Below are 86,192 nucleotides of genomic sequence, written 5' to 3'. Positions count from 1 at the left end.
CTCCGCGAGGATGCGCAGTGATTCTGATAGGAATATGTCAGCTTCGCTGACCAGAATCACGCGCCACGTCTCACGGACGTTCGACTTGAATTTCTCAATTTGCAGGCACACCTATTCCAAGCTGCACCCGCGTTTCCCGCCTGGACATTTCATCAGTCAAAAAACATTTTCACTTTTATGATTTTTAATTTAATTTTTTATATGCAAATGAACTTCTATTTTTCTATTATGAAATCATTTCATTTTTCTACTTTTCCGTTTTTTCTTCTTTTTCTCCCTCCCTGCCTCTGTTTTCTTGTCTATTTTTTCTGTTTTTCTCACTATGAATTGTATCTTTTTAGATAATTTATCATAACCCTTGTATCTAATCTCTTATTTATGTTATACTAAAACCAATATTTTATCGAAAATATATCGTTTATTTTTTCACACTTATGAAAGGAGTTACACACCCTATGAGCAGACTCGTCATTCCAACCAACAGCGAGGCTCAGAATGTCGTAGAGGGACTTTATAAGGATCTGGAGCGGCGTATCATCGCCAGCCCGCCGGGCCTGTGTCCTGTCGATCTGACCGCTGCATTTTTAAAAATGTGCCATGCACAAACCTGCGGCAAATGTGTTCCCTGCCGAATCGGTCTCGCGCAGCTCTCCAATCTTCTGGAAGACATCCTAAACGGAAAAGGAACCATGAAGCATTTAACCATGCTGGAGGAAACAGCCCGTGTCATCGAAAGCACGGCTGACTGTGCCATCGGCTATACCGCTGCCCAGATGGTTTTAAAAGGACTGGACGGCTTCAAAGAGGATTTTATGGAACATATCTTACACAACCGCTGCCGCAGTAATCTTGATCAGCCGGTTCCCTGTGTGGCTCTGTGCCCGGCCGGAGTTGATATTCCGGGTTACATCGCCCTGACCGGTGAAGGACGCTATGCCGATGCAGTCCGCCTGATCCGCAAGGATAACCCATTCCCAACCGCCTGTGCGCTGGTATGCGAACGTCCATGTGAGTCCCGCTGCCGCCGCAACATGCTGGATAATTCTATCAATATCCGCGGGATCAAACGTGTAGCTGTGGATATGGCAGGATATGTACCGGCACCGGTCTGTCCAACCTCCACCGGCAAGCGCATCGCGATCATCGGCGGCGGCCCCAGCGGCCTGAGCGCTGCTTATTATCTGCAGCTGATGGGGCATCAGACCACTGTATTTGAAAAACGCAAGAAACTCGGCGGCATGCTGCTGTACGGAATTCCAAGCTACCGCCTGCCACGAGAGCGCCTGCAGGATGATATCAATGTCATTCTAGAAACCGGTGTGGAAGTCCGTCTTGAAACTTCGGTCGGAAACGATCCAGGACAGCTGTCTCTGGATGAACTCCGCAAAGAATATGATGCTATCTACATCGCCATCGGCGCTCATAGTGATAAAAAGATTGGTATTGAGGGAGAAGATGCCGGCGGTGTTATCTCCGCTGTCGAATTCCTCCGTGCTATCGGCGACGGCAAATATCCGGATCTTACCAGAAAGAAGGTCTGTGTCATCGGCGGCGGCAACGTAGCCATGGACGTAGCCCGTTCTTCTGTCCGCCTGGGTGCAGACAAGGTGGCAGTTGCCTACAGACGCCGCAAAGCTGATATGACAGCTCTTCCGGAAGAGGTTGAAAGTGCCATGGCTGAAGGCGTAGAGATCATGGAACTTTACGCACCGGAGCGGATTGAAGCAGACGAGGACGGCCAGGTAAAAGCTCTCTGGGTAAGCCAGCAGATGCCGGGAGAAATCCGCGGCGGACGTCCTTCACCGAAAGCTATCGGCACCGACTCTATCCCGGTTGAATGCGATATCGTCATCGCCGCGGTCGGTCAGGGCATCGAAAGCCGCTACTTCGTAGAACAGGGAATCGACGCCAAATGGGGCGTGATCCAGGCGACTGGCTGGACCTCCATCCAGAACATGCCGGGTATTTTCGCCGGCGGCGACTGTGCAACCGGTCCGGCAACCGTGATCCGCGCGATTGCAGCCGGAAAAGTAGCGGCTGCCAATATCGATCAGTATCTCGGCTACAACCATCAGATTACCTGCGATGTGGAGATCCCGGAGCCGGATCTCTCCGACCGTACTCCGTGTGGACGCGTCAACCTGACCGAACGCCCAGCCGGAGAACGCAAATGTGACTTTACACTTACCGAATGCGGCATGAGCCTCAAGGAGGCGGGCCAGGAAGCCAGACGCTGCCTGCGCTGTGATCACTTCGGTTATGGAAACTTCAAAGGAGGGCGGACCACATCATGGTAAATACGAATCTTGTATCCATCAAAATTAATAATATACCACTGCAGGTTCCAGAAGGAACCCGGATTCTGGACGCCTGTCGCGACAACGGTTTTCACGTTCCTTATCTTTGCTATCTGAAAGATATCAATGAGATCGGTGCCTGCCGTGTCTGCGTTGTAGAAGTGAAGGGAATCCACCATCTCGTTACCTCCTGCAACAACCAGGCTCAGGAAGGCATGGAGATTCTCACAAACTCCCCGCGGGTCCGCGAAGCCCGCAAGATCAACGTGGAACTGCTTCTTTCCCAGCATCACACCAATTGTCCCACCTGTGTGCGCAGTTCCAACTGTGAATTAAAACAGGTGGCAAGTGATCTGAACCTGACCGTTGACCGTTATAAAAACGAATATCCGGAAATGATCTGGACTTCTACTTTCCCACTGATCCGTGATGCAGGAAAATGTATCAAATGCATGCGCTGCGTCCAGATCTGCGACAAGCTCCAGACCTTAAATATCTGGGATGTGTCCGGAACCGGTTCCCATACAACCGTCGATGTTTCCCACAATCTGGAAATCAAAGAATCCGACTGTTCTCTCTGCGGACAGTGTGTAACCCACTGCCCCACTGCCGCTCTGCAGGAGAGAGATGATGTGGAATCCATCAACGGTATTCACGGCGAACTGGCAAATGATGACAAGGTAACCGTAGCGGTTGTCGCTCCGGCTGTCCGGGCCGCATGGGGTGAAGAATTTGGTCTTTCTCCGGAATTTGCTACTGACAGACGTTTCGTATCCACCTTAAAATCCGTTGGATTTGACTATGTATTCGATGTTGACTTTGCAGCCGACCTGACCATTATGGAGGAAAGCAACGAGCTTTTAGCCCGCTTACAGCAGCCAGATAAATACAGCTGGCCTATGTTCACCTCCTGCTGCCCCGGCTGGGTCAGTTTTGCAAAGAGTCAGTATCCGGAGCTTCTGCCGCAGCTTTCCACTGCCAAGTCCCCGCAGCAGATGTTCGGTGCTGTCATCAAAACTTATTTTGCACAGAAAAAAGGCATTGCACCGGAAAATATCACCTGTGTTTCCATCATGCCGTGTATGTCCAAGAAGCGCGAACTGACTCTTCCGGGCATGGACAGCGCCGGAACCGGACAGGATATTGATTATGTTCTGACCACCCGTGAGATATGCCGTCTCATCAAGGCCGATCATATCGATGTATCCAGACTTCCGGAGTGCGATTTTGACGATCCTCTCGGTGAAGCAACCGGAGCCGGTGTGATCTTCGGTGCCAGCGGCGGCGTACTGGAGGCAGCGCTTCGTACCGCTTACCACACCGTAACCGGTGAAAATCCGGAGATCGACGAGCAGAGTCCGCTGAAGGTTCTGCGCCAGATCGGTTCCTTTAAGGAACTGGAAATCGATATCAAGGGTGTGAAACTGCACTGTGCAGCACTCAGCAGCCTAGGAGAGGCCAGACGCCTCATTCAGGCGATGAAACGCGGCGAATGCCACTATGATTTCGTTGAAGTCATGGCATGTCCGGGCGGCTGTATCAACGGCGGCGGCCAGCCGATCCGCCCATCCTTCCAGAATAAGCCGAAGGACTGCGCAGACCGCGACCAGTGCCTGCGTGCTTATGATGTAAACAGCGCAATCCGGTTCAGCCATGAAAACCAGGCCGTTCAGACACTGTATGACGAGTATCTTGAAGCTCCGTTATCCGATCGTGCACATCATCTGCTGCATGTGGAGGAATATTAATATATCCAAACGGTCACACAACAAAACCCCAGAGAGTTGCCGCTCTCTGGGGTTTTGTGTCATTCACAGATGACCAATCTGAGGCTAGTTACCAACTACTTACTCCATCTTTTCTTCTAGCCTCTCAGCCTCTCTTCAATTTCCTCCATCTCCGGAATTGCCGAGATTCCGCCGCGGCGTTCGACGCACAGGCTTGCCACTGCGTTGCCGACCCTGCCAAACTGAATCATCTGCGCCCGGGTCAGGTGTTCCGGCGAGGTTTCTTCCTGCAGATAGGAGGCGAGAAAACCGCCCCAGAAGGAATCACCAGCGCCGGTTGTATCGACCGCATGGGAGGAAAAGCCCTCCGCTTTTACGATTCCATTTTCATTGCCGATCAGGGCGCCATCTCTTCCGAGCGTCACTGCCACCAGGTGCACGCCCTGACGGAGCAGATACTGAATCGCTTCCTCCGGGTCCTGATACGGGGTCAGAAGCGAGGTTTCTTCATCCGAAATCTTCATCATATCTACATAGGGAATCAGCGACTGCATCCGAAGCTGTGCGGTCTCCGGATCACTCCAGAGCGCCGCCCGGTAGTTCGGATCGTAGGAAATCACCGCACCGCTGTTTCTAGCAATATTGATCGCCTCATAGGTTGCCGTCCGGGATGGATCATCGGTCAGCGACAGGGAACCGACATGAAATACTCTCGTATTTTCCAGGATCTCCGGATCGATCTCTTTCATGCACAGATTCGTATCTGCCCCCGGCTTTCTCGCAAAGGCAAATTCGCGCTCCCCGTTTTCTTTCAGGCTTACAAATGCAAGCGTGGTAAAATACTTCTCATCCTGAATCAGGTTGTCCGTATTGATACCTGCCCGGATCAGGGTTTCCTTCAGGAAATCACCGTGCATATCCTTACCCACCTTGCCAATAAATGCTGTCTTCCTTCCAAATTTCGCAGCCGCCGCCAGCAGATTGGCCGGCGCACCTCCCGGATTCTGCTCAAACAGACGCATTCCCTGCTGTGAAACGCCTGCTGGAGTAAAATCAATCAGAAGCTCTCCCAGCGCTGTGATGTCTGTTTTTATTCTCATACGAATCATCCTCCGTATTACAAGTTATATCAATGGTGCCGCCATCCAGCCCTCTCACAGGCGGACAGCCACATCCGTTCGTCTCTCACAAGGAATTTTACTTCCGAATCGCGATATTTGCAAATTCTACTTTCGCGTCCTGCGCCAGCAGACCGAGCTCGTACTCCGGTTTCCGGAAAATACGATAGGTAAACGCCACCTGCTCGCCCACAAATACCTCTACCATGTCATGATCCACCGAAATCTTGACGTCGATTGCCACGCCATTTTCAATCGCGAAGGTTTTCTCTGCCACGCGCACGCCATCCGGTCCCGGTTCCGTTGCTTTCGGAACCGCCTGGCAGGACTGCTCCCAGAACGGGTCAACTCCCATCGGCAGGGACAGAAGGGACACTCGCTGCATCGCCACATCAAACTCTAAGAACAGGCAGCCGCTTGCCTCCCAGTCGGATTTCAACAGGATTCCGAAGGAATCATTCGCTTCTTTCGGGATCACCGTGCCGGTAAACAGGAACTTTTCTTCCGGCTGCTCCAGGAAACCATACGAGGTTGTCCCGCATCCATCCAGCTCAACCGTTGTATCTCCATACAGCTTGTATTCTCCCATGACCGGAAGGTATTTCCAGTCAACTTTCTCTTTAAAGCAGTTTACATATTCTTCCGGAAGCTTCACGTCCAGCTGTCCGTCTGCCGTTGCAACGACCTCATGCGGAATACAGAACGTGCCACCCCAGTACCACTCGCCGCGGTCGCTGTTTTCTGCACGGTCATGCGCCCAGGCAAAATAGAAACGGCGCCCGTTGTCATCCTGCATGGATTTAGCTGCATAGAAGCGGCGTCCGCCGATGCCGTCTTTCTTCGGCTTTTTCCACGGTCCAAACGGAGATTTGGAAGTGCGGTAAATCGTGTTGACAAACTCGGAAAAGCGGGAATAGGAAAGATACCAGGTATCGCCTATCTTGTACATCTCGCTGCATTCCGGACAATTCGTATTGCCTGCCGAATACAACGGACCATAATACTCCCAGTTTACCAGATCTTTCGAGCGGTACAGGACGATACAGCCGCGTCTTGTCACCGGCATATCCAGCCGTCTCGCCGAGATCAGAATCCAGTAGCATTTATCTTCCTCATTATAAAATACATACGGATCACGCCAGTCCAGCTTTTCATATAACTCTATCATCGGCGTGATAACCGGGTTTGCCGCGTCCTTCGTCCAGGTGATACCATCCTCGCTCGTCGCATGGCAGATCGTCTGCTGATATTCTGCCGTCAGGCAGTAACCCGTATAGAATGCGTGATATTTTCCTTCGCCGTAGATAACCGATCCCGTCCACACGCCGGACGCATCCGGCTCATCGCCCTCGCCCGGATACAGTGCTGTCGGCAGCTCCTCCCAGTGCACCAGATCCTCCGAAACAGAGTGGCTCCATGTAGTACGCAGTCTCGCCGGATATACCGTGGTTCCTGGCGGGGATGTCAGTGAAAAAATATGATATTTACCTTCATGATAAAACGGAATCGCGTCACCGGTCGAATCCGCAAATGACATTTTTCTGAAAAAGTCCATTCTTCTCTCCTTGCCTTTCTAAATGTGCTCTTGGAATCATTTCTTTTTTCTGAGGAGTGCCAGATTGCCCTTCTGGGAATCCAGTACAACCGCGCAGGCAATGATCAGACCCTTTACAATCAGCTGCCAGTAGGAGCTGACACCGATCAGATTCAGACCATTGGAAATAATACCGATTACCATCGCGCCGAATACTGTACCGCTGATACGTCCGCGTCCGCCTGCCATCGAGGTTCCGCCGAGGACGCAGGCTGCGATCGCATCCATCTCATAGCCACTTCCGACGGACGGCTGTCCGGAATACATTCTCGATGCCAGAACCAGACCCGCAAACGCCGCCAGGGCGCCCGACAATGTAAACACGATGATCTCGACTTTCTTGATCGGAACACCTGAGAGACGCGCCGCCTCACGGTTTCCGCCGATTGCATACACATAGGTACCAAATTTTGTTTTAGAAAGCAGAAAACTAAATACGATAATTAAAATAACCATATAGACAACCGGCAGCGGAATAATGTTAAACAGATAACCCGTTCCGATTGCAATGAAAAACTTATCCGTAATACGGGTGGACTGTCCGCCCGAATATACATACGCGATACCGTTGCAGACATTCATCATTGCCATCGTAATGATAAATGCCGGAACACGGAATTTCGATACAACCATACCATCAATCAGACCAGCCACAACACCGATGATGATTCCAGCCGCAATCGCCACGCCAATCGGAAGTCCCTGATTAACTACAAATCCTACCGTCAGAGTTCCACTCATCGCTACGATCGCGCCAACTGCCAGATCGATGTGTCCGAGAATAATAATCAACGTCATTCCCAGTGCAATGTATGTATTAATGGAAATCTGTCTGAGCACTGAAATGATATTGCTCGGTGTCAAAAATTTATCGGTTGCCAGTGCGACTACCACACATAAGATAACCAGCACTCCAATAATTCCTGTATTTCCGGTAAATACCGAGAGTACCGAATTGCCTGCTGTACTTTTCTTTCCGTTCATCACTCTTCGCCTCCTGCTGCATACTGCATGATTCTCTCCTGATCCAGTTCTTCTCTTCCAAGCATTCCCGTCATTCTTCCCGCCTTGATGACACATACGTTATCGCACATATTAATGATCTCCGGCAGCTCGCTGGATACCATGATAACGGCGATACCCGCCTTCGCCAGCTCATTAATAACGGAATAAATCTCAAACTTCGCATTGACATCGACGCCTCTCGTCGGCTCGTCCAGAATCAGGACATCCGGCTTGATTGCCAGCCATTTTCCAAGGACAATCTTCTGCTGGTTTCCGCCGGAAAGGCTTCCCGCTTCCACCAGTTCCACCCGGTCTGCCACTGCTTTGATATGAAGCTTTTCTTTATAATAATCAATCACTTCCTGACATTTCCGGTCGCTGATGGCAATTCCGTTAATATAAGAGTCAATCGATGCCAGCGTGAGGTTAAAACCGACCGTATTGCCAAGGACAAGTCCCTGTTTTTTCCGATCCTCCGGCACCAGTCCGATGCCCGCCTTGATTGCCTGGATCGGTGTCGTGAAGCGGACTTCCTTTCCATTTAAAAGAATGGTTCCGCTCTGGTATTTTCTGGCTCCAAAGATACATTCCATGATCTCGCTTCGTCCGGCTCCGACCAGACCCGCAAATCCCAGGATCTCTCCCTTTCTTACCCGGAAGCTGATATCTGAGAACACACCCTCACAGGTTAAATTCTTCACTTCCAACGCCGTTTCTGCATGTCCCAGATCGTTGTAATCTCTGGCATAGAAGCTCTCTAACTCCCGTCCTACCATCATGGCTACCAGCTCGTTCGCATTCGTCTCCGATGTTTTTTTCGTTCCCACATAGGCGCCATCGCGGATGATGGTAACCCGATCCGAGATCCGGAACAGTTCTTCCATACGGTGGGAAATATATATAATGCTTACCTGTTTTGCTTTTAATCTCTCAATGATTCCAAATAACTGTTCTACCTCGTCATTGGAAAGGGAGGACGTCGGCTCGTCCATGACGATGATCCGTCCGTCGAAGGATACCGCCTTTACAATCTCAACCATCTGCTGCTGGGCGATCGTCAAAGATTCTACCAGCGTATCCGGGTGGATATTGACCCCGAGGTTTGCCAGCATCTCGCCTGCCCGGCGGTTCGTCTCCCGCATATCCACGGTGCCGAATTTCGTCTTGATCTCCCGTCCCAGGAACAGGTTCTGCGCGACCGTCAGATACGGAACCAGGACGATCTCCTGATGTATGATTCCGATTCCTTTCTCCTGGGCATCCGAAACACCATTTATCTCAACTTCCTGACCATTAATCTTGATTGTTCCGCTGTCCGGTTTATAAATTCCTCCAAGGACCTTGATAAGCGTTGATTTACCCGCTCCATTTTCTCCCAGAAGCGCATGAACCTCGCCCATTTCCAGGGAAAAATTGATCCCTGACAATGCATAGATCCCGGAAAAACTTTTCTTGATATCTATCATTTCCAGAATTGTTTTTCCCATAGAACCCTCCGTTTTTTAGAAATGCGGCAATGAACCCCATCGCCGCATTTTCCATGTTTTATTTTATTTCACGTAACTGTTAAACTTCCTCGCAGTCCATTACTGCCAATCGTTCAGAGTCTTCTCTGCCTCTTCTTTCTCTACCAGATGGGAATCCAGATATACTTTCTTCTCATCGATTGTGGTGTCGCCGCCTACATATTTCTCGGCTGCGTCAAATGCATATTCTGCAATCTGAAGCGGAACCTGGCATGCAACTGCGGTGAACTCGCCGTCTAAGAGTGCCTGTTTTCCATCCGGGGATGCATCGATGCTATATACACCGATCTCGCCGGTCTTGTTTGCTGCCTTGATAGCTGCTGCCGCACCCAGGGCAGACGGGTCATTGATACAGAAGAATGCTTCCAGATCCGGGTTTGCTGTGATGATATCCTCAGCCAGTCCCATCGACTGATCCAGCGCTGCACCGCCATCCTGCTGTGCTACAATCTCAAATTTATCCTTCTGATCGCCAAGACCCTCAAGGAAACCATTGACACGATCCACGCAGCTTTCATTGGACGGGAAATCCAGAACTGCAATCTTTGCGCCATCCGGATAATCTTTCGTCATCTGCTCGCCCACTAACTGACCTGCCATGTATGCGTTGGTTCCAACGAACTGTGTCACGAACTGTTCGATATCATCATCGATGACTGCGGTATCTACGTTGAAAATCGGAATGCCTGCGTCTGCAATCTCAGCCAGTCCGGAGGTAATACCTGCGGAGTCAACCGGGATAACAAACACTGCATCGTAACCGCTGTTTGCACAGTCAGATAACTGGCTGAGCTGCTTGTTTAAATCATAATCTGGATCCAGGCAGGTGTAGGAAATGCCGTTTTCCTTGCACAGCTCGCTGAGCTTTGCATCAATGGAACTCTGGAAAGTATTGTTTAAAGTATTCGTACAGAATGCAAACGATAAATCGCTGGTCTTTGCCTCAGCTTCCTGCGTATCTGCCGCTGCCTCAGAAGCATCAGCTGCCGCTGTTGTATCGGTACTGCCGGAAGAGCCGCATCCTGCCAGCATTGCTGCCATCATGCAAACTGAAAGACCTGCTACTGTAAATCTAAGACTTTTTTTCATAAATCTGATCCTCCTCTTACTTCGTCACTGTTTAGTGCATTTCAAACGGATTGTTATAGTTTTCTTTTTATTTTTACGTAAAAATTTTTCTCTCTGGAAGGAGTCTCCCTGTCTGATATCTAGATATTACTCTATTCCATGCCCTTTCGTCAATACTCTTGTGGCATATTGCACTAATTTCAGCGATATATTCATCCTGTTTTATTGATATTTATGCATTTCTACCGTTCCTTTTAATTTTTTACGTAAATTTCATTCATCTTATCGTTTTACCCCAATTTTTGTGCTATAATCAAAAACAGAAATATAAAACTGCGGCAAATCCAAATCCAGCCGCGCAGGAACCGCCGGACTAAATCCGTACCAGCAAGGGGGGAGTTTTATGACCATCAAAGAAATCGCCGCAAAGGCAGGCGTCTCCATCGCCACCGTTTCCCATGTTATCAACCATACGCGCTATGTCAGCCCGGAACTGGTGGATAAAATCGAAGCTATTATTGAAGAAAGTGGATATTCTGAAAAAATCAAAAAAAAGGTGCGTAAAATCCGCAGCGGACGCAGTTCACAGATTGTCGCTGTCTTTCCAAATATCAAGAGCGCGCTCTACTGCGATCTGTGCAATCAGCTGCAGTCCTACGCGACCAGCCAGAGCTATCAGTTTTACACCGCCGTCACCAACGACAACCTGGAAGAGGAGAAAAGCATCCTGCAAAACTTAATCTCCAGTGCCAAGACCATCGGCATCTTTCTCTCCCCGGCAAGCAGCAATCCGGCTGCCTATTCATTTCTCTATGAATCCGGTATCCCGTTTGTCTGTGTCGAACGATTCATCGATGACGATGTCACTCCACGGATCCTTTTTGATTACACCAAAGCATTTCACTCCGCTACTTCCTATTTTTTTGAGAGCGGACACGAAAATGTGCTGTTTCTGGTAGAAAAAACAGACAGCCTCGCCAAACAGGACAAGATTGCCGGATATGAGCGGGCGCTTCTCTCCGCCAACCATACCCTGAGCAGTTCCTGCATCGCGGAGATCAATCTGTATCAGTCCAGTGATACCATCAGCCTGAATATTCAGAAAAGCATCACCCGGTATCTCCCCACCGCTATCATCGCCGGTGGAAACCGGCTGACTATGTTTCTTCTCAAGGCGCTGCGGGAGCTGGGAAAAGACTGTCCGCGCGATATTTCCATCATCGGATTTGACGATATGCTCTGGTGCGAGCTGACCGCCCCACCGCTATCCTGCATCCACCGGGACATCGACCAGATGGCAGAACTCGCCTCGCAGGCACTCTTTGACGAGATCAACCACCTCTCCGGCGCGCCTTTGACCCGCTATGCAGATGTAGAGCTGATTTTGCGTGATTCCACCCGGATCATCGACAACGGTCCGCTCGGTGAACACGCCGTCTCCCCGGACAGCATCCGCCTCTCCAAGGAGGAAAAACAGCTTTTGCGAACTGGAAATTACCGCGTCGCCATCTCCTTCCACTACACTGGAACCGCCTGGGCTGCCCTGCATCAGAAAGGCATCCGGGATGAACTGGAACAGTACGGAATCGATATTATTTCCACCATGGACGCCCATTTTGATCCTGCCCTCCAGAATATGCAGCTCGAAAGCATCAAAATGCAACACCCGGACGCCGTCATCGCCATCCCCACCGACGATGTCCAGACGGGTCCGGCATTTCAGGAATTGTCCAAAATGACGCGGCTGGTCTTTTTAAGCAATGTCCCGCAGAATTTCAGCCGGAACAATTACGTCTCCTGTATCTCCGTCAATGAGCGGGAAAATGGCACCAATACAGGGCGCATGATCGGCGAATACCTGAAAGAAAAACCGCACGCCAAAGTCGGCTTCATCATCCACGGCGCCATGTTTTACGGCACTACCGAGCGTGATAACTGTGCCGAAAAAATATTAAGGGAATCCTATCCCGACATTGAAATCACTGCCAGAAAGGGATTTATTCAAATTGAAAATGCCTACAAGGTATGCTATGAGATGATAAACGAGCACCCGGATATCCAGGCGCTCTATGTGAGCTGGGACCGCCCCGCCCTGCTCGCCATCAAGGCCCTGAAAGCTTTGAACCGGACAGATATTGCTGTCTTTACCACAGATCTGGATTTTGAGATTGCAGAAGAAATGAATCAAGGATTTGTAAAAGGACTCAGCACCCAGAGACCATATGACCAGGGAAAAGCGGCTGCTCTTGCAGTCGCCAAATCCCTTGTCAGCAATAACGTCCCCAAATATATCGGCGTGCAGCCCTATGTGGTTCATGAAAAACAGCTGAAACGTGCCTGGAAGGATATTTTCTTTGAGGCACTGCCGGAGGAGCTGGGGGAGAAGGTAACAGTTCACAGGTAGGAATTTTCTGAACTGAAAATTCCGTACGATACAGTTCCGACAGCAGATTTTGCCGATTTGGAATGCGTAGCATCGGCAAAATCCCGTTGCTGGGCACACGTGTGTGAACAGTAACGGGAGAAGCAGATGGGTCAGTAGCTATTTTCCAAACCCATACACCTCTTCCGGATATGGGCGCATCCCGCTTTCTTTTAAAATCTTGCCAACCACTTTCCCCCATGATATGATAAAGTTATTCGTAACAATTCCGTATCTTCAGAAAGGAGCATCATCGATGGCACCCCTAAAAATCCCTGTTGGTATTTCTGATTTTAAAAAGCTGCGCGAAGACGGCTATTATTATATTGATAAAAGCGGGCTGATCGCTGATCTTCTGACGAACAACTCGGAAGTCACCCTGATTACCCGCCCGCGTCGTTTTGGAAAAACACTGGCGATGAGTATGCTTGCCAATTTTTTTGATATTCGAAAAAAAAGCCCGAATCTTTTTACCGGACTTCAAATCGAATCTCGTCCAGATCGATGAACGCATGTATGCAAAAGAATTTGAAGGAAATTATGATGAAATTTTCTGTTATGGAATTTCCTTCTTCAAGAAACGGTGTATGGTAAAGGGGATAGGTAAATAATGCTGGCATCTGTTTTTATACACAAATAGGGCGTCTGTCGCATTTACAAATATGCTGGCCGATAACCCTATTTTATAGCCAAAAGGAGCTGCTGCACGGTTTGTGCAACAGCCCCTTCTTACATCTTCACTTATTAAATTCTTACAGTCTCGCAATCACTGCGTCCACATATTCCTCGGTGGTTGCAGTTCCATGCAGATCTCTTGTCAGGTGCTTGCCTTCTGCCAGAACCTCATCCACAGCCTTGCGGATGCGTCCGGCGGTCTCATTTTCACCTAAGTACTCTAGCATCATGCAAGCAGACCACAGGAATGCGGTCGGGTTTGCCAGGTGCTTGCCTGCAATATCCGGTGCGCTGCCGTGTACGGCCTCGAACATCGCATAGTCAGAACCGATATTGCTGGATGGAACGAGTCCCAGTCCACCGATCAGACCACTGCACAGGTCAGAAAGAATATCTCCGTACAGGTTCTGCATTACCATAACGTCAAACTGATTCGGGTTCATGACAAGCTGCATGCAGGTGTTGTCGATAATCTTGTCATCGCCCTCAATCTCCGGATATTCCTTTGCAATCTCTTTGAAAATGGAAAGGAACATGCCATCGGACATTTTCAGGATATTTGCCTTATGAATACAAGTTACTTTCTTGCGTCCGTTCTTTTTCGCATACTCGAATGCATCGCGGATAATGCGCTCGCTTGCCTGTCTTGTAACAATCTTAATTGCATGAACCGTATCCGGATTTACCTGCTCCTCCACACCGACATAAAGTCCCTCTGTATTTTCGCGGAAAATCACAATATCTACATTCTTAAACGGAGTTTTTACGGCTGCGTTGGACTTAACCGGGCGGATATTGGCATACAGGTCATACTGTCCGCGGAGTGTTACATTCAAAGAGCGGAAGCCCTTTCCAACCGGAGTTGTAATCGGGGATTTTAAGAGTACTTTGGTGCGCTCAAAGGAAGCATATGCTTCCTCCGGAATCAGGGCACCATTGCGTTTCCACTCATCCTCACCAACATTGAAAATTTCATATTCCAGCGGAGCATCTGCCGCTTTTAAGATTTTTAATACATTATCAACCAGCTCCGGTCCGATACCATCGCCGCGAAATACTGTAATTTTATGACTCATTTCTTTATCCTCCTTCTTGATTTTCCCAATCGTAACTGTTCAGTACCTTCACAGTCACGCGCAAAAATCCATTAAAAATTTCATCGAAAGCTGCCAGAACAGGCTGACAGCTTTTCGAACAAACAACTTTTCAATTAAATTTCCCTTACAGAACAACTGCTACAATCAGGTTATATACCGCACAGCAGATAACGCTGATAGGTACTGCTACAAAGAGAAGACGGTTGAATAAGTGATTTCGGTCCTCCTCGTTTCCGCAGGAACCAAGAATCAGGCTGCCGCCGGATGAGAACGGGCTGATAGCACTGCTCTGGGCACCAAGAATTGTGCAGGCAAAAAGTGCTGCCGGATTTAATCCGGTGGCTGCTGCAAGTCCCGGAATCAGCGGGAACAGGGCCGGTGCTACAACACCTGTTGTAGAGCTGAAGAAACTCATAAATGCACCTACAAAGCTGAATGCCAGCGGAATCAGGGCTGTCGGAACATTAGAGCCAATCCATGCGGATAATGCATCAATGGTACCGGCCTGAACTGCAACGGCGATAAGCATGCCGGCTCCGGCAATCATGAGGATGGTGTTCCACGGAACACGTGCAATCACTTCCTTCTGCGGTGCCAGGTCAAAGAGCAGTGCAATGATGGTAAAGCAGAATGCCACCAGTCCTACATCAACCTTTCCAGCAATTTTTCCAATCAGTTCATTACCAGGAACTGCCATCTTTAAGAGTGGGAATACCAGGACAATTACCATCATCAGAATCATTAAATGCAGGGTTGTTTTCTGCTTTTTATCAAACGGTTCCGGACGGTTAAAGGTTACGCCCTTTCCGATACCGCGGTTACTCTTGAAGCCAAAGCGGAAAATCGCAATCAGAATCAGGGAAAATACAATTGCAAAGGCGAAAATTTTCATTTCATCTACAAAGGAATTCGTTGCTTCAATGGCCGGTTCAGCTTCATAAGCGGTATCAATCAGACCGCGGAATACGACGCCCAGCGAAGCCGTGGGGAAGTTTCCGCCTGCCAGTGCACCGCAGTTGATCGCCACCGCACCGGTCAGCTTGTCCATCTTTGCTTCCTCACAGATAAGGATGGTAATCGGTGCCAGGAATGCCAGAACGGTAAAGTATGCAGCGCCCATAACAGAAAGCACAACTGCTACAAAAAATAACGCAAAGGGAAGCATACCCGGAAATTTACGACACATATAGAGAAGACTGGCCGACATTTTTTCAAGTGTTCCATTCACAGCTGCAAAGTTATAAAACAGTGATACTGACAGGATGACAAACATGGTGCTGACCGGCCAGAAGCCAATCAGCTCTTTTGTTTTTAATCCCATGCCAAAACAACCAATCAAGTATGCAAAGGCAATACAGAAAAATCCCGTATTGATTTTCGTTTTATATCCCAATATAACGGCAACCGCAATGGATGCCACCAAAACTGCACTTAACATATGATGCGTCCCCCTATTCTTCGATGCCCAACAGTTTTGCCGGAATAGTGTGTGTCATATGGTACACCTGCTCCTCCGAAATTCCATGATCTACCAGATACTGCATATATTCCGCCAGTGCCAGCTCCCAATGCGGGTTTTCTGTCTGGCCACCATCGGTATCAACCATGACATTTTTATAGCCAACTTCTTTGATAAGCTCCAGGTTATCTGCCAGATTGCTCTTGTACTTTCCGCCACCCATGTTCTGTGCATAGCAGCGCTCTAAGATAACGTCATAATCCTTTACCAGACGAAGCTGATCCTCATGGCTCATGCCTACAATCCACCATTCCGGATGCGTTACAACGATGTTTTTTACTCCCATATCCCGGGCAGCTTCCACAACAGTGAAAATCTCCTCCGGTGCAATATGTGCGGTTCCCAGTACAGCGTTGTGGTCACGAATCAGCTCCAACACTGAACGCAGCTCCGGTACAATTTTACCATCTTTCACTACTTCCACACACTGGCTCAGATCCTGATTCATCTTCTGCATATGGTTTTTTGCCGACTGGGTCGGAAGCCATACTACCTTAGCACCCAGACGAAGCGCCACATCGACTGCCTTCGGATTGATGCCGCCGACTACCTTGTTTAAGGTAATGCTGCCAAACATCGTAAAATTGTTCGTTTTCCCGTGTACAATCTCGTTGTGGCGGTTGCACAGATAGGCCCGATCCATCGTGGTTCCCTGATGCGTCTTGATGACGATAGCGCGTGCCCCAACCCGGATAGCTGCCTCCATCAGTTCGAAATCATCATACGCCCGCAGACGCAGATCGGGATTCGTGTGAACGTGCATATCTATAATGCCCTTCATTAAATCCTGCTTCATCTTGCTTATTCCTCCTATTTGTAATCGTCCACAGAGGCTTTTTCAAAGCTGCGTTCCCTCGCCGGATTCCTATTCGATTTTCCAGCCGCTGCTTCAGTCTCTGCCATTGATTTTTGCTTGTTTTTATCTTATACTATTTTTGTTATAGGAGAAAGGCAAGATTTATTATACCAGATATCGAAAATTCCGATATCTCGTGAGGGGGATTCTCATGGATTTAAAAGAACTAGACTATATCGTAACCGTCGCTAACGAGGGGAGCATCTCCCGCGCGGCCGAAAAATTGTTTATGGCGCAGTCAAGCTTAAGTCAGGCAGTCCGCCTATTTGAACAGGATCTGGGAACGCCGATTTTCGTCCGCACAGCCCGCGGAGTCCGTCCAACCTCTGCCGGGGAGGCGTTTATTTTCCATGCCAGACAGATTTTACAGCAGTACCAGGAGGCGCGCAGTGAGGCTTCGGATATTGAAAATTTAAAGGGCGGCACCGTCATCTTCGGCATCAGCACCTACCGGGGGACGTACCTGCTGCCGCCGGTTCTGAAAAAATTCCATGCCCTGTATCCACGGGTTCATGTGGAGATCTGTGAGATGGACAGCATTGATCTGGAAAATAAGATTTTAGAGGGACTTTTAGATCTGGCGCTGATCGCCGCGCCGCCGGTTCGAATCAAACACGGTGTGGATTCCCTGATGCGGGATGAGATCATGATCGCCACTACCGCCGATCACCCGGTCATGAGGTTTGCGAAGCCATGCGAATCGGATCCGGAACAGATGTGGATCGACCTAAAGGACACCGCACCATTTGAATATATTCTGGGCCCGCCCAGCACCGTCCTCGGACGGACTGCCCGCCGATCCTTGCGCGAGGCGGGTGTGGAACCTCTGGGACTCGACACCTACCTCTCCGCCTCTTTTGCTGCGGCGATGGCGCGGGAGGGGGTCGGACTCGCGTTTACCTACCGTTCCTGCCGCATCATGCGGGATGAGTTCCGCTATCTGCGGATCGGGAAAGATGGTATTTTCCTCGATCTGGCGCTCGCCTGGCCCGCCGGAAAATACCGCTCGCGGGCGGCGATGGCGCTCGCGAAGCTGTTTCAGGAGATGGCGCCGGAGCTGCTGCGGAGGTAATTTTCTTAAAAAGCTTTTTTCAATCTATCAAAACAGCCGCCCCGCGATTCATTTCATCGTTCGCGGAGCGGCTGCTCTTTTAACTATATTTACTCAAAGCAAACCCGTTCTGCCCCTTCAATCTGAAGAGCGGTCTGGTAGAATTTCGTCAGTGCGCGGATTGCGTACTCAACGTCCTTCACACCTGCCGTTTCGTAGCAGGAATGCATCGCAAGCTGCGGCAGACCGATATCGACGGCATGGACGCTGACCTGCGTGTTGGAAAGGTTTCCAAGGGTGGAACCGCCTAAAATATCACTGCGGTTTGCAAACACCTGAACCGGAACACCTGCCTCATTGCAGACATTCGTAAATACCGCACGGCTGAATGCGTCCGTGGTGTATTTCTGGTTCGCGCTCTCCTTGATGACGATACCTTTGTTCATCCAGGAGCAGTTGACTGCATCCGTCTTCTCCCCGTGGTTCGGGTGAACGGCGTGTGCGTTGTCGCAGCTTACGAGGAAAGAACCGGCAACTGCCTGATAATAGTCCTCCGGTGTCTTGCCAAGTGCGCCGTTGATGCGGTGCAGGACATCCTGTAAGAAGGTGGACATCGCTCCCTGCTTCGTATTGGAACCAACTTCCTCATTGTCGAAGCAGCAGTATACGCTGACATCGCGCTCATTCTTCGCCTCCAGGAATGCTTTCAGGGAAACGTAAGCGCACTGTAAGTCGTCCAGTTTCGGACTGGAAATGAACTCGTCCGCATACCCCCAGATCGTACCCGGCTGGCGGTTTACAAGGAAGAGATCCTTTCCTAAAATATCCTCCGCTGCCACACCAAGCTCTTTCGCAATCATCGCGTCAAACGCGCCTTTTTTCAGCTCACCAGCGGAGAACAGCGGGCATAAATCAACCTGACGGTTGTATTTGTATCCATTGTTCACCTCACGGTTGAAATGAATCGCTACGTTCGGAATGATGAACAGATCTTTATCGATGTACAGAAGTCTCGCGCTCACGCCCTGACCGTCCTTTACCAGCACACGGCCTGCGACAGTCAGAGGGCGGTCAAACCATGTGCTGTCGATCATGCCGCCGTATGCTTCTACATCGAGACGCAGATACTCGCCCGGACCATTTAACTCCGGTACATTCTTGATCTTGTAAGTCGGTGAATCACTGTGGGAGGCGCACATCTGGAAATGGTAATCGCCCAGTTCCTTTCCGACGCGGAACGCAATGATACTGGAATGGTTGCGGATCGTGTAATACGTTCCACCCTGCTTCACGTCCCAGCAAGTTCTCTCCGGCAGATAGGTAAAACCTGCCTCATCCAGCATTCCCTTGATCGTCTCAATCGAATGAAACATACTCGGGCTGTTCTCAATAAAAGTCAATAATTCCTTCGCAGCATTCATCATGCAGACTTCCCTTCTCTCTTCTTAATCGCCGGTAAAATCAGTCCCAGTGCTACCAGAACGACTGGTGTGATGACATTCAGCATGGTTGTGTACAGATCACCCTGTTTGTACATACCTAATAAGCAGCAGGCTGCGGTCAGGATAAAGCACCATGCGCCAAAGCCCAGTGCCACTCCGTTGTTCTTCACAAAACGATACTCGCGCTCAAACTTATCTGAATGTTTGCGAAGCATGAAGTACGCAAAGAATACCCACAGATAACGCATCGGCATGGTAACCGAATTAAGCTGTGTCAGCTGGCGCAGAACCGTATCCGCATTCGGAACCAGAACCTGAGCCAGAATGATGGAACCGGACAGGATGACTACCATCCAGATACCATTGACGTAAGCGCCAAATTTGTTTTTCTTTAAGAGCTTGGTCGGGATGAACTGACGCGCATCCTCGTTGTCAAGCAGCATACGAAGCGGTGCATCGATGCTGACTACCAGCGTCGAGAACTGGCCGATCGCGTTGCAGGCTGCATAAATGATCATAATCAGGTTTCCAACGCCGTAATACTCACCCAGTTTCTGGAATGCCCAGTACTGTCCATTCGCATTGTAAGAGTCAAAATTAGCCTCAACCAAGGATACATCGAACATCATACCCATCGCGATTGTACCGAAGATCGCGCAGACGATTACCATGATCGCTGCAAAAATCATACTCTTCGGGAATCCCTTGGACGGATCCTCTACCTTGTTTACATATGGGGAGATCTTCTCACAGCCGCCGACTGCAAATACAAGGATGGACAAGCTGCTGAAATACTTCCAATCAAAATGCGGAATCAGGTTTTTCAAGCTGAAATCCACCGACAGGTAACCACCGTTCGGATTGATGACCGGTGCAGCAAACATCAGCAGAATGTACAGGATACTCATGACAAACATACTGGTTCCCGCCAGGGTAGCCAGTTTCTTTAACGGGTTTAAGCCGCGGCTTGCAACCCAGCAGAAGAACAGCAGTACCGCAAAGGTAACTAACTGAACCGCTTTCGTGTTAAAGGACGCATACTTCTCTGCGTTCTGGAAAATCATCCAACTCAGCGCTTTCAGACCGCCGGATCCCTTCGATGCGATGTAGGTGACATGGCAAGCCCAGTAGGTCCAACCTGCGTAGTATGCAGCCTTCGCGCCGGTTGTCTCATGAATCCAGGAGCTGACACCGCCGCCCGAATTCTTAAATGCGGAACCAAGCTCTCCGACCATCAGTGCGTACGGTACAAAGTACAGTGCGAACATCAGAATCCAGGAGAAGATAACCTGTGTTCCATTGAAGTATACGAAACCATTTAAAACGTTTCCAAATCCCCAGAGGGTGGAGAAACACATAAAGGAAAGCATATACCACTTGATTTTGTTTTGTTGTGATTTGTTCATATCTTATTTTCTCTCCTTACTGAAAGTATCTTTTTTATTCTCTCATATGCTGCGTTAATTGTCAAAAGTATTTTTTTATTAACCCAGTATTTTCCAGTCCGAATCGGTAGTATTCTGTAGTTTGTGGCTATTTTTTGTTAAATCCATACAATATGCACCTATTTTTTCCCCAAAAAAAGCGGCGATTCGAAAGAAAACGCCGCTTTTTGCCTCTTGTTTTATAAATATTTTATTATATCATTTTCGATATACACAGCTCCTCCAGCGCCACGTTAACCCCCGCGCAGAGGAAGTGCCAGAGACTTAACTTCTGTCCCTACTTCATGTAACCTTTCAGCGCCCACTCATACGTCTCGATCGCCTGCTGCAGGTTCATGTTAGCTGTCTCTTTGTCGATCTGTTTCTCCAGGAAGGAAACTTCCTCGCTCTTGTACTCCAGCTGGGTCGCCATGCCAAGCTCCAGCTTCTTCTGCATCGCATTCATCGTCTGCGTCTCTGCTGCCAGGGACGCATCGGCAAGCTGCAGGGCTGTCTGCTTCTGCATGATGTCGTTGTAGAGTGTCTGCATACCGGAGCGGATCGTCTGTTCCTGGTTCTTGATGGTGCGGTCCATGTTTTTCTTATCGGCTGAACCTTCTGCCATATTGGCATAACCGCGCTTGTTGGACTGTAAGGACAGGTTCTGCTCGAGTGCCGTCTGCGTGTCCGCCGCCAGGTTCATCGCCGCGATCCGGGTGAGATCCGCCTGCGGCAGATCCTGGATATCCGGTTCCGCGTCATAGGACCATCCGGTCTGGACGCAGAGCTGCTGATGCTGGGCCTGAAGTCCCGCTTTTGTCTGGGTCAGCGTGGACTGGAGCGACTGCAGCGACTTCTGTGCATTTAACACATCAATCTGGGTCGCCTGACCTAGCTGCTGGCGCTTCTGGGTCAGCTGCATGGAAAGTTCCTGCAATTCCACTGATTTCTCCATCAACGGAATTGTCTTTTTGACCTGATTATAAGCAGCAAACGCCGACTGCACCTGCGCGACAACCGCATCCTGGCTGTTGATATAGTCCAGACGGTCCATCTCGCTGTCGCGGTAAGAAGCATCGGCAGACTGCTGGGTTTTTAACGCATTCTGCTCCACCATGACGGACGCTGACATCAGGCTTGCGTAAGCACTCGCCATGCCCGGCACCGCCAGAAAATCCTCAATCTGATCCGCCTGATCCCGCAGGTTATCCGCGCTGTCGTACAGATCATTCGCCTGATTGTACTGCTTATCCTGCACTTCCTTCGCATTCTTCGTATCGCGCCCTGCCTGATAGGTCGTCTGGTTGTTTAGATACGTCGGGTTGTACTCCTGTACCAGATACGGCAGTTCGCTGTATTCCATCACATTGTCCTGAAGCTTCGCCCATGTATCTGCGTCATAAGCGAACTGCGGGCTGGCTGCCAGCGCCGCAAATGGTCCCTGCAATGCCAGAACAGCTGCTGCCGCTGCGGTCAGAAGCGCCGTTTTCCTTCTTCTATGTTTCATTTCCGGTTCCTACTTCCTTTCTGTTACCACCATGTTATCCTACGGCACTTTCTGTTCCAAAAGTGCCTACCCGTGAATAGCAACCTGTTCACACCTTAAGTAAACTGCCATTCCTGACGGATTAATTCGTCACAATCAGACCTTTCACAGCCCACTCGTAGTTTTCCACCGCTTTGGTATATTCCAGTTCCGCGCTCTTATACGACGCCACGCTGCTGAGCCAGGAGCACTCAAGCCCCAAATAATTGGCTCTTGAGAGCATTCCCAGTGCGTTCTGACGCTTTGCCGCCTCGTAGCTCTGCGCTGCCGCCTGATATCCAGCCGTCGCACTGTCATACGCCTGTTTCTTTGATACCACCGCCGCATAGAGGTTCTGAACCGTGATCGTCACCGAATCCTCGGTATAGGCGACGTTTCGCTTCTTGACTGTGCGGTTGGAAGACCTTTCCGCTTTCGCAGCACGCACAGACATCAAATCATAATTTGCGCTGACTGCCGCCTGTGTATCGGCTGCCAGATCCATCGTCGCAAGGCGGGTGGCATCCGGAACCGGCACATCCGCAAATGTCACCGGCGCATCCGCGTCAAATCCAAGCAGCATCAAAATATTCTGCTTGAGCTGCAGTGCCCCATTCTCTGCCTGCTGGGCGCTGGAATTGGCCTGCTGCAGCGCCTTCTGCGCCGTCAGGACCTCCTGCGCGGAAGCACGGCCGAGCGCCTGCATCTTCTGTGCGGCATCCGCATTTACCTGGCACATTTCCACATTCTTTTTCGCTGTTTCCACCTGCGGGAGCAGTTCCTCATACTGGATGAGCAAGTTCTGCACCGCCTTGACTAACTTATTCTTTGTCTGACGCAGGGTCCGGGCATAGGTGCCGGAAAGCTCCTTGTTCGTAAGCTTTGCCCCCTGTTTGCGCAGCTCTCTCGCTGCCGCCTTGTAGCCCTCAAACAGCTCTCTCGTCTCCGCATCCATATCGTCGGACTTCAGGTCCATCGCATCTTCCATGAGGGCGCTCGCCTCTGCCGCCAGGGCAGTTCCCGCCGACTGGCTGGTCGTCTGGCTGTAGAGCTGGGAACGCAGGTTTAAGTACGTGCTGTTGTACCCCTCGATTCGCCATGCGATCTCGCCATATTCCAGCGTCCCATCCTCTAGCTGTTCTTTGGTGTACGGGGAAGTTTCCTCCTCCACCTCGGTATTGCCGCCCGTCAGCACCGGACCGGTCGCATCGTCGCCGATCAGCGCATCTGAGCCGATCCCCGGCATTTTAGCCGCATATGCCGGCATCGTCATAGCCGTGCTGACTAACGCCGCCTGTAAAAGAATGGCAAACAGTTTTTTCCTGTTTTTCTTCATCTTACTCATCTTCATTTCCTTTCGGCGCTCTGCGCGCCCGCTCCCGATTCTATCCCAGCGCCCCGTTTCAGGATGCCGAGTGTCAGGGCAAACCGTTCCCGGATACGGTTTTCCGGAACTCCGTCGTGAAAGCTCTTGATCTCCATCGCGATCGCCATCATCGCCATGCGGAAAAAACTCATATATTCCTCCCAGCCCAGCTTCCGCAAGGATTTTCCCACGCACGACTCATAGGCGGCGCGTTCCAGCTTCCGTCCACGCACGGCGCGTGGACTGTCCGGATCGGAGCTGAATATATCAAAGGTCAGCGCCTCACGGCTGCTGCACTCCATGATGTTGCGGATGAAATCGGCGCGTCTCTCATCGCGGCACAGGGCAAGCGAACCGTTTAAAAACTGCCCTAACATCTCCCAGATGTCCCCCTGCGCCTCTTCAAGGCAGCGCACGCCGCACTCATAAAATTCATTGATAAAACTCTCACACAGATATCCTAAAACATCCCATTTACTGTCAAAATACGTATAAAAACTGCCCCGGGAGATCCCGGCATCTTCTATCATACGGTTGAGCGATGCTTTTTCTATCGTTGTCCGCGTATATTCAGCCATACACGCGTCCCGGATTTTCTTCTGTTTTTCCTCCGGCAGCCGCTTAAATCGTTCCGACGGCATCTTCTTCTCCCCCTTTTTCTATCAGTACAGGCAGCTTCCCCGCCCCGGGTCCGCCGCCTGACAGATTCACTGCTTAACCTGCTTTTCCTTAGTCGCAGTCCAGCTTATCATACTCATCTTCTTTGCCTTTTCCCATGTTATAAACCACTCGGTAGAAGGACGGAAGCAGTACCAGCGTCAGGATCGTCGCCGCAACCAGACCGCCGACGTTTACAAGCGCTAAGCCCTGCATCATCTTGCCCGCCTTACCAAATGCCAGACAGTTCGGGATCATCGCAATGATGGTCGTCAGTGTCGTCATGCAGATTGGGCGTACACGGATCGCACCTGCCTCTACCAGCGCCTCGTCTAACGGCATCTCCACCCGCAGCTGGTTGACCGTATCCACGTACAAAATACCGTTGTTTACAACCGTACCGACCAGCATCAGGAAACCAAGCATGGAGGTCATACTGATCGGGCAGTCCGCCAGGAACAGGAATCCAAAGGAACCGATCAAACTGAACGGTATCGTTGCCATAACCATCAGGGAGAACTTCGGAGACTCAAACTGAATCGCCATGACAATGAAAATCAAAAAGATCGCTGTGACAAGCGCCATTCCCAGCGCGGAAAGCTCCTCACCCATCGACTCATCCAGGCTGTTGGTCGCCATCTCAACACCGTACGGGAACTCCCAGTTCTGCACGAAGCTCTTGACATCTTTTTCAGCCGTCTTCTTATAATCTGCCTGTGCCTGCATCGTGATCGATACCTGGTACTGTTTCTCTTTTCGTGAAATCTCCTGTGGGCTGTCCTGATAGTAAATCTCTGCCAGATCCTCCAGCGGAAGCGTATTGCCCGCCGCCGTCGTGATCATCATGCCCTGCAGTTTCGCGATGGAATCGTAGCGATCCGGCGCAAATTCTACTTTCACATCCTGATCCTCGCCGTTGACGGAGATCGTCGCCGCTTTCACACCGCTTAAATTGCTGTATACAACCGAACCGATGCTTGCCGGGGTCAGTCCCTCTGCCTCCGCCTTGACCGGATCCACTTTTACCTTGATAACCGGCGCCGCATTCTCAACAGAAGAATGTACCTGCATAACATCCTCGCGCTTGCGAAGCTCCGTTACCAGATCATCCGCTGACTTCTTTAATGTATCATAATCGGTACTCTGCAGATCCACCTCAATCGAATCACCGCTGCTCATGCTGCTGCTCATACTGCTGCTGCCCTGTTCCAGCGTAATAGTCGCATTAACGTAGTTCTGTGTCGCATATCTCCACTTCTCGATAACCTCGTCCGTGGAAAGCTTTCTCTTATCTTTTAAGTAGGCATTCAGTGTCACATCACTTCCGGAAGTCATGCTGACGCCACTGTTTCCATATGTCATCAGGTAATGATCCACATCCTCGTCTGCCTCTACCATATTTTCCAAATCAAGCACAGTGTCACGGATTGCCGATACCGAATAACCCGGTTTCGTCTTGATCGTCATCGTAACGATACCCTCATCGATCGAGGACATCAGCTCCAGGTTCAGTCTGGACGCCATGAGGAGGGCCAGCACAACCAGCACCGCCGTCGTTCCAAATACCAGCGCATAGCGCTTGATGACCTGCGGCATATGCTTGCGGTACCAGGCCTGGATGCCTTTGATGATGCGTCCTGCCGGCGCATGATCCTTCTCCACCGGATGCCAGAACATATAGCAGAGCGGCACGATGATGACTGCCGAGAATAAGGAAGCCGTCATACAGAAGATGATCGTGTAGCCGAGCTGTGTAAAGAGCTGTCCAGACATACCGTTTAACATCAGAAGCGGAATAAATACAACACAGGTTGTCAGCGTACCGCCGGTGATCGAGCCGATCATCGTGCGCGTACCTTCCAGCGCCGCGTCGTAGAAATCCAGTTTTTCCTTCGCCCGGAAACATCCGTCGAGGACGTTGATCGAGTTATCAACCATCATACCAACGCCGAGAACGAGCGACGTCAGGGAAATAATGTTCATTGAGAATCCCATCGCCGCCATACAAATGATCGCCAACACAACGGAGATCGGAATGGACGTACCTACGATGACCGACGCACGCAGATCGCCATAGAATAAGAACAGAATGATCATGGACAGGATGATCGCCAGGAGCAGCGTTTGGATTACGCTGCTTAAAGACCGTTTCAGCGTGTCACTGGCATCATCTACCACGGTGATTTTAAGACCCGGATACTGCTGTTCAATTTCCTGCACCTTCTTGGTTACCTGGTTGGAAACCTCGATCGCGGTGGAACTCTGCTGTTTCTTGATTCCCAGGGAGATAACATCTTCGCCATTATAGCGTCCGATCGAGTTTGCATCCTCCAGCGCCTCATAGACATTCGCGATATCAGAAAGATGGATCGTCTCACCGTTTTCCAGCGGAAGCACGACATTTTTCAGACTTTCCGTGCTCTTAAATTCGTTGCCGACACTGACGTCGAGATCCTGTTTTCCAACCCGGACATCGCCCGCCGGGATCGTGAAATCGGCGGCACCGACTAACTGTGCGACCGTATTCATATTCAGGTGGTACTGTGCCAGTTTTTCCGGAATCAGTTCCACGCGGGTGTAGCTCTCCTGACCGCCGGCAATCGAAACCTCGCCGACCGAGCTTAATTTCTCAAACTCAGGAACAATTTTGTCATCTACATATGTATAAAGGTTCTGATCGACGTCGCCGCTGACTGCCAGCGTAACCGTCGCCATCGAGTTAATATCCAGCTCCATGATATTCGGGTCATTGGCATCGTCCGGCAGATCGCCCTGAATGCCGTCTATCGCCTTTTTCAGGTTAATGTATGCGGTATCCATGTTGGTGCCGTACTCATACTGGACAATGACGATCGATACATTTTCACGGGAAATGGACTGTACCTTATCTACCGAGTCCAATGATGTGATCGCATCTTCTTCTTTCTTGGTAACCAGATCGGTTACGTCCTCCGGGCTGGCTCCCGGATACACCGTAGCGATGATTAACATCGGCATCTCCATCTCTGGCGTCAGTTCCAGCTTCATGCCCATGACGGACTGAAGACCGAAGTACGCGATGGTGATCAGACAGAGAATGATGGTAACCGGACGCCGCAGTGCGAGTTTTGTCAGTCGAATCATTCTTTGTCACCTGCCTCTGTCGTCTCCGCTGCTGTCTCATTGTTTCCGTCTGTCTGTGCGCCGTCGTTATCCTGTGCCAACAGGACTTCTCCCTGATCCACCAGCTCGTTGCTCCAGCTTACGATGACCTGGCTGTCGCTCGTCAGACCCGATTTTACTTCCATATTTTCATCGTCATAAATACCTGCTTCGATCTCGGTTTTCTCCGCTTTTCCGTCCTCATAGAGGTATACAAACGGGGCACCGTTGTCGTAGCTGACTGCATCGACCGGAACGGTCAGCACCTGGCTGACACGGTCCATGATAACCGTCATTTTTACGCGGGAACCATTCGTAAGACCTGCTGCATCCGGCACCATCGCACGCGCGTCATAAAGACCGCTGCTCTCGTTGACCATAGATCCGATCTCGGTCACTGTACCGGTGTAATCCACACCATTTTTCTCCAGCGTCACGCTGTCACCCAGCTCCATCGTCTGGTGGATCTTCTCGGTGATACCGAATTTAACCTGTAACTGGCTGGCACCGGAGATCGTGCAGATCTCGCCTGCCGGAGATACATGATCATGCGGTTCGACGCTCCGGGACTCGATCACACCGTCGATCGGCGCTGTCACGGTTGTGTATTTCACCTGCAGATCGTATTGATTCTTCGCAGATTCATAGGAAATCTTCGCGCTCTGTGCGCTGTTTTGTGCCTGCTCCATCGCCTCCTGGGAGACAAAACCATCTGCAAAGAGCGCCTGGGTACGGCTTAAATTGCTGTCCGCATTCTTTAAGGCAACGGAAGCCGCATCCACCTGCAGCTTTAACGCTGTCAACGCGTCGGAATCGATCTTGCACAGCGCCTGCCCTGCCTGGACCGTATCGCCCGCCTGGAAGTAAACCTCCAGCACCTCGCCGCTCATCTTCGGCATGACGCTCGCGCGGGACTGCGGCTCTACCAGTCCGGTCAGATCCGTGTACAGGCTGATGTCCTGACGAACCGGATTTTCTACCTTTACGGTTGGACGGGACTCATATTCCGCCGCCGTATTCTTATGACCGCATCGGGACAAAACGACAGCACCAACTACTACAATCGCAGCCAGCGCCAGAATCTTTCCTCTTTTTTTCATAATTTCCTCCATCTATGCTTGTTCTTGGTATAAATTTTTCTCAGTCTATATTTTACTCATCTCGTATACACTTTGCCACTCCCAAGTTTGGACAGGTGTGTACACAAATTTGTCAAAATGTATCCATCTATGTTCATCTTTTTTTCATGGCACCCGAATTTTCCTGCCGCTGACCGTTTTTTGGGGTACATGACAGCAAAAACGCAGGAAAAACCAACCAAATACCGCTGATTCCTCCTGCGTTTCCTTGTTCCATTTTCTAATTGATAATAATTCTCAAAACTGCCGGAAACCTGCTTTCCTAACGGACCTGCATAGGGTCGCACCCGGTGCATTTGCGGATCACGCTCATGAACGTGGCGACGCGCTCCTTCACATCCGCCTCATCCTTAAACGGCGCGTCAAACGCAACTCCCATAACCGAGAAAATGATGATCTGCACCGCCATCGCCGCCTCCGGCATCGTCAGGTTCTTAAACATACCAATCCGCTCCAGATGGTTATAAAAATACTGGTACACCTTTTCTCCCATCTGACGGCGCAGCGCCATGAACTGTACCGACTCGGACAATGCCCGGATATGCTTCTGGTTTTCCATGATATACATATACAGCTGTGTCAGCGCCTTCTCCGGATCTGGCTGGCTCATCGTCTCTTCCATGATGCGCTTCATCTCGCGTTCCATCCGGTATTCCATCAAATCATATATATCTTTAAAGTAATAATAAAATGTTTTTCTTGTGATCCGGCTCCGCTCGACCAGCGCCGTAACCGTGATCTTCTCGACCGGTCTTTCCGACTCCAGCTCGATATAAGCCTCTACAATCCGTTCCTTCGTATTTCCCTGCTGCATACTCTTTTCCTCCGGCAAACCGTTGTTGTTTAAGTATAGTTTATAATTCAACAAACTGCAAGTATTGCCTGAAATTTCCATGTTCCTGCGATGAATCCGCGTTACTGGGCACGTATGCGTGAACAGTAACGAATCCACTGCCGTTCTGTTTTTGCACAGAACTTTTCAAACATGCTTACTTGTGAACAGCAGCCGATACGGCCGGTCCGCTTTCGTGTTTCACACGCCCTTCCACCTGCGGCAGTTTCTGCGAGTATACAACCACCCGGTCGCCTTCCAGTATCTGCGTACCGCCGTCTGGAATGATGATCTGGCTGCCCCGCTTTATCATCACAATGATCGTATTCTTATAGAAGCGCGCCTCCGCGATCTTCTTACCACACCAGCGGTGATCGGGTGTCATCAGAATCTCTTTTAAAAGGATTCCCTGGCTGTCCGTAAAGCCCTCTGCACCCAAGACGACGGTATCCCCTTCCAGAATTACAGTCTGCCCTTTGGGCACAATCGTCTGCGCGCCGCGCCGGATCACTGTGATTAACATACCCGGAAGCATCTCAATCTCACAGATTTTACGGTTTTTCCACGGATGATTGTCCCCGATCGGAAGCTGCACGAACTGAATCTGCATATCGCCCGTATAGTCTGAGAACGTCCGCATGACATCGGTCGAGTTGTCGATCATGTCGCATTTTTCTGCCACCTTCGGAAGCAGCGAACCCTGAAAAATGATGGAAAATAAAACAACGCAGAACACGATGTGGAATATATCATATTTCATATATCCCTCACTGAGCGTCGCCATGATCGCAAATACGATTGACGCCGCACCGCGCAGACCCGCCCAGGAAATAACCAGATACTGCCCGATCGGCGGTTTCGACGGTGCGAGCAGCAAGCCAACCGCCGCCGGACGCGCCACAAATGTTAAAAACAATGCGATTGCGATCGCCGGAAGCACGATCGACGGCATCTGCGAGGGAAACGCCAGAAGTCCCAGTAAGAAAAACAGAAGCATCTGCATCATGCCGGTAAACGCATCAAAGAAGCCAACCAGCGCTTTCTGGTTCTTCAGCTCCTGATTTCCAAGGATAATACCGGTCAGATACACGCTTAGGTAGCCATTTCCGCCAATCTGGGATGCAAGCGCGTAGGAAATGATTGCCGCCGCAAAGACAAAGATCGTGTCAAATCCCTCGCCATAAAAGGCATACCGCTTTAAAAGCCATGTCACCAGCCACGCGACCGCCGCGCCGGTCAAAAGCCCAAATGCGAGCTGGCGGATCAAAAGCAGAACCGCCGAACCGCCGCTCACACTCCCCGTCATCGCAGACAGCAGAATCACCGTCATCATGTACGCAAACGGGTCGTTGCTTCCGCTCTCTAACTCCAGCATGGATGCCGTGCCGTATTTGAGGTTCAGCTTGCGCGAACGCAGGATCGAGAACACGGATGCCGCATCGGTCGATCCAAGAACTGCGCCGAGAAGCATTCCTTCCATCAATGCCATCTTAAGCACCAGATGACAAAACAGCCCGGTCAAAAACGCCGTCAGCACTACACCCGCCGAGGATAACAAAATCGACCGCCCCGCGACCGGCTTCGCCTCACTCCAGCGCGTGCCGAACCCGCCGTAAAACATAATAAAAATCAGTGCCACCGAGCAGACCTGTTCCGCCAGTGCAAAATTGCCGAATGGAATCTTAAAAATACCGTCCGATCCAAACAGCATTCCCAGCATAATAAAAATAAACAACGTCGGCACCCCCAGCCGCCCCGAAAGACGGCTTCCCGCGATGCAGACAAGGATAATAATCGCTACGACCAGAAGCGCAAATGAAGTTGAAATATGTATCATTCCTTTCTATGTTTAGTAGGTATCATAAATGTGGTGTTTTTATAATGATACAATATCTCTATGCCTCTTTCGTGTTAAGATTCCATTAAAAAGAGGAAATCTTACAGCGACAGATCTCCCTTCGCCCGCGCCCTCCGGTCGCGGATCGACTGGATCACCGGCACCAGGAACATTGCGACGATACCGCCCGCAAATCCATTGTTATAGAGGTTCATGCCCCCATACACGATCCCGACATTGAGCGCCACCGACGCGTGCAGAAAACCGGCTAACACGCCGCATAAAATTCCAAACTCTCCGGCGATCGGCGCCAGCGTCGTGGAAAAGAGCAGCGCCAGAAGTGCCGACGGATTCGTGATATCCCACGCCCGGACGGTACTCGCAATGCAGACGCCCGCCATGATCGGGAAAATATTCCGCAAATGTTTTCCAGTCGCACTGAATCCAACGATGGTAAAGATTCCGCCGATCGTCGGTCCATTTAGGTTTCCGCCGACTGCCAGCACAAAGAAGGTCGCAAACAGACCATTGAGTCCCATGTTGAGAAGCGTCACCGCACCGCCCAATTCCAGCAGGTAATCGGTACCGCCAATTCCCGTTGTCGCAAGGAGTTTTTCATACCCTAAAAGCGTATCTTTTCCGCGCCACAGCACTGCCACCACCGACATGCCTGCAAACAAGACAAATAGCAGCCCTAAAAGCATCGCATCATTGCCGGAGGACCAGATAAGACGCGCCTCCGTCTCAATTCCAAAGGACTTAAACGTGGAGACCAGGACCGTCGCAATGATGCCAGAGGCAAATCCCACATTATAAAGGGAATATCCCTTATGGGCATAGTGGGAATGCGTCGCGAGCGGTGGAAGCACGAATCCGATACAGATTCCCACCAGAATCGTCACACAGAAGCGCTGCCAGATCGGCAGCTCCACCACGTGCATCAGCTGTGTGATGATCGGAGACAGGCTCGTTCCGTAGATGCCGACATAAATATAGTTGGATAAGTGCATTTTATGATATTTTGCATAGAGAAATACACCCAGAAAAATCGCCCAGATATTCATCAGATTTTTTCCGAACAAAGAGAATCCAAACATCAGACAGCAGGACGTGATCGTATGCCCGTCCATCTCCATCCCAAGACTATAGACAAAGTAGATGCTGATAAGCGCCATCATCCCGGCATTGACAAACGCGGCTCCCATGCCGCCGACCGCAATATAATCGGTGATCAGGAAATCCGGCTCCCATATGATTTCATAGATACCAGTCACAATGGAATCAAACGGCTGTATAATCAGCCCCACTGAAATGAAATAGATCGGAATCAGTGCCAGAAGAAAGAATTTCATCTCCCTGGACAGAGATTTCACTGTAGTCATATACGCACACCTTTCAAAAAAGGGATGCAAAAAAGATTCCGCATCTTTGCACCCCGACTGTTAACATTCTATAAAAATGGTTACTATTCTATTGTATTGGATTTTCAACTGTTTTGCAACTGATTTTTTTCTCACTATAACCCGTCCGACAGAACCGGCTGCCCCCATTCTCATGTGAAATTGTTACTCTTCCTCCGGCGCACTTCCCAGCACATAACCGCGCTCTTCCAATATTTCGCGCAGCTCATCAACCACCGCCCCCAGCTCTTTACCTTCCTCGTCGATCGTGATGTCCGCGTATTTCTCAAAATACGAGATCCTCTCATGGTAGAGATCCAGAAGTGTCATGCCGTCTTTCAGCGCCACGCCGCGATCCTTGACATCGCCGACGCGCTTTACCAGCTCGTCATAGGTTATTTTCAGATAGACAACCAGTCCGATGGATTTTAAATGTTCCATCGCTTCCTTTCCGTAGATCACGCTGCCACCCGGTGCAATGACCGCCTGCTCGGCTTCCACCCCCGCGTTGACGCGGTTCTCCACATCGAGAAATCCGTCCAGTCCCTGTTCTTCGATGATCTCGCGCAGACGCTTACCTTCCTGTTCCTGAATCAGCAGATCCACATCTATAAAGGAGTAGCCCAGTCTCTTTGCTAAAAGCACTCCGACCGTGCTCTTTCCTGCGGACGGCATACCAATCAAGGTTACATTATTTTTCATCTTTGGCACCTCTTCTTTTTCTTTACACTCCATCCAAATGTTCCAAGAAGCTCTGAAAGCCCATAATAGCCGCCATGCGAATACACAATCGGTTCCGCCTTTGCAAGCTCCAGGCTGCCGCGCTCGTTGAGCCACTGCTCGTCCACGCTGACACCCGTTACCTCTGCCAGAAACATATGATGTGACCCCAGTTCCTTGACTTCGGTCACCCGGCACTCGATCGCGACCGGGCTTTCGGCGATCACCGGCGCTTTCACCGTCTGCGCCGGAACCGGTGTGAGCCCTGTCTCCTTCCATTTATCCACATTCCTGCCGGAGCGGACGCCGCAGTAATCGGTCGCATACGCCATCGACTCCGTCGCCAGGTTGATGACAAATTCGCCGCTCTCCCGCAGCATATGGTAAGAATAGCGCTCCGGGCGCACCGAAATGTACGCCATCGGCGGGTTCGTACAGATCGTGCCCGTCCAGGCAATCGTGATGATGTTGCTGTTTCCTTCGCAGTCCGCCACTGTGACCAGCACCGCCGGAACCGGATAAATCATATTGCCCGGCTTCCACTGGGCGCGCGGTCCCGGAGTGTTCCGGGTCTCCACCCGTTTTTTCAACTGTCCTTCCGGGTTCTGCCTTGCTCCTCCCCGGCGACGCTCTTCTGGCTTTCCAGCCGCTCTCTTCTGTGCCATCCCTATATCCTCTTAATCGTTGTCCGGGAGAAGTTTGATCCGGACCATGATCTGTTTCACCATGCTTCCTTCCGGCAGGCTCATATCATCGATATGCGTCTGTGCCGGCAGATCGCCCTCTTCCTCCAGCTCCAGGCTGATCCAGTTGTACGCTGCCTCCCGCGCATTTTCCACCGCATCCTCCAGATCCGGACCTTCCGCCTCGCAGCACTCCAAATCCGGGAAATATGCATCATACCCTTTTCCATCTTTCTTAGGCGTAAAAACCGCCGGATATACAAATGTCATGATATCCTTCCTTTCCGTCCGACCTTCCTGCCCTGCACGAACTATCACTGGATTTTCCGTATGAAACAATCCCGTCCGCGCACTGTCACCTGATTTACTGCTCCAGTGTCACTGTCAGTGCCGGAATCAGCTGTTTCTTTCTGGAAACAACGCCCGGCAGTGTTGCCGTCTGCTTCAGCTCTTCATTTGCATCACCTACGTGGAACGCATCTGCCACAACCTGTGCCGCCCCCTGTCCAACACAGAGAAGTTCGGTCGTCTCCGTCAGGATATTCGTCAGCATGAAGAAGATCATATCCAGACCTTCGTCCTCACGCGCCTTCTCCATAAACGGCAGCATACGGTTCTTCAGCTTTCCAAGCTCCTCTGCATTCAGGGAGTTGATCTGACCGACGCCGAAGTTTGTCTTTCCAGCTGAGAATTTCTTGAAATCCAGATACAGAATCTCTGCATCGCTCTTGCCCTTTAACTCGCTGCCTGCCTCAAACATCTGGTTTGCGAACTCATCCAGCTTGATGCCTGCCATCTCAGCCAGAGAAACCGCTGCCGCCCGATCCATCGGTGTGCAGGTCGGAGAACGGAACAGAAGCGTATCGGAGATGATCGCACTGCAGAGCAGACCTGCGATGGTCTTGTCGATCTCCAGCCCCTGTTCGCGGTACATCTGGAAGATGATCGTTGCCGTACAGCCGAGCGGCTGGTTACGGAAGAAGACCGGTCCGACTGTCTCCACAGTACCCAGACGATGGTGGTCAATCAGTTCCAGGATATTGGCATTCTCGATGCCGTCTACCGTCTGGCCGCGCTCATTGTGATCGACCAGAATCACGTTCTTGCCGCGCGCACCCAGTAAGTTACGGCGGGAAATCAGGCCTTTGTATTTGCCTTCTTTATCGAGTACCGGGAAATGACGGAAACGCTTGCTTGCCATCACATCCTTAATATCATCGATGAAATCATCTGTATCGAAGGTGATCAGCTTCTCAGTCTTCATGAAATAGCTGATCGGCATACTCTGGTTAATGAGACGAGCTGCCGTGTAGGTATCATACGGAGTTGTGATGACGGTACAGCCGCGCTCCTGTGCCAGTTTTTTGATCGTCATGGAAACGCCAGCGCCCTCGCACACGATGATACAGCTTGCACCCATCTCGATCGCGCACAGCTGCGACTCATAGCGGTTGCCGAGGATAACCAGGTCGTTCTCTTCAATATAATATTCCATCATATCCGGATTAGCTGCCGCAATCAGAACTTTTCCTTTATCAAAGTACGCTTTCTCATCGCCAACAAAAATCGCGCCCTCCAGGGTCTCGATGATATTTGCATACTGGGTGCATGCCTTGGAAAGAATGCTGCTGTCGTATACATTCATATAAGAACGGGTGATATCGCCGACTGTGATCAGACCTTCCAATATATTCTTATCGGTAACAGCCGGAAGTGTTACCAGACCGTCCTCCTGCATCAGGTTCCATGCTTTTCTCAGGGAAATATTCTTGGAAACACCTGGAGTCTCGCGGATCTCAACATCCTTGACCTGCGTTTTAACGGATTTAATCAGTTTCGGCACATCTACCTTAAAGTAATCCAATACGAAGGTCGTCTCCGGGTTCAGTTCTCCAGCACGGCACGGTACATATTCGCCGCCCGTCTGAAGTGTTTTGAAATTCGCATAGCCGATTGCAGAACAAATCGAATCCGTATCCGGGTTTTTATGTCCAATTACAATCGTTTTCTTTGCTTTTTCTGCTGCCATTTTTTCCTCCTGATTCGCACCGTGCGCTGCAAATTCTGCCATTTTTCTTTCTATCCTCTGTTTTGATAGAGAAACCTCTGATTCATGAAACTTTTTTGTACAAAATCGCCAATTTTCATAATCTGTTTACACGGTGTTCATATTTTATTCATATCTTATTTTTATACTAAAAGCATAAAAGATTTCACTTTTCAAATTTGTTTTATAGTGATTTTGCACATAGATTTTTCATAATTGCCCCGGATGCTTGACCGCTCCGGGGTCTCCTCTTGTCTACAGCATTTTTCGGCATATCTGAACGTTTTTCTATCCCTATTTTCTTCAAACGTCCAGCCCCTTTACCCTGCACTCTGTCACTCAAAACAAGGCGTCTAATCGTAACTGTTCAGCACCTTCACAGTTACGCCTAATCTAAGATCAGTCTTGCCGCCCCATAGATACCTGCATCATTTCCCAATGTTGCCAAGCGAACCTCGCCCTTATTCTCAGAGATCGGGGTCAATTCGCGGTAATAGCGGTCAATCCAATCCGTTAAAAAAGTCCCCGTCTTGGATACGCCGCCTCCGATGACGAAAATCTCCGGATCCACGGTCATCGAAATGGTCGCCAGCGCCCATCCGAGATAATAGCACACGGTGTCCATAACCTCCAGCGCCAGTGCATCCCCGGCTTTTGCCGCATCCAGCACATTTTTTGCGGTGATCGCATCACCGTAAGCACGCATCACCGATGCATCCGGCTTTGCCGCCATCTTCCGTCTCGCCTCCCTGGCGATACCGGTCGCGGACGCTACCTGTTCCAGACAGCCGTGTCCGCCGCAGTTGCAGGTTTCTTTCTCGCCCTCGCGGATATGGATATGACCGATCTCGCCGCCCAGTCCGTGGCGTCCTGCAACGATCTTCTGATCGTGTACCACGCCGCCGCCGACACCGGTTCCCAACGTCACCATCACGATATCATGGCAGCCCTTGCCGCCGCCCTGCCACATCTCGCCGAGCGCCGCCACATTAGCATCATTACCGGAGCGGACCGGCATTCCATCTAATAACTCACTCAAAATCTTCTGCGGGTTCAGATCGCGCCATCCTAAGTTGACGCAGACCTCCACATAGCCGTCCGGCTGCACCGGTCCCGGAAATCCCATGCCTGCGCCGATCACGGCATCCATCGGAATTCCCCGCTCGTTCAATTTCTTCCTGATCGAAGCGGCTACATCCGGAAGAATGTACGCCCCATTCTCTTCCTTGCGGCTCGGAACCTCCCACTTATAAACAAGCGTTCCGTCCGTCTCAAAAATACCAATCTTAACCGTCGTTCCACCGACGTCTATCCCAATACATTTTTTTTCCATGTCTGGATCCCTTCCCTTACGGCTACACTGGCAGCCTTTCTTCTATGCCCTCATCTTTTTTCTGCGCTGGCTCTTATTATACGCAATGCATCCCCGTTTTGCAAGGTTTGGAAAGCAAAATACACCTGCCTGCCGGAGAAAGGCGCATTTCTGCTTAAGCGGTACCGCATTCTTTTCTGCCGACAGACAGGTGCCTGTCTTTTATCTTATTTTTTTACCAAAATCAGCATTATTTCAGGCTCTTAGCCACCTCTACCACATGCTCAACGGTAAAGCCGAACTTCTTGAACAGAAGCCCTGCCGGTGCACTGGCGCCGAAACTTTCCATCGCGATGATCTTGCCGTCTAAGCCGGTGTACTTGTCCCAGCCGAAGCTTCCAAGCGCCTCTACTGCTACACGGCGGCGTACTTCTCTCGGAAGTACGGACTCCTTGTACTCCTCGCTCTGCTCCTCGAACAGATCCATACACGGCATGGAGACAACGCGGACTTTCTGACCTTCTGCTGCCAGAGTCTCTTTTGCATGAACCGCCAGAGCTACCTCGGAACCGCTGGCAATCAGAATTAACTCCGGTGTGCCCTCGCAGTCGTCGATGATGTAGCCGCCCTTTAATGCCTCACGGCTGCTGCCTGCCATCGGCTCCAGATTCTGTCTGGTCAGCACCAGTGCGGTCGGTGTGTGCTCGGAAGTAACAGCACTGTACCAAGCTGCCTCTGTCTCGGTCGCATCGCACGGGCGGAATACATGGAAGTTCGGCATCGCACGCAGCGCTGCCATCTGCTCGATCGGCTCATGGGTCGGTCCATCCTCGCCAACGCCGATGCTGTCATGCGTAAATACATAGGTCAGCGGCACGCCCATCAGTGCAGACAGTCTTGCCATCGGTTTGCAGTAATCGCTGAATACGAAGAAGGTCGATACATACGCGCGCAGACCGCCGTGCAGCATGATGCCATTTCCGATCGCTGCCATCGCAAGCTCGCGGACGCCGAAGTGCAGGTTGCGTCCAGCTCTGTCCTCCTTGGAGAAGTCGCCCGCATCCTTCATGTTAGTCTTGTTGGACGGTGCTAGGTCAGCAGAACCGCCAAACAGGTTCGGCAGAACATCCTTGATGTAGTTGATCAGGCGTCCGGAGATCGCACGGCTTGCTTCCGGTTTCTCCTGTTTTGCCCAGAATCCGGCGTCATCTTTCAGCGCCTCGCCTGCCTTTGCATTGTGATACTGGTTCCAGAGTGCTTCCATCTCCGGATATTCCTCGCAGTAAGCGGCAAACATCACGTTCCATGCAGCTTCTACCTCTGCCTTCTGCTCTGCGATCTCGGAGTAGTTTTTGTATACCTCTTCCGGTACGAAGAACGGCTCTTCGCTCGGCCAGTTTAAGTTCTTTCTGAGTGCTTCCACATTCTCCACGCCCAGCGGCTCGCCGTGTGCGCTCGCCTTGCCCTGTTTTGCCGGGCAGCCGAAGCCGATCTGCGTCTTGATGGTGATAAAGGACGGATGCTCGGTATCTGCCTTTGCAGCCTCGATCGCCTTGCCGATCGCGTCGATATCATTGCCATCTTCTACCGTGATCGTCTGGAAACCAAATGCCTGCATACGCTCCTGTACATTCTCGCGGAATGCGATGTCAGTACTTCCCTCGATGGAGATGCGGTTGGAATCATAGAGAACAATCAGCTTGGAAAGCCCCAGGGTACCTGCCAGAGAGAATGCCTCAGAAGAAATGCCTTCCATCATACATCCATCGCCGCCCAATACATAGGTGTAATGGTCAACCACCGGATAATTCTCTTTGTTGAATACGCTTTCCAGATGTGCCTCAGCCATCGCCATGCCGACTGCCATACCCATACCTGCGCCCAGCGGACCGGTCGTTGCCTCAACGCCAACGGTATGACCATATTCCGGATGTCCCGGAGTCTTGGAATCTAACTGGCGGAAGTTCATCAGATCTTCTTTGGAAAGATTTCCGTAGCCAAACAGGTGCAGCAGAGAATAAAGCAGCATGGAACCATGACCGCCGGATAAGATGAAACGGTCTCTGTTCTCCCACTTCGGGTTGGCTGGGTTATGGTTCATATGATGTGCCCACAGTTCATAAGCCGCTGCTGCACATCCCAGCGGAAGTCCCGGATGACCGGAATTTGCCTTCTGGATTGCGTCTGCGGATAAAATCCGGATCGCGTTTACGGATAATGTGTCAATCTGATTCATAAGTAACCTCCTGCTATGTATCTTAATTTTAAAAACTAAACGTGTGTTATTTGAGGCGGATCTCGCGCATCCGGTCGCCGCCGCTGATAATCAGTGAATTGAACGCGCGGCCGCGTGTTACCTGCGCCACAGAGAAATCAAACTCCCCGGCAAACCGCTCCTTGCCGGACAGACTGTAGACCCGACAGGAATTTTCGTTATTTAGGATGACGAAATCGCCCTGTATATTTATGTTACGCCACGAATACGAGAACTCCGCCGTACCCATAGCGGTTCCATCGGATTTAAACATGCTCAAACGGCTCTCACTTCCGCCCTCGGTGTTGTCCGAGATGACCGCCACATAGTCCTTCGACCATGCCACGCCGCGGACTTCCCCGTCGATCTCCGCCTGGCGCACCAGCGCCGGGCTTGTTACATTTTCCAAAGAGAAAAATGCCACCTGATCATCCGCAAATGCACACGCGTGATCCTCGTCGAGAAACCGGACGCGCGGACAGATGCTGTCTCCCAGCTCATCAAAACCTCCGACCAGACGGTCTGGATAATTCTTTCCATATTCGGAGAAATTGTAAAATACAATCCGGTTTTTGAGTGCCCCGTCCTGCAGATACAGGTCGGAAAGCATGACCTGCGTACCATCCGGCGATAAGGAAACGTCCATCAGGTAACCATTTCCCGACATAACCGTCTTGATCGCCCAGTCAAGCTCGCTGCCGTCTTTCTTGAAAAAGGTCACATACGAAGCATTGCTGTCCTCCACCAGCGCCGCCACGACACCGTATGCCGATACGCTGACGCGCAGGATCGGCAGAAGCGTCGTCGCCTGTCCCTGGCTTCCGGTCTTGTCCACAATATAAATATCATTGCCCTGCTGGTCACCGATCACGGCATAATCGCCGTTGACATAGCAGATCGGTGATTTCAGCTCATAACTCATCGACCAGACCGCCTTGCCGGACTTGTCCAGGTAGGAAGCTCCGTCCTTCGTGTATTTCAGGACATTTTCCCCAAATGGAACAAATTCCGTCGTGCTGCTCTCACTCGCCGCAATCTCTTTTTCCCACGCCACCGTATAGTCCGTGTAGGCATGGTTATCTTTATAATACATAAAACCAGCCGCCAAAAGCGCCGCGATTAACACCGCCGTCAGCACCCTGCGGAGACGTTTCCGTCTGGAATGGCGCTCGGCTTTCTCCGCCACCTCTTCCTCATTTTCCCCGTGGCTTATGCCCCGGCGAGGAAACATGTCCTGCGTGGCGGTGTCGATCACACGCCCTCTTAGCTGCTTTTTCTTCTGTTCCCGTTCAATCGGGTTCATCTCACTCATTTTTTTATCTCCCGTAGCTGGACTGCCATCTTGATTATACACTATTTTAGATGGTTTGGCATTATCTTTTTGCTATTCTCCGGACACATCCGGCAGCATCAGCGTCTGCCCTGCGATAATGCGGTTTTCATCGGTCAGATGGTTAAGCGCAAGGATATCGTCCAGATGACGGATATTGCCATAAAGCTTAAAACAGATCCCATAGAGTGTCTCCCCGTCCCCGACCGTGTACGTGCCACCGGGCTTCAAGTTTGTGACCGGATAGTCCTGTCCCGCCGTCGAATTGCCGCCCGGATTCGGCAGGTCGCGCTGTGCCTCCGGCTCCGGCAAAATGTACGGGGCTTTCGTCTCCGCCATTTTTCCGTCCTCTTCGCTCTGCCCACCGGAAGCCTGTCCATTCTGTCTGCCTGCTATGGCAGTGCCCTCTGTATCTCCATCCGCCGCGCTCTCAAGTGTCCATTTATGCGCCTGTCCTCCGTTTTCCGCTGTTGTTCCGTCTGCATCCACATCGCCGCTCTCAAGCGGCGTCACACTGCCGCGGAGCTGTTCCACCGTGACCGCCTCTTTCCCGTCCGCAGTGCCCCGCACACCATCCGGGAGGACGGATACCAGCACACTCTCCATCTCGCGCATTTTCTGGTAATTGCCGAAAAGCACCACGCCACCGGCAAGCACCGCGACCGAAAGCACGCCGCACAGCGTCCCCAGCGCCCGGATCGTCCCGTAACGCGACGCCACCTCCTGCTGCCGCTCTTCCATCCGGTTACGGAAATCGCGGATCACCCGATCGCCGGTGCCTGTCTCCACCCGGCGGGCGTCCTTCCGCAGAATCATATAGTCCTGCATCATCTGGTTTTTCTCGTAGTATATATGATATCCTTTCAAACGGTAAAACCCGTCCTCCGACATCACATAGTATGCCGCCTCACCGTCCACACCGCTGTTTATGTACATGAGCTGGTTTTTCCCACCGAAATACTGCTTGTGCAGCCGCCAGTAGGTCAGGGGACTTAACATACACCCCGGCGCGCCGCAGATAAACCACCCCTGCACGGTCTTTTTGGGAAATGTCTCCTCCATCCGCTGGTATGCCTTTTTCCATGCCGCCTCCGAAAAGACAATCTTCTCCCCGGACGGCACAACCTCCTCCATCTCCAGCGCCCCGTCCACAAAGAGGCACGGAACCTCCTGCTGTGGATCCGAATTTCCGAGCAGCAGCCCGACCCGGAGTCCCGGTCCGCCGGATGGATATACCTGTTTCAAATACGTGTTTACATAATCCTCCACATACAACCGGACCACCTCATCCCGCTCGCCGATCTGCCGGATATTTTTCGGCAGTTCTGCGCGGGAACCAGAATATTCTCCCATATGTTCACCCCGCTATGATAGATTCTCCTGAAACCGGGTCTGTACTTGCTTCCATGATTTGATTGCTGCACCGCGCAGCATTTTCAGTGCTGAAAATACCTGCTCAACTACAGTAACATGATTTTCCGTAATTTCAGGAGTATGATGAATTTCTTTCCGCCTATCATAACGCCGATTGCATGCAAAATTTGTCAAACGGAGGCAGCATCCAGGCAAAAATTTTCGACAAGCCCGATCCCCGCGCTGATGCAGTCTGCCAGCTGCATGACGAGTGCCAGGCGGATGCTCTGCAGCATCATCGGATCGTAATGGCTGCAGCCCGCCACGATCCCGGTGATAAAGAGATCTCCGACCGCGTGAAGCTCCTTGCAGACGCCAAGCCCCGGCTTTAAAGACCCGCGCCCTAACGTGACATAGCCGACGTGGCTTTCATCGCCAACCGAGGCATCGACCGCCACCACCAGCGCATCCGGGTAGCCATTTTTTAAAACCTGCACGTAATGTTCCAGGTTCATCGCGTGCACGGGGCGATCAAGTGTTCCGAATACCAGCGTACCGCGCCGCCGTTCCTGTTTGAGTTTATATCCGATCAACGGTCCCAGACTGTCTCCGGTCGAGCGATCCGTGCCGATGCAGAGGAAAACCAGTTTCTTTTTATGCCTTCGGGTCATTTCTTCCTGAATCAGCCCACTTAACTGCCCTGCCAGCTCTCCCACCGCGTCCCGGCGGGCTGAATTGTAGTAATATATCTCCGGACTGCCACCGAACCGGCTGCGTCCCCGTCTGTTCATCTCCCACACCGTCCTGTTTTCTCCCTGCCTGTTGGACAGGGGTTGTTTTACCTTTATTATAGGCGGGGTGGCAGGAAATTATGCGAAAATTGAAGGATATATACACGGACGAAAAAAGATGTGACAGAAGGCAGCTTTACAGCGCCCGGTGTCACATCTTTTTTCTGGTTGTTCCTATATCTAATTATTTATTTTTATGAAATAATTTCCACAGTTTACTTTCCGCCGCGTTCGCGGTACTCTGCGATGACCTCGCTTAAATTAACGGCTGTGCTGTTATCCAGAATATGTTTTAGCGCGTCCAACTTTTCTGGATTCAGAAATTCCTTGCCTAAGTAGCACTCGTAGGTATCTGTGATAAAGATTCTCTTTTCCTTGATTACCGTCTCGGTATAGTGCAGGCGGCTCTCGACCTCCTGATGGCCTTCTTTGAGTTGTTCGAGCTTTGCACGGCTGTTGCTGGTGATCTCATCGGTCAGGATGGTTTTTGTCACATTTTCGAAGGTGTTTAATGCGTCCTTTTTCTTCTTCGCCGTCTCCTCCAGATCCTGCTCCATCTGGGAGATCTCATCGTCGTATTTTTCCAGATCGTAGAGCGCTTCACTGCGATCCCGACGGATCGAGGAGGTGATCACCGCGATCTTGCGGTTGTTCGCCGCGATCAGACTGCGGATCGAACGTCCTTCCTGCAGCGCCGCCAGATGGCGATCCTTCGTCCAGTTTCCAATCAGGATATACAGTCCGCCAAAAACAACCACATCCACGCCGTAGATCATCGCCAGGTATAAAGTCTTCTGTTCTGGAAGCAGCTTGTAGATGCCGCACGGGATCAACAGGAAACAGATCGCAAAGGTAATCAACACCGTCAGAAATTCTTTGAATCCCCTCGGAAAATACAGCGCATAGTACAGTGGGCTTTTGCAGACAAATGGAACACGATCCGACTGGAACAGCGTCCGCATCCGCACGGCAAGCTCTCGGTTGTGCGCGTGAAGCTCCTGCGTTTCTTCCTTAATCCGCTCCTTGATGCCCTGGTTTTTCGCCTTTTCGCGGCGTGTCCGCGTGCGTTTCAGCTTATCCTGCAGCTTCCCAAGCTCATCGTCATAGCTTTTTTCAATCTCATCCCGGCGCTTTTTCACGGTCGAATTCACGGCATCCGCCACCGCTTTCCGCTCCGTCTCCAGCACGCGCAGACGCTTTTTCTCTTCCTGAGCAAGCGTCTCCTCCTGTTTTTCAAACTCCGCCAGCTCCACCACTGCCTGTCTGGCGTCTTCCAGAAATGTTTTCACATCCGTTATCGCCTGTGCCATCTCGCCCCTCCCGGTCTTTGTCTTTTTGTAACGGCTGCCTGCCCTTTATTCTTCCAGCACCTGTATCTCCAGATAATCGAAATCGATGCTCTCGATAAAGTTGTCCTGGGTAAAACGCGCCTTATCGTGGCGTTTGAACTCCTCGATCGTCTTATCCAGCCAGACCGGATGCCCCAGATCAAAGGCATAGCAAATCTGGTCGATCGCATCAAACACCATCGCCGTTCTCGACATTGTATAATCACCGTTGCTGATCACAATATCCCTAAGCATCCGGTTTTCCTTCATCATTTTTCCCCAAAGACGAAACATCCTGCCGTTCCTTTCCCGCTGTCAAATTTCATTTTTACCGTGTCCGGATGTTCTCTCCGGACATCTTTTCTCACAATCTTATGTCCAGTATATCAGCTTTTTTAAGAGTTGACAAGGCGGGGCTTTTCGGCAAAAGCGGGGCTTTGTCTACAGTCTGATCGGGACAAAATGAAATCTGTCCCGATATTTTTTATACATTTTGGGCTTTATATTCCTCTCCCCAATTCCACATAGCGTCCAAAATTGGTTTAAGGCTTTTACCTAATTCTGTCAAACTGTACTCAACACGTGGTGGAACTTCTGCGTAAACTTTTCGATTGACAAGCCCTTTTTCCTCCATATCACGGAGCTGCGCTGTCAATACTTTTTGAGAAACGTTCCCTATGGATTTTTTTAATTCACCAAATCGCTTTGTTCCGGGCATTAAGTCACGCAATATGAGAACTTTCCATTTATCGCCTATCAGCATAAGGGTGGTTTCTACGGGGCAGGCTGGCAAATTTTTTTCAGTTTGCATAGTATCTCTCCTTTCCAATAGTTTCCTTTTGGTAACTATAGCACAATAAAGTGCTTGCTTTACAAATGGGATTTACAGAATTATTATAAACTTGCAAACGAAAAAGTGCAAACGCAAAAATTTTTTTAATATCAGGAGGTTATTTATCATGAATGAAGTTGTGAAGTTTTTACAGGAAAATCCCGTACAGTATCTTGCCACAGTTGGTCGTGACGGAAAAGCAAAATGCCGTCCGTTTATGTTCTGCTTTGAGCAGGACGGAAAACTGTGGTTCTGTACAAATAACACAAAAGACGTTTATAAGGATATTCAGAACAACCCTTATATTGAAGTTTGTGTTTCTTCTCCAGCGTATGAGTGGATTCGCTTGAACGGGAAGGTTGTTTTTGAGAACAACATGGTGGTAAAAGAAGGCTGCATGAACAACCCAATTGTAAAGGGACAGTATCAAACCGCAGATAACCCGATTTTTGAGGTGTTCTATCTTAAGGACGCACACGCAGTAATCGCTGACTTTTCCGGTAACCCGCCGAAAGAATATGACCTGTAAATAACAAGAACAGCCCTGCGAGCGAATAAGGCTGCAGGGCTGCTCTACATGGAGGATATATCATGACTATTCAAGAATATTTTTCTTTTATTGTAGATGAAATTCATTCCACTGTTATAGCTACTGTAGACGATAACGGTCTTCCTGTAACTTGTGCCATTGACATTATGGATTTTGATGAAAATGGTTTGTATTTTTTAACCGCAAAGGGAAAAGGATTTTATGACAGACTGAAAAAGCAGAACTTCATAGCTTTAACAGGAATGAGGGGAAGAAATACTTTATCCTGTGTGGCTGTTTCTGTTCGTGGCAAGGTACGTGAAATTGGATCGACACTCCTGCCAATACTTTTTCAGAAAAATCCATATATGAATGAAATCTATCCCACTGTGGAATCCATGTCTGCCCTTACAGTATTTCAGCTCTACGAAGGAAGTGGGGAATGGTTTGATTTATCAAAAAAGCCGATTGAACGGGCAAATTTTACCTTTGGAGGTGGAAAAGATAATCAGGAACTTTATTTTGCTACGGATAAGTGTACCGGGTGCAAATTATGTTATTCCTGTTGTCCTCAAAAATGTATCGACATAGAAAAAAAGCCTGTTGTGATTCAAAAGGAACACTGTTTACATTGTGGGAATTGTTTTGAAATCTGCCCTGTACGTGCAATAGAGAAAAGAGGTGGCAGCTTATGACGCAGCTTGAACGGCTATATCAACTCAATTCTTCTCTCTTAAATGAAATGCCGCAATATAAAAAGCAGGCTCTCTCTTTTAGGAAAGACGAAAAAAACCAGTTCTATCTATTTCGATCACTTGTAAATGTACGTCCGCCAATGCCAGCGTCCGTTCAGTTTTTGAAGATACAGGACGAATATCTGCAAGCAGAGCTTTTCAGTAAAGGAATTACAGATATTGAAAGTTTGACTGCCATCGCAGAAGATTTATATTTATGGAAAGGGGATATTACAACACTAAAATGCGGTGCGGTTGTCAACGCAGCAAATAGTCAAATGTTAGGGTGCTTTTGCCCCTGTCATGGCTGTATTGATAATGCAATTCATACATTTGCAGGAGTGCAACTCAGACTTGAATGTAATAATCTGATGAAACAACAAGGGCATGAGGAACAGACAGGACAGGCAAAAATCACGCCAGCCTTTAATTTACCAAGTGAGTATGTAATTCATACAGTCGGACCGATTGTTCAAGGAAAACTCAAACAATCCGACTGTAAACTGCTTGCAGATTGCTACCATTCCTGCCTGACACTTGCAGAAAAGAATGGAGTAACCAGTATAGCATTTTGTTGTATCTCAACAGGAGAGTTTCATTTTCCAAATGAGAAAGCTGCGGAAATTGCAGTACAGGCAGTTAGGAAATATAAATCTCAAACGCAAAGTAAAATCAAGGTGGTATTTAATGTTTTCAAAGATATGGACTATGAAATCTACCGAAAATTATTCGGATAATATAAATAGACTAAAACAGGCAATCGACAATGCTGATGCAATTCTAATAGGTGCAGGAGCCGGACTATCTACATCAGCTGGTTATACTTATAACGGTGTGCGCTTTCAAAAATATTTTGCTGACTTTAACCAGAAATACGGAATTTCTGATATGTATTCGGGCGGTTTCTATCCATACGAAACACTGGAAGAATATTGGGCGTGGTGGTCAAGACATATTTATTATAACCGCTATGACCAACCACAAAACAAAGTGTATCAAATACTGCTGAAACTGATACAGAACAAAGACTATTTTGTTCTCACGACCAATGTAGACCACTTGTTTCAAATTAACCATTTTGATAAAAAGCGATTATTTTACACACAAGGAGATTATGGCTTATGGCAGTGTTCAAAAGCTTGTCATCAAAAGACATATGATAATGAAACGGCAGTCCGAAAAATGATTACCAAACAACAGAATATGAAAATTCCTTCCGAACTTATTCCCTATTGTCCTGTTTGTGGCGCACCAATGACAATGAATTTACGGTGTGATAATTCTTTTGTTCAAGACGATGGCTGGTATCAGGCGAATACCCGATATGAAGATTTTGTCCGCAGACATAAAGGCTCAAAATTGTTGCTTTTTGAACTGGGTGTAGGCAATAACACACCTGTCATAATTAAATATTCTTTTTGGAAAATGACAATACAAAATCCTAATGCGGTATATTCCTGTATTAATTTATCTGACGCTTACGCACCAACCGAAATTAAGCGGCAGTCAGTATGTCTTGACGGAGATATAGGTGCGATTTTGAAAAAGGTATCTTCAAATCTTACAGAAATAGCAAACCCAGCCAAGCCAGTCAACGGCAAGTAAATGGACTGTGTCCACCGTTGACAGCCCTTTCAGACGGATCACATAGCTTGTGCCGTTTTCTTCGCATTGCTTATAAAGATCAGGAGTAGCGAACCCGCTATCACCACGAAGCAGAATACGAATTGCAAGATAATCATTCAGGTATTCATCCAGTATCGGCTGCAGGAAGTCAACCACTCCGGTACAGGAATACTGTGTTCCATCACGAAGCTGGATTTTTATCAGATCTCCTGTCATTCCATCATAATAGACAAGTGGATGCTCTTTTTTCATTCACTTGATAGGTGAAAAGCAATATTCAGTTAAAGCACAGTAACTATGTGGCTTTCAGCCACTTTCACGGCATAGCCGTGAATAATATAGGATTATCTATACTTTTTGAAAATTGTTTTTTTCGAGGTTCTGCGGCATAAAAAAACGCCTCTATCAGTTTTTGCTGATAAAAGCGTTTTTTTCTATGTTCCGTTTTCTATGTTTAGATCTGGGCTGCCGTTTCCTTCATGGAACATGCCGGAGTAAATGCCGCAGAACGCATACTTTTTTATATGTCCGCTCCCTACAGTCTCTTAAGCAACGCCTCTCTCGCTTCCTCATAGCCCGGTTTGCCAAGCAGCGCAAACATATTTTTCTTATAGCTCTCTACGCCCGGCTGGTTGAACGGATTGACACCCAGAAGGTATCCGCTGACGCCGCAGGCAAATTCAAAGAAATAGAAGAGCTGTCCCAAGCTGTATGCATCCATCGCCGGGATCGTCACTTTCAGGTTCGGCACACTTCCGTCGGTATGTGCCAGAATCGTGCCGTTCATCGCACTCTTGTTGACGAAATCCACGTTCTTGCCAGCCAGATAGTTCATGCCGTCCGTGTCAACATCTTCTCTCTTTAAAATGATCTCCGCCGGAGATTCAGCCACTTCCATAACTGTCTCAAACATGATTCTCGCGCCGTCCTGGATGAACTGACCCATCGAATGAAGATCGGTCGTTAAATCAACCGCTGCCGGGAAAATACCTTTCTGATCCTTGCCCTCGCTCTCGCCGTAGAGCTGTTTCCACCACTCCGATACATAGTGCAGGCTCGGCTCATAGTTTGCCACAATCTCGACCTGTTTGCCCTTCCGGAGCAGAATGTTGCGGACCGCCGCATATAACAGAGCAGAATTCTTCTCAAACGGAGTCTCCAGTGCATTCTTTCTCGCGTCTGCCGCGCCCTGCATCAACGCATCTATATCCGCGCCGCTGACCGCGATCGGAAGCAGACCGACTGCCGTCAGGACGGAGAAACGACCGCCAACATCATCCGGAACCACGAAGGACTCGTAGCCCTCTTCATTTGCCAGATTCTTGAGTGCGCCCCGCGCCCGGTCTGTCGTCGCGTAGATTCGCTTGTTTGCCTCTTCTTTACCATACTTCTCAATCAGCATCTCCTTAAATACACGGAATGCGATCGCCGGCTCCGTTGTCGTACCGGACTTGGAAATAATATTGATAGAGAAATCTTTTCCATCGACCAAATCCATCAGATCATGGATGTATTTGCTGCTGATGCTGTTGCCAACGAAGTAAATCTCCGGTGTTTTTCTTTTTTCTTTCGGAAGATTATTGTAAAAACTATGGGACAGGAACTCGATCGCCGCTCTTGCGCCCAGATACGAACCGCCGATACCGATTACCAGCAGGACATCGGAATCCTTCTGAATCTTCTCCGCCGCTTTTTTGATGCGTCCGAACTCTTCCTTATCATAGTCCACCGGAAGGTCGATCCATCCAAGAAAATCATTGCCCGCGCCGGTCTTTTCTACCAGCGTCTCTCTTGCCGCCTGCACGCCCGCCTTGATACCGGCGATCTCTTCCTCATGAATAAATGCAGCTGCTTTTGAATAATCAAAGATCACATCTTTTCCCATATGTTTCCTCTCCTTTGCATTTCAGCCGTCCGCAGGCGGCGTGATTACTTTGTCAAAAACTTAACTTATCTTTATTATAGCAATCTGGACACCCGTGTGCAACCAGTTTTCAGTTGGAATCATCATTTACAACCCCGATAAATACTCCCTCATAATATCCCCCAGAACCTGCGCCTCCTCGCGGCTCAAACCTTTCATCCAGTCACCCGCATTTGCCTCGCCACTTCGTGTTTCCCGCGTATCCCGGCTTGCTGCAATCTGGTCGAGGCTCTGCTTCAAATACTCCATTTCCTTGTCGCCGGGATGCTCCTTTGCTTCCTGCCTGGGACCCGTATTGTTTCCCGTTTCATTTCCTGATACCATCCGGCGATCCGTAAGATGCCCATCTGTCTCATGCTTGTCCCGTTCCTCCGATTCGCGCGGTGCAGTGCGAACTGCCCGCATCAGATTCTGTGCCCGTGCATCCCGCTCACGGAACGGATTCACTCTCATCGCTGTCCGCGATTTTCCTTTTTCAAACTCCGTTTCTCCCAGATCCCGATTATTCGTTTCTGCGCCATCCCGACTGCTCACACCGCGCTCTGCCCGCAAAGCACTCTGCAGCCGTTTCGGCATTTCCCGCACATTCGAGTCCGCGCCAGCAATTCCGCCGGATACTCCAGAAGCTCCTGACATTTCCTGTCCGCGCGTCTCCTTCTCGCGTGCCGCCCGAAGGAACACCGAATTATCCACATACTCCAAAAGCGCCGTTTCCAGCCGCTGCTGTTTCTGGTCAATCTGGAAACAGCTCTCGATAAATGCCAGAAACAGACCGCTCATGACAGCTGCCGACGCATACAGTACAATATAGCTCGCATCCAGCTCATACCAGTACGCCAGAAATGCCTCCGCTGCTCCGGTCAGAAGCCCTAAAAGCACCATTTCCATTGACACGCCGTTCCACGCATCCAGCGAAATATGTAAAAATGAAAATCCGTCAATCTGCTTGTCCAGATATGCCTGCGTGTTCACGATGTTCTGTCCCAGGCGGCAGGTATTTTCCAACCGCTGCTTCAGATTTTGAAGATTCTTGTTCCGGGTCATCGCCATGTTGTCAGTTTCTTTTAATAATCTTTTGTAGAGGCTCCGTGTAATCAACTTGCTGACAAATCCGATCATTCCGATCGCCGCAAGAACGGACAGCGCTTTTCCAGTTTGTAAAAATTCCAGCATAAAAAAGCTCCCCTTTCTCTACTTCCGGATCACTTCCGGATGGCTTGCCACAGGTCAGGTTTAGGCGCTTCGCAGTTTGTCTCTTGCAATTTGCTTTTTACAATCTGCTTTTCACATTCTGCTTTTCACATTCTGCTTTTTGCGCCCTGTCAAATCCCGCCTGCATCGTGGCTTTATTATAGCCGCCGAAAGAGTCTTTGTGAAGATGAGAAAGGGGAAAATCGTTCGTCAAATTCTGCCTTAATTCGATTTTAAATAGGTATTAATAATGCGTATCATGCAAAATTTCGGGTTATTAAAAATTCTGTCTGTGAATCATATCTATAACTCATTACGCCTCATACCGGGACGCCATTTCAAGCAGTAGGTTTACCGAATGCTTGATCGCCTGCGCCTCAAACGCCGCATAGTCCATACCTGCGCTGTCATCCGCCTTATCTGAAATGGCACGGATAATCAGGAACGGGATTCCGTTTAAATATGCCGCCTGTGCGATCGCTGCGCCCTCCATCTCGGTACAGCTTGCGCTAAACTGCTCGATCAGCCACTCCTTTTTTGCCTTATCCGAGATAAACTGATCGCCGCTTACCACGCGTCCCGGAAATGCCTGAATCTCCGGATTGACCTTCTGGTTGCACTCAATCGCCAGCTCGCGCAGCTTCTCATCCGCCTCAAATGCAAAGGTATCTACACGCGGAATCTGTCCGATCCGGTATCCAAATCCGCTCGCATCCATATCATGCTGCACCGCATCCGTCGATACAACGATATCGCCAATGTTGATCTCTGCACGCAGGGAACCGGCAATACCTGTGTTCACAATCGCACTGATATGGAACCGATCCGCCAGAATCTGACTGCACATACCTGCATTTACCTTACCGATACCAGAGCGAACCACAACTGCGTCCCTTCCGCCCAGTTTTCCCTGATAAAAATCCATACCGGCTACACTTGTCACGGTAACATCCGTCATTTCCTCCCTGATCTGAGCCACCTCTTCATCCATCGCTCCGATGATTCCTAACATCTGTTTGCCCTCCTGTTTTTCTGTTCTTTATTCTTCTGCCTTTCTTTTATAGATTTATAGAAAAAGAAATTCTTACTATTTGATCTTCTGCGCTTATACCCCTGCATCTCTTTCCTCAAATCCATTGGCTGACTCGGCTCTACAGTCAGTGTGTGCCTGCACCATCATTTTTCATTTGAAAATCGTTCATTTACTTTATAATAGCGCAGCCGCATCGTTACCATGTATACCTTGTACAAACAGTAACACCGTATCTTTTCATGAGTATACTGGATTTTTGTTATCTTGACAACACCTTTACTGGCAGACTATAATCATTTTACTGCGGTGGATTCCCGCCACAGCAGATTAAAACTCATACCATTTTACCATTTGAGGAGGTTTTACCATGACATACAAGACAAAGGGAGTCTGTTCCCGTGAGATTAATTTTGAAGTAGAAGATAATAAAGTAAAGAATGTGCAGTTCGTCGGCGGCTGCTCTGGCAACACACAGGGCGTTGCCCGCCTGATCGATGGCATGGATATTGACGAGGCAATCTCCCGCATCGAAGGCATCCAGTGCGGCTTCCGCCCAACTTCCTGCCCGGATCAGCTGGCACAGGCGTTGAAGGAGTATAAGGCGAACGTGAAATAAGTATCTTTTGGTAGATTCTTTCAGACCCGCCGGCATAGTGAAAAACCATTTTAAAATCCCCACCTGAAAACATCTGGAATTTTGAATCTAAAATTCCTAGATGGTTGCAGGTGGGGTATTTATGCGATCGCTTTTTTCATACTATTTCGTGTTGCAAATATAAATTTAGTAACACTGTCCCCGTTTAAAATTAGTCGCCGTATTCGGTGATCATAACTCCTCCTGTTTTGGTCATAAACGACTGTCCTTTTCCATTCGCCTCTACATAATGAACGCCAACTACTCTATATTTATAACCCGTTTTTTGATTTTTCACAGTAAATTCATTTGTCATACCAGATAAATCCTCTGTCGGAAAATCTTCTTTTTTGGCATCATATATATATCTAGCAACCTCAGTCCATTTACCATCTTCCTCACGTTGTAATACTGCAATATTTTTAATTTTATCGCATTCTACATGAGCTAATGTTTCGATAATAATTCCAATATCGCCTTTTCCCAAATTACTTATCTGAACCGTTGCTGTATCAATGATACTTCCTCTCTGTTCTATACCTTTTGCAATTCCTTCTGCGGATCCATCTTCCAAAAAATATGAATCACTATAATCAGCTGTTTCGATCGAAACCCCATTAACATTCGTCAATTCTGCTGCATGAGCCTGCATTGGTATTGCTGCCATCATAACTGCTGCACAAATAAATGAAACTAATTTTTTTCTCATAAACTCTCCTTAATACTTCTCTAAATACATATTTTCTACTATTTTCTTAAACTCTTTTTGAGGCATAATTCCTGAAATTTGATAGTATGCAGCTCCCTTTATTACTATGGAGCTATATTCCATTTCTCCACTATCTATTTTAGCCTGTTGAATATTAATATCTTCATTCAAAAGGTCATTATGCACCTTCATTGCTTTTTTTCGATCAGAAATAATATTGGTTGAATTTCCGTTATCTCGAAACTGTTGAATTATCTTTACCTTATACTTACCATACTCAAAATACATTACAACTCGGGTACTTGTTATATCTGTTTTAATATAATGCATTTTTTCAGGTATATATGCAAATCTAATCGCTTGGATTTTGGTTTTTTCCGCTATTTCTGTGTATGCTTTTTCTAATTCATCTTCTATTTGAATCGTATCCACATTATTCAATACAATATCACTCCGCACACTATCCCGTTCCCGCACCACATACCGATACTCCCTCTTCGCCCCAGCCGAAATCCCCATCGCCACAACCATCACTGCGATAGCGGCGGCAGCTACAGAGACTTTCACAATCGATTTCAACCGGCGTGGTTTGCGAGCTTCTTCGTGCAGTTTGATAATGTTCTCGCTGGATGATTCTTTTTCACTTTCCGGGCTTGTTCCCACCTCCGCTTCTAACTTTGCCATCAACCTCTCAAAGCCGTCTTCTGATTCTGGAGGTATCTCGCTGTCTTTTACTTCCGTCTGTGCAAGGATAAAATCCTTCAACAGCTGATCTTCGCTGACTCCAAACGCTTCCTGCAGCAGGCGCTCTGCATCTTCTCCAGCCTTTTTCCCGCGCCGGCTTCTGCTCACTTTTTATCCCTCCTCTCTGTCCTCGTCCTAACTTTTAGGTTGACTTTTCTTTTTTTCCGTTTACTATACTAAATGTAACCCTTTGCGGGTATGATAAAGCATAAAAACAGTTGTTTTCAGGTTATGGTTGTCCCCTCACACCGTAACCAGCGGCTGATGTGTGGAGGAAACTACTATGAAAAAAATCATTCTGACCGGCGGTGGTACTGCAGGTCATGTTACACCGAATCTCGCCCTGCTTCCGGCACTGCGCGAGGAAGACTTTGAGATTCACTATATTGGTTCTTATAACGGCATTGAGCGCCGCCTGATCGAGGCAGCCAGCATCCCTTACGATGGAATCTCATCTGGAAAACTGCGCCGTTATTTTGACCTTAAGAATTTTTCAGATCCGCTTCGCGTTCTGAAAGGATACTTTGAGGCTCGCAAGCTTATGAAAAAATACAAACCGGATATCGTCTTTTCCAAAGGCGGTTTTGTCGCTGTTCCGGTCGTTCTGGCTGCCAAGCATTATAAAGTGCCTGTCATCATCCATGAATCCGATATGACCCCAGGACTGGCAAATAAAATCTGTATTCCAGCCGCTTCTAAGGTATGCTGCAACTTTCCGGAAACACTTAAATATCTTCCGGAAGATAAGGCGGTTCTGACCGGTTCCCCGATCCGTGAAGAGCTTCTGCACGGGGATCGTCTGGCGGGACTCCAGTACGCCCATCTTTCTGCCGATCTCCCAGTAATTCTGATCATCGGCGGAAGTCTCGGCTCCGTCACGGTCAATCAGGCTGTCCGCGGCATTCTTCCGCAGCTTCTGAAAACCTATCAGGTAATACATATCTGCGGAAAAGGCAATCTCGATGAGTCTCTCATCGGCACCGAAGGATATGTTCAGTATGAGTATGTGGATAAACCACTCCGCCATCTCTTTGCAGCGGCAGATCTGATCATCTCCCGCGCGGGTGCAAATTCCATCTGCGAAATTCTGGCACTCCGCAAACCGAACATTTTGATCCCTCTGTCGGCTGCTGCCAGCCGCGGCGACCAGATCTTAAATGCCAACTCCTTTGCAAAACAGGGATTCAGCACCGTTCTGGAAGAAGAAGTTTTAACCGCAGATACTCTCAGCCAGGCAATCGAAGAGACCTATAAAAATCGCCAGCAGTTCATTGATAAAATGTCTGAAAGCCACTTAAACAATGCTGTCAAAACCATCATGGGGCTGATTCATGATTGCACACGCAGTTAGTAGCATTGCTACGTTTGTATAGTACAAGACTAAAACACTGAATATGTAAGCTTATCATCACATCGGACAGATTCGAAACGGCTCTGCTTCGATGTGATTTTTAAATATCAAACAGCTTTGCCCTCAACACGCGCTTCTGCAATTCTGCTTTTGCCCTGTAAAGACGTGTACAGCATACCGTTGATTTGATTTTCAAAACCGCACAGGCTTCTTCCGCCGTCAAGCCCTCCAGAACACGGAGAATCAAAACATCCCGCCAGTCCTTCTTCATAGATTTGACAATCTTCCATACGTTCCAATAGATATCCCTATCGATAACCTCCTGATCCAGAAGCTGAATTCCTATCTCCCCTTCCAAAAGAAGGTTCATAATCTCTTCTTCCGCATCCGGATCTTCCAGATGCAGCATCTCGCGGCGCCGCATCTGCCTCCGGTTATCGATCCACTTGCTCCGTAAAATGCGGATCAGTAAAACCAACTTTACTTTATGATCCAGATCTAACGAATAGCGCTTGTAATATTCAATGAAAGCTTCATGCACCATATCCTCAATGTCATCGTACCCTACTCCAATTCTATACGCATATTTCTTCAGCGGTACCAGGTACTCTCTGTAAAGCGCTTCAAAAAGCGCCATTTTTTCATTCTCATGGTGCATATCCAAACTCCTATCGCGTCAGTTCTTCGCGGATGGAGCTGCTAATTTCTGCCAGCTCTTCCGGCGTTGCTTTTCCTGGCGCCCATGTCACCATATCCGGTCCATTTTCATATCTCGGAATAATGTGTACATGGAAATGAAAAACAGTCTGTCCTGCGGATATGCCATTGTTCTGAACCACATTGAAACCCGTGCAGCCCAGTGCTTTCTTCATCGCCGCACCAATCTTTCCAGCTAATGGAAGAGCTTTGGCCGCAATCGCCGGATCCAGCTCACATAAATCTTTGAAATGCTGCTTCGGCAGAATCAGCGCATGTCCCTTCGATGCCGGTCCTAAATCCAGAATCACACGAAAATCTTCATCTTCATAAACCGTTGAGGATGGAATCTCTCCGCCAGCGATCTTACAAAAAATACATTCTTTGTCTGTCATGTCGGTCTCTCCTTCTCTCTATGCTTCTCCATTCACTGGAAAAGCGGTATTTTCTTTTGTCACTTGGCTTGAAACTTCCATGTCAAGTGCCTTTATTATAGCATATCCCCATGGCTTGTTCTATGTAAATTTGCAGAAACGCGAAATTGATGTACTTGCAAAATAATTCACATCAATTTCGTGTTTTTGGTTATTATTTCATATTTTCAGATAATTTATCGGTGTTCCCAAAATTTATATCCGACATCCGCCAAATAAATGGAATCCCCATTCCCCAAACTGACTGTTTCATTTGCCTGAAGCGGATAGCCATTGACCGATGTTCCATTGGTTGAATTGAGATCTGTCAGAATGTATACGCCCTCCTTCTGATCGATCCGCGCATGAAGACGGCTGACGGTCGGACGGTCAATACATGCGTCCGACAGCCCCGGATGTTTTCCAAGTGTAAATGGAATATAGGAAATCTGAATCACTGTTCCTCCGGCTTCCACCGGCTCTAAGCGCACCGTTCCTCCCCCATTCTTTGAGGCAGGCAGAAGCGTAGTCCCCGCTTCTCTCGCCCGCTCTATCTGTGCTTCTTCTTCTCTTCGAAGTTCCTGCCGATAAGCTTCTTCACTCTCCGGATAGACCTGCCAGCGGTTTTCAGGCGTTGTCTGCTGCCAGTCTGGATATGATAGATCCACTTCCGTGCTTTCCTCTCTATCCTCTCCCTGGTCTCGATTTTTCTTCCCGCCACCATATACCTGCCATTTTCTGCGGGCTGCCAACATCTCCCTCAAAAACACGATTCCCCCGATGCCGCCGCTGATTATATACAGCCATACATCCATTTCTCCCGTCACGTACCAATACACAATGCCAGCTGCCACCACGCTTCCAAGTACCTTTATCCACCTGTTCTGCCATTGTCCCTTTTGTTTTCCACCTGCCCTTTCAGACTTTCCCCCCACTTCATCTGAGTTCTCTACCGACTCCAGATTCTTTTTCATCGTTTTCTCCTGATACAACGCTTCCTGCCTATATTTCCAATCCTTCCTGACTGGCGTTTGAGTGTCAGAAGCCATTTTCCCAGATCCAGATTCCAACGTATCCCTCCGATTTTGCTCCGCTTCAAGCCACTCCTGCCGATCCGCCCACACTCCCGCCGTCTCAGGATCCCCCTCATCCTCGTTTCGTTTTTCTGCCGAAAAGATCCGATCTTCCCCTGAAAGCTGGCGCAGCAGATCTGCCGTTCCGTAATTCTCCCGCAGACTAATCTGATACAGATTATAAGCTAATACAACTGCCTCCCGATCCTGATGATCCGCACGTTCCAGAAGATACCCCAGCAGTTTTGAGAGCGCCTGCGGCGTCTCTTCCCGATGCCCCGGAACCAGACATAATTCCACAGTAAAATGATCGGGTTCCAGATACAGATATTCCGGATCCAGCAAAAGCTGTTCCTCTTTTAACAGATACTCTTCCACCCGCTTCAGAACCGCCAGCACACCAAGCAGAATCGACCGAAGTTCTTGTCCCGACAAGGTCCGTTTTTCCAACACCCGTCTAAGCGGCTGTCTCGACGTTATCTCATAATAATATTCTCTCGCCTCCTCCGTCTGGCGGACCCGGAACTTCAAAAGCCCTTCGATGGCATTCGCCGACAGCATCTGTACCGCATAGCCCGTTTCTTCCTCCGGCGCTTCGATTATCATATAATTATGATTCATTTCCCGGCTATACCGAATCTCCATCCCGTATCCCCCATCAATCTGCATTTTCCAACACTGTCAGCAAACGGATCGCCCGCTCCGGCTCCTGTCCGCGCAGGGATATCTCCGTCTCTGTACTGCTCTTTACCCTTCCGTCCAAGTCTCCCCCATCTTCCCGGATCGTCAAAACTGCATCTCCGCACCGGAAGAATCCACGCAGGCGCTGTCCAGCTCTGCTGCTTATCTCCCCCACAGTCATTCCATCTCCCCGCAACGTTTTTTCCTCCCGATACAGGCACCGTTCCATCGCCTCCTGCAGGACAAAACGCCCCGTAATCCTGCCATGCACCTCAAACACCCCATTTAACAGTGCCGCGATAAAAAAGAATGCAACCGCCATCACAAACGAGGCTTCCACCGTATAACTGGCAGAAACCTCCCGCTTCATCCAAGAGATGCTATCAGCATCCAAATCCACATCAGAAGCACACACGGTAGAAATGGCAGCTTCTTTTTCCGCATTTTCTCCCATAGACCATTCCCCTTTCCGCTAAGCAGTGCCGTAAGCATCCAGACACCTCCTGCCAGACTGCTCACAAATACAGCTCCCATCAAAAGTTCAAGCGTCCGCCATCCCCCCAGATAGCACCCAGTGATCAGAAAAAAGCAGCCATCTCCCAGTCCGACCGCACCTTTCGTCTGCCGCTCCATCCAGAACAAAAAAATCCCCGGCAGCATTCCCAAAAGCCATACCGTTATCTGCAACACACTTTTTTTCCAATCCCATCCATCTTTTATAACCGACAGCACACACCGTATCATCGTAAGCGCCATTCCTGCCGTTCCAAATCCATATAGCCAGCTTACGCGTATCCGTTTTCTATGAAGATCCTGCCAGGAAAAGGCCATCAGAAAAAGTGAAAAAACAACCGCATAGAGGAAACATACTGCACTTTCCAAATCCATCCGCGTAAATCCCATGAAACTTATCCCTGCACTGTTTTCCATCACTCCGCCCTCTCACCCCTCCTTGATTCTTTCCGCCATCCGCACCTATCCACTTCCACAGTATGAACACACACCCATATATTCCACCTCTGATCGCCGCACCTTCTGCACATAATATGCCAATGACGAACAGTCCTGCTTTCCATGGTAAACCTCGCCGGACGGAAGAATATACACCAGACCTCCCGCCGACACCGTCTTTCCACAGTATCTGCAAGCCTTATAACGGCATCCCCCGCTGTTTCTAAGCACCCCCGAAATTACATCTGCATACGCAACCGCGGTGATCTGATTCGATATATAATGGCACGAAGGCGAAAGATGGTAGCGCGTACTGTCCCGCCCCACATAGACCCATTTTTCCTCCGGTTCTGAAGCGTTTTTCTCTGAGAAATACCCGCCTTCCGCCCCAATCCATCCCCGCTTCCGGCTCCGGGAAGTAAGCGTCACATGGTCAAGCGCAAATACCGAGAACGGCAGCCGCACCTGATAGGAGGCGCGCAGGTCAATCCATTCTCCATCTTCCGATACGCAGCTGGCACCACACTGGATATTGGACACTTTGTTCCCGCCCGCTGTCTGAATCTTCTCCTTTAAATATCCCTGCAGGATAAGCCCGGACGGAAGTTCTGACCAGCCCCCCGTTCCCTTTTCTTCTGCCTCTACCGCTTTTCCCGCCTCCATTTCTGCCGGATGCACCGTATGGGATGTCCGATACACCTGCCATCCCAGTTCCCGCCCCGTCACTTCCAGCACCGTCTGCACCTTTCTCTGAGTATCCAGTATTTCCATCGGAACTGACAGGAGAATCACCGTAAACATAAACAATGTCAGACTAAGCGCCGCCTCAATCGTCAGGCTCGCACACAGGGAAGCAGAGGACAATGCCCTTTTCCAGGATCGTTTTCTTACTTGGGCTCTATGCCGCCGAAGGACGGGTATCCCGACCGCACAGATACTTTCATTTATTCGTTTTGTTAGGTTAGTTGTCATCATCTTTTTTACTGGCTTTCTTTATATACTTGGAGAGGCACATTCACTTGCATCATCTCCTGAAAAAGGACACTGTCCTCCACTCCCCTGTAATTGTGTTTAATATTCCTTCTGGGACGTTCTACGAAGCGGTATCAACGTTCCCTGTGCCGCATAGGACACACTTACCCCATACTGGCACTGATCCATCCGAAATCCCGGCTCTTTTTCTGAAATGCGGTTCTGAATCATATCCATCATCCGGTAACAGAAACGGCTCTTTCCCTGTATCAGGAAAAAGAGTTTCAGCCAGTCCTGGTAGTCCAGCCCTCTGTCGTCTGTCCCGTTTTTCAATGAAGGATCCGTCCCCGTTTCCAGAAAGATGGACGCGCCCTTTTCCGTCAGAGCAGAAAGCGAAATCTGCCACTCCCCCGGCTGTTTGAAAAAAGGAATTTTTCCGCCCGCCAGCAGAACCTTCACATCTGCCACCGACTCTGCAAACGCCCAGACTGTCATGATAAAGAAGGATGCCGCCGCCGTGATCGGTGTGATTCCCGCCAGCCCCGTGATTGCCAGCGCCAATGCTTCCGCCTCCGACCGTTTTTCAGAATCCGCATATAAAGCTGCCAGATTCACCGCCTCGCGCACAGCCAGAAGTTCATTGACGGTGCGTTTTAAATTTTCCCGCTCCGACGCATTTCCCTGTAAGAGATATTCCTGCTCATAATGGACACTTCCCGTCTTTTCCTGCCCGAACCGGGTAAAAAAATGCGCCGCATACGCATCTAAAAGAGCCCGTTCAAGCCCCGCCATCCAGACATCCCCAGCTGTCCCCCGCTTTCCGCTCTCTCCGTCTGCATACAATGCCGACGGAAATGCCTCGGTCGAAATCCAATTTTCTGAAATCACAGTTCCCGCCGGCACACAAAGACTCAGCAGATCCGTCCCCGACAGGCGGCTGACTGCTTCCAGCACATTCATTTTTTTCTTGTCTCGGACTGCCGGAACCCGGAAACGTCCATCCTTCTGAAAACCCGCTGTGATCGTCAGAACCGGCGCCCACAGCGCTTCCTCGTCCAGCTCATCGTCCTCATCGTCAGGCTCCCAATCATCGATATAATCCTGTATCTCCTTTCCTTTCCGGACTGCTTCTGCAACCACCTCTTCATTTCCGTGAGCCGTCTCTTCTGTCTTTTTTACCTCCTGGCGGCGCGCTCCATCCTCATCCAAATACGAACGATACCCCCGCATCTCCTCCTGTACCATGCCCCAGGAGCCTTCTTCCAGATCCGGCTGGGCTTCCTGCGCCCCCTGCTCCGATCCCTGCAATTCTTTCGCAAGCCGGTCCGCCTGTTTTTCATACGCCGCAACCAGCCCCGGAATCTGCTTTAATTCTTTCTCTAAGCTTTCCGCCGATTGAAAGAACGAGCTTCCATCCGCCTGGCTGACCGCTGCCTCCATCTCCTCCAGATGTTTCTCCTGTTTTTGCAGGCAGGCTCCGATCGCCTCGATCGACTCTTCCAGACGCAGCACTTTTCTGCCATTTTCCTGATATCCTTCCGCAATTCCATGAACCGCCCTTGCTTCCGTCATCCGTTTTTCCATCTCAGGCAGTTCAGACTCCTCACTTTCCAGCGTCCAGACACCCACTTTCATATAATCGGTAACTTCCTTCGCAAAGAAATCCCCATTATGGCCGGTGATCGCATCCATCGCTTCGATCTGTGCCTTGCCGCCGCTGACCGGATAAAAGGGCGCTGCCGCCAGATATGTTTCCATCTGCGGCTCCATCTCCGCCGCCAGGCGCTCTTTATCCGCACATTCCAGCACAAAAATCCGGTATTTATCCCAAATCTCCCGGTGATAACAGCTCATCAGCGAATCCAGGGAGGAATTGAGCGCCATCTGCATATACCAGCCGCTTCCGGCTGCCCGGGCGGACTCAAACAGCCCGCCCATCAGCGCACAGATACAGGTCAGAATCAAACTTAGGAAAACTGTGATCCCCCCGCAAACGTCCATTTCTGCTTCAACGTGCCGTTCTGCCCGGATCAATATACCTCCTTCGACTTGCTGTTGATCTGTTTAAAGATATTTGTAAGAAGCGTATTAATCTGCTTTTTAAAGACAATGACCAGACCGATCAGCACCACCAGAATCAGCACTAACTCAATGACCCCCACACCATCCTCGTCCATCAGAAACGATTTTACTTCTCTTACCAGATACGCTTTATCCATATACTTTTTCTCCTTTCTCCCCATTTTTCAGATCCCAAACGCCAGAAACGCCGGGACTGAAACCATCACCATAATAATCATCAACATCAGAAACAATGGAAGCATCAGCTTTGTGGACGCCTCTTCCCCCCGGCGTCTTGCCAGTGCTTTCTCTTCTTCAAACGCCGACTCCATCTCTGTCTCCAGCGCCTTTCGAAGTCCTTCTGCCCCATTTCTGACATTCTGCTCCAAAAGCCCGGAAAGCTTCCGGTACGGTCTCAGACGGCAGCCCGCACCAAATTCCGCATATGCCTGCAGTTCCGGGACACCGCGCTGCATCCGGTGATATGCCGCTGCCATTTCCCGGTATGCCGCCCGCTCCGTCTGTGTTCCCGCCCGGCATGCCGCCTCGTATTCCAGCACAATCCGTTCCCATGCCCGGCGGACCGGAAGCCCCGCCCCGGAAAATACGGTCAGCTTTGACACAATCTCCGGGTAGTCTTCCATCAGTTCCCGCTTTTTCTTCTTTTTCTCCTCACTCTCCTTCTGTTTTTCATAAAGAGGAAGCAGAATTGCCGCCGCAATCCCCAGCACCGGAAACAGCAGATATTCCCTGTCTCCGCGCACCCGGTAAGATAAATTCTTCCCCTCATACATCTTTGGCAAAACCAGCTGACCTTCCGTTCTCTGCGCCTCATCCATCTGCTTTAACAGCTGCTTAAAACCTGCCTCTTTTTCCTGCTGCTTCGTCCGAAGCGGCGGATATAGCGTGACCGGAAACCGGTACTCCCGGCTGAATGCCCCCGCCTGCAGGGATGCGGTCAGTTCTGTCTGAATCCCCTTCTCCGGGCATTCTTCATTTAAAACTGTCCCATCTGTCTGAATCCATTCCGCATCCTCCGGTGTCCAGCGGACCCGGATGCCCTCTTCTTCCAGCCAGCCAACGAGATGTAGATCTTCCCTTACCTCCTGCAGGGACGGATTGTTTCCCCGAATTAAATCCGCCAGTTTACCTCCCGCCTCCAGCAATGCTTTTTTTGCATCCTCTTCCGCATATTCCCGCTCTCCGAGCGCAATCTCCACCGGAATCTCCTTCTCCCACAGTCCGCGCACCCACACTTCCTGCTGCCGTTCCCCTTCTCCGTATGCATAGCGGTTCAGCCGGTTCCCATCTTCCAGCGCCCCATCCCGTTTTTCCACCAGATATCCCGCAACTGCCAGAATTATCCCCAAAAGAATGCATAAAACCTGCTTTTTCCCCATTTTTCCCATGCTGTTTCACACCTCAATCTGAAGAATTTTCCCCGATACCCTCCATGCCAGCAGATAGACCACCAGACACCCGGTCATCACCACCCGCCCCACCGCTGTCTCATACATCTGTGAGAAAAAGCCCGGCGATGACAAATCCATGTAGAGCACGATCAGGTACGGCATCAGGTTCATAATTCTCTGTTCAAACTGCTTTTCTGCCGTCATCGTGAGAATTTCCTCCCGCACCTGAATGCGATCTGAAATCACGTGAACGACATGGTGAACCACGCTTGCCAGCTCACCCCGGCTCCGTTTGGATACAGTAAAAATAACAGAGAAATTTTCCACCTCATCCAGACCACTCCTCTTTGCAAAGGAAGAAAGCAGCACCTCCACGGTCCGGTTCATTTTAAGCTGACTTGCCAGGTATGAAAACTCACGGGTAATCATCCCCTCTTTTCCGTATTGTTCTTCCAGATCGCGCACGCTCGCGATAAACGCATTTTCCACCGAATAGCCTGCAGCCAGCGCCGAAGCCACAATCTGAATCGCTTCCTTAAACTGGAGCCGCAGTTCCTCTTTTCTCCGGCGGCAGAGCTCCCGCCTCTTAAAAAACGGCCGCAGCATCCCCGCCGGAAGCATCAGAACGAACGCCAGAAATGAACGGTAGAATACATACGCCGTCACGGCGCACACCGCTGTTCCCTCCAGAAGGTAACGTATCCACTCCTGCCCCGTCAGGTGGTAAACCCGGTAATCAGAAAGCACTTCCTCCCGCGAATCTGCGCCGCCCTTCAAATCTGCCAACCTGGATAAGTGCTCCTTCCACCTGTCCGGAATCAGCCTCCCCGCTTTCCTGAAACTGATAGATGGGAGAAAGGCGGATTTCCCCATTTTCATAGCCTATCACCTCCGTGATCTCCAGTACCTTCCGGCTCCGGTCCCGCATCCGCCCGACATGGACCATCAGATCGAGCGCTGAACCGATCTGGCTCCGGACCGCCGCAAGCGGCAACTCTGCCGCCATCAGAACCATTGTCTCCAGTCTTGAGAGCATGTCTTTTGCGCTGTTTGCATGTCCAGTTGAGAGCGAGCCATCGTGCCCCGTATTCATCGCCTGCAGCATTTCCAGCGCCTCGCCGCCCCGGACCTCCCCAACGATGATGCGGTCCGGACGCATTCGGAGACTCGCCCGGATCAGATCGCGCATGGAAATCTCCTGCGAACCATCCCGGTTCTCCACCCTTGTTTCCAGGCTGACAAGATTCTTTACATGGCGGATTTGAAGCTCTGCCGAATCCTCGATCGTGATGATGCGTTCCTCCTGTGGAATATAGCCGGACATGGCGTTTAAGATCGTCGTTTTTCCCGATCCGGTTCCTCCGCTGATGAAGATATTGAGTCCCCGCTCGACCGCTTTCTGCAAAAATGCCGCTGCCTCCCGGCTGATACTTTTTAACTCAATCAGGCGTTCCATCGTGATCGGTTCCGGGAACTTCCGGATCGTTAAAATCGGCCCATTTAACGCCACCGGTGCCAGCACCACGTGGACACGAGAACCATCTTCCAGTCTCGCATCCGCAATCGGGGATGCCAGATTGACCGTCCGGTTGACACGGCTTACAATCTGCTGAATCAGATCCTCTAGCTGCCCTACCGAATCAAAGTGCTTTTCTAACTCTTCCACACGCCCCTGCCGCTCGACAAAAATGTGCTCCGTGCCATTTACCATGATCTCCGTGATCGTCGGATCATCGACCAGCTCCTGCAAAATATCCAGCCGTCTGAATGAATCAAACAGCTCTTTTCTCAAACAAAGCCGCTCTTTTAACGGCAGATACGCCCCTTCTGCCGCTTCCAGAATCGCCATGTCGATCAGGTCGCGCAGCTCCTCATCCTCCACCTGCATACGGCTCTCCATCTGCTCCATCAGACGCTGCCTCAAAACCATTTTCTGCTCCTGCATACTTCCCCCTGCCAGTTGTTTCTCTCACAACCGTTTACTCTTTAGAATGACTGTCAAAATCCCGCTCAATTTATCCCTGTCAAAAGACTTTGCCCCTTCTAATTTAACCCACAATGAACATTATCCGCCCACACTGCTTCCCCGCAGCAGCTGCCGTACATAATCACCCAGTTCTCCCCATAAGAGCTGGTCAATATAATCGCCCCGTCCAAAACTGCCGTGATACGGAAGCTTCAGGCGTTTAATACGTTCCCTTAGCATGCCATTTCCTGTCTGTGAAAAATACTGCTCCAGCTCCTTAAGCTTTGCCAAAGACACCGGATCTTCCCGGATCGGCATATAAATTACCCGGCACAGCTTCATTACCGAAAGCGCCGTCCTGCGCCCGCTTCCTATATCCACTACCAGCGTATCATACGCACTCTCCCCGGCAATTGCCCGTATAAGCCCTGCGATTGCCTCCTCTCCCGCCTGATCCAGATCCTCCGGATAGCGCACCGGCGGAATATAGTCCAGCTCCCCCATCGTGTGGACAACGCTGCTCAAACGAAGCGAATTATAGCTTCCACCGTTGTAAAAATACAACAGATCCGACAAATCACTCTTATATTCTTCTTTCATCAAAACCGACAGACCGGAAAATTCCTCCAGGTTCAGATACAGCACCCGCTCCTCCTGTGCCAGAAGTTTTCCCATTGTCAGGGCAAACGAGGTCTTTAAACACCGTCCAACCGGCGAATACACTCCCAAGACCTTCGCCAGCCCCCGCCCGGACACCTCCGGCAGATCCCCCGGGCTTTCCCCATACCAGGTCAGCACGTCGCGCACAATCGCATCGCTGGACTGGTATTTGTAAACACAGGGAACTGACGGACTGACCGGTTTTCCCCCATTATCCGATAAAAGAATAACCTTTTCCGCCCGGATGGACTCCTTTTCTTCCGCCGGAACATGCTCGCCCAACAACAGAAGCTTTACCGGGTGTTCCGCCGCAAATGCCCGCAGCCGCTCGATCGAGCTGAACGCCACCACCTCAAACGGTATTTTTTCCTTCTGGTTAACTACCTCTGCAAACCGCGCCGCATAGACCGGATCCACATCATACACCGCCAGAATATGCTTCATCGCACCGCCACCTCCCTAATCACAAGCCATTTTCCTTACAGATACCGAATCAGCTCCGCCCCAATCACTCCCAAAAACAGGCACGGTGCCAGACAAAAAGATGCCTCTTTTCCATCCCGCGCTTCCAGATAGTACGGCTCGACGCTTCCCCCAAGCGCAGACCGGTACAAATAAAACACAAGATATGTAAGCCGCTGCCTGGCAATCCCACGCCAAACCAATAAAACAACTGACCATGCCCCAGCTGCCATCAGCCCGCATAAAAGGATCCGCCCTCCCTGCTGCACCCCCGCAGCACCAAACAGAACCGCTGCCATCTTGATATCTCCCGCACCTATCATGCGAAACAGATACAGCGGAAACAGGACACATAGTAAAATCCCGATACGGACCAGGTATCCGCACATTTCACAGATGCCTGACATAAGCGCCGCCCCAGTTCCCGGCAGCCACCTGCTCCATCCGGTTGTATATCCTATTTTCATCCCCAGACCAGACCGAATTAAAAGAAACAGCAGCCCGCCAGCCAGAATCATCCCATTGGAAATACGGCGTTTTTTCAAATCCCAAAACGCACAGCCGCCAGTAAACAACAGCAGCAAAAAGGTCAATCCATCCCCTCCTTCTCTTTCGCATACATGAAACGAACAATTTCTGCACAGTATGTCCTCTTTTCAAAACTCCTGCCGCAAACGATAGCTGCCAGTCCTGCGCCAGCTTTTACCGCCACCTTTTTCCATTCATTTCCTGTATGCACTTCAAACATTCCTGAAAAATTATCGAACATTTCTCTGAACTTAACTTTTAGAATCTTAATAATAGATCAACGGGAAATCCGGATTCCCGTGACAGATGGAAGAACCCATCCATGAATGTTCCTCCATTATGAACAGTTTTTGATCAAAAGTCAATCCCAAAACACCCGAAATATGCGCCAAAAACATCTCAAAAACTTTGTGCATCTGAACCCATTATTTTAGCTAGACAATTTCGTTATTTGAAAATAATTGCCAAAATATCTCTTTATTTTTTATCTATAAATACCCATTCCAGCATTTTCCTTTCCATTGACTGACGAAACAAAAAATGGTAAAATACTATTAGTTTAAATTTTTAAACCATTATAGAAGGAGGAGCCGCGATGAAAAAAGGAACAGAACTTAAACAGCATTTTCATACCTGTATGCCTCTTTTTATCGCGCTGGGCGATGAAATACGGCTGACGATCATCGAAGCGCTGACGGACGAAGCCCTCACGAGGCGCACAAAAAACAACGATGTGAACAAAAATCAGCCTGATAAAAACGATGACCGTCCAATCAGCCTGCCCACCCAGCCCCGTCCGCACGGCTTAAATGTCCGGGAAATCACCGAACGGACCAGCCTGTCGCGCCCGGCAGTTTCCCACCATTTGAAGATCTTAAAGACAGCCGGGCTGATCGACGTCCACCGGGAGGGAACCTGCAATTATTATTACCTCTCGATCGAAGACAGCACCCGGAAATTGATGCAGCTCGGACATCTGCTGGAATCCGTGCTTTCCATGAACGCCTGAACCAGGATGCATATCTTTCCATTTTCTGAATATACTGATCGTTGTACCAATTTATAGGATTCAGAAAGAGAGCATCAAACCATGAAGCACAACCGCACCCACTGCTCCGGGAGCACCAGCACGGACATTTTTTCCGCCCACCCTGACCCGGAGCTGCTGACAGAACTGCGACAGACCATGAGCACGATCAACACCGTTTTCAACCATTTTGAAGAGGTCGTCGATCCGACTCTGATTGACTGCTATATCTACGAACTGAAAGCCGCACACCTCCGGTATCAGTTCCTTTTACGACATATTAAACAACAGGAAAATACCATTTAACCGACACAAGGAGGACCTTTCTCATGACAGCCTGGTACGACAAAGCTATCTTTTACCATATGTATCCTCTGGGAATGACCGGAGCACCGTTTGCCAATCCCTATCCTGTCTCCGATGGGACAGCGGATGGCACCAGGGACGTTTCCTCCGATTCCCGCATGGACGAACTGATGCAGTGGATTCCCTATTTAGAGAGCCTGCATATTTCCGCGATTTACATCGGACCGCTGTTTGAATCATCCACGCACGGCTATGATACCCGCGATTTCCGGCTCATCGACCGGCGGCTGGGAACCAACGTTTCGTTCCGATCTTTCGTGGACTGCTGCCATGAGCATGGCATCCGCGTCGTCGTGGACGGCGTGTTCAACCACACCGGTCGCGAATTTTTCGCCTTCCGCGACCTGCAGGCGCACCGTGACCAGTCCCCTTACGCCGGATGGTACAGGAACGTCAATTTCGGCTGGGGCAGCCCGCTGGGCGATTCCTTCGGCTATGAATCCTGGCACGGCATCTGGGAGCTTCCCTGCTTAAACCACCGAAACCCGGAAGTGCGGAACTATCTGCTTGACACTGTCCGTTTCTGGGTGCAGGAATTTGACATCGACGGTATCCGCCTCGACTGCGCGGGCGATCTTTCCTTTGAATTTATGCAGGAACTGCGCCGGCTGGCAAATGAAATCAAGCCGGAATTCTGGCTGATGGGCGAAGTCATCCACGGCGAATACGCCCGCTGGGTCAATCCGCAGATGCTTCATTCCGTCACCAACTACGAGATGCACAAAAGTATCTATTCCGCGCACAACGACCACAATTATTTCGAACTGGCACACAATGTCCGCCGCCTCGAAGCGGTGGGGCGGGATCTCTACACCTTTGTGGACAACCACGACGAAGACCGGATCGCAAGCAAACTGTTAAATCCGGCACATCTTGCGCCGCTTTACACGCTGCTGTTCACTCTTCCGGGCATTCCGTCCATCTATTATGGAAGTGAATGGGGCATTCAGGGACGCCGCGGACACAACTCTGATACGGAACTCCGTCCGAGAATCCTGCCGCCGAGACCGCTTGCAGAAGAAATGCAGACCAGCGACGGACAAAACACCGGCATCCGCACAGATGGCAACTGCCAGAGCTTTTCGAGCGCCACAGGCCCAAACATACACGCAGGCGCAAACACCTGCTGCCAGACCACTTCAAGCACCACAGGCTCAAACACAGATACCAGCGCAGGCACCGTGACACCGCTTACACTTCTGATCCAGAAACTCGCCGCCATCCACGCCGCCGAACCGGCGCTTCACGGTGGGCGTTATCAGGAACTTCTGCTGACAAACCGGCAGTACGCATTTGCCAGACACGGTGACCACCAGGCGATCCTTACCGCTGCCAACAACGATGACAACGCCGCTTATTTACAAGTTCCACTTCCATTCCACACGACAGCGGAACAAGCTACGGATCTGATTACCGGAAAATCGTTTTTGATCGATAAGAATACAAACAAAATTCAGATAGAATTAGAGGGTAACAGCGCTGTTATTCTCGGAATCACGGAGGGGTAACCTTATGAAAAAAGCAGCTTCCACTACTAAACGAACCACATCGAAAAAACCAAAGACAGAAGGACTCGGCGTGATCGGCGAGCTTGACCGGTATCTCTTCGGAGAAGGCCGCCACTACCAGCTCTACCACAAGCTGGGCGCACACCCTTATACATATCGCGGACAGGACGGCTACTATTTCGCGGTCTGGGCGCCGCACGCAGCCGCCGTCAGCCTGGTCGGCGACTTCAACGCCTGGAATCCGGATGCAACCCCGATGAAGCCGGTCGCAGACAGCGGCATTTACGAGCTCTTCGTACCGGGACTTGGCGTGGGACAGCTCTACAAATTCGCCATCACCACGCACACAGGAACGATTTTATTTAAGGCAGATCCATATGCATTTTCGGCAGAATACCGTCCTGGAACCGCTTCCGTGACCGCCGATATCCGCGGCTTCAAATGGAACGATTCCAAATGGATGGAATCGCGCGCGGGCACCGATCCGGTCAAGGCGCCAATCTCTATCTACGAGGTTCACTTAGGATCCTGGAAAAAGAAAAACCGCCCGGAAAAGGACGGTTATTACACTTACATGGAAGCCGCGCATGAGCTGGCTGACTATGTCCTGGAAATGGGCTACACCCATGTAGAGCTCATGGGAATCGCCGAACATCCGTATGACGGCTCCTGGGGATATCAGGTAACCGGCTATTTTGCCCCGACCTCCCGCTACGGAACCCCGACGGAATTTATGTATTTCGTCAATTACTTACATAAAAAAGGCATCGGTGTCATCCTAGACTGGGTTCCGGCGCATTTTCCGAAGGATGCACATGGACTTGCCGATTTCGACGGACAGGCGCTCTATGAGTATGCCGACCCGCGCAAAGGCGAGCACCCGGACTGGGGTACCAAGGTCTTTGATTATGCCAAAAACGAGGTATCCAATTTTCTGATCGCCAACGCGCTCTACTGGCTCGATGAATACCACATCGACGGTCTGCGCGTGGACGCCGTCGCTTCCATGCTTTACTTAGACTATGGGCGCCAGGACGGACAGTGGGTACCAAATAAATATGGCGACAACAAAAACCTCGAAGCCATCGAGTTTTTCAAACATTTAAACAGCGTGATCCGCGGCCGGAAAGACGGCGCCATCATCATTGCCGAGGAATCCACCGCCTGGCCGAACGTTACCAAGAGCCCGGAGGAGGACGGTCTTGGATTTACCTTCAAATGGAATATGGGCTGGATGCATGACTTCCTCGAATACATGAAGCTCGACCCGTATTTCCGTAAATTTAACCACAACAAAATGACCTTCGGCATCACCTACTGCACCAGCGAAAACTTCATTCTGGTGCTCTCGCACGACGAGGTCGTCCACCTCAAATGCTCGATGATCAACAAAATGCCGGGCGAATACGAGGATAAATTTGCCAACCTGAAAGTCGGCTACACTTTCATGCTCGGACATCCGGGCAAGAAACTTCTCTTCATGGGACAGGATTTCGGTCAGTTCCATGAATGGGATGAAAAAGTCTCCCTCGACTGGTACCTTACGAAAGAGCCGTTCCATGCCGACCTCCAGAATTATGTGAAAGGGCTTTTGACGCTCTACCACAAATATCCGGCGCTCTACCGCCTGGACGAGGAGTATGACGGCTTCCAGTGGATCAACGCCAACGACGGAGACCGCAGTATTTTCAGCTTTATCCGCCGCGATGAAACACAGAAAAAGAATCTTCTCTTCATCTGCAACTTCACCCCGGTAGACCGCGACGATTACCGCATCGGTGTTCCGAAACGCGGCACCTACACGCTGCTGCTTGACCAGGAACACGGCTACTACAAGCGCGGCGATAAGATCAGCCATTACCGCTCCATCAAGAGCGAATGTGACGGACAGCCATACTCCTTCGCGTACCCGCTTCCGGCGTATGGAACTGCGGTGTTCCGGTTCTCATAAAATAATGTTCCTATGAAGTCAAAAAACCTGCCGCAGACAGACTGTTTATATGGGGGGATACAGTCTGCCTGCGGCAGGTTTTATTTATACGGGTTCTGATTCGTGACCCAATCAATTTTATCCGCGGATCGCCGCTTCCAGCTGCTTCAGCGCTTTCTCCACCGTCGCCCGCGGGCATGCGATATTGATCCGCTCGAAGCCCTCGCCGTCCGGTCCGAACATCGCGCCGCTGTCCAGCCACAGATGTGCCTTGTCCACGATCAGATGTTCCAGCTCTTTTTCATTCAAATGAAGCGCCTTAAAATCCAGCCACAGAAGGTAGGTTCCCTCCGGCTCGATCAGACGGATTTCCGGCAGATGCTCTTCCAGATACGCCTTCACAAACTTCCGGTTCTCCTCCAGATACGCTTTTAGCTGTGCAAGCCACTCCGCTCCCTCTTCATACGCCGCCTGGCATGCTACCAGTCCCATCAGACCGACCTGGCTGTAGCCTGCCGCCGCGATCTCCTTTAAGAGTTTCTTCCGAAGCTCTGGGTTCGGCACAAAGATATTGGAAATCTGCAGTCCCGCCAGATTGAACGTCTTGGATGGTGCCGTGCAGATCAGGCAGTTCTGCTCAAACTCTGCACCCAGCTTCGCAAATACTGTGTGTGGATGTCCCTCGCGGGTAAAATCACTGTGGATCTCATCGCTGACCACGAGCACACCGTGACGCAGGCAAATCTCGCCAACCCGGCGCAGTTCTTCCTCGCTCCAGACACGTCCGACCGGGTTGTGCGGACTGCAAAGCAGGAACAATTTTACCTTATTTTCGACGATCTTCGTTTCCAGGTCGTCAAAATCCATCGTGTAATAGCCATCCGTGATTTTCAGCGGGCTGTTGACAACCTTACGCCCATTGTCCGTAATTACTTCCGAAAACGGATAGTACACCGGCTGCTGAAGCAGTACGCCGTCACCTTCCTTTGTATACGCCCGGACAGCCGCCGCCAGCGCGAATACAACGCCCGGTGTCTTCACCAGCCACTCCGGTTTCGTCTCCCAGCCAAAGCGCTCCCGGTACCAGTTCTGGACTGCCGCAAAATAGCCCTCTTTTCCATCACTGTAGCCGAAAATACCATGTTTTACTGTCTCTTCCAGCCGCTCTAAAATCGCCGGAGCCGTCTGAAAATCCATATCAGCCACCCAAAGCGGTAAAATATCCGCTGGTTTTCCTCGCTCGATGGCAAAATCATATTTTAAACAGTTGGTACCATGCCGGTCCACCACTTTGTCAAAATCGTATTTCATGCATTTTCCTCCCAATCCATCGTTCCTGTCAATGAACGGTTTTCACTCTGGCATCCTGTCATCCATGCCCATATCCCACTGCCCATGCAAAACCGATACCAAACATATCTATCCTCTTTTGTAACTGTTCAGTACCTTCACAGTCACGCGCAAAAATCCATTAAAAATTGCCTACGGCAATGGGATTTTTGCCTGCTGGCCCATGTTTTCGTACGATCAGCGCAGTAAATGCGCAGACCTACTGAACAGTTACCCTCTTTTTACGCTAACGCCTGCTCCAGATCCGCAATCAGATCATCCACATTTTCAATACCGACAGACAGACGTAAAAATGTCTCCGTAATTCCAAGACGTTCCCGGATCTCAACCGGCACATCGCCGTGTGTCTGCAGCATCGGATAGGTAATCAGGGACTCCACGCCGCCCAGACTCTCCGCATAGGAAATAAGCTTCACGCGCTCCAGCACCTTTCTCGCTGTCTCCTCTGTATCAGTGCGGAACGAAATCATGCTGCCCGCGCCGCGGCTCTGTTTTTGGTTGATCTCATAACCCGGATGCTCCGGAAGTCCTACATAGTAGACATCCGTTACTTTTTTCTGCTCTTTCAGCCAGCTCGCGATCTTCATCGCATTCTCCTGCTGCCGTTCCACACGCACTGACAGAGTCTTGATGCCGCGCAGGACTAAGAAAGAATCAAACGGAGAAAGTCCGCTTCCGATCGTCTTGAACAGATATCGAATCTGCTCTGCCAGCGCCTTGATCGGCGTACATAAAAATCCAGCCAGCGTATCATTGTGACCGCCTAAAAACTTCGTGCCACTGTGGACAACCAGATCCGCGCCCTGGGCGATCGGATTCTGCAGATACGGGGACAGGAAGGTATTGTCCACGATCAGAAGCAGTCCGTGCTTCGTCGCCAGACGGCTCATTTCCGCCAGATCGGTCACCTGCATCGTCGGGTTGCTCGGTGTCTCGATGTAGAGTGCCTTCGTCTGATCCGTGATCGCCTTCTCAACCGCCTCCACATCGGCTGTATTTATATAGGAAAATGAAAAACCGCGCTTCTTTTCCAGTGCCTCAAAAATACGGACGGAACCGCCATACAGATCCTCGGTACATACAAAATGGCTACCACTGTCAAACAGCTCCATCATCAGCGAGATCGCCGCCATACCGGATGTGCAGGCAACGGTATCAACCGCTCCTTCCAGCGCCGAAACAGTCTTTTCCAGCTCGTCTCTGGTCGGGTTGCTCTCACGCGTATAATTATGACCGGTTGATTCCCCAATACCCGGGTGGGCAAAAGTCGCCGTCTGGTAAATCGGCACTGAAACAGCGCCAAAAGAATGGTTTTTAGAAGTTTCCGGATCTCCGCAAATACAAGTTGTCTCTATCTGATAAGCCACGATGTCATCCTCCTGTGTCTATTTGCTATATCAGCAAATTCGTTTTTTATATAATTTTCTTATTTCATATTGTTTTAATTGGTTTATCAGTGATTGTAATGCGAAATTCCTACTTTGTCAATAGGAATTCCATGCAGTCCGCCATTTTCCCGGGCGTTTTCCTTCCTCAGCGCAAAAACCTATCAAGGTACATTTTTTGTTTTTTCACAGAACGCACCTTCCAAACAATTCAAGTCGAACGTCCGTGAGACTTGGCGCGTGATTCTGGTCAGCGAAGCTGACATATTCTTTACAGAATCACTGCGCATCCTCGAGGAGCGTTTATCTCAGTCGGAGAATGGACTCCCACTGAGACAAATTTGCTATTACTCACCACCTGAAGAGGTGGGAGTCTTCTCGACTGAGATAAAAAAACGGTCAGAATCAATGACATCTTCCCACATTTCAGAAATATATCATCCATTCTGACCGCTTTAAATGGCTGCAGTTCTCGCTCCCCTTACCAATAGGTTTCACTTTTCATCAACCACACGCTAATTTCTACCAAATTACACTCTTAATTTCCTTTGCAGACTTCTTCTAGAAAATACCGGTGCACCGTCACATCCTCATTCAATTCCGGATGAAATGCCGTCGCAAACTGGTTTCCCTGTCTGGCTGCGACTATCTTTTCGTCCACTGTCGCCAGCACCTTAACATTTTTCTGAACCGAAGCGATGTACGGCGCGCGGATAAAAGTCATCGGAATCGTCCCCAGACCGGCAAATTCAGCCTCCGTGTAAAAACTTCCAAGCTGACGTCCGTAGGCATTCCGCACCGCCGACACATCCATCGTCGCAAAGCACGGCGTTCCGCCCTCGATCTCCTTGGCCAGAAGCAAAAGCCCCGCGCACGTTCCATACACCGGAAGCCCTGCCGCAATCTTTGCCCGAAGCGGCTCATAAAGCCCCAGCTCATCCAGAAGCTTACGCATCGCGGTACTCTCGCCGCCCGGCAGAATCAGTCCGTCCATCGGCCGCTCCAGATCCGGAAGCTGCCGGATCTCAAACGCCTCTGCGCCCAGTCTCCGTACCATGGCAATGTGTTCGGCAAACGCGCCCTGCACCGCCAGCACGCCTATCTGTTTTTTCTCCATCTTACTGTCCCCGCTCTGCCATCAAAATCGCAATCTCATTCTCATTGATACCAACCATCGCCTCGCCCAGATCCTCAGAAATCGCAGCAAGTAATTTTGCATCCTTGTAGTTCGTTACTGCCTGCACGATCGCCGACGCACGTTTCTCCGGATTGCCTGACTTGAAGATACCAGAGCCAACAAAGACTCCCTCTGCGCCCAGCTGCATCATCAGAGCCGCATCCGCCGGGGTAGCCACGCCGCCTGCCGCGAAATTGACAACCGGGAGACGTCCATTGTCATGTACATAGCGGAGCAGATGAACCGGAACTTTTAACTGTTTTGCTGCCTCATAAAGCTCATCCTCACGCAGGTTCTGAACCCGGCGGATCTCCGAATTCATCGCACGCATATGGCGGACTGCCTGTACGACATCGCCCGTTCCCGGCTCGCCCTTGGTACGGATCATCGAAGCACCTTCCTCGATCCGGCGCAGCGCCTCTCCCAGGTCTCTCGCACCGCAGACAAACGGAACCTTGAACTGTGTCTTGTCAATATGGTACACATCATCCGCCGGAGATAATACCTCGCTCTCATCGATATAATCAATCTCGATCGCTTCCAGAATCTGCGCCTCCACAAAATGACCGATCCGGCACTTCGCCATAACCGGAATCGAAACTGCCTCCTGAATGCCGCGAATCATCTTCGGGTCACTCATACGGGACACACCGCCCGCTGCCCGGATATCCGCCGGAATCCGCTCCAGCGCCATAACCGCACACGCGCCTGCCGCCTCCGCGATCTTCGCCTGCTCCGGGGTTGTGACATCCATGATAACGCCGCCCTTTAACATCTGTGCCAGCTGTTTATTCAGTTCATAACGATTCTCTGCCATTTTTATTCCTCCCGTGGTTGAATATGATTTTTCTTTGTAAGCCAAGCGTCCTTACGATCCTTGCAATCAATACCCGAATCCACTGAATCATTCACAGGCAAGCGCCTCTTCTGCCTTTCTATTCTGCCTTGCGAAAAACAATTCACTGACATTCTGTATTTTTACATTCATTTCCGCATCAACTTAGTAGGAATTATAGCAAAAACTGTACTGATTAAAATATACACTTTTAAACATTTTAATCAGTACAGTTTGTTCTTTTCTCAAATCTTATTCTATTTTTCTTTTATCTGCACAAACCGGAGCGCCCCGGCATTCCACCAACGCCACTCCACTTACCCATTTTTCAGCTTTCCGTTTGTGTCTACGCCTCTTCCGCCTCCAGCAACGTCTGGTACACATCCCGCTTCGAAACCCCGCGGTCCTTCGCCACCAGCTTCATCGCTTCCTTGCGGCTGTTTCCCTGTGATTCATAATGTTCCATATGCTCTTCCAGGGACATCTGCTGCCAGCGCGCCTGATCCTCCGCCTTGATCTCCTGGACGGATTTGCCCTCGATGACGATCACGCACTCGCCCTTCGGCTCATTTTCCGTATAATACGCCACCGCCTGCGAAAGCGTCGTCCGGAATGCCGTCTCGTATTTCTTCGTCAGCTCCCGGCAGATAGACGCCTTTCTATCCCCCAGCGCCTCGTAAAGTTCCGTGAGCGTCCGCAGAAGGTGGTGCGGCGCCTCGTAAAGCACAATCGTGCGCGTCTCATTCTGAAGCTCTGCAAGCACCCGCTGGTGCTCCTTCTTGTCCGTCGGAAGAAATGCCTCAAAACAGAACCGTCTCGTCGGAAGTCCCGAAATAATCAGCGCCGTAACACACGCCACCGCTCCCGGAAGCGCGGTTACTTTAATTCCCGCCTCGCAGCACTGGCGCACCAGCTCCTCGCCCGGATCCGAAATACCCGGCGTCCCGGCGTCCGTGATGCAGGCAATATTCATGCCCGATTTCAGCTTCTCCACCAGCACACGCGCCTTCTCGACCTTATTGTACTCATGGTAGCTCGTCATCGGTGTATGAATATCAAAATGATTCAGAAGCTTAATACTGTGCCGCGTGTCCTCCGCCGCAATCAGATCCACCTGCTTTAACGTCTCCAGCACCCGGAATGTGATGTCATCCAGGTTGCCGATCGGCGTGGCACACAAATATAATGTTCCTTCCATCGTTCTCCTATTCCATTAATACCCGTAAATATCATAAATCTCATCCGTATACACGCCCGGCTCTTTGTACACAATGATCGGCTTTTCCACTGTCATCAGCGTGCCGCCGCCGCGCACCGCCTCGATGAGAACCATATTTGCCTCTTTATCTGCAAACGGATGGACAAATTTCATCCGCTTCGGCTCCAATTTCTGACTTTTCATCGCCATCAGAATCTCAATGAGCCGTCTCGGACGGTGCACCATATAGAGTCGTCCGCCGGGACGAAGTGCCGAAGCCGCCGCGCGCACGACATCCTCCAGATTGCAGAGAACCTCATGGCGGGCAATCGCCTTGGGAAGATCGGGATTTTTCAGCCCGTGGCTGTCGTTCATGTACGGCGGGTTCGTCGTTACCACATCAAAAGATGCCTTCTCAAACAGCGTCGGAACCTCCTTGATATCGCCCTGCACGATCGAAACCTTCTCTTCCAGCCTGTTGAGCGCCACACTCCGGGATGCCATCTCCGCCATCTCCGCCTGGATCTCCAGACCTGTAAAATGGCTTCCTTCCGTCTTTGCCTCCAGAAGAATCGGGATAATACCGGTTCCCGTTCCCAGATCAAGCGCTTTCTCGCCCGGCTTCACCGATGCAAACCCGGACAAAAGCACCGCGTCCATGCCAAAACAGAACCCGTTCGTCTTCTGGATGATCCGGTATCCGTTCCGCTGCAGTTCATCGATCCGCTCGCCCTCTTTAATTATCATCCAGCTTCGACTTTCCTTCCTTTTTCTCCAGTGCCTCCAGCGCTTTCAGCTCCGCATCGTTGACATTTCCCCTGTCACGGCGGCGCTTCGGCTTAAACTTGAGCTGATCCACACGGTAATCACGGATCTCCTTCTCATCCCGTCCTACCGTCACAACCACCTTTACCTGCTGGCGCAGGACGCTGACGCTGTGAACCTCGCCTTTCAGCCCGTCATCCGTTGTGACGTAATCGCCGACACTCGGCAGATGGCTGTTCAGATCCTCATACGTCTCTTCCTCGTATTTCAGGCAGCACATCAGACGACCGCACACACCCGAAATCTTCGTCGGATTTAAGGACAGGTTCTGCTCTTTTGCCATCTTAATTGAAACCGGAATAAACTCCGATAAATATGAATGACAACAGAGCGGACGACCACAGATACCGACGCCACCCAAAATCTTCGTCTCATCCCGGACGCCAATCTGGCGCAGCTCGATCCGCGTCTTAAAGACCGCCGCCAGATCCTTGACAAGCTCACGGAAATCGATTCTTCCATCCGCCGTAAAATAAAACAGCAGCTTATTGTTATCAAAGGTGTATTCTGCATCGATCAGCTTCATCTGCAATTCATGCTTGCGGATCTTTTCCTGACAGATCTGGAATGCCTCATGCTCTTTTTCTTTATTCTTCCGTTCCAGCTCCTCGTCATTCTTCGTCGCCATACGAATGACCGATTTCAGCGGCTGGATCACCTTCTTCTCATCCACCTCGCGGACGCCAAGAACCACCTCTCCGAACTCGATTCCGCGGGCGGTCTCCACGATCACATGGTCGCCCATCTTGATTTCCATCTGCGCCGGATCGAAGTAATATACCTTTCCGGCCTTGCGGAACCGGACTCCGATTACCTTTATCATAAATTTAATTCTCCTTCATCGTCAAAAGCATCAGCTCCAGCGCCAAATCGGTGTTGACGTTAGCATTCAGCCGGACTTTTGCCTTTTCAATCGCACTCAATATCTCTTCCAGCCCCTCATAGGAACTCTTCTGGCAGCAACTGCTGACCGCTGAATACTCCTCCTTAAAGATCAGCGAATTCATGTCCTTTGTGACCTTAAACATCAGAATATCCCTGTACCAGAGCTGCATGAAATCCAGGCACTCATACAGATCCAGATTGTCCTCCTGCAGCTTGCGGATATAATCCAGAAGCATCGGAATATCCATGTCCTTGATATTTTTAAGCAGCGTCAGCACCTCTCGGTACAAAAGTGCAAACTCCTCCGAAGAGGCGAGATGAATCGCTTTTCCTAAATTTCCTCTCGCAAACGCCGCATAAATATCTGCCTGACCATCCGAAACGCCCATTTTCTCCGTCAGGTAATCGCTTACCACCGAATCCTTGAGCGGACGAAGTTTCAACTGGATACAGCGGGACAGGATCGTCGGCAGAAATACCTCCGGGTTCGTCGTGATAAGCACCAGCACCGCATAGGCCGGCGGCTCCTCAATCGTCTTTAAAAGAGCGTTCTGCGCCTGCACCGTCATTTTCTCCGCCTCATCGACCAGATATATCTTATATGGACTGCTGTACGGGCGGATCGAAACCGTATCATTGATCTGAATCCGGACATCATCGACACCAATGCTCGCCGGTTTCTCATGTGTCACCCAGATCACATCCGGATGGTTGCCCGACAAAAACTGCTTACAGGAATGGCATTCCATGCACGGCTCCGTCCCATGTTTCTCGCACAAAAGCGTCATGGCAAATGCCTTCGCGATCGTCTTGCGTCCCATTCCTTCCTCGCCCGACAATATGTAAGCATGTGAAACTCTCTGATACCCGATCGCCTTCTGAAGGTGCTCTTTTATCTTCTCATGTCCAATAATATCGTGAAAACCTGCCATCTTGATGCTCCTTTCAGGGCTGGACTCTGGATTTTAATTCTAAAATCGTTTCAATCGTATGGATCGGTTGGGATCCCTTCTATCATGCCCTTCTTTTATTATTTGTAAATCTCTATCATCTTAGTATAACACAAGATTTAACCTCTGCCTAGTACGATGAAATTCCGAATTTGTTACTGTTCACGCATACGTGCCCAGTAACGGAATTTGCCGTGGCTTCGCATTTAAATACGGCAAATTCCTGCTGCCACCACGTTTTCTTACGGCACTTTCGGTTCCAAAAGTGCCAATCCCTGAGCCCGAATTTCCCTTACCAACGTATCCACACACGCTTCCAGCTCGCGGTTTTCAAACCGGTTTTCCGCCCGGATCCCACATTTTTCCATATTTTCGGCACTGAAATCTGCCTCATCCGCCAGGAAACGGCGGCACAGCTCCGCATACTTTGGCTCTGTCTGCTGCCGTTCCCGGTCAAGCGCACGCTGAAGGCGTTCACCGTCCTCCACCTCAATGTAAAGCGGCACCAGCACATCCGCACCGAAATAATTCCGCGTTCCCTCATACGATTCCAGCGTCCCGATCATGAAATAATCATGCGATCCCAGATCGATCTGCCCATCGTCCACCGTTGCATAACTCCACGGTCCATAAACAGTCTGGTAGGTTCTCTTTTCAATGATCTTTCCCTGTTTCTCCAAATCCGCAAGCCTTTTTCCGGTCACAAAATAATACTCCACACCGTCCCGCTCGCCTGCCCGGATCGGTCTGGTCGTATACGGCACCACCGTCCGGATCTGCGGCAGCCGCTCTCTCAATATCTTATAGATCGTGTCCTTCCCGGACGCGCTCTTTCCCATCACGTAAAATATATGTCCCATCTTCCTATTATGCCTTTCCAGCCAGTATTTTCACACGCATTCCATCGTATATATAAATCCGATTTTTCTCTGTTTCTTATGGCAAATGTGCGAACCTACTAAATAACAACCTCTATCCACAAATTCAATTTGTCTGATTTTTCACAAACTCCTTCCACCGTAAGTCCCAGCTTCCAATCCTCACGGATCCGCGCGATCTCCCTTGTTCCAATCCGCTCTCCCGGCATCAGCATCGGTACCCCCGGCGGATAAATGGTAACGCAGGTCCGCGCCACCCTTCCTTCCGCCTCCTCAAGCGGCACCAGCATGCCATCCCCATGCCATGCCTGCCAGGGGAGACACATCTGCTGCGGATAGTTTTCTGAATCATTTTCTTGGTTCGGTTTCCGATTCAATTGTTCTTCCGAAAACGGTTCCTGCCTGCCTTGTTTTGCATCTTTCAGCCCAACACTTTCCGCCTCCAGCTTTTCCACCCGCGCATCCAGCTCCAAAAGTGCCCGCTCCAGACGCGAAAATCCTTCCTCCGTATCCATAAACGAAGTCATCAGAAGCACATACCGCCCGCTCGACATCTCCGCCTCCAGATGATACTCTGTCCGCAAAACCTCTGCCAGTCTGGTTCCCGTCATAAAATCTGGAAATAGCACCAGTTTTGACGGATCATATCCATACACACCTGCCGCACCACAGATTTCCTCTTTCAGAAGCCGGAAATGTTTTAGCTTCGCCAATTTTTCCCGGAGTTCCCGCAATCGCGCGCCATACCGCGCCATCTCCCCGGCTCCTTTTTCTGCCATATACCGGACGCAGTTCTCCATCGATGCAATCAGAATATACGACGGGCTGGAACTCTGGTAAACCGATAAATACTGTTCCACCTTCTTCGCATCCAGAATCTGGCTTTTCAGATGCAGAATCGCCGTCTGTGTCAAGGATGGAAGCGTTTTGTGAAGACTCTGGATCACCAGGTCCGCCCCCTCCTGTAACGCCCCATCCGGGAAATAGTTCCCATCCCCAAACGGCAGGTGCGCGCCGTGCGCCTCATCCACAATCAGCGCCGCTCCATGCCGGTGCGCCGTCGCTGCAATCCCCTGGATATCCGACACGATCCCCTCATAGGTCGGGGAAGTCACAAACACCGCCCGGATCTCTGGATGCTCCAAAAGTGCCCGTTCCACCTGCTCTGGCTCGATCCCTCCCGGAATCTGAAACTTCGGCACCTCCTCCGGATATAAATATACCGGTTCCAGCTGGTTTAAAACCACCGCGTGATACGCCGATTTGTGGGAATTTCGAGCCATGAGGATTTTCTCCCCCGGCTTCACCGCCGCCGCGATCGCTGCCAGAATCCCGCACGTACTGCCATTTACCAGATACCAGCTCCGGTCTGCTCCGTACACCGCAGCCGCCGATTTCATCGACTCTTTCAAAATATCTTCCGCATGATGCAGGTTGTCAAATCCATCAATCTCCGTGATATCCACCGAAAATGGATTCGGAACGGAAGTTATCCCCATTTTCACCTGGCGTTTGTGGCCCGGCATGTGGAACGGGTAGGCATCCGACGCCGCATAGGTGGATAAACGTTCTAAAAGCGGCACTTCTGGACGTAGGATGATTGTTTCCGACCGCATTTTCCTGTCTTTATTCACTTTTTCTTCTTCCTTCTGTTTCTCTCTTTTTTCGTTCATGTCTTATTTTTTATTTCTATCCGCCGCACCACATCTCAGGATTGTTCCATTTTCCTGAAATCAGCTTTTTGAAATTTTCTTTCAAACTTTCAAATGCTACTTAATCAAATATTTCTTCTATAAATGAACAAATTTGAAAAACTTCACCATCAAATCCATTATATACGAACACGAAGAATATTAAGCAAAACTGTCATAAAAAACTTGCTACCGTAATATCTGATCGCCATCCTTGACACAAAGATTTTTCTTCACACCTAATGTTACCATCCATCCACGGACAATCGGCGTCTTATACGAACCAGCGCCCGCGACGCCATCCTGCACATTATCCCAGAGCCAGTCCGGCGTCGGCCATAAGCAGACCTCCGGTGAAATCTCCTGATAGAGCTCCTCTTCTACGCCTCTCTGCCCATGGTGCGCCATCTGTAGCACATCCGATTTCAGTTCCTCCTGCGTATGATTGGCAAGAAAATCTTCCCCTGCCTGCCAGCCCATATCGCCCAAAAACAGGATCCGTTTTCCGCCCATCTCCACGCGGTACGCGACCGAGCTGTTATTAAAACTATTTTCCGTGCAGGCAAATGGCTCATTCATCACTATGATCTCCGCGCCCGCCACTGAAATCTTCTGCCCTTTCGTAAGCGTCCCGCATTTTTCTGCTTCCGGCAGTTTCGCAATCGCTTCCGTGATCCGATCATAACACTCCAAATCTGAATCCCGTCTTGAAACCTGCTCCTGACCTAAAAATTCTTTATCCAGAAATGAATAATACACCTTACCGATCGAGATCGGCATCGGATCCATGTTTAAAATCTCCGTGATCGCCCCCACATGATCGCTGTGCGGATGGGTTAAAAGCCATGCATCCACATGACCGCCCAACTCCTGAATAACCTCAATCAAATGCGGTGCATCGACATCACGACCGCCGTCTACCACGATCACCGCGCCTTCCTTCGTCTTCATGACGCAGGAGAGGTTCTGCCAGATATCCGCACACGCTAAAAGCCGAAGCTCTCCCCCGTCCAGATACGGCTCCTCCACCCCCGGCTCCGCCGCCTCCGCCGCAGCTAACGCTTCCATTTCTGCCGCCGACTGCTGTTCCCCCAGGTTATCTAAATCAATCGGCTGATCTGGATTTTCTCCATTTTCATCTCGGACAGCCTCCCGCTCTGTACTGTCCACGATTGCTACCGTTCCGGCTGTCTCCGGATAGTTCGTAAACCGGCGGCTGCATCCGCTCAAGTTCAAAAGGAACGTCATGCCAAGCGCCGCCGTTGCATATAAATATTTCCGGCGTTTCTGTTTCATCTTGTTTGGCTCCATTTTTCTTCTCCATTTTAAAATTTCTGCATTTGCCTATTTCTATTCTTACTTCCATTTTGGTTTTCTATTTGCTTCTGTTTTCAATCAATTATAACAGCTGCCATATCCGAAAACAAGAAATTATATATTCAAGAAAGACTCCTGTCTGAATGGCTTTTTTACTTAACATGAATGTTAAACGAAGTTTCCTATTTCTTCTTCGCGCGAGTGCGCATCATTGGCACGTTAGTGCCTTTTTGTGTAATAGGAAATTCCAAGGAATTTCCTATTACACAAAAAACCGCCACACTGTCTCCAGTGTGACGGCTTCTCATCTTCATGAGGCATCGGGGATTCGAACCCCGGACAACTTGATTAAAAGTCAAGTGCTCTACCGACTGAGCTAATACCCCATATGCCCAGAACCGGAATCGAACCAGTGACACGAGGATTTTCAGTCCTCTGCTCTACCAACTGAGCTATCTGGGCGTAATGGTTATTTGGTTTTATGCGGATTAAAAGTTTGCTTGTCGCTTTTTTTAGTCCGAAGTGCTCAGCTCAAAAACTTCGTTTTTTCGCTTACGGCATTCGCCGTATACATCTAAAAATATATCTGTTAAAAAACATGCAAGCATGTTTTTAACTTCTATATTTTTATCTGTGCACTTCTCATTGCATAAAAAAATTGCGGGGGCAGGATTTGAACCTGCGACCTTCGGGTTATGAGCCCGACGAGCTTCCAGACTGCTCCACCCCGCGCTAATTCTTACTCTATTATTATATACAATTTCTGGAAAAATACAACCATTATTGTAAAAATAATAATGGATGGAGGTGGATTCGAACCACCGAAGCGAGACGCAACAGATTTACAGTCTGCCCCCTTTGGCCACTCGGGAACCCATCCATTTTAAAAAGCCGATGATCGGACTCGAACCGATAACCTGCTGATTACAAATCAGCTGCTCTGCCAATTGAGCCACATCGGCATAAAACATTGGTAACAATGGGGCCTACAGGGCTCGAACCTGTGACCCTCTGCTTGTAAGGCAGATGCTCTCCCAGCTGAGCTAAGACCCCATCTACGATACTGCACCAGTCCATATTCATTTTTCAAAGAATTGAAATAGTCGTATCTAAACGACCCGGATGGGGTTCGAACCCACGACCTCCGCCGTG

75 protein-coding genes, 6 tRNA genes and 1 pseudogene are annotated in these 86,192 nt (G+C 50.0%); 15 read left to right on the top strand and 67 right to left on the bottom strand.

Features of this window, described 5'->3' with window-relative positions; genetic code table 11:
* Positions 1-455 precede the first annotated feature (455 nt).
* Both PG862_RS12465 and PG862_RS12460 read left to right on the top strand, forming a co-directional pair.
* Positions 456-2,297 carry an NAD(P)-binding protein gene (locus PG862_RS12465; RefSeq protein ID WP_270707598.1) on the top strand — a complete coding sequence of 614 codons (1,842 nt, stop codon included), beginning with the start codon at positions 456-458 and terminating at the stop codon, positions 2,295-2,297.
* Positions 2,291-4,045 (top strand): [FeFe] hydrogenase, group A, encoded by a 1,755-nt coding sequence (locus PG862_RS12460; RefSeq protein ID WP_270707595.1) that lies wholly within the window; start codon positions 2,291-2,293, stop codon positions 4,043-4,045. Before PG862_RS12465 ends, PG862_RS12460 begins: the two co-directional genes overlap by 7 nt.
* A gap of 116 nt (positions 4,046-4,161) precedes the next feature.
* Here the strand turns inward: PG862_RS12460 and PG862_RS12455 are convergent, their stop codons facing one another.
* The 5 genes from PG862_RS12455 to PG862_RS12435 form a co-directional block, all read right to left on the bottom strand.
* Positions 4,162-5,124, bottom strand: a complete 963-nt coding sequence (locus PG862_RS12455; protein WP_181357259.1) for a carbohydrate kinase family protein — start codon at positions 5,122-5,124, stop codon at positions 4,162-4,164.
* 97 nt (positions 5,125-5,221) lie between these two features.
* Complete coding sequence (locus PG862_RS12450) at positions 5,222-6,697, bottom strand: glycoside hydrolase family 32 protein (RefSeq protein WP_270707592.1); 1,476 nt, start codon at positions 6,695-6,697, stop codon at positions 5,222-5,224.
* A 36-nt stretch (positions 6,698-6,733) separates the two neighbouring features.
* Positions 6,734-7,720 (bottom strand): ABC transporter permease, encoded by a 987-nt coding sequence (locus PG862_RS12445; protein WP_107001726.1) that lies wholly within the window; start codon positions 7,718-7,720, stop codon positions 6,734-6,736.
* Positions 7,720-9,228, bottom strand: coding sequence for a sugar ABC transporter ATP-binding protein (locus PG862_RS12440; RefSeq protein WP_117796627.1), 1,509 nt, complete (start codon positions 9,226-9,228; stop codon positions 7,720-7,722). Before PG862_RS12440 ends, PG862_RS12445 begins: the two co-directional genes overlap by 1 nt.
* 99 nt (positions 9,229-9,327) lie before the next feature.
* Positions 9,328-10,356, bottom strand: a complete 1,029-nt coding sequence (locus PG862_RS12435; protein ID WP_117796626.1) for a sugar ABC transporter substrate-binding protein — start codon at positions 10,354-10,356, stop codon at positions 9,328-9,330.
* 382 nt (positions 10,357-10,738) lie between these two features.
* Between PG862_RS12435 and PG862_RS12430 the strand changes: the two genes are divergently transcribed.
* Complete coding sequence (locus PG862_RS12430) at positions 10,739-12,739, top strand: LacI family DNA-binding transcriptional regulator (protein ID WP_270707591.1); 2,001 nt, start codon at positions 10,739-10,741, stop codon at positions 12,737-12,739.
* Between the two features lie 274 nt (positions 12,740-13,013).
* A complete protein-coding gene (locus tag PG862_RS12425; protein WP_118652652.1) occupies positions 13,014-13,265 on the top strand; it encodes an AAA family ATPase in 252 nt (83 codons plus the stop codon).
* 244 nt (positions 13,266-13,509) lie between these two features.
* On the opposite strand, the gene PG862_RS12420 is transcribed toward PG862_RS12425, so the two are convergent.
* The 3 genes from PG862_RS12420 to PG862_RS12410 form a co-directional block, all read right to left on the bottom strand.
* Entirely contained in the window at positions 13,510-14,508 is a 999-nt protein-coding gene (locus PG862_RS12420; RefSeq protein ID WP_118570561.1) for an isocitrate/isopropylmalate dehydrogenase family protein, read from the bottom strand.
* A gap of 145 nt (positions 14,509-14,653) precedes the next feature.
* A complete protein-coding gene (locus PG862_RS12415) occupies positions 14,654-15,967 on the bottom strand; it encodes an SLC13 family permease (RefSeq protein WP_117796622.1) in 1,314 nt (437 codons plus the stop codon).
* A 13-nt stretch (positions 15,968-15,980) separates the two neighbouring features.
* On the bottom strand, positions 15,981-16,844 hold the full coding sequence (locus tag PG862_RS12410; protein ID WP_117796621.1) for a DUF6282 family protein: 864 nt from the start codon (positions 16,842-16,844) through the stop codon (positions 15,981-15,983).
* A gap of 211 nt (positions 16,845-17,055) precedes the next feature.
* Between PG862_RS12410 and PG862_RS12405 the strand changes: the two genes are divergently transcribed.
* Positions 17,056-17,976 (top strand): LysR family transcriptional regulator, encoded by a 921-nt coding sequence (locus PG862_RS12405; protein ID WP_117796620.1) that lies wholly within the window; start codon positions 17,056-17,058, stop codon positions 17,974-17,976.
* An 89-nt stretch (positions 17,977-18,065) separates the two neighbouring features.
* Here the strand turns inward: PG862_RS12405 and PG862_RS12400 are convergent, their stop codons facing one another.
* From PG862_RS12400 to PG862_RS12295, 22 genes are all read right to left on the bottom strand, one after another.
* Positions 18,066-19,376 carry a M18 family aminopeptidase gene (locus PG862_RS12400; RefSeq protein WP_117796682.1) on the bottom strand — a complete coding sequence of 437 codons (1,311 nt, stop codon included), beginning with the start codon at positions 19,374-19,376 and terminating at the stop codon, positions 18,066-18,068.
* Entirely contained in the window at positions 19,376-20,803 is a 1,428-nt protein-coding gene (locus PG862_RS12395; protein WP_107001735.1) for an APC family permease, read from the bottom strand. The genes PG862_RS12400 and PG862_RS12395 overlap by 1 nt, the downstream gene beginning before the upstream one ends.
* Positions 20,804-21,119: 316 nt before the next feature.
* Positions 21,120-22,328, bottom strand: a complete 1,209-nt coding sequence (locus tag PG862_RS12390) for a TolC family protein (protein ID WP_118629905.1) — start codon at positions 22,326-22,328, stop codon at positions 21,120-21,122.
* 121 nt (positions 22,329-22,449) lie between these two features.
* Positions 22,450-23,691 (bottom strand): TolC family protein, encoded by a 1,242-nt coding sequence (locus PG862_RS12385; RefSeq protein WP_182432199.1) that lies wholly within the window; start codon positions 23,689-23,691, stop codon positions 22,450-22,452.
* A gap of 2 nt (positions 23,692-23,693) precedes the next feature.
* Entirely contained in the window at positions 23,694-24,353 is a 660-nt protein-coding gene (locus PG862_RS12380; RefSeq protein ID WP_118629901.1) for a TetR family transcriptional regulator, read from the bottom strand.
* Between the two features lie 88 nt (positions 24,354-24,441).
* Positions 24,442-27,492, bottom strand: a complete 3,051-nt coding sequence (locus PG862_RS12375) for an efflux RND transporter permease subunit (RefSeq protein ID WP_270707587.1) — start codon at positions 27,490-27,492, stop codon at positions 24,442-24,444.
* Positions 27,489-28,610 (bottom strand): efflux RND transporter periplasmic adaptor subunit, encoded by a 1,122-nt coding sequence (locus PG862_RS12370; protein WP_243027860.1) that lies wholly within the window; start codon positions 28,608-28,610, stop codon positions 27,489-27,491. Before PG862_RS12370 ends, PG862_RS12375 begins: the two co-directional genes overlap by 4 nt.
* Before the next feature lie 301 nt (positions 28,611-28,911).
* Positions 28,912-29,463 (bottom strand): TetR/AcrR family transcriptional regulator, encoded by a 552-nt coding sequence (locus tag PG862_RS12365; RefSeq protein WP_117796615.1) that lies wholly within the window; start codon positions 29,461-29,463, stop codon positions 28,912-28,914.
* A 175-nt stretch (positions 29,464-29,638) separates the two neighbouring features.
* Positions 29,639-31,318 carry a potassium/proton antiporter gene (locus PG862_RS12360; protein ID WP_270707584.1) on the bottom strand — a complete coding sequence of 560 codons (1,680 nt, stop codon included), beginning with the start codon at positions 31,316-31,318 and terminating at the stop codon, positions 29,639-29,641.
* Positions 31,319-31,419: 101 nt separating this feature from the next.
* Positions 31,420-32,700 carry a DUF1576 domain-containing protein gene (locus PG862_RS12355; RefSeq protein ID WP_118293721.1) on the bottom strand — a complete coding sequence of 427 codons (1,281 nt, stop codon included), beginning with the start codon at positions 32,698-32,700 and terminating at the stop codon, positions 31,420-31,422.
* A gap of 183 nt (positions 32,701-32,883) precedes the next feature.
* Entirely contained in the window at positions 32,884-33,420 is a 537-nt protein-coding gene (locus PG862_RS12350; RefSeq protein WP_022360009.1) for a shikimate kinase, read from the bottom strand.
* Positions 33,417-34,103, bottom strand: coding sequence for a flavin reductase family protein (locus tag PG862_RS12345; protein ID WP_182426213.1), 687 nt, complete (start codon positions 34,101-34,103; stop codon positions 33,417-33,419). Before PG862_RS12345 ends, PG862_RS12350 begins: the two co-directional genes overlap by 4 nt.
* A gap of 12 nt (positions 34,104-34,115) precedes the next feature.
* Complete coding sequence (locus PG862_RS12340) at positions 34,116-34,391, bottom strand: type II toxin-antitoxin system HicB family antitoxin (protein ID WP_107001743.1); 276 nt, start codon at positions 34,389-34,391, stop codon at positions 34,116-34,118.
* 94 nt (positions 34,392-34,485) lie between these two features.
* Positions 34,486-36,192, bottom strand: a complete 1,707-nt coding sequence (locus tag PG862_RS12335; protein WP_408640006.1) for a putative manganese-dependent inorganic diphosphatase — start codon at positions 36,190-36,192, stop codon at positions 34,486-34,488.
* Positions 36,193-36,556: 364 nt separating this feature from the next.
* A complete protein-coding gene (locus tag PG862_RS12330) occupies positions 36,557-37,501 on the bottom strand; it encodes an ROK family glucokinase (protein ID WP_270707581.1) in 945 nt (314 codons plus the stop codon).
* 229 nt (positions 37,502-37,730) lie between these two features.
* Positions 37,731-39,716 (bottom strand): transketolase, encoded by a 1,986-nt coding sequence (tkt, locus tag PG862_RS12325; protein WP_022360014.1) that lies wholly within the window; start codon positions 39,714-39,716, stop codon positions 37,731-37,733.
* A 46-nt stretch (positions 39,717-39,762) separates the two neighbouring features.
* Positions 39,763-41,046 carry a DUF5711 family protein gene (locus PG862_RS12320; protein ID WP_270707579.1) on the bottom strand — a complete coding sequence of 428 codons (1,284 nt, stop codon included), beginning with the start codon at positions 41,044-41,046 and terminating at the stop codon, positions 39,763-39,765.
* A gap of 72 nt (positions 41,047-41,118) precedes the next feature.
* Positions 41,119-42,417, bottom strand: a complete 1,299-nt coding sequence (locus PG862_RS12315) for a LysM peptidoglycan-binding domain-containing protein (protein WP_270707576.1) — start codon at positions 42,415-42,417, stop codon at positions 41,119-41,121.
* A 191-nt stretch (positions 42,418-42,608) separates the two neighbouring features.
* Entirely contained in the window at positions 42,609-43,208 is a 600-nt protein-coding gene (yyaC, locus tag PG862_RS12310; RefSeq protein WP_118570566.1) for a spore protease YyaC, read from the bottom strand.
* A 215-nt stretch (positions 43,209-43,423) separates the two neighbouring features.
* Complete coding sequence (locus PG862_RS12305) at positions 43,424-44,518, bottom strand: hypothetical protein (protein WP_117796611.1); 1,095 nt, start codon at positions 44,516-44,518, stop codon at positions 43,424-43,426.
* Between the two features lie 45 nt (positions 44,519-44,563).
* Positions 44,564-44,830, bottom strand: coding sequence for a hypothetical protein (locus tag PG862_RS12300; protein WP_107001749.1), 267 nt, complete (start codon positions 44,828-44,830; stop codon positions 44,564-44,566).
* Positions 44,831-45,020: 190 nt separating this feature from the next.
* The gene (locus PG862_RS12295) at positions 45,021-45,347 is read right to left on the bottom strand and encodes a winged helix-turn-helix transcriptional regulator (protein WP_270707574.1); all 327 of its coding nucleotides are present in this window, start codon (positions 45,345-45,347) and stop codon (positions 45,021-45,023) included.
* 148 nt (positions 45,348-45,495) lie between these two features.
* Between PG862_RS12295 and PG862_RS12290 the strand changes: the two genes are divergently transcribed.
* The 4 genes from PG862_RS12290 (at position 45,496) to PG862_RS12275 (ending at position 48,236) form a co-directional block, all read left to right on the top strand.
* Complete coding sequence (locus PG862_RS12290; RefSeq protein WP_270707572.1) at positions 45,496-45,897, top strand: pyridoxamine 5'-phosphate oxidase family protein; 402 nt, start codon at positions 45,496-45,498, stop codon at positions 45,895-45,897.
* A gap of 62 nt (positions 45,898-45,959) precedes the next feature.
* Positions 45,960-46,592 carry a 4Fe-4S binding protein gene (locus PG862_RS12285; RefSeq protein ID WP_270707571.1) on the top strand — a complete coding sequence of 211 codons (633 nt, stop codon included), beginning with the start codon at positions 45,960-45,962 and terminating at the stop codon, positions 46,590-46,592.
* Complete coding sequence (locus tag PG862_RS12280) at positions 46,589-47,368, top strand: protein-ADP-ribose hydrolase (RefSeq protein WP_270707570.1); 780 nt, start codon at positions 46,589-46,591, stop codon at positions 47,366-47,368. Before PG862_RS12285 ends, PG862_RS12280 begins: the two co-directional genes overlap by 4 nt.
* Positions 47,340-48,236: an SIR2 family NAD-dependent protein deacylase gene (locus tag PG862_RS12275; protein WP_270707569.1), complete on the top strand. Its 897-nt coding sequence runs from the start codon at positions 47,340-47,342 to the stop codon at positions 48,234-48,236. The genes PG862_RS12280 and PG862_RS12275 overlap by 29 nt, the downstream gene beginning before the upstream one ends.
* On the opposite strand, the pseudogene PG862_RS12270 reads toward PG862_RS12275, so the two are convergent.
* The 4 genes and pseudogenes from PG862_RS12270 to PG862_RS12255 form a co-directional block, all read right to left on the bottom strand.
* Positions 48,186-48,497, bottom strand: a pseudogene (locus tag PG862_RS12270) (transposase); the annotation flags it as partial. The gene PG862_RS12275 and the pseudogene PG862_RS12270 sit on opposite strands and share 51 nt — an antisense overlap.
* Positions 48,498-48,792: 295 nt before the next feature.
* A complete protein-coding gene (locus PG862_RS12265) occupies positions 48,793-50,142 on the bottom strand; it encodes a glucose-6-phosphate isomerase (RefSeq protein WP_270707567.1) in 1,350 nt (449 codons plus the stop codon).
* Between the two features lie 126 nt (positions 50,143-50,268).
* Complete coding sequence (locus tag PG862_RS12260) at positions 50,269-51,354, bottom strand: hypothetical protein (RefSeq protein WP_270707566.1); 1,086 nt, start codon at positions 51,352-51,354, stop codon at positions 50,269-50,271.
* Positions 51,355-51,685: 331 nt separating this feature from the next.
* Positions 51,686-52,384, bottom strand: a complete 699-nt coding sequence (locus PG862_RS12255; RefSeq protein WP_270707564.1) for a 5'-methylthioadenosine/adenosylhomocysteine nucleosidase — start codon at positions 52,382-52,384, stop codon at positions 51,686-51,688.
* Between the two features lie 388 nt (positions 52,385-52,772).
* On the opposite strand from PG862_RS12255, the gene PG862_RS12250 reads away from it, so the two are divergent.
* A complete protein-coding gene (locus PG862_RS12250) occupies positions 52,773-53,021 on the top strand; it encodes a TIGR03905 family TSCPD domain-containing protein (RefSeq protein WP_022360027.1) in 249 nt (82 codons plus the stop codon).
* Between the two features lie 190 nt (positions 53,022-53,211).
* On the opposite strand, the gene PG862_RS12245 is transcribed toward PG862_RS12250, so the two are convergent.
* Positions 53,212-53,748, bottom strand: coding sequence for a hypothetical protein (locus tag PG862_RS12245; RefSeq protein ID WP_270707563.1), 537 nt, complete (start codon positions 53,746-53,748; stop codon positions 53,212-53,214).
* Positions 53,749-53,757: 9 nt separating this feature from the next.
* Entirely contained in the window at positions 53,758-54,600 is an 843-nt protein-coding gene (locus PG862_RS12240) for a DUF4367 domain-containing protein (RefSeq protein WP_270707561.1), read from the bottom strand.
* Between the two features lie 175 nt (positions 54,601-54,775).
* Between PG862_RS12240 and PG862_RS12235 the strand changes: the two genes are divergently transcribed.
* Positions 54,776-55,843, top strand: a complete 1,068-nt coding sequence (locus PG862_RS12235) for an undecaprenyldiphospho-muramoylpentapeptide beta-N-acetylglucosaminyltransferase (protein ID WP_107001756.1) — start codon at positions 54,776-54,778, stop codon at positions 55,841-55,843.
* Positions 55,844-55,943: 100 nt separating this feature from the next.
* Here PG862_RS12235 and PG862_RS12230 read toward each other — a convergent pair whose 3' ends face one another.
* The 14 genes from PG862_RS12230 to PG862_RS12165 all read right to left on the bottom strand — a co-directional run bounded on the left by PG862_RS12230 (position 55,944) and on the right by PG862_RS12165 (position 67,929).
* Positions 55,944-56,501 carry an RNA polymerase sigma factor gene (locus tag PG862_RS12230; RefSeq protein WP_227589698.1) on the bottom strand — a complete coding sequence of 186 codons (558 nt, stop codon included), beginning with the start codon at positions 56,499-56,501 and terminating at the stop codon, positions 55,944-55,946.
* A 10-nt stretch (positions 56,502-56,511) separates the two neighbouring features.
* Positions 56,512-56,934, bottom strand: coding sequence for an HIT family protein (locus PG862_RS12225; RefSeq protein ID WP_022360422.1), 423 nt, complete (start codon positions 56,932-56,934; stop codon positions 56,512-56,514).
* 215 nt (positions 56,935-57,149) lie between these two features.
* Complete coding sequence (locus tag PG862_RS12220; RefSeq protein WP_270707560.1) at positions 57,150-58,670, bottom strand: DUF6382 domain-containing protein; 1,521 nt, start codon at positions 58,668-58,670, stop codon at positions 57,150-57,152.
* Positions 58,671-58,683: 13 nt separating this feature from the next.
* Complete coding sequence (locus PG862_RS12215) at positions 58,684-59,076, bottom strand: hypothetical protein (RefSeq protein WP_270707559.1); 393 nt, start codon at positions 59,074-59,076, stop codon at positions 58,684-58,686.
* On the bottom strand, positions 59,073-59,636 hold the full coding sequence (locus PG862_RS12210) for a hypothetical protein (protein ID WP_270707558.1): 564 nt from the start codon (positions 59,634-59,636) through the stop codon (positions 59,073-59,075). Before PG862_RS12210 ends, PG862_RS12215 begins: the two co-directional genes overlap by 4 nt.
* A 45-nt stretch (positions 59,637-59,681) precedes the next feature.
* Positions 59,682-60,521, bottom strand: a complete 840-nt coding sequence (locus PG862_RS12205; RefSeq protein ID WP_270707557.1) for a hypothetical protein — start codon at positions 60,519-60,521, stop codon at positions 59,682-59,684.
* A gap of 207 nt (positions 60,522-60,728) precedes the next feature.
* Positions 60,729-62,663: a DUF5702 domain-containing protein gene (locus PG862_RS12200; RefSeq protein ID WP_270707556.1), complete on the bottom strand. Its 1,935-nt coding sequence runs from the start codon at positions 62,661-62,663 to the stop codon at positions 60,729-60,731.
* Positions 62,660-62,848 (bottom strand): Flp1 family type IVb pilin, encoded by a 189-nt coding sequence (locus PG862_RS12195; RefSeq protein WP_022360416.1) that lies wholly within the window; start codon positions 62,846-62,848, stop codon positions 62,660-62,662. Before PG862_RS12195 ends, PG862_RS12200 begins: the two co-directional genes overlap by 4 nt.
* 27 nt (positions 62,849-62,875) lie before the next feature.
* Positions 62,876-64,099, bottom strand: a complete 1,224-nt coding sequence (locus tag PG862_RS12190; RefSeq protein ID WP_270707555.1) for a hypothetical protein — start codon at positions 64,097-64,099, stop codon at positions 62,876-62,878.
* Positions 64,100-64,105: 6 nt separating this feature from the next.
* The gene (locus PG862_RS12185) at positions 64,106-64,888 is read right to left on the bottom strand and encodes a type II secretion system F family protein (RefSeq protein ID WP_270707553.1); all 783 of its coding nucleotides are present in this window, start codon (positions 64,886-64,888) and stop codon (positions 64,106-64,108) included.
* Positions 64,839-66,047: a CpaF family protein gene (locus tag PG862_RS12180; protein WP_333563218.1), complete on the bottom strand. Its 1,209-nt coding sequence runs from the start codon at positions 66,045-66,047 to the stop codon at positions 64,839-64,841. The genes PG862_RS12185 and PG862_RS12180 overlap by 50 nt, the downstream gene beginning before the upstream one ends.
* Before the next feature lie 120 nt (positions 66,048-66,167).
* Positions 66,168-67,172, bottom strand: a complete 1,005-nt coding sequence (locus tag PG862_RS12175) for a P-loop NTPase family protein (protein ID WP_270707552.1) — start codon at positions 67,170-67,172, stop codon at positions 66,168-66,170.
* Between the two features lie 35 nt (positions 67,173-67,207).
* Positions 67,208-67,783, bottom strand: a complete 576-nt coding sequence (locus PG862_RS12170; protein WP_270707551.1) for a prepilin peptidase — start codon at positions 67,781-67,783, stop codon at positions 67,208-67,210.
* Complete coding sequence (locus PG862_RS12165; RefSeq protein WP_182427988.1) at positions 67,780-67,929, bottom strand: hypothetical protein; 150 nt, start codon at positions 67,927-67,929, stop codon at positions 67,780-67,782. The genes PG862_RS12170 and PG862_RS12165 overlap by 4 nt, the downstream gene beginning before the upstream one ends.
* 384 nt (positions 67,930-68,313) lie before the next feature.
* Between PG862_RS12165 and PG862_RS12160 the strand changes: the two genes are divergently transcribed.
* The 4 genes from PG862_RS12160 (at position 68,314) to glgB (ending at position 72,570) form a co-directional block, all read left to right on the top strand.
* A complete protein-coding gene (locus PG862_RS12160) occupies positions 68,314-68,727 on the top strand; it encodes an ArsR/SmtB family transcription factor (protein ID WP_270707549.1) in 414 nt (137 codons plus the stop codon).
* Positions 68,728-68,808: 81 nt separating this feature from the next.
* Positions 68,809-69,051, top strand: a complete 243-nt coding sequence (locus PG862_RS12155) for a YaaL family protein (RefSeq protein ID WP_107001765.1) — start codon at positions 68,809-68,811, stop codon at positions 69,049-69,051.
* A 23-nt stretch (positions 69,052-69,074) separates the two neighbouring features.
* Positions 69,075-70,619, top strand: a complete 1,545-nt coding sequence (locus tag PG862_RS12150; RefSeq protein ID WP_233430286.1) for an alpha-amylase family glycosyl hydrolase — start codon at positions 69,075-69,077, stop codon at positions 70,617-70,619.
* Between the two features lie 4 nt (positions 70,620-70,623).
* Positions 70,624-72,570: a 1,4-alpha-glucan branching protein GlgB gene (glgB, locus tag PG862_RS12145; protein ID WP_270707547.1), complete on the top strand. Its 1,947-nt coding sequence runs from the start codon at positions 70,624-70,626 to the stop codon at positions 72,568-72,570.
* A 117-nt stretch (positions 72,571-72,687) separates the two neighbouring features.
* Here glgB and PG862_RS12140 read toward each other — a convergent pair whose 3' ends face one another.
* From PG862_RS12140 to PG862_RS12060, 17 genes are all read right to left on the bottom strand, one after another.
* Complete coding sequence (locus PG862_RS12140) at positions 72,688-73,860, bottom strand: MalY/PatB family protein (RefSeq protein ID WP_107001767.1); 1,173 nt, start codon at positions 73,858-73,860, stop codon at positions 72,688-72,690.
* A 260-nt stretch (positions 73,861-74,120) separates the two neighbouring features.
* Positions 74,121-75,266, bottom strand: coding sequence for a trans-sulfuration enzyme family protein (locus tag PG862_RS12135; RefSeq protein ID WP_022360405.1), 1,146 nt, complete (start codon positions 75,264-75,266; stop codon positions 74,121-74,123).
* A gap of 556 nt (positions 75,267-75,822) precedes the next feature.
* Complete coding sequence (gene pdxT, locus PG862_RS12130) at positions 75,823-76,401, bottom strand: pyridoxal 5'-phosphate synthase glutaminase subunit PdxT (RefSeq protein ID WP_107001768.1); 579 nt, start codon at positions 76,399-76,401, stop codon at positions 75,823-75,825.
* Position 76,402: 1 nt separating this feature from the next.
* Positions 76,403-77,278, bottom strand: a complete 876-nt coding sequence (gene pdxS / locus PG862_RS12125; RefSeq protein ID WP_107001769.1) for a pyridoxal 5'-phosphate synthase lyase subunit PdxS — start codon at positions 77,276-77,278, stop codon at positions 76,403-76,405.
* Between the two features lie 364 nt (positions 77,279-77,642).
* Positions 77,643-78,494, bottom strand: coding sequence for a 16S rRNA (cytidine(1402)-2'-O)-methyltransferase (rsmI, locus tag PG862_RS12120; protein ID WP_270707545.1), 852 nt, complete (start codon positions 78,492-78,494; stop codon positions 77,643-77,645).
* 15 nt (positions 78,495-78,509) lie between these two features.
* Positions 78,510-79,241, bottom strand: a complete 732-nt coding sequence (locus PG862_RS12115) for a tRNA1(Val) (adenine(37)-N6)-methyltransferase (protein WP_270707543.1) — start codon at positions 79,239-79,241, stop codon at positions 78,510-78,512.
* Complete coding sequence (locus PG862_RS12110) at positions 79,231-80,142, bottom strand: PSP1 domain-containing protein (RefSeq protein ID WP_022360400.1); 912 nt, start codon at positions 80,140-80,142, stop codon at positions 79,231-79,233. Before PG862_RS12110 ends, PG862_RS12115 begins: the two co-directional genes overlap by 11 nt.
* Before the next feature lie 4 nt (positions 80,143-80,146).
* Positions 80,147-81,136, bottom strand: a complete 990-nt coding sequence (gene holB / locus PG862_RS12105; protein ID WP_117796592.1) for a DNA polymerase III subunit delta' — start codon at positions 81,134-81,136, stop codon at positions 80,147-80,149.
* A gap of 260 nt (positions 81,137-81,396) precedes the next feature.
* The gene (locus PG862_RS12100; protein ID WP_117796591.1) at positions 81,397-82,014 is read right to left on the bottom strand and encodes a nucleoside/nucleotide kinase family protein; all 618 of its coding nucleotides are present in this window, start codon (positions 82,012-82,014) and stop codon (positions 81,397-81,399) included.
* 98 nt (positions 82,015-82,112) lie between these two features.
* The gene (locus PG862_RS12095) at positions 82,113-83,666 is read right to left on the bottom strand and encodes an aminotransferase class I/II-fold pyridoxal phosphate-dependent enzyme (RefSeq protein WP_270707539.1); all 1,554 of its coding nucleotides are present in this window, start codon (positions 83,664-83,666) and stop codon (positions 82,113-82,115) included.
* 246 nt (positions 83,667-83,912) lie between these two features.
* A complete protein-coding gene (locus tag PG862_RS12090; RefSeq protein WP_270707536.1) occupies positions 83,913-85,034 on the bottom strand; it encodes a ComEC/Rec2 family competence protein in 1,122 nt (373 codons plus the stop codon).
* 319 nt (positions 85,035-85,353) lie between these two features.
* A tRNA-Lys gene (locus PG862_RS12085) sits at positions 85,354-85,426 on the bottom strand.
* Between the two features lie 3 nt (positions 85,427-85,429).
* Positions 85,430-85,502 (bottom strand) — tRNA-Phe (locus PG862_RS12080).
* A gap of 196 nt (positions 85,503-85,698) precedes the next feature.
* A tRNA-Met gene (locus PG862_RS12075) sits at positions 85,699-85,772 on the bottom strand.
* A gap of 66 nt (positions 85,773-85,838) precedes the next feature.
* Positions 85,839-85,920 (bottom strand) — tRNA-Tyr (locus PG862_RS12070).
* Between the two features lie 9 nt (positions 85,921-85,929).
* Positions 85,930-86,002, bottom strand: a tRNA-Thr gene (locus PG862_RS12065).
* Between the two features lie 18 nt (positions 86,003-86,020).
* Positions 86,021-86,093 (bottom strand) — tRNA-Val (locus PG862_RS12060).
* Between the last annotated feature and the right edge of the window lie 99 nt (positions 86,094-86,192).

The organism is Clostridium fessum (assembly GCF_027698965.1).
In the GTDB taxonomy this organism is placed as follows: domain Bacteria; phylum Bacillota; class Clostridia; order Lachnospirales; family Lachnospiraceae; genus Otoolea; species Otoolea fessa.
The sequence above is the reverse complement of the archived record's forward strand: the minus strand, read 5'-3'. Positions and strand labels throughout refer to the sequence as shown.

What these genes read in the sequence shown, in the direction of transcription:
- PG862_RS12465 (WP_270707598.1), top strand. Translation starts at nt 456, where the DNA reads ATGAGCAGACTCGTCATTCCAACCAACAGCGAGGCTCAGAATGTCGTA.
- PG862_RS12460 (WP_270707595.1), top strand. Translation starts at nt 2,291, where the DNA reads ATGGTAAATACGAATCTTGTATCCATCAAAATTAATAATATACCACTG.
- PG862_RS12455 (WP_181357259.1), bottom strand. Translation starts at nt 5,124, where the DNA reads ATGAGAATAAAAACAGACATCACAGCGCTGGGAGAGCTTCTGATTGAT.
- PG862_RS12450 (WP_270707592.1), bottom strand. Translation starts at nt 6,697, where the DNA reads ATGGACTTTTTCAGAAAAATGTCATTTGCGGATTCGACCGGTGACGCG.
- PG862_RS12445 (WP_107001726.1), bottom strand. Translation starts at nt 7,720, where the DNA reads ATGAACGGAAAGAAAAGTACAGCAGGCAATTCGGTACTCTCGGTATTT.
- PG862_RS12440 (WP_117796627.1), bottom strand. Translation starts at nt 9,228, where the DNA reads ATGGGAAAAACAATTCTGGAAATGATAGATATCAAGAAAAGTTTTTCC.
- PG862_RS12435 (WP_117796626.1), bottom strand. Translation starts at nt 10,356, where the DNA reads ATGAAAAAAAGTCTTAGATTTACAGTAGCAGGTCTTTCAGTTTGCATG.
- PG862_RS12430 (WP_270707591.1), top strand. Translation starts at nt 10,739, where the DNA reads ATGACCATCAAAGAAATCGCCGCAAAGGCAGGCGTCTCCATCGCCACC.
- PG862_RS12425 (WP_118652652.1), top strand. Translation starts at nt 13,014, where the DNA reads ATGGCACCCCTAAAAATCCCTGTTGGTATTTCTGATTTTAAAAAGCTG.
- PG862_RS12420 (WP_118570561.1), bottom strand. Translation starts at nt 14,508, where the DNA reads ATGAGTCATAAAATTACAGTATTTCGCGGCGATGGTATCGGACCGGAG.
- PG862_RS12415 (WP_117796622.1), bottom strand. Translation starts at nt 15,967, where the DNA reads ATGTTAAGTGCAGTTTTGGTGGCATCCATTGCGGTTGCCGTTATATTG.
- PG862_RS12410 (WP_117796621.1), bottom strand. Translation starts at nt 16,844, where the DNA reads ATGAAGCAGGATTTAATGAAGGGCATTATAGATATGCACGTTCACACG.
- PG862_RS12405 (WP_117796620.1), top strand. Translation starts at nt 17,056, where the DNA reads ATGGATTTAAAAGAACTAGACTATATCGTAACCGTCGCTAACGAGGGG.
- PG862_RS12400 (WP_117796682.1), bottom strand. Translation starts at nt 19,376, where the DNA reads ATGAATGCTGCGAAGGAATTATTGACTTTTATTGAGAACAGCCCGAGT.
- PG862_RS12395 (WP_107001735.1), bottom strand. Translation starts at nt 20,803, where the DNA reads ATGAACAAATCACAACAAAACAAAATCAAGTGGTATATGCTTTCCTTT.
- PG862_RS12390 (WP_118629905.1), bottom strand. Translation starts at nt 22,328, where the DNA reads ATGAAACATAGAAGAAGGAAAACGGCGCTTCTGACCGCAGCGGCAGCA.
- PG862_RS12385 (WP_182432199.1), bottom strand. Translation starts at nt 23,691, where the DNA reads ATGAGTAAGATGAAGAAAAACAGGAAAAAACTGTTTGCCATTCTTTTA.
- PG862_RS12380 (WP_118629901.1), bottom strand. Translation starts at nt 24,353, where the DNA reads ATGCCGTCGGAACGATTTAAGCGGCTGCCGGAGGAAAAACAGAAGAAA.
- PG862_RS12375 (WP_270707587.1), bottom strand. Translation starts at nt 27,492, where the DNA reads ATGATTCGACTGACAAAACTCGCACTGCGGCGTCCGGTTACCATCATT.
- PG862_RS12370 (WP_243027860.1), bottom strand. Translation starts at nt 28,610, where the DNA reads ATGAAAAAAAGAGGAAAGATTCTGGCGCTGGCTGCGATTGTAGTAGTT.
- PG862_RS12365 (WP_117796615.1), bottom strand. Translation starts at nt 29,463, where the DNA reads ATGCAGCAGGGAAATACGAAGGAACGGATTGTAGAGGCTTATATCGAG.
- PG862_RS12360 (WP_270707584.1), bottom strand. Translation starts at nt 31,318, where the DNA reads ATGATACATATTTCAACTTCATTTGCGCTTCTGGTCGTAGCGATTATT.
- PG862_RS12355 (WP_118293721.1), bottom strand. Translation starts at nt 32,700, where the DNA reads ATGACTACAGTGAAATCTCTGTCCAGGGAGATGAAATTCTTTCTTCTG.
- PG862_RS12350 (WP_022360009.1), bottom strand. Translation starts at nt 33,420, where the DNA reads ATGAAAAATAATGTAACCTTGATTGGTATGCCGTCCGCAGGAAAGAGC.
- PG862_RS12345 (WP_182426213.1), bottom strand. Translation starts at nt 34,103, where the DNA reads ATGGCACAGAAGAGAGCGGCTGGAAAGCCAGAAGAGCGTCGCCGGGGA.
- PG862_RS12340 (WP_107001743.1), bottom strand. Translation starts at nt 34,391, where the DNA reads ATGACATTTGTATATCCGGCGGTTTTTACGCCTAAGAAAGATGGAAAA.
- PG862_RS12335 (WP_408640006.1), bottom strand. Translation starts at nt 36,192, where the DNA reads ATGGCAGAATTTGCAGCGCACGGTGCGAATCAGGAGGAAAAAATGGCA.
- PG862_RS12330 (WP_270707581.1), bottom strand. Translation starts at nt 37,501, where the DNA reads ATGGAAAAAAAATGTATTGGGATAGACGTCGGTGGAACGACGGTTAAG.
- tkt (WP_022360014.1), bottom strand. Translation starts at nt 39,716, where the DNA reads ATGAATCAGATTGACACATTATCCGTAAACGCGATCCGGATTTTATCC.
- PG862_RS12320 (WP_270707579.1), bottom strand. Translation starts at nt 41,046, where the DNA reads ATGAGTGAGATGAACCCGATTGAACGGGAACAGAAGAAAAAGCAGCTA.
- PG862_RS12315 (WP_270707576.1), bottom strand. Translation starts at nt 42,417, where the DNA reads ATGGGAGAATATTCTGGTTCCCGCGCAGAACTGCCGAAAAATATCCGG.
- yyaC (WP_118570566.1), bottom strand. Translation starts at nt 43,208, where the DNA reads ATGAACAGACGGGGACGCAGCCGGTTCGGTGGCAGTCCGGAGATATAT.
- PG862_RS12305 (WP_117796611.1), bottom strand. Translation starts at nt 44,518, where the DNA reads ATGGCACAGGCGATAACGGATGTGAAAACATTTCTGGAAGACGCCAGA.
- PG862_RS12300 (WP_107001749.1), bottom strand. Translation starts at nt 44,830, where the DNA reads ATGTTTCGTCTTTGGGGAAAAATGATGAAGGAAAACCGGATGCTTAGG.
- PG862_RS12295 (WP_270707574.1), bottom strand. Translation starts at nt 45,347, where the DNA reads ATGCAAACTGAAAAAAATTTGCCAGCCTGCCCCGTAGAAACCACCCTT.
- PG862_RS12290 (WP_270707572.1), top strand. Translation starts at nt 45,496, where the DNA reads ATGAATGAAGTTGTGAAGTTTTTACAGGAAAATCCCGTACAGTATCTT.
- PG862_RS12285 (WP_270707571.1), top strand. Translation starts at nt 45,960, where the DNA reads ATGACTATTCAAGAATATTTTTCTTTTATTGTAGATGAAATTCATTCC.
- PG862_RS12280 (WP_270707570.1), top strand. Translation starts at nt 46,589, where the DNA reads ATGACGCAGCTTGAACGGCTATATCAACTCAATTCTTCTCTCTTAAAT.
- PG862_RS12275 (WP_270707569.1), top strand. Translation starts at nt 47,340, where the DNA reads ATGAAATCTACCGAAAATTATTCGGATAATATAAATAGACTAAAACAG.
- PG862_RS12265 (WP_270707567.1), bottom strand. Translation starts at nt 50,142, where the DNA reads ATGGGAAAAGATGTGATCTTTGATTATTCAAAAGCAGCTGCATTTATT.
- PG862_RS12260 (WP_270707566.1), bottom strand. Translation starts at nt 51,354, where the DNA reads ATGCTGGAATTTTTACAAACTGGAAAAGCGCTGTCCGTTCTTGCGGCG.
- PG862_RS12255 (WP_270707564.1), bottom strand. Translation starts at nt 52,384, where the DNA reads ATGTTAGGAATCATCGGAGCGATGGATGAAGAGGTGGCTCAGATCAGG.
- PG862_RS12250 (WP_022360027.1), top strand. Translation starts at nt 52,773, where the DNA reads ATGACATACAAGACAAAGGGAGTCTGTTCCCGTGAGATTAATTTTGAA.
- PG862_RS12245 (WP_270707563.1), bottom strand. Translation starts at nt 53,748, where the DNA reads ATGAGAAAAAAATTAGTTTCATTTATTTGTGCAGCAGTTATGATGGCA.
- PG862_RS12235 (WP_107001756.1), top strand. Translation starts at nt 54,776, where the DNA reads ATGAAAAAAATCATTCTGACCGGCGGTGGTACTGCAGGTCATGTTACA.
- PG862_RS12230 (WP_227589698.1), bottom strand. Translation starts at nt 56,501, where the DNA reads ATGCACCATGAGAATGAAAAAATGGCGCTTTTTGAAGCGCTTTACAGA.
- PG862_RS12225 (WP_022360422.1), bottom strand. Translation starts at nt 56,934, where the DNA reads ATGACAGACAAAGAATGTATTTTTTGTAAGATCGCTGGCGGAGAGATT.
- PG862_RS12220 (WP_270707560.1), bottom strand. Translation starts at nt 58,670, where the DNA reads ATGGAGATTCGGTATAGCCGGGAAATGAATCATAATTATATGATAATC.
- PG862_RS12215 (WP_270707559.1), bottom strand. Translation starts at nt 59,076, where the DNA reads ATGAAGCGGGAGGTTTCTGCCAGTTATACGGTGGAAGCCTCGTTTGTG.
- PG862_RS12210 (WP_270707558.1), bottom strand. Translation starts at nt 59,636, where the DNA reads ATGGAAAACAGTGCAGGGATAAGTTTCATGGGATTTACGCGGATGGAT.
- PG862_RS12195 (WP_022360416.1), bottom strand. Translation starts at nt 62,848, where the DNA reads ATGGATAAAGCGTATCTGGTAAGAGAAGTAAAATCGTTTCTGATGGAC.
- PG862_RS12190 (WP_270707555.1), bottom strand. Translation starts at nt 64,099, where the DNA reads ATGGGAAAAATGGGGAAAAAGCAGGTTTTATGCATTCTTTTGGGGATA.
- PG862_RS12180 (WP_333563218.1), bottom strand. Translation starts at nt 66,047, where the DNA reads ATGCAGGAGCAGAAAATGGTTTTGAGGCAGCGTCTGATGGAGCAGATG.
- PG862_RS12175 (WP_270707552.1), bottom strand. Translation starts at nt 67,172, where the DNA reads ATGAAGCATATTCTGGCGGTGTATGATGTGGATCCGGTCTATGCGGCG.
- PG862_RS12160 (WP_270707549.1), top strand. Translation starts at nt 68,314, where the DNA reads ATGAAAAAAGGAACAGAACTTAAACAGCATTTTCATACCTGTATGCCT.
- PG862_RS12155 (WP_107001765.1), top strand. Translation starts at nt 68,809, where the DNA reads ATGAAGCACAACCGCACCCACTGCTCCGGGAGCACCAGCACGGACATT.
- PG862_RS12150 (WP_233430286.1), top strand. Translation starts at nt 69,075, where the DNA reads ATGACAGCCTGGTACGACAAAGCTATCTTTTACCATATGTATCCTCTG.
- glgB (WP_270707547.1), top strand. Translation starts at nt 70,624, where the DNA reads ATGAAAAAAGCAGCTTCCACTACTAAACGAACCACATCGAAAAAACCA.
- PG862_RS12140 (WP_107001767.1), bottom strand. Translation starts at nt 73,860, where the DNA reads ATGAAATACGATTTTGACAAAGTGGTGGACCGGCATGGTACCAACTGT.
- pdxT (WP_107001768.1), bottom strand. Translation starts at nt 76,401, where the DNA reads ATGGAGAAAAAACAGATAGGCGTGCTGGCGGTGCAGGGCGCGTTTGCC.
- pdxS (WP_107001769.1), bottom strand. Translation starts at nt 77,278, where the DNA reads ATGGCAGAGAATCGTTATGAACTGAATAAACAGCTGGCACAGATGTTA.
- rsmI (WP_270707545.1), bottom strand. Translation starts at nt 78,494, where the DNA reads ATGGAAGGAACATTATATTTGTGTGCCACGCCGATCGGCAACCTGGAT.
- PG862_RS12115 (WP_270707543.1), bottom strand. Translation starts at nt 79,241, where the DNA reads ATGATAATTAAAGAGGGCGAGCGGATCGATGAACTGCAGCGGAACGGA.
- PG862_RS12110 (WP_022360400.1), bottom strand. Translation starts at nt 80,142, where the DNA reads ATGATAAAGGTAATCGGAGTCCGGTTCCGCAAGGCCGGAAAGGTATAT.
- holB (WP_117796592.1), bottom strand. Translation starts at nt 81,136, where the DNA reads ATGGCAGGTTTTCACGATATTATTGGACATGAGAAGATAAAAGAGCAC.
- PG862_RS12100 (WP_117796591.1), bottom strand. Translation starts at nt 82,014, where the DNA reads ATGGGACATATATTTTACGTGATGGGAAAGAGCGCGTCCGGGAAGGAC.
- PG862_RS12090 (WP_270707536.1), bottom strand. Translation starts at nt 85,034, where the DNA reads ATGGAGCCAAACAAGATGAAACAGAAACGCCGGAAATATTTATATGCA.